The sequence below is a fragment of the Pinisolibacter aquiterrae genome, assembly GCF_019160155.1.
GTDB lineage: Bacteria > Pseudomonadota > Alphaproteobacteria > Rhizobiales > Ancalomicrobiaceae > Pinisolibacter > Pinisolibacter aquiterrae.
Window position 1 is genome coordinate 55672 of sequence record NZ_JAFNIH010000041.1, and the last position, 111099, is coordinate 166770.

Here is a 111099-nt window from a genome sequence, read left to right on the forward strand (position 1 = left end):
CGTCGGCGGCGTCGAGGTCGAGCTTCAGAACCTCGCCCGCGACCTGATCCTGATCGGCGCCGGCCTCGCCAGTCTGGCGATCACGCCGAAGTCGATTCGCGCCGCCAACGAATTCTCCTGGGGGCCGATCCTCGAGGTCGCCAAGCTCTTCGCCGGCATCTTCGTCACCATCATCCCGGTGATCGCCATGCTCAAGGCGGCCGAGAAGGGCGCCTTCGCGCCGCTCGTCGCCATGGTCGCCCATGCCGACGGCACCCCGAACAACGCCATGTACTTCTGGCTGACCGGCATCCTGTCGTCGTTCCTCGACAATGCCCCGACCTATCTGGTGTTCTTCAACCTGGCCGGCGGCGATCCGCAGCACCTGATGAACGAACTCACCACGACCCTTCTGGCGATCTCCTGCGGCGCGGTCTTCATGGGCGCCAATTCCTACATCGGCAACGCCCCCAACTTCATGGTCAAGGCGATCGCCGAGGAAGCCCATGTGAAGATGCCGAGCTTCTTCGCCTACCTCCTGTGGTCGGGCGGCATCCTGCTGCCGCTGTTCGGTCTGGTCACCCTGGTCTTCTTCCACTGGTGAGGCGATGGCGCCGAAGTTCGATCCCACCACTCTCGAGCCGGAAGCCCTCGGCGAGCTCGGCGCCCTGCCGCCGCCGACCCGGCCCGAGGAGACGCTGGCGGTGTCGCGCGGCGTGCGCCGTCATCTCACCCGGCTCGGTTTCGCCGTGGTCGAGGAATTACCGCTCGCCTCGGGCCGCCGCGCCGACGTCATGGCGCTGTCGGCGGCGGGCGAGATCTGGATCGTCGAGGTGAAGTCGTCGGTCGAGGATTTTCGCGCCGACCACAAATGGCCGTTCTACCGGCTCCATTCGGATCGGCTGTTCTTCGCGACGAGCCCGCGCGTGCCGCTCGAGATCTTCCCCGAGGACTGCGGCCTCATCGTCGCCGACGCCCATGGCGGCGAGATCCTGCGCGATGCGCCCGAACACCGCCTCGTCGCCGCCACCCGCAAGGCGACGACCCTGCGCTTCGCCCGCGCCGCCGCCTTGCGGCTCGGTGGCTTCGTCGATCCTCAGATCCTCGGCAACGTCGAGATCGACTGACTAGCGCGGCGCCCGCTTGGCGAGGATGCGCTGCAGGGTGCGGCGATGCATGTTGAGGCGGCGCGCCGTCTCCGAGACGTTGCGCTCGCACAGCTCGTAGACCCGCTGAATGTGTTCCCAACGCACGCGATCGGCCGACATCGGGTTCTCCGGCGGCTCGGCGCGCTCGTCGGCGGAGCGCAGCAGCGCGCGCATCACCTCGTCGGCGTCGGCGGGCTTGGAGAGATAGTCGGAGGCGCCGAGCTTCACCGCCGTCACGGCGGTGGCGATGTTGCCGTAGCCGGTCAGAACCACGGTGCGCGCTTCGGGGCGCCGCTCGCGCAGGTGCTCGACCACGTCGAGCCCGTTGCCGTCGGCGAGCCGCATGTCGACCACGGCGAAGGCCGGCGCCCGGGCATCGACCGCGGACTTGCCTTCCGCGACCGACGACGCGGTCTCCACCTCGAAGCCACGCAGCTCCATCGCCCGCGCCAACCTCTGCAGGAAGGCCTTGTCGTCGTCGACGATGAGAAGGCTTTTCTCGGCGTCGGCGGCCAGTGCCGGCGAGAGGTCCGTCTGAATGGTCATCGCTTCGTCCCATCGGTTCCCGCTGCGGGCCCACGGTCCGGTCGGGGCCGGAAGTCTAGGGCGAGAAGCCTTATACTTCAATCCCATGACTGGTTGCGCCGCACCATCGCCGCGCCCCCGGATCGTGAGCCGGAAAAGAGCCGCCGAGACGCCGCCCCGGCGCTCCGCCGGCCGCCTCGATCGCCCCGTCAATCGGCTCCGAAAGCGCCGAATTCGCCGGAGGGGAAGTTCGACGAACCGATCGGTTCGTCCTCCGCCCGCCAGAAGCTGCGCGGCCATTGGATCCGGATCTCGGCGCCGTGCTCGGGGAAGTGCTTGTTGTCGCAGGTGACGCGCGCGCCCGAGCGCATCAGGAAGGTCTGGGCGATGAAGAAGCCGAGGCCGAGCCCGCCGCCGGCGCCCTCGCGTCCCCCCTCGTCCGGGCCGAGCGGCTCGCGCGTGGTGACCCACGGCTCGCCGAGCCGCTCGAGCACGCTCGAGGAGAAGCCCGGACCGTCGTCGCCGACCACCACCGTCACCTCGCGATCGTTCCAGTCGATGGTGATGGTCACGCGCGTCTCGGCGAAGTCGACGGCGTTCTCGACGATGTTGCCGAGGCCGTAGAGGATCGCCGGATTGCGCCGCCCGATCGGTTCGCCGCCTTCGCCGATGCGGCGCACCTCGAGGTCGGTGCCGAGATCGCGGAACGGTTCGACCACCTCCTCGATCACCCCCACCAGCGACTGGCGCGCGAAGAAGGCATCGGGATCCTCGCCCATCGAGGAGAGCTTGCGCAGGATGTCGCGGCAGCGCTCGGTCTGGCTGCGCAGCAGCGCGACGTCCTCGGCGAGCGGCGATCCCGCCGGCAGCTCGCGCTCCATCTCGCGGGCGACGACCGCGATCGTGCCGAGCGGCGTGCCCAACTCGTGCGCCGCCGCCGCCGCCAGTCCGTCGAGCGCCACCAGATGGCGCTCCCGTTGCAGGACCAGTTCGGTCGCGGTCAGCGCCTCGGCGAGCCGCCGGCTCTCGTCGGCGACGCGGAAGGCGTAGAGCGCGGAGAAGGAGAGGGTGAGGATCAGCGCCAGCCAGATCCCGACCACATAGAGCACCGGCAGGCTCGGCGGCGAGGCGGTGCCCCACGGCAGCGGCGCGTGGAAGGCGGCGAGCACGGTCGTCGCGACCGCCACCACGACGCCGAGGAGCGCCGTCGAGCGCGGCGGCAGCGACGCCGAGGAGACCAGCACCGGCGCCAGCAGCAGGCAGGCGAACGGGTTCTCGAGCCCGCCGGTCAGCCACAGGAGCCCGGTCAGTTGCAGCGCGTCCCAGCCGAGCAGCAGCGTGGCGTGGATGCCGTCGAGCCGGTGGATGCTGGAGAAGCGCAGGCGCAGAAGGATGTTGAGCGCCATCGAGGCGCCGATCAGCGCGAAACACTCCATCAGCGGCAGATGGAAGCCGAGCCCGAATCGGACGAAGAGCACCGCCGCCGTCTGGCCGGCCACCGCCAGCCAGCGCAGACGCACCAGCGTGTCGAGCTTCAACGAGCGCACCGAAGTGTCGCCGAAATCCGCCAGGACGCCCAACATTCGCTCTCGTTCCTCGTGACGATCGGCCCCGCGTCGCGGCCGGCCGGGCCCTTCGGGCCTCTCGTTCGGTTTTGCGCTCGTCGGCGAGACCCTATACGATGAACGCGCCTCGCGGAAAGCGCCGCACCCGTCCGAGACCCTCCTCCATGTCCGCACTTCCGCTCCCGACCGTCGATCTCGCCCTCGACGTGCGCGACCTCGTCAAATGTTTCGGCGCCGTCCGCGCCGTCGACGGGTTGAGCTTCGCGCTCGCCCCCGGCCGCACCCTCGGCCTCCTCGGCGGCAACGGCGCCGGCAAGACCACGACCATCGGCATGATCATGGGGCTGGTCCGTCCCGACGGCGGCACCATCCGCATCCTCGGCCGCGATCCCGAACGCGAGCGCTCGGCGCTTCTGGCCGAGATGAATTTCGAGAGCCCTTACGTCGACATGCCGCATCGCCTGACGGTGCGCCAGAACCTGACCGTCTTCGCCCGCCTCTACGAGGTGGAACGGCCCCGCGAGCGCATCGCCGAACTCGCCCGCGACTTCGCCCTCGAGCCCTTCCTCGATCGCCGCTCGGGCGCGCTCTCCGCCGGCCAGAAGACCCGCGTCGCGCTGGCCAAGGCCCTGCTCAACCGGCCGCGTCTGCTCCTCCTCGACGAGCCCACCGCCTCGCTCGATCCCGACACCGCCGACTGGATCCGCTCCCGTCTCGAGGACTATCGCCGCGAGACCGGCGCGGCGCTCCTGATCGCCTCGCACAACATGGCCGAGGTCGAACGCCTCTGCGACGACGTCGTCATCCTCTCCTCCGGCCGCATCGCCGCCGAGGGTACGCCGGCGGAGCTGATGCGCCGCTTCGGCCGCGACGGCCTCGAGGAGGTCTTTCTCGACGTCGTGCGCGGGCGCGGCACCGCCGACGAACGCGCCGAGAAGGAGGCTCGCCCATGACTTCGACCACGATCGCGACGCCCTCCCGGCGCGTCCATGCCGGCTTCTCCTTCGCCCGGGTCGGCGCGATGGTGCTGCGCTACTGGTATCTCCTCGCCAATTCCTGGCCGCGCGCGGTCGAGCTGGTCTATTGGCCGACGGTGCAGATGCTGACCTGGGGCTTCGTCCAGTCCTACATCGCCGCCAAGTCGCCCTACTTCGCCGGCGCCGGCGGGCTCTTCGTCGCCGCGCTGCTGCTCTGGGACGTGCTCTTGCGCTCGCAACAGGGCTTCGCCTTCGCCTTTCTCGAGGAGATGTGGTCGCGCAATCTCGGCAATCTCCTGATGAGCCCGCTCAGGACGTCGGAATTCGTCGCCTCGCTGATGGTGATCAGCCTGATCCGCCTGACCATCGGCATGGTGCCGGTGACCCTGATCGCCATCCCGCTGTTCGGCTTCAACATCTGGGGCCTGGGCGGGGCGCTGGCGATCTTCTTCGCCAATCTGGTCGCCACCGGCTGGGCGATGGGCTTCCTCATCGTCGGCCTGTTGCTGCGCCACGGGCTCGGCGCCGAGGCGTTGTCGTGGTCCTTGATGTTCGTGCTGATGCCGCTCACCTGCGTCTACTATCCCGTCGGCATCCTGCCGGCCTGGCTGCAGCCGATCGCGCTCGCCCTGCCGCCGACCCATGTCTTCGAGGGCATGCGGGCGGTTCTGATCGATCACGTCTTCCGTTTCGATCACCTCGCCTGGGCGGTCGGGCTCAACATCGTCTGGCTCGGCGCCGGCATCGTCGCCTTCCGGGTTCTCCTCGCCGCCGCCCGGCGCGCCGGCTCGCTCGTCCAGCAGGGCGAGTGAGGCCCGTCACACGGCCGTCTTACGACGAATTGCCGACCCTCCGGGCCTTGGATGCGCCGCCGAAAGGGCCGAGAAGTAATCGATTGAAACAATTCGAACGCAGATCGCTCCTAGGTTTGCGCGAGAACGACAGCGGAGTCGAGGGGCCATGTTCTACCAGCTCTACGAGTTGAACCACGCCGCACTCCGGCCGATGCGCATTGTCGCCGAAGTCGGCCGAATGGCCCTCCGCAGCCCGTTCAATCCGCTCGCCGGCACCTCGCTCGGCCGCTCGCTCGCCGCGGGCTTCGAGGTCTTCGAGCGCACCACCCGCCGCTACGGCAAGCCGGAGTTCGAACTGCCGGTCACCACCGTCGACGGCGTCGAGAGCCCGGTCACGGAACGGGTGGTGTGGCGCCGGCCCTTCTGCGAGCTGCTGCATTTCGAGCGCGAGCTGCCCGAGGGGCGGCCGGCCGACCCCAAGGCTCTGATCGTCGCGCCGATGTCGGGCCACTATGCGACGCTCCTGCGCGGCACCGTCGAGGCGATGCTGCCGGCCCACGAGGTCTACATCACCGACTGGATCGACGCCCGCGCCGTGCCGCTGACCGAAGGCGGCTTCGATCTCGACGACTACATCGACTATCTGATCGAGATGATCCACCACCTCGGCGCCGGCGTGAACATCGTCGCCGTGTGCCAGCCCTCGGTGCCGGTGCTCGCCGCCGTGTCGCTGATGCAGGAGGACGGCGACCCGCTGTCGCCCGCCACCATGACGCTGATGGGCGGGCCGATCGACACCCGCATCTCGCCGACCGCCGTCAACAAGGTCGCCCACGACAAGGGCCTCGAGTGGTTCGAGCGCAACGTGATCATGCGGGTGCCGTTCCCCCACGCGGGCGCCTTCCGCGAGGTCTATCCGGGATTCCTTCAGCTCGGCGGCTTCATGTCGATGAACCTCGACCGCCACGTCTCCGCCCACAAGGAGTTCTACCTCCACCTGATCCAGGGCGACGGCGACAGCGCCGAGAAGCACCGCGACTTCTACGACGAGTATCTGGCGGTGATGGACCTCACCAAGGAGTTCTATCTCCAGACCATCGAGACCGTGTTCCTGAAGCACGCGCTCCCCGAGGGCACCATGACCCATCGCGGCCGCCCGGTGCGCCCCTCGGCGATCCGCGACACCGCGCTGCTGACGGTCGAGGGCGAGCTCGACGACATCACCGGCATGGGTCAGACCCAGGCGGCGCATACGCTCTGCTCCGGCCTCTCCGCCGACAAGCAGATGGACTACGTCCAGCCCGGCGTCGGCCACTATGGGGTCTTCAACGGTTCGAAGTTCCGCGCCAACATCCAGCCGCGCATCGCCGACTTCATCCGTCGCCATGCCCCCGGCGCCGTCGTCGCCGAACCCGTTCCGGTGGCCGAGCCGTCCGCCGAGATCGTCGAACCGGCGCCGACCGTGATGGCGGACACCGCGCCCGTGCCCGAGGTCGCCTCCGCGCCGGTGTCCGAAGTCGCAGCCGCTCCGGTCCCCGAAGTCGCCTCGGCTCCGGTCGCGTCGGCCAGGCCCGCCGCCAGACAGCGCCGGGCGCCGGCCCGCAAGGGCTGAGCGGAGGGGTGCCGCCCGCGCGCCTCTTGAAAGCGGGGTGTCGGGGGGCCATCTCCTCGAACGTGAGCCGTGGACCGGGATCCGCTTCGGATCCCGGCGGCGGCGCCGTCGTCCCAGGAGGGGGCCTACATGCGTAGCCATTCCATCGTTCGCAACGGTTTCAACCCCGTCTCGATCACCGTGATGGTGCTCGGCTTCATGCTCGCCTGGCCGCTCGGCCTGATGGTCCTCGCCTATATCCTGTGGGGCGAGCGCTTCGGCTGGCGGGCGCGTGCCGCCGCCTTCTTCGACGGTGTGCGCGACGGCATCGCCCGCACCGGCTTTCGTTCGGCCGGTCCCGGCGCCGGCTTCGGCTTCACCACCGGCAATGCCGCCTTCGACGCCTATCGCGCCCGCGAGCTGGAACGGCTCGAGGCCGAGCGTCGCCGCCTCGACGAGGAGCGCCGCGAATTCGAGGCCTACATGAACCATCTGCGCCGCGCCCGCGACCAGGAGGAGTTCGACCGCTTCAAGGCCGAACGCTCGCGTCGCCGTGGCCCGGACGTGATGTGAGGCGACCCATCCCGTGTTCGCCCCGTCGCGGCGGCGGGTCGCCCCGCCGTCGCTGCCCGACCGTCTGACCCTCGCTCTGCCGGACCGCGACGTCGACGTCGTCGTCCGAACCTCGGCGCGCGCGCGCCGGTTCACGCTGCGGCTCGGGGTCGGCGATCCCGTCCTGACCGTGCCGGAGCGCACCCGCCCCGCCGACGCGCTCGATTTCCTCGATCGCCATCGCGGCTGGCTCGCCGAACGTCTCGCCCGCCGCCCGGCGCCGGTGCCCTTCGCCGACGGCGCGCTCCTGCCCTTTCGCGGCGAGATCCACCGGGTCGATCATCGCCCCGGGGCGCGCGGCACCGTCTGGCGCGAGACGGTCGAGGCGACGCTCGAGGCCGAGCCGCCGCGTCTGGTGGTCGCCGGCGGCGCCGATCACCTCCACCGGCGCCTCCGCGACTTTCTGATCCGCTCGGCCAAGGCCGACCTCGCTCCGGCGGTCGCCCGCCACGCCGCTCGCCTCGCGGTGGAGATCCGCAACCCGCGCATCCGCATCAAGGACACCCGCTCGCGCTGGGGCTCGTGCACCGCCGACGGGGAACTCTCCTTCTCCTGGCGGGTGGTGCTGGCGCCGCCCTTCGTGCTCGACTATCTCGCCGCCCACGAGGTCGCCCATCTCCGCGAGATGAACCATTCCCGCGACTTCTGGCGTCTGGTGCGCCAGACCTGCCCCGACATGGACGCCGGCCGCCGCTGGCTGAGGCTCCACGGCACCGGCCTGCACGGCTACGGCATCACCGACTGAACCCCTCGGACGCTCGCTCCCGATATCCCTTGGCCCGACGCCCCTTCGCCTGCTAAAAGCGGCACGACTTTTCCTGAGCCGAGGGCATCCCCATGCGTACCGCCTCCGTCGAGCGCAAGACGAAGGAGACCGACGTCTCCGTGACCGTGAACCTCGACGGGTCCGGCACCTACGACGTCGCGACCGGCATCGGCTTCTTCGACCACATGCTGGAACAACTCTCGCGCCATTCGCTGATCGACCTCACCGTCCGCGCGAAGGGCGACCTCCACATCGACCAGCACCACACCGTGGAAGACGTCGGCATCACGCTCGGTCTCGCGCTGAAGCGGGCGTTGGGCGACCTCGAGGGCATCCGTCGCTACGCCGACGTCCATCTGCCGATGGACGAGACGCTGACCCGCGCCGCGATCGACGTCTCCGGCCGGCCCTTCCTGGTGTTCCGGATTCCCTTTTCGCGCGACAAGATCGGCGAGTTCGACACCGAACTCTTCGAGGAGTTCTTCCGCGCCTTCGCCTTCAACGCCGGGCTGACGCTGCACGTCGAGACGCTCTACGGCGTCAACAACCACCACATGATCGAGAGCGCCTTCAAGGCGACCGCTCGCGCGCTCGAGGCGGCGGTGGCGATCGACCCGCGCCGCGCCGGCACGATCCCCTCCACCAAGGGCTCGCTCGGAGACTGATCATGGCGACCTTCACGGTCCATGCGCCCGCAGGCGAGATCGCCGACGCCGCCCGCGCCGACGCGCTCGTCTTCGTGCCGGAGAAAGGCTCCTGGGCCGCGCTCCTGGTGCCGTTCCTATGGGCGCCGTGGCATCGGCTGTGGTGGGTCTTCCTCGGCTGGCTCGCGGTGACGCTCGCCCTCGAGGGCGTCGATCGCCTCGTCGATCCGACCCTCGCCACGATCCTGTCGACGGCCTTCATGATCTGGTTCGCCCTCGCCGCCGCCGAACTGCGGCGCTGGAGCCTGGAGCGGCGCGGCTATCGCCTCGTCGGCGTGGTCGAGGCGAGCGACGTCATCGAGGCGGAATGCCGCTTCCTCGGAGGTCTCGCCGATCCGGCTCGCCCGCGCTTCGGCGAGGTGGTGACGCCGGCCCGGCCGCGTCCCGAACCGGCGACCGCGCCGGCCGTGACGCGCCCGACCTCCCCCGATCTGCCGCCCGTCGTCGGATGGGCCGTTCCCAAACCCGGAGACCGTCCATGACCGTCGCGCTCATCGATTACGGCGCCGGCAATCTGCGTTCGGCCGAAAAGGGCCTGGAGCGGGTCGCCCACGAGATCGGCCGCGATCAGAAGATCCTGCTCACCCGCGACCCCGACGTGGTGGCCAAGGCCGACCGCGTCGTCCTGCCCGGCGACGGCGCCTTCCCCTTCTGTCGGCGCGGCGTCGCGGCGATCGACGGCATGGAGGAGGCCATCCGCGACTTCGTCGAGGTCAAGGGCCGGCCCTTCCTCGGCATCTGCGTCGGCATGCAGCTTCTCGCCACGCGCGGCCTCGAGCACGAGTCGACCGACGGCTTCGGCTGGATCGACGGCGTCGTGAAGGCGATCGATCCCGGCCCCGAGCGGCTCAAGGTGCCGCACATGGGCTGGAACACGATGAATCTGGTCAATCCGCACCCGGTCCTCGACGGATTGGCGCTCGGCCCCGACGGGCTCCACGCCTATTTCCTGCATTCCTACGCCTTCGAGGTGACCCACCACGCCGATCTCGTCGCCACCGCCGACTACGGCGGCCGGGTGACCGCGATCGTGGCGCGCAACAACGTCGTCGGCACCCAGTTTCATCCCGAGAAGAGCCAGCGCCTCGGCCTCGCCCTCCTCGCCAACTTCCTGAAATGGGCGCCGTGAGGCGGCCGACGAGAGACGCGTGATGATTCTCTTCCCCGCCATCGACCTGAAGGATGGTCAGTGCGTTCGCCTGAAGCTCGGCGAGATGGACCAGGCGACCGTCTACAACGACGATCCCGCCGCCCAGGCCCGCGCCTTCGCCGATCTCGGCTTCCCGTTCCTGCACGTGGTCGATCTCAACGGCGCCTTCGCCGGCCGCTCGGTCAACGGCGCGGCGGTCGAGGCGATCCTCGCCGCCGTCGCGGGGCGGATGAAGGTCCAGCTCGGCGGCGGCATCCGCGATCTCGAGGCCATCGAGGGCTGGCTCGCCAAGGGCCTCGCCCGCGTCATCCTCGGCACCGTGGCGGTGCGCGACCCGGCCCTGGTGAAGGAGGCCTGCCGCCGCTTTCCCGGCCGCATCGTCGTCGGCATCGACGCCAAGGGCGGCAAGGTCGCGGTCGAGGGCTGGGCGGAGGGCTCGGAGCTCTCGGCGGTCGATCTGGCGCGGAAGTTCGAGGACGCCGGCGTGGCGGCGATCGTCTATACCGACATCGACCGCGACGGCATTCTGAAGGGCCTCAACATGCCCTCGACGCTGGAGCTCGCCCGCGCCGTCTCGATCCCGGTCATCGCCTCCGGCGGCCTTGCCTCGATCGACGACGTGAAGGCGATGCTCGCGCCGCAAGCGCGCCTCCTCGAGGGCGCCATCACCGGCCGCGCCCTCTACGACGGCCGTCTCGATCCGCGCGAAGCTCTGGCGCTCATCGCCGCCGCCGGGTGAGGCGCCTCGCGCGCGCGTCTTCCTCGCCGATCCCCCCGCCTTGAACCGTCGCCTCGCGCCTCCCATATTCGGAAGGTCGGGTCTCGACCCGTCGTCGATGGTCGCCTCGCCGGAGGGGCCGTCGTCCCGAACAACGGGTCGCTTCCACGAGGGCCTGACCATGTCGCGTTTTCCGGGCTTCTCCAGCCCCTTTCTTCTCGGCTTCGACGAGATCGAGCGTGTTCTCGATCGCGTCTCCAAGGCCGCCAACGACGGTTACCCGCCCTACAACATCGAGCGGATCGAAAGTCCCGATGGGGGCCGGGAGGTCCTGCGGATCACGCTGGCGGTGGCGGGCTTCACCCGCGACCAGCTCGACGTGACCATCGAGGACAGCCAGCTCGTCATTCGTGGTCGCCAGAACGACGACGATCGCACCCGCCAGTTCCTGCATCGCGGCATCGCCGCGCGTCAGTTCAGCCGGGTGTTCGTCTTGGCCGAGGGCATCGAAGTGGCCGGCGCCGAACTGAAGGACGGCCTGTTGGCGATCGATCTGGGGCGGCCCGAACCCGAACGGGTGATCCGCCGGATCGACATCGCCACCACCGAGTGATCCCGGTCGACGACCGGACCGCCCCATCGATCGAAGAAAGCGGCGGGCGCGTGAGGCGCTCGCGAGGAGGAACCATGGCTCATCGTATCGACGTCGCCCCCGAGGTCCTCGCCCAGATCGGCGTCGGACACATTGCCTATCTGCGTGAAATGTCGTCGGAGGACTTGCTGCGCGCCTTCCCCGGCGCCCCCGAGCTGCCGCCGGGCCTGCGCCTGTGGGCGCTGATCGGCGCCGCCGGCGAACCGATCATGGTCGCCGACGATCGCGATCTCGCGCTCGAGAGCGCCCGCGAACATGATCTGGTGCCGGTTTCGCTGCACTGACCGACCGCGACGGGGCGTAAGGCCCCGTCGGCCGTCGCGCGCCGTTCAGGCGGCGTCGGGCTCGACCGAGTGGACGAGCAGCGCGTAGAGCGCGTGCGGGTCCCGGCAGGCCCGGAGTTTGGCGGTGAAGGAGGCGTTGCGCATCACCCGGGCGATCCGCGCCAGGGCCTTGAGATGGTCCGCGCCCGCGCCCGCCGGCGACAGCAGCGTGACGATCAGATCGACCGGCTGACCGTCCGTCGCCTCGAAGTCGATCGGCCGTTCCAGCCGCGCGAACAGCGCCACCGTCCGATCGAGCGCCTCGATCGTGGCATGCGGCACGGCGACGCCGTGACCGACGCCGGTCGAGCCGAGCCGCTCGCGTTGAGTCAGCCGCTCGAACACGTCGCGTTCGTCGAGATCGGTGATACGGGCGGCGCGAGCGGCCAGTTCCTGCAGAACCTGCTTCTTGTTGCCGGCCCGCAGACTGGGCAGCACGGCTTCGAAGCCGATGAGATCACCGAGGTCCATCGATCGGGTCTTCCATGGGGCCGGTCCGGAGCGCGTCGTCGCTCGAGGAGGCGCGCGGGATCCCTTGAGGACGTCGTGCCGAAAGTGGGCTCGCCCGGCCTCCGGCACAACTCGAGACTTTCCCTCATGGGGTCTTCTCGGCCGCCGGCGAGCCGCCGACCGAGAAGAGCGCCGGGGTCAGGCGACGGCCGTCAGGCTCGGGTCGACCCAGCCGATGTTGCCGTCGTCGCGGCGATAGACGACGTTGAGGCCGCCGTTGGCCGCGTTGCGGAACATCACGAAGGCCGCGGCGGTCAGGTCGAGTTCCTGAACCGCGTCGCCGACGGTGAGGGTCTTGAGCGGCTTGGTGCTCTCCGCGATCACCGCCGGATGGAAGTCGACGGGGACCTCCTCGTCCTCGGCCGTGGCCTCGAGCACGCGATAGGCGGTCTCCGCCACCTGGGCGCGGCCCTGGGCGGCATTGTGGTCGCTGAGACGGCGCTTGTAGCGGCGCAGTTGCTTCTCGATGCGGTCGATCGCCTGATCGACGCTGAGATAGGGATCCTGTGCCGCTCCGACCGCCTGTACGGTGATGCCGGTGCCCAGATGCAGAGCGCATTCCGTGCGGAAGCCGATGCCTTCCTTCTCCACGGTGGCGTGGCCCTTGAAGGAGCCGCTGAAATATTTGGCGAGTGCTTCACCGACGCGCGTTTCCGCGTGGCCGCGGAGCGATTCGCCGATGTCGACGTTCTTGCCGGAAACCCTGAGGGTCATGTTTCTTCGACCTCCCGGTCGGGCGCCGTCTCCGGGAAGAGGCGGCGGCCTTCTTGATGTTGTCCCGCCCCCGTCTCGGCGCCTCCGGGATCGGTGATCCCCGAGGCGCCCCGGGTCGGGGGCGAACGTCGGACGATCGTCTTCGGTCCTCCCGCGACCTCTGGGCGAGGGACGCGGGTGCCGAGCCGATCGCTTCAGGCCAACGCCTGCTTCTCGCGGCGGCGTTGGACGGAAGAGGGTATGTTCATCGCCTCGCGGTATTTTGCGACCGTGCGGCGGGCGATGTCGATTCCTGAATCTCTGAGCATCTTGACGATCGTGTCGTCCGACAGCACGTCGCGCGCCGTCTCGCGGTCGATCAGTTCCTTGATCTTGTGGCGGACCGATTCGGAGGAGTGCGCCTCGCCCCCCTCGGAAGAAGCTATGGACGAGGTGAAGAAGTACTTCAACTCGAAGATTCCTCGGCTCGTCGCCATGTACTTGTTCGAGGTGACCCGGCTGACCGTGCTCTCGTGCATCCCGACCGCGTCGGCGATCATCCGGAGGTTGAGCGGCTTGAGGTGGCGGATGCCGTGGGTCAGGAAGGCGTCCTGCTGACGCACGATCTCGGTGGAGACCTTGAGGATCGTCTTGGCGCGCTGATCGAGGCTCTTCACCAGCCAATTGGCCGTCTGCATGCAGTCGGACAGATAGAGCTTGTCCTTCTCACCCTTCGCCGTCTTGGCGATCCGCGCGAAATAGCTCTGATTGACCAGAACCTTGGGCAGGGTCTCGCTGTTCAGCTCGACCAGCCAGCCACCGTCGGGGCCGGCGCGCACGACGACGTCCGGCACGATCGGCTGGACGAGCGTCGAGCCGAAGGCGTTGCCGGGCTTGGGATTGAGCGCGCGGATCTCGCCGATCATCTCGGCGAGATCGTCGTCGTCGACCTTGGTCAGGCGCCTGAGCGCTGCGAAGTCGCGCCGCGCCAGAAGCTCGAGATTGGCGACCAGCGCCTGCATCGCCGGATCGAAGCGATCACGCTCCTTGAGCTGGAGGGCGAGACATTCGGAGAGGTCGCGGGCGCCGACCCCGGCCGGATCGAAGCTCTGGATCAGCGCCAGCACCGCCTCGACCATCTCGATCGGCGCGCCGAGCTTGTCGGCGACGCTCTCGACGTCGGTGCGCAGATAGCCCGCCTCGTCGATGCTGTCGATCAGATGACGGCCGATGATCCGCCGTGTCGGATCGCCGACCGCGAGCGCCAGCTGCTCGGCGAGATGGTCGGCGAGCGAGACCTCGACCGCGACGAAGGATTCCAGATTGTAGTCCTCGCCGCCACCGCCGCTGCCCGAGCCGGCGGACGAGGACTGCGACCAGTTCTCGCCGACCAGCCGGGTCGGGTCCATGCCCTCGGCCGGGCCGTCGTCCTGGAACACGTTGGTGAAATCGGCGTCGAGCCGCTCGCCGATCTCCGGCGAGGCGCTCTCGAAGGCGGTGTCGAGATCGGGGCCGGCGGTGGCGGCGGGGAAGTCGCCGGCCGCCTCGAAGTCGGCGCCGCCGTCGAAGTCGCCGCCCTCGGGCGCGCCGCTCGCCTCGGCCGGGCTCTCGCCGGCGGAGGCCTCGGCCACGACCGGCCGATCCTCGCCCTCGTCGCGTTCGAGCAGCGGATTGCGTTCGAGTTCGTTCTCGACATAGGCCACGAGATCGAGGTTGCCCAGCTGTAGCAGCTTGATCGCCTGCATCAGCTGAGGCGTCATCACCAGAGACTGGCTCTGTCTGAGCTCCAGTTTCGGGCTGAGCGCCATCGGGGCTTCAATATCCTCGCTTCCCGGTCCACGTGCATGTGGTCCGGATCTTGCCTCTCGTCTCCCTAGACGTTAGCTCGGGTTCGTCTCCCGGCAAAGCGAAAACGAGAGCTCGGCGACGAAAGTGTCCGCGAGCCTCTTCAAAAGCTGAACTGTTCGCCGAGATAGAGCCGGCGCACGTCGGGATTCTCCACGATTTCCCGTGGGTTGCCGGTGGTCAGCACATGGCCGGAGGCGATGATGAAGGCGCGGTCGATCAGCCCCAGCGTCTCGCGGACGTTGTGGTCGGTGATGAGGACGCCGATCCCTCGTTGCGTCAGATGGCGCACCAACGCCTGAATGTCGCCGACCGCGATCGGGTCGATGCCGGCGAAGGGCTCGTCGAGCAGCATGAACGAGGGGCGCGAAGCGAGTGCCCGGGCGATCTCGCAGCGCCGCCGCTCGCCGCCGGAGAGCGCGATCGACGGCGACTTCCTCAGGTGATCGATACGGAACTCGGCGAGCAGCTCGTCGAGCGCCTCGCGCCGCCGCGCCCGGTCCGGCTCGACCACCTCGAGCACCGCCATGATGTTGTCTTCCACCGACAGGCCACGGAAGATCGAGGCCTCCTGCGGCAGATAGCCGATGCCGAGGCGCGCGCGGCGATACATCGGCAGCCGCGTGATGTCGTAGCCGTCGAGACGGATCGTCCCCGCGTCGGGCCGGATCAGCCCGGTGATCATGTAGAACACCGTCGTCTTGCCGGCGCCGTTGGGGCCGAGCAGACCGACCGCCTCGCCGCGATGGACGTCGAGGCTGACGCTCTCCACCACCCGGCGCTTCTTGTAGGCCTTGGCGACGGCCTCCACGCTCAGACCCTCTTCCGGGTCTCCGGGACGAATCGTGCCGCCATGGGCGGCGTCGGGCGCGCGAAGGGCGATCGGCAGAAGTCTCAAGGCCGACCTCCGGCAGGGAACGGGAACGGCGCGCGGGCGCCACGGCTCGGCATGGTCACTGTCCGGCGGGCTTCTGCGATTCGAGGATCAGCTGGACGCGGCCGGTGCCGTCGAGCTTGTACTGGCCGGACTTCAGATCGATCGACAGCCGTTCGCCGCGCGCCACGTTCTTGCCCTGGGTCAGCACCACGCCGCCGGTGATCTGCGCCGTCTGAGTGTGCATGTCGAACCAGCCGCGATCGCCGGTGACGGTCTGATCCTTCTGCGAGATCAGCACCTTGCCCTCGGCCTCGAAGCGGCGGATCGCCTGGGCGCCGGCCGCGTCGCCCTTGGCGAGGTCGGAGGCGCCGTTGCCCTCGTAGTAGACGCGCAGGCGCTGGGTCTTCAGCACCGTGTCCTTCTGCAGGACGTGGACGTTGCCGGTGAAGACGGCGTTGCGGTCCTTGTCGAGCACCTCGAGACTGTCGGCCTCGATCTGGATCGGATCCTTGCCGTTGGCGCCGAACCCCTTGAAGGCGTCGGACATGCCGCCGGACGAGGCGGCCAGGACCGGCAGGACCGAGGCGGTCAGCGCGACGGCGGCGAGAGCGGAGGCGAGGCGAGGAGCGCGGGTCATCGTCGGTCTCAACGAATGGGGGCGGAGAGGGCCTCGGCCTTCGGATCGGCGGCCGCGGCGGGAAGCACGGTCATGCGGACATGACCCTGGAACAGGGCATGATGGCCGTTGTCGGTCAAGTCGAGAGTATCGGCCTCGACATGGGCGGTGGGGCCGCTGATGCGCACGCCCTCGCCCCCGGTGATGCGCCCGCCGACCAGGTCGACGTCGGCGCTGGGGCCTTCCGCGCGCCAGCCGTTGGAGGCCGCCAGCGTGATGCCGCCCTGGAGGTGGAGCGTCTCGCGATTGCCGTCGTAGGTGCCCTCGGCGGAATCGATCTTGACGGAGGTGCCGTCGGCGAGCTCCAGGCGCCCGTCGATCCCTTCCATCCGCACCACCTTGGGATCGGCGATCGACTGGAAGGCGCGGGCGGCGGTGACGTCGTAGGTCCGTCCCTGGGAGCGCCCGGACAGGCGCGGCTCGACCATGGTCAGTCCGTCCTTGGAGAACAGGACGTTGCGCATGTCGACGCCGGAGACCATCTGCATCTTGAACCAGGTGAGCCCGCCGACCAGCGCCAGCGCCGCGATCCCGAACACCGGCAGGACGATCTTGAAGACGCGCACCCGCCGGCTGTGGCGATCGGCCTCGGCATGGGCGCTCGGGCGCACGGCCGCGGGGCGGGCGCCGGCGCCCCCCCGTTCCGTTCCGATCGGCCGCGCCGTCGATGCGTCGTTCATCGTCCCTCCGTTTCGGCCGGCCCCAGAGGGACGCGGACGGCGTGTTTCGATCCGATCAGGAGTGATCGAGGATGTCGCCGTCGGTCCAACCCATCAGGTCGAGTTTCGCACGGGTCGGCAGATAGTCGAAACACGCTTGCGCGATCTCGGTACGGCCCTCGCGCGCCAGGATCGGCTTCTGCTTCTCCACCAGGGCGTGGAGATGGAGAACGTCCGAGGCGGCATAGGAGAGTTGAGCCTCCGAGAGCTCCGGCGCCCCCCAGTCCGAACTCTGCTGCTGCTTCGACAGCTCCACGCCGAGAAGATCGCGGCAGAGATCCTTCAGCCCATGGCGGTCGGTGTAGGTGCGGGTCAGCTTCGAGGCCACCTTGGTGCAGAAGATCGGCTGCGGCATCACGCCGAAGGCGTGATAGAGCGCCGCCAGATCGAAGCGGGCGTAATGGAAGATCTTGACGATCTTCGGGTCGGCCAGCAGCTTTTCGAGATTGGGCGCGCGCTTCTGGCCGATCGCGATCTTGACCACGTCGACGGTTCCGTCGCCCGGCGACAGCTGCACCACGCAGAGCCGGTCGCGATGGGGCATCAGCCCCATGGTCTCGGTGTCGATGGCGACGCTGTCGCGGTAGGCGGACAGATCGGGAAGGTCTTCGTGATGGAAACGAATGGTCATGAACGGCTCGCGGTTCGGGCACGACACCACGGCGTCGGGTTCGACCGAATCCGCCGCGCATCGACATGTTCGTCGCCCTTAGCACGAGTTCGCCGCCGACACGAGCGCATCGGGCGCAGAGCCGTCGTGACGCGGGGGACGGCGGCGGATCCGAGACTCGCGAAAGTCGGTGCTTGCAGACTCCGAGAAAGCAGCGCATTCTTTCTTTAAATCGATTCAACGACATCTTCGCCGACGTGTTCTCACGAACTCTCGTGAGGCTCTTCGACGTCGTTCCGTCGGGAGGCTCCCTCATGAAGACCATCGCCATAGCCGCACTGCTCCTGATCGCCCTGTCGGCGCAGGCCTCCGCCTGGGTCTCCTGTGAGAACGACCGAATCTGTTCCGGCACCCAGATCTGCAAGGACGGCTATTGCCAGGAGAAGCAGGCGGTCGAGCGTCCGCGCCCGACCAAGCCTCCGCTCGTCGATCACAAGACGGTCAGGCCGGACGCCAAGGTCCCCGGACTCGAGACCCAGAAGCCGCGGTGACGCGAACGGTCCGCGTGCCTGCTCCGGCGCGCCCCTCAGGCGGCGTCGTCGGGCAGACGCAGGGCCTGGACCAACGCCGGATCGAGCGTCCCGCCGAGGAATTGCGCCGTGACCCGGTCGACGCTGCCGACGTGGCCGGCGACGAAACCCGCCAGCACGGCGAAGCGCTCGCGCAGCGCCGCCGCGTCGAAGCCGTCCTGCGACGGCCGCGCGGCGGCGAATTCGCCGAGCAGCAGCCGATGTTGCGCCTGATGGCAATGGAGCACCGGCACGCCCTCGCGCTCCATCAAGGCCTCCTCGCGGGCGAAATGGGCGATCACCTCGGCCTCGATCTCTCGAAAGAGATCGGCGAGCGCCGCGTCGGGCGTTGTCGATACGCGCTCGAACATCGGTTCGATCACCGCATGGTCGGCGTCCATCTCAGGGACGCCGAGAACGATCGCCGGATGCATCACGGACCTCTCCTCCCAAGGGTTCGATCCCGGGATCGTGTCGAAGAGTGATGGGGCTCACCTTGACCTTTGATTCCTCGCCCGGAAGAATCGCGCCGTCTCGCGGAACGCGTGGTCGCGGTCGGAACCCGACCGCCGGTCGCGCGTCGTTCCACGAGGCCACGTCCCTCCCGACGCGGCTCCCGCGACTTCTATCCGAGGACAATTCTCCATGACCTTCAAAGGCAAGACCGCGCTCGTGACCGGCTCCACCAGCGGCATCGGACTGGCGGTCGCCACCCGCTTCGCCTCGCTCGGCGCCAATGTCGTCCTCAACGGCTTCGGCGACGCCGCCGAGATCGAGAAGATCCGTTCCGGGCTCGCCGCCGATCACGGCGTCGAGGTCGCCTATGACGGCGCCGACATGTCGAAGCCGGCCGAGATCGTCGCGATGATCGAAAAGGCGATCGCCCGCTTCGGCGGCATCGACGTCCTGGTCAACAACGCCGGCATCCAGTTCGTCTCGCCGATCGAGGACTTCCCCGTCGAGAAATGGGACGCGATCATCGCCATCAACCTGTCGTCGTCGTTCCACACCATCCGCGCGGTGCTGCCGTCGATGAAGGCCCGCGGCTCCGGCACGATCGTCAACATCGCCTCGGCCCATGCGCTGATCGCCTCGCCGTTCAAGTCGGCCTATGTCTCCGCCAAGCACGGCATCGCCGGCCTGACCAAGACGGTGGCGCTCGAGACCGCCGAGACCGGCATCACCTGCAACGCCGTCTGCCCCGGCTACGTGCTGACGCCGCTGGTGGAAAAGCAGATCCCCGACACCGCCAAGGCCCGCAACATGACCGAGGAGGACGTGATCAAGCACGTCATCCTCGAGGCCCAGCCGACCAAGCGCTTCGTCAAGCCGGAAGAGGTCGCCGGCATCGCCGCCTTCCTCGCCGGCCCCGACGCGGTCTCGATCACCGGCGCGATGATCTCGGTCGACGGCGGCTGGTCGGCGCGCTGAGCGCCGACGAGGGATGGAGTGTCGGCGCGCGTGACGCGCCGACGAAGGACGACCCATCGGCGCGTCGCGCGCCGATGGGATCCGTTTCGCTCAGGCGATCTTCTTCAGGCCCGCCATGACGATGCCGGTGGCGGTCTGGGCGGCGAGCGAGATCGAGCGCAGGTCTTCCGGCTCGAGGTTGTGGACATCGGTCTTGCCGGTGCAGCGGGCCATCATCGAACATTCCGAGACGACCGCCTTCAGGAACGACCCGAGCGAGGCCTCCGCCGCTCGGCCCTCGACGCCGTCGAAGACGAGGCCGCCTGGGCCGATCGCCCCACCGAGCGCCAGACCGGCCGCCACGTCGATCGCTCCCGCATTCGCCCCGAGCGCCAGCGCCTTGGCGAGATCGGTGCCGGAGCGCAGGCCCCCGAACCAGATCAACGGGAACCGCTCCTCGGCGCCGAGCGTGCGGAGCAGGCCGACGGCCTTCGGCAGCAGCGACAGATCCGGGGCACCGGCGAGATCGGCCCAGGTGCCGCCGAGGTGACCGGACCCGTCGAGCACGACCAGATCGGCCTTCGCCTCGACGGCGAAGGGTAAGGCCGTCGCCACCGTCTCGGCGGTGACGATCAGACCGACGCGTTGGCCGGGGACGGCGGCCGTCGGCAGCGCGAGGGCGCCGGTGGCACCGGCCCGAACGACGACGGCGGCGGCGCGCGGGTCGACCGCCTCGCCGGGATCGACGATCTGGAGCCACGGCACCCCGGCCCCGACCGGCGCGCGGCCGAGATGGGCCCCGCCCGAGGCCGCGATCGCGTTCGCGACACTCGCGCGGATCGGCTCCGGCGCGGTCTCGAAGCCCGCCACCAGCATCGGCTGGGCGAGATCGAGGCCGGGCCCGAGATCGGTGCGCGCCTTGCAGGCCTCGCGATAGGGGTCGATCACCAGACGGGTGAGGTTCGCCGGCAGGAAGACGAGCTCGTCGAAGGTGGCACGTCCCGCCAGCGGCGCGTGCGGGCGCATCGCCAGCCGTTCCCGCGTGATCGTCGCGAAGTCGGTCGGACCGGCGTCGACGCGGGCCATGCGGAAGATCGCCTCGCGGGTCTTCACCGAATAGTCGGCCGAGCCGGTCTCGGTGTCGCAGCGATAACAGCGCGCCGCCTGCTCGTGCGCGGTGCGGTCGTCGTAATTCGCCTCCGCGTCGGCGAAGGGCTCCTTGCCGAGCCCCAGGAAGGGCGGCTCGGCATGCGGCAGCTTCTCCCACAGCGGATCTTGCGCCACCGGCACGTTGCGGGTGCGATAGGGCACCCGGTACGGCACCGGATGGGCCTCGCCCTCGAGCGCGGCGAGGACGTAATAGGCGGCCTTGTGGCCCTGCGCCATCGCCTGGACCAGGGTCGAGGGACCGAAGGCGGCATCGCCCGCGGCATAGACGCCGGTCATGCGGGTGCCCATGTCGGCGGCGCGGGTGGCGATGATGTCGCCCTCCATCAGGCCGTGGGTGGCGAGTTCCAGGCTCGCCGACTTCTGGCCGACGGCGGCGACCAGAAGCCCGCAGGGGATCTCGAACTCGGAGCCTTCCACCATCGAGAAGGCGCGGCGCCCGTCGGATCCGGCCGCGCCGAGCGCGGTCTTCACACAGGTGATCGAGAGGCCGCCGTCCTTCTCCGAAATCGCCTTCGGCGCGACGTTGTAGAGGATCTCGACGCCCTCGGCGATCGCCGCCTCGAGCTCGTATTTGCGCGCCGGGATCTCGTCCGGACCACGGCGATAGAGGACGGTCACGGTCTTCACGCCGGGCAGGCGCTTGGCCGTGCGGCAGGCGTCCATGGCGACGTCGCCGCCGCCGACCACCACCACGTGCGCCGGCAGGATCGGCCGTTCGCCGCCGTTGATGCGGTTGAGGAAGGTGACGCCGTCCATCACGTTCGCCAGATCGTCGCCGGGCACACCGAGGCGCTTGCCGAGCGAGGCGCCGATGGCGAGCAGCACGGCGTCATGGCTCTGCGAGAGATGGGCGAGCGTGACGCCGCCGGCGCCGAGCGGCGTGTTCAGATGGAGCGTGATGCCGGGGCAGCGCTTCAGGATGCGGTCGACGTCCTCGGCGACGACACCGGGGGGGAGGCGGAAATCGGGGATGCCCCAAGTCGCCATGCCGCCGGGCTTCGACTGGGCCTCGTAGAGGTCGACGGCGTAGCCGGCGAGCGCGATGTCCTGCGCCGCCGTCAGTCCGGCCGGACCGGCGCCGACGATCGCCACGCGCTTCGACTTGGTCACCGGGACCGCCGGCAGTTCGAAGGTCGGCCCGAGGGAATCGAGCACCCAGCGCTTCAGGGCGCGGATCGCCACCGGGCCGTCCGAGGCGGTGCGGCGGCAGGCGGGCTCGCACGGGGCGTCGCAGACCCGGCCGCAGATCGCCGACAGGGGATTGGTGGCGGTGATCGCCTCCAGGGCCGATTCCTTGTCGCCGGCCCAGATCAGGCCGACATAGGAGGCGACGTCGGTGCCGATCGGGCAGGCCACCTGACACGGCGGCGGCTCGTAATGCGGCAGGCCGCTCTGGTCGCCGGCGAGATCGAGGGCGAAAGGCTTGCAGTTTCCCATGGTTCAGGCGACCTCGCGGAACAGCGCCTCGGCCTTGTCGGCCCAGGTGGGATCGTAGGGAAGGCCGGTGATCGCGGCGGCCTCCGGCGTCAGCGCGACGAGGTCGTCGCGCGACAGATCGCGGAAGTCGTCGTAGCCGAGGGCGGCGACGAGGGTGGCGATCTGCCAGCGCACCACCTCGAAGAAACGGGCGATCGCCTTCGACTGGACGTCGATCTGGTAGCGCGCCTCGTGCTCGGGATCCTGAGTGGCGATGCCGACGACGCAGTTGCCGACGTGGCACTGCATGCAGGAGATGCAGCCGCCGGCGATGATCGCCGCCGTGCCCATGGCGACGGCGGAGGCGCCGAGCGCGAGCGCCTTGACCGCGTCGACCCCGTCCTTGATGCCGCCCATCAGGACGATCGGCATGTCGCCCTTGGCGTCGATCTCGCGGAGACCGTCGAGGGCCTCCTGGATCGCGGCCAGCGTCGGGATGCCGACGTTCTCGAGCACTTCGGTCGAGGCCGCGCCGGTCGAGCCCTGGAGCCCGTCGAGCTGGACGAAGTCGAACCCGTCCTTGTAGGCGATCTTGATGTCGTCGCGGACGCGCCCCGCCCCCATCTTGATCGAGATCGGCTTCGAATAGGCGGTCGCCTCGCGAAACTCCTCGACCTTGATGACCAGATCGTCGGCGCCCATGATGTCGGGGTGGCGCGACGGCGAGCGCAAATCGATTCCCTCGGGAATGCCGCGCACCCGCGCCAGTTCCTTGGTCACCTTCTTGGCCATCAGCTGGCCGCCGAGGCCGGGCTTGGCGCCTTGGCTGATGTAGATCTCGATGCCGTCGGCGCGGCGCATGTCGTGGATGTTCCAGCCGAGACGCCCGGACAGGCACTGGAAGATCAACTGTTTCGCCTCGGCGCGCTGCTCGTCGAGCATGCCGCCCTCGCCGGTGTTCTCGACGATCCCGGCGAGCCGCGAGGCGCGCGCCAGGGCGATCTTGGTCGATTTCGACAGCGCCCCGTAGCTCATCGGCGCGATCATCACCGGCATCGACAGCTCGAGCGGCTTCGCCCCGTGGCGATCGCCGATCTTGGTGGCGAGTTTCACCTTGGCGAGCGCGTCGGAGGCGGCGGCGACGCGGGCCGGATCGATCTTCAGCGCGATGTCGCCGAAGTGCGGCACCGGCTTGGAGGCGCCGTAACCGCGGATTCGGTAGCGGCCGATCAGGCTCTTGGCGTGGATGTCCTCGGCGACCTTGGCGTTCCAATAGGTGTCGGCTTCCGAGAACACCGTGTGCGGCAGCGGCCGCGACACCGGCTCGTTGACGCCGTAGCGCAGTTTCGTGCCGGCGTTGACGATCTTCTTGAAGGTGCCGGAGAAGTCGATGCCGTATTTGGTGAGGAACGCCTTGACCGAGGCGATGTCCGCCTCGCTCGGCTCGACGAGCTTGGCGTCCGAGCCGAGGCTCTGCACCTCGCCGCCGACGTAGATCTCGCCGGCCGACATGTCCTCGCCGACCCGCTCGCCGGAATTGCCGAGGATGATGATGCGGCCGCCGTACATCATGTAGCCGGCGAGGAAGCCGGCGTTGCCGCAGGCGAGCAGCGTTCCCGCCTTCATCACCTGCCCGCCGCGCGAGCCTAGGTTGCCCTTGACCACCACCTCGCCGCCGCGCAGCCCCACACCGGCGATGGCGCCGGCATTGCCGCCGACGATCACCGCGCCCTCGTAGAGACTGTCGCCGACGCCCCAGCCGACGTTGGAGTCGATCTCGAAGCGGGCGCCGTGCGAGAGACCGGCGCAGAAATAGCCGGCCGAGCCGCGCACCTTCACGGTGACCGGGGCGACCAGACCGACGCCGATGTGGTGGCGGGCGTCGGGGTTCAGAACCTCGATGTCCTCGCCCCGTTCACCGGCGGCGCCGAAGGCCGCGTTGGCCTCACGGACGGAGAGTTTGCTCAGATCGATCGTGACCACGTGCGGAACGTCCCCGGCGCAGGCTCGGTGGTGGAAAGGGGGCGACCGGGGAAGAGCCGGTTCAGCGACACTTCCTCGGAGGCGATGGCGACGAGGCCGTCGTCCTCGAACATGACCATGGGTTTGGCGGCGAGACGGTCCTTGGCGAAGCCGATGCCGTCCTTGGTGGAGACCAGGAAGGAGAAGGTGCCGTCGAGGTCGTCGACCGACTGTTCGAGCGCGGTCTCGAGCTTCACGCCTTGCGCCAGCTTGTCGGCGACATAGACCGCGATCAGCTCGCTGTCGTTGTCGGTGCGGAACTCGAAGCCGCGCGCCTCGAGACGGCGGCGCATCTTCCAATAGTTGGTGATCTGCCCGTTGTGGACGATCGCGACGTCGGCGAAGCCGGTCGCCCAGAACGGATGCGCCGATTCCGGCTTGACGTCGGACTCGGTCGCCAGCCGCACGTGGCCGATGCCGTGGCTGCCGCGGATCTCGCCGATGCGATAGGTGGCGTCGAGGTCGTGGCTGGTGCCGACGTCCTTGACGATGTCGAGCGCGGTGCCGATCGAAACGAGCTTGGCGGCATGTTCCATCGCATAGGAGAAGGGGCGGATCTCGCCGTCGTAATGGACGTCGACGACGAAGGTGGCGCCCTCGCGCCTCTCCTTGGCGATGGTGGCGCCGTGCTCGGCGAGCGCCGCGCGGATCCGGGCGATCGAGCCCTCCGCGTCGTCCTCGACCAGGAAGCGCAGGCGAAGCCCCTCGACGTCGTCCTCGTAGAGGGCGAAGCCGGTCGAATCCGGCCCGCGATGCTGGCAGCCGTCCAGCATGTCGACCAGCGCTCGGCCCAGGACCTGGTTCGAGCCCGGCGTCTTGAAGAAGATCCCGGCGATGCCGCACATGGGCGTGTCTCCGATCGGGGTGTGGGATGGAGACGACCCTAGGCGTGGGCGTCGTTCTCGTCAACATGGGTGAATGAATTTTCCTGTCAGGAATTTTCGAGAGGCGACCGGCCTTCATTCGCCGCCGTTCGCCCTCTCGGCCGCGCGCGAGCGCGCGGCCGGATCCGGATCAATACGGATCTCGGCGACGAGCCGGGTTCGATCTGCCCAAGAAGGCGCCAGATTGTGCAAAATTTCCGCGAACTATCCTTCGCAGAAATTTTGTTTCCTCGTGGTGGATGTGGTTTCCTGTCCAGCGAGACGGACGGATCGGGGCGGGGCTCGGGTCGTCCGAACGCATGCGCCAGCGAGGACCTCCCATGACCGCCGACCTTTCGCAGATCGCCGCCGACCGAGGCATCAAATATTTCCTGATCTCCTACGTCGATCTGTTCGGTCATCTCCGCGCCAAGCTGGTGCCGGCCGCGGCGATCGGTCAGATGCAGAGGAACGGCGCCGGTTTCGCCGGTTTCGCCACCCATCTCGACATGACTCCGGCCCATCCCGACACGCTCGCCGTGCCCGATCCGGCGAGCCTGATCCAATTGCCGTGGAAGCGTGAGGTGGGTTGGCTCGCCGCCGATCTCTGGTGCGACGGGGCGCCGGTGCCGGACGCGCCGCGCAACTTGCTGAAGAAGCAGATCGCGGAGGCGAAGAAGCTCGGTCTCCAGATGAAGACCGGCGTCGAGTGCGAGTTCTTCCTTCTGACCCGCGACGGCAAGAGCCTCGCCGACGGCGCCGACGAATACCCGAAGCCCTGCTACGACCAGATGGCCCTGATGCGCCAGTTCGACCTGATCGAGGCGATCTGCGACGGCATGCTCGAGCTCGGCTGGCGGCCCTATCAGAACGACCACGAGGACGCCAACGGCCAGTTCGAGATGAATTGGGAATACGACGACGTCCTCGTCTCCGCCGATCGCCACGTCTTCTTCAAATACATGACCAAGACGCTGGCCGAGCAGGCTGGCTGGCGGGCGACCTTCATGCCCAAGCCCTTCAACGATCTGACCGGCAACGGCTGCCACATGCACGTCAGCCTGTGGAAGGACGGGGTCAACGTCTTCGACGATCCCACCGGCGAGCTCGGCATGAGCGCGATGAGCTACCAGTTCCTCGGCGGCGTCATGCATTCGGCCGCCGATCTCTGCGCGATCTTCAATCCGACCGTCAATTCCTTCAAGCGGATCAACGCCTCGATCACCGCCTCGGGAGCGACCTGGAGCCCCAACACCATCACCTACACCGGCAACAACCGCACCCACATGGTGCGCATCCCCGAGGCCGGCCGCTTCGAGTTCCGCCTGATGGACGGCGCCACCAACCCCTATCTCGCCCCGGCCGCGCTGCTGATGGCCGGTCTCGACGGCCTCGCGAAGGGCCGCGATCCCGGCGAGCGCCTCGACATCAACATGTACACCCACGGCCACACGCTCCAGAACGTCCGCAAGCTGCCGCTCAATCTCCTCGACGCGTTGCGCCTGATGGAGAAGTCCGACGTGGCGCGCGCCGGCTTCGGCGACGCCTTCGTCGACAGCTACGTCAAGCTGAAGATGGAATCCTGGAACGCCTTCATGTCCCATGCCTCGACCTGGGAACGGCTCCACACGCTCGACTGTTGATCTCCCCGGCGCCTTCCGCCAAGAGTTCTCCCCGCCGCCCGCGAGGGCGGCGGTCGCCGCCTCACGTCCCCGCTCTTCATACGGATCCCGCTCCATGACCGCGCCTCACGAGACCCACGTCCTGACGATCTCCTGTGCCGACACCGTCGGCATCGTCGCCGCCGTGTCGGGTTTTCTCGCCGGTCGCGGTCTCTTCATCACCGAATCCGCCCACTACGGCGACGAGGAGACCGGCCGCTTCTTCATGCGCACGGTGTTCCGGCTCGGTGAGGGTCAGGGGCCGATCACCGATCTGAAGGCCGCCTTCGGCGCCATCGCCGAGCGTTTCGGCATGGACTGGGCGATCCGCGATCTCGCGAAGAAGCCGCGGGTGATGATCCTCGTCTCGAAGTTCGATCACTGCCTGAACGACCTGCTCTACCGCTATCGCACGGGGACCCTGCCGATCGAGATCCCGGCGGTCGTCTCCAACCATCCCGACCTCCAGCGCGTGGTCGAATGGCACGGCATCCCCTATCACCACTTGCCCGTCACCAAGGAGACCAAGGACGCCCAAGAGGCCAAGATCCTGGAGATGGTCGATCGGCTCTCCATCGATCTGGTGGTGCTCGCCCGCTACATGCAGGTGCTCTCGCCGGCGATGTGCGCGGCGCTGGCGTGGCGGACCATCAACATCCACCATTCCTTCCTGCCGAGCTTCAAGGGCGCCAAGCCCTATCATCAGGCCCACAAGCGCGGGGTGAAGATCATCGGCGCCACCGCGCACTACGTCACCACCGACCTCGACGAGGGCCCGATCATCGAGCAGGGCGTCGAACGCGTCGACCACACCCAGACCGCCGAGGATTTCGTGGCGATCGGCCGCGACATCGAGAACGTGGTTCTGGCGCGGGCGGTGCAGTTCCACGTCGAGCACCGCGTCATCGCCAACGGCGCCAAGACGGTGGTGTTCCGCCGCTGACGGCTCACGCCTCCCCGGTGCAGCGCCCGGCCTCCCAGCCGAGGATCGCCCGTTTGCGTGCCAAGCCCCAGTGATAGCCGGTGAGGCTGCCGGAGCGGCCGATCACCCGGTGGCACGGCACCACGAAGGAGATCGGGTTGCGCCCGACCGCCGCCCCGACTGCGCGGCTCGCCTTGGGGCTGCCGATCGCCTCGGCGATGTCGGAATAGGTGGTGGCGCGGCCGAAGGGGATGGCGAGCAGGGTGCGCCACACCCGGATCTCGAAGTCGGTGCCGATCAGAACCACCCGGAGCGGACTGTCGGGACGCCACCGCTCCTCCTCGAAGATGCGTCGCGCATGCATCTCCGTGAAGGCGTCGTCACGCAGGTGCCGCGCCGCCGGCCAGCGGGCGAGGAGATCGTCGAGCGCCGCCTCCTCTTCGCCCGGATCGGCGAAGGCGAGCCCGGCGAGCCCGTGGTCGGTCGCCACGATCACGGCGACGCCGAAGGGCGAGGCATGGAACCCGTGCCGCATCAGGAGGCCGGCCCCGCGCGCCTTGAAGGCGCCGGGCGTCATCGCCTCGTGGGTGACGAAGAGATCGTGCAACCGGCCCGGACCGGAGAGGCCGACCTCGAGCGCGGTGTCGAGCACCGAGGCGGCGTCCTCGAGCAGGCGCTTGGCGGCGTCGAGGGTGATCGCGGCGAGGAACTGCTTCGGCGTGATCCCGGCGAAGCGGGCGAAGAGGCGGGTGAGCTGGACCGGCGACAGGCCGACCGCGGCGGCGATCGCGTCCGTCGAGGGCTGATCGGTGCGCGCCTCGGTGATGAAGGCGATCGCCCGGCGGATGCGCAGATAATCGGCGACGCGGTCGGTCTCGTCGAGGGCGGTGAGGGGGAGGTCGGTCATCGGCGTCTCGGGGTTGGGAGAGGCGAGCTTAAGGCCGCCGCGACCCGGGCGACACCCGATTTTCGACCGCGTGGATTGAGCCGGCGGGATCGCCGGGCTAGGAACGGGGGACCCGGAGATCGCCCATGCCCGCCGCGCCGAAATCACCCGCCCCGTCGAAGAAGCCCACGAAGAAGAAACCCGCCCGCTCGCTCTATTCCAAGGCCGAGATCGAGGCGCTGTTCCGCCGCTTCGCCACCGCCGAGCCGGAGCCGAAGGGCGAGCTCTATGCGGTCAACACCTTCACGCTGCTGGTCGCGGTGGTGCTCTCCGCCCAGGCGACCGACGCCGGGGTGAACAAGGCGACGCCGGAACTCTTCCGCCTCGCCGACACGCCGGAGAAGATGGTCGCCCTCGGCGAGGATCGGATCCGCGATCTGATCAAGACCATCGGCCTCTTCAAGACCAAGGCGAAGAACGTCTTTCTCTTGTCGAAGATGTTGGTGGAGGAGCACGGCGGGGTCGTGCCGGACACGCGCGAGGCGCTCCAGGCCCTGCCCGGGGTCGGGCGCAAGACCGCCAACGTGGTGCTCAACATCGCCTTCGGCCAGCCGACGATCGCCGTCGACACCCACATCTTCCGCCTCGCCAATCGCCTGGGGCTCGCCCCGGGCAAGACGCCCGAAGAGGTCGAGGCGCGGCTGGCGGCGCTGATCCCCGAGCCTTACGTGCGCCATTCGCACCACTGGCTGATCCTGCATGGCCGCTACGTCTGCAAGGCGAGGAAGCCCGAGTGCGAGCGTTGCCTGATCTCCGACTTGTGCAAATGGCCGGAGAAGACCGCGAATGCGCCGGCGATGCCGGTCGCCTTCGGCGCGGCGGCGGTGAAGGGCGAGGCCGAGTGAGCGACGGCAAGCCCGGCCGGGCGTCCGCCGGTCAGGCCGTGACGCTCATCCAATTCCGACAAGTCCGAATTGGATGAGCCCAGGATCAGGGATCGCTCAGCTCTCGCCGCTGCGCGAATAGACGATCACCGACAGGAGCCGGATCGGCAGTTTCCTGAGCTCCTCCGGCCCGTGCGGCGCGTCGGCGTCGAAGAACAGACTGTCGCCGGCGGCCATGTCGTAGAGCTTGTCGCCGTGGCGATAGCCGACCTCGCCCTCGACGATGTAGATGAATTCCTGCCCCGCGTGCTGAAAGATCGGGAAGACGTCCGAGGTCTCGGTCAGCGTCACCATGTAGGGCTCGACCACCAGCGACTTGCCGATCGAATGGCCGAGCAGGTGATACTGGTGGCCCGCGCGCGTGCCGCGCCGCTCGATCGCCAGCCCCTCGCCCGCCTTGACGAAGGTGGCGTCGCGCTGCTCCTCGAATTTGCGGAAGAAGGCGGTCACCGGCACGTTGAGCGCGCCGGAGAGCGCCTGGAGCGTGGCGAGCGACGGCGAGGTCTGGCCGTTCTCGATCTTCGACAACATCCCGGCCGAGAGCCCGGCCTGCCGCGACAGGTCGGCGACGGTCATGCCGAGCTTCAGGCGATATTCGTGGACCTGACGGCCGATCGCCACCTCGAGCCGGTTCTCGCGCGCGCCCGTGACGGCGTGCGGGTTCTGTTGCATGTCCTTGGTCGGCACGGGCGGGTCCGTTCGTTTCATCCGAGGAAACACTCTAGGGCATTGCGCGCCCGCGTCCACCCTCGATCCCCACAGCCGGGGCCTCCGCCTGCCGCCCCGAGGCGGCGCGTTCGCCCGACGGCGTCCGCCCGAAGCGGGTCCGATAGACCCGCGCGAAATGCCCCGGCGCCGCGAAGCCGCAGGCGACGGCGATCTCCGCGACCGAGAGGCTGGTCTGGCGCAGCAGCGTTCGCGCCCGGTCGAGCCTGAGGCCGAGATAATGATCGCCCAGCGTCGAGCCGAGATGGCCGGCGAAGAGCCGCTCCAATTGGCGCACGGTGACGCCCGCGATCGCCGCCAGCGCCTCCCGCCCGACCGGCTCCTCGATCCGCTCCTCCATCACCGCCAGGACCTTCAGCAGGCGGTCGTTGGTGGTGCGCCAGCGTTCCCTTAAGGAAAGCCGCTGCGCGTCGTCGCCGGAGCGCGAGCGGGTATGGAGATACCAGTCGCAGACCCGGAGCGCGAGATCGGCGCCGTGGCGCCGGCCGATCAGCTCGACCATCATGTCGAACGAGGCGAGCCCGCCGGCGCAGGTGATGCGGTCGCGATCGATCACCCACAAGGAGCGCTCGAGCGCCAGATCGGGAAACTCCTCGAGGAGCGCCGGAATGTGCTCCCAGTGAATGGTGGCGCGCCGCCCGTGCAGAAGCCCGGCGCGCGCCAGGATCCACGCCCCGCCCGACATGCCGCCGATCGTCACCCCGGCCGCCGCCAGCGCCCTGAGCCGCGCGAAGGTCGGCTTGTGGTCGAACTCGGCCGGATTGCCACCGGCGCACACCATCACCAGATCGAGCCCGCCCGCCGCCTCGAAACCGAGATCGGGCGTGATCGTCACCCCGCTCGACGAGGCGACCGGCGCCCCGTCGATGCCGAGATGCGACCACGCATAGAGCGGCTCGCCGGTCAGCGTCACCGCGGCGCGCAGCGGCTCGACCGCCGAGGCATAGGACATCAGCGGAAAGCCCGGCACCAGCAGGAAACCGACCCGGTGGGGCCGGTCGGCGCGCGCCGTTGCAACAGGGGAGGGGGGCGTCGTCACGGATGTCGCATCCAGTTCGATCGGGGTCGCTTCGGGGCAGGTTAACAGGCCGCCGCCGGGATCACCATGGGGCTCGCCGCGTTGCGGCAGACCCGAGGCCGAACCGGACCCGCCGATGCGCTATTCGCTCCTCAACGTGATCGTCAACGGACTGACGGGCAACCGCTTCACCGGCCCCGCCTGGCGCGACGCCGCCCCGAAACCGGCCTACGACGTGGTGATCGTCGGCGGCGGCGGCCACGGCCTCGCCACCGCCTATTACCTCGCCAAGGAACACGGCATCCGCAACGTCGCCGTGCTGGAAAAGGGTTGGATCGGCTCCGGCAACGCCGGCCGCAACACCACCATCTTCCGCTCCAACTATCTGCTTCCCGGCAACCAGCCCTTCTACGAATGGTCGGTGAAGCTGTGGGAAGGGCTCGAACAGGAGCTGAACTACAACGTGATGGCGTCGCAGCGCGGCATCGTGAACCTGATCCATTCCGACGCCCAGCGCGACGCCTATGTCCGGCGCGGCAACGCCATGCGGCTCTCCGGGGCGGATGCCGAACTGCTCGATCGCGAGCAGGTCCGCGCCATGATGCCCTTCCTCGATTTCGACAATGCCCGCTTCCCGATCAAGGGGGGCCTGATGCAGGCCCGCGCCGGCACCGCCCGTCACGACGCGGTGGTCTGGGGCTATGCCCGTGGCGCCGACGCCCTCGGCGTCGACATCATCCAGAATTGCGAGGTCCGGGGCTTCACCCGCGACGCCGCCGGCCGCGTCACCGGCGTCGAGACGACGCGCGGCACGATCGGCGCGAAGAAGGTGGCGCTCGCCGTCGCCGGCTCCTCGTCGCGGCTGGCCGCCAAGCTCGATCTCCGCCTGCCGATCGAGAGCCAGGTGCTCCAGGCCTTCGTGTCGGAGGCGATCAAGCCGCTGGTGCCGGGCGTCGTCACCTTCGGCGCGGGGCATTTCTACATCTCCCAGTCCGACAAGGGCGGCCTCGTCTTCGGCGGCGACCTCGACGGCTACAATTCCTACGCCCAGCGCGGCAATCTGCCGGTGATCGAGGACGTCTGCGAGGGCGGCATGGCGGTGATGCCGCTGATCGGCCGCCTCAAGCTGCTGCGCCAATGGGGCGGACTCTGCGACATGTCGATGGACGGCTCGCCGATCATCGACGTCGGCCCGCTGCCCGGCCTCTATCTCAACACCGGCTGGAGCTACGGCGGCTTCAAGGCGACCCCGGCCTCCGGCTGGTGCTTCGCCCACACCATCGCCCGCGACGAGGCCCATCCGCTGTCGGCCGCCATGCGGCTCGATCGCTTCGCGACCGGATACGTGATCGACGAGAAGGGGGTCGGCGCTCAGCCGAATCTGCACTGATGAGGATCGACTGCCCCTATTGCGGCTCCCGCGACGCCCACGAATTCGCCTATCTCGGCGACGCCACCCTCACGCGCCCCGACCCGGCGGCGCCGAACGCCGCCGAGGCGTTCCACGACTGGGTCTATCTGCGCGACAATCCGGCCGGCCCCCATTCCGAGCTCTGGTATCACGCGAGCGGCTGCCGCCGCTGGGTGGTGGTGGCGCGCGACACCCTGACCCACGCGGTCGGCCCGACCCGTTTCGCCTGCGCCGCCGCCGAGCCCCGTGAAGGAGACGCCCGATGAGCCGCCTCGCCCGGGGTGGTCTGATCGACCGCGCCCGCCCCTTCGCCTTCACCTTCGACGGCCGCCCCTACCAGGGCTTTCAGGGCGACACGCTCGCCTCGGCGCTCCTCGCGAGCGACGTGAGGCTCGTCGGCCGGTCCTTCAAATATCATCGCCCGCGCGGCATCGTCGGCTGCGGCACCGAGGAGCCCAACGCGCTGGTCGAACTGCGCACCGGCGCCCGGCGCGAGCCCAACGCCAAGGCGACCACGGTCGAGCTCTTCGACGGGCTCGACGCGCGGAGCCAGAACGCCTGGCCCTCGCTCGCCTTCGACGCGATGGCGGTCAACGGCCTGCTCTCGCCCTTCTTCGGCGCCGCCTTCTACTACAAGACCTTCATGTGGCCGAAGGCGGCCTGGGAGAAGCTCTACGAGCCGATGATCCGCCGCGCCGCCGGTCTCGGCCGCACCGCCGAGGCCCCCGACCCCGACGCCTACGACAAGGCCCATGCCTTCTGCGATCTCCTGGTGATCGGCTCCGGTCCGTCGGGCCTGACGGCGGCGCTGACGGCCGCGCGCTCCGGCGCCCGCGTGATCCTGGCGGAAGAGGATTTCCGCTTCGGCGGACGGCTCCTGAGCGAGAGGACCGCGATCGATGGGGCCGCGCCGCTCGCCTTCGTCGATCGCGTGCTCGCCGAACTGGCGAGCCTTCCCAATGTGCGCCTGATGAGCCGCACGAGCCTCTTCGGCGTCTATGACGGCGGCACCTATGGCGCGCTCGAGCGCCTCGCCGATCACCTTCCCGTCCCCGCGCCCTTCCAGCCGCGCCAGCGCCTGTGGAAGATCGTCGCGAAACGCGCGGTGCTCGCCGCCGGCGCCCTCGATCGGCCGATCGTCTTCGGCGGCAACGACCGCCCCGGCGTCATGCTGGCGCAGGCCGTCGAGACCTTCGTCGCCCGTCACGCGGTCGCGCCGGCGAAGACCATGGCCGTCTTCGCCAACAACGACGCCGCCTGGACGACCGCCTTCGCCGCCCATGACGCCGGCCAGAACGTCGCCGCGCTGATCGACACCCGCCGCGACGTCGCTCCCGGTCTCCTGGCCGGCGCGAAGGCGCGCGGCCTGCGGACCCTCCTCGGCGGCGAGGTGATCGCCACCAAGGGCAAGACCCTCACGTCCATCGAGGTCGCCGTCGGCGGCAAGGTCGAGCGCATCGCCGTCGACGGGCTCGCCATGTCCGGCGGCTTCTCGCCCGCCGTCCATCTCACATGCCACCACGGCGGCCGCCCGGTGTGGAACGACGCCCTCGCCGCCTTCGTGCCCGGCAACTGCCCGCCCGGGCTCACCGTCGCCGGCGCGGCGGCGGGAGCCTATGCGCTCTCCGCCTGTCTCGAGACCGGCGCCGCCGAAGGCGCCAAGGCCGCCGCCGATCTCGGCTTCGCCGTCCCCGCCGTCGACGTGCCGAAAGCGGAGGATGCCCCGACGGCCCTCGCGGCCTTCTGGTATGTCGAGGGCTCGAAGGGCATGGCTTTCGTCGACTTCCAGAACGACGTCGCCGCCAAGGACGTGAAACTGGCGGCCAAGGAAGGCTTCACCTCGGTCGAGCACCTGAAGCGCTACACCACGCTCGGCATGGCGACCGACCAGGGCAAGCTCGCCAACGTCCCCGGCCTCGCCATCCTGGCCAAGGTCACCGGCCGCACCATTGCCGAGACCGGCACGACGCTCTTCCGCCCGCCGTGGTCGCCGGTGACGCTCGCCGCCTTCGCCGGCCATCATCGCGGGCAGGACTTCCGCCCGGCGCGGATCACGCCGACCCATGCCCTCGCCGAGGAGCTCGGCGCCGTCTTCGTCGAGGCCGGCCCCTGGCTGCGCGCCTCCTATTTCCCGAAGGCCGGCGAGACCGATTGGCGCGCGACCGTCGCCCGCGAGGTCGCGGCGGTGCGCGAGGGCGTCGGCCTGATCGACGTCTCCACCTTCGGCAAGATCGAGCTCTGCGGCCCCGACGTCGGCCTCCTGCTCGACCGGGTCTATGCCAACACCTTCTCCACGCTCGCCGTCGGCAAGGCGCGCTACGGCGTCATGTGCCGCGAGGACGGCATGGTGATGGACGACGGCACCACGGCGCGGCTCGGCCCGGATCGCTGGATCATGACCACCACGACGGCGAACGCGGCCAAGGTCCACCAGCATCTCGAATTCTGCCTCCAGGTTCTGTGGCCGGATCTCGACGTGGTCACCGCCTCGGTCTCCGAGCGCTGGGCGCAGATCTCGATCTCCGGCCCCAAGGCGCGCGACACCCTCGCCCGCGTCCTCGACGAGGACGCCGTGATCGCGCCCGAGGCCTTCCCCTACATGGGGGCGGTCGAGACCTCGGTCCTGGGTGGGGTGACGGCGCGCCTCTTCCGGCTTTCCTTCGCCGGCGAACTGGGCTGGGAGATCGCGGTTCCCGCCGATCGCGGCGAGGCGCTCGCCCGCGCCCTTCTCGCCGCCGGTGCCGAGTTCGGCATCACCCCCTATGGGCTCGAGGCGCTCGCGGTGATGCGCATCGAGAAGGGCCACGTCTCCGGCCCCGAACTGAACGGCCAGACCACCATTGCCGATCTCGGCATGGGCCGCATGGCCTCGACCAAGAAGGATTGGATCGGCCGCGTCATGGCGGGCCGCCCCGGCCTCGTCGATCCGAACCGCCCCGGCTTCGTCGGCTTCCGCCCCGTGGATCGGTCGCAGCGGCTTTCCGCCGGCGCCCATCTCCTGGAACAGGGCGCGGCGGCGGCGACGGCGAACGATCGCGGCTGGATCTCCTCGGCCACCTGGTCGCCGACGCTCGGTCACGCCATCGGCCTCGGCTTCCTCGCCGGCGGCGCCGCGCGCATCGGCGAGGTGGTCCGCGCCTGGGACGGGTTGCGCGGCACCGACGTCGCGGTCGAGGTCTGCGCCCCGGCCTTCTACGATCCGGAAGGAGTGCGTCTGCGTGGCTGATCTCTTCGCTCACCTCCCCGCCTCGAAAGCTCCGGCGCCCGGCCGTCACGGCGCCCCCATCGATCCGCCCGGCGTCACCATCGCCACGCAGGACGTCGCCGTCGTCACGGTGATCGCCCGGCCCGGTCGCGCCGAGGCGGCGATCGCCGGCCTCGCCGCCCGTTTCGGCGCGGCGCCGCGCGACGCCGCCGTCCTGACCCGGACGGAGACGGTCGACTTCGTCGGCATCGCCCCCGGCCGGTGGACGGCGCTCGCCGCCGAGCCGTCCGCGACCCTGGTCGCGGCGCTCGAGGACGCGCTCGGCGAGACGGGATACGTCGTCGATCAGTCCGGCGGTCAGGTCGTGCTCGCCCTCGACGGCCCCGCCGTTCCCGACCTCCTGACGAAGCTGGTGGCGATCGATCTCGATCCCGTCGCGGCGCCCCTCGACGCCGCGCCGACCACCGTGCTCGCCCATGTCGGGGCGACGCTCCTGCCGGGGGGGACGGCGTCCGCGTGGCGCCTGATCGTCGGCCGGTCCTACCTCGCGGCGGCCCTGCGCCTCCTCGTCGCCTCGGCCGCCGAGAGGGGGTGCGAACTGCGCGTGTGACGGCGGATCGCGGCGGTTTCGATGCGCCGCCGCAACGCCGGACAAAACTTACGAAGTCGTGATCGAACCGTCATGTACTTCGCCGGGCTCCGACCCTATGAGGGACGTACGGCACGCCTCTGGGTCGGGGGCGCGTCCGACCTTCGTCGGACCCTCGGAGACGCCTCGATGTCCCTGGACCTGTTCGTTCGCCCGCGTCGTGGCGTTCGGATCGCTCGTGCCTGTGCCCTTCTCGCCGCCGTCTGGGCCGTCTTTCCACCGACCTTCGTGGCCTACGCGGCCGAGCCGGCCAAGCCCGCCGCCGAGGCTGCGAAGCCCGAGGCTCCGAAGCGTCCGGCGGCGCCGGTGCGCGTCGTCGCGGCGCGCGCCGCCGACGTGCCGGTGGTGCTCGATCTGGTCGGCACCACGCAGGCCGTCGCCTCGATCCCGGTCAAGACCCGCGTCGACAGCCAGATCGAGAGTGTCGGCGTCGCCGAGGGCGACCGGGTCGAGGCCGGGCAGGTGGTGTTCACCCTCGACAGCCGCGCCATCCGCGCCCAAGCCGCCCAGGCCCGCGCCGTGCTCGCCCGCGATCGCGCCCAACTGGCGCTGGTCCAGTCGGACCTCGAACGCACCGAGCAACTGGTCGCCAGCCGCACCAAGTCGAACCGCGACCTCGAGTCGGCCCGCACCCTGGTCGCCGCGCAGGAGGCGACCATCGACGCCGATCAGGCCGCCCTCGACAATCTCGAGGTCCAGGCCTCCTACTGCATCATCCGCAGCCCGATCGCCGGCCGCGTCGGCTCGCTGCCGTTGAAGCCGGGCTCGTCGGTGCGCGCCGCCGATTCCACCGTGCTCGCCACCATCAATCAGCTCGACCCGATCCATGTCGCGGTGGCGGTGCCCCAGGCCATGGTCGGCCGTCTGCGCGCGGCGCTCGGGCGCGGCGAGGTGCCGGTCGAGGTCGGCCTGCCCGGCGGGTCGGAGCGCGAGCCCCGGGTCGGCCGCGTCGCCTTCATCGAGAACGCCCTCGACGCCACCACCGGCACGCTCGGCGTCAAGGCGCTGGTCCCGAACGCCGACGAACGGCTGCTGCCGGGCGAATTCGTCCATGTTCGTCTGCGCCTGCGCAACGACCCCGGCGCGCTGGTCGTCCCGGCCGGTGCGGTGCAGATCGGCCAGAAGGGCGCCTATGTCTGGGTGATCGGCGAGAAGGGCACGGCCGAGGTCCGCCCGATCGTCGTCGACCGCACCGTCGACGGCGCGAGCGCGGTGAGCAAGGGCCTCGCCGCCGGAGATCGGGTCGTCACCGAGGGACAATTGCGGCTGGCGCCCGGGGCGACGGTCGAGATCCTCGCCGACGCGCCGGCCGGCCCCAAGTCGGGGTCGTGACGCCCATGTCGATCTCGGCTCCGTTCATTCGCCGGCCGGTCGCCACCATCCTGGTGATGGTCGCCTTCCTCGCCGCCGGCCTCTTCGGCTATCGCCAATTGCCGGTCGCCGCCGTGCCGCGCGTCGATTTCCCCACCATCTCGGTGACGGCGAAACTGCCCGGCGCCAGCCCCGAGACCATGGCGAGTTCGGTCGCCTCGGTGCTGGAGCGCCAGTTCTCCGGCATCGCCGGCCTCTCGGCCATGTCCTCGACCTCGGTCACCGGCTCGTCCAACGTGACGCTCCAGTTCGATCTCGGCCGCGACATCGACGGCGCCGCCCTCGACGTCCAGGCGGCGATCGGCGCCGCCCAGCGCCAGCTGCCGGGCGAGATGAGCGAACCGCCGAGCTTCCGAAAGGTCAACCCGGCCGACCAGCCGATCCTGTTCCTGGCGTTGAAGTCCGATCTCCTGAGGCTCTCCGACGTCGACGACTACGCCGAGACCACCATCGCCCAGCGCCTCTCGACGCTGCCCGGCGTCGCCCAGGTCAACGTCTACGGCGCCCAGAAATACGCGGTGCGCATCAAGGCCGACCTCGACGCGCTCGCCTCGCGCGGCCTCACCGTCGACGACCTCAAGACGGCGGTCGCCAGCGCCAACACCAATTCGCCGGTCGGCGCCCTGACCGGCCCCGACCGCACCGTGACGCTCGCCGCGACCGGCCCGATCGATCGCGCGGCGGGCTATATGCCACTGATCGTCTCCTGGCAGAACGGCGCCCCCGTCCGCCTCGCCGACGTGGCGGAGGCGCGCGACAGCGTCGAGAACGACAAGGTCGCCGCCTGGCTCGACGGCACCCGCGCCATCATGCTGGCGATCCAGCGCCAGCCCGACGCCAACACCGTCGAGGTGGTCGACCGCATCCGGGGCATCCTGCCCAAGCTCACCGCCGACATGCCGCCGGCGATCGACCTCCAGGTGATGCAGGACCGCTCCCAGTCGATCCGCGCCTCGATCGAGGACGTGGAACTGACGCTGGCGATCTCGATGGCGCTGGTGATCGGCGTCATCTACCTGTTCCTGAAGTCGGCCCGCGCCACCATCATCCCGACGCTCGCCCTGCCGGTGTCGTTGATCGGCACATTCGCCGGCATGTACCTGCTCGGCTTCTCTCTCGACAACATCTCGCTGCTGGCGCTGACGCTCGCCGTCGGCTTCGTCGTCGACGATGCCATCGTCATGCTCGAGAACGTCATGCGTCACGTCGAGATGGGCGAAAAACCGATGCGCGCCGCCTTCCTCGGCTCGGCCGAGGTCGGCTTCACCATCGTCTCGATGACGCTGTCGCTGGTGGCGGTGTTCATCCCCGTCCTCTTCATGGGCGGCGTGGTCGGGCGCATGTTCTTCGAGTTCGGCCTCACCATCACCCTGGCGATCCTGATCTCCGGCGTGGTCTCGCTGACCCTGACGCCGATGCTCGCCGCCCGCATCATCGACGAGAACCACCTCCACAAGCGTCCGAACTTCGTCGTCCGCGCCTTCGACGCCGTCTTCACCGTGGTGACGCGCTTCTATTCCTGGTCGCTGGATTGGGTTCTCAAGGCCAAATGGGCGATGCTGGTGGTGCTCCTCGCCACCGTCGCCTGGACCGCGATGCTCTATCGCGACACGCCCAAGGGCTTCTTCCCGCAGGAGGACACCGGCCTCCTCACCGGCTCGACCCAGGGTCCCGACGACGTCTCCTTCACCGCCATGGCCGAGCGCCAGAAGGCGGTCGCCGCCATCGTCGCCGCCGATCCCGACGTCGTCAGCGTGATGTCGACCGTCGGCGCCGGTTCCGCCAGCGCCAACCAGAGTTCGGGCCGCATGTTCGTCCAGCTGAAGGCGAAGCCCGAGCGCAAGTCCTCCTCGAACGAGGTGATCGCGCGGCTGCGTCGGGCGACCGCCAAGGTGCCGGGCATCAACGCCTTCTTCCAGAACGTCCAGAACATCAACATCGGCACGACCTTCAGCCGTGCCCAGTGGCAGTACACCGTCCAGGCGACCGACTTCCAGGAACTGCGCGAGATCGCCCCGAGGCTCGAACAGGGCATCCGCCGCATCCCCGGCGTGGTCGACGTCTCCTCCGATCTCCAGGTGCGCGGCCGGCAAGCGATCGTCGACATCGACCGTGATCGTGCCGCCCGGCTCGGCCTCACCGTCGATCAGCTGCGCTCGCGCCTCTATTCGGCCTATGGTTCGCGCGTCGTCTCGACCATCTTCACCGACACGGCCGCCTATTCGGTGATCCTGGAGGCGGGCGAGGACTTCACCACCAGTCCCGACCTGCTGCGCCGGCTCACCATCCGCACGCCCTCGGGCATGACGGTGCCGCTCGACGCGGTGGCGAGTGTGCGCGAGGCCCCGGCGCCGACGTTGGTGACCCACAAGGGTCAGCTGCCGGCGGTGACGATCTCCTTCAACCTCCAGCCGGGCACGGCGCTCTCCCAGGCCGTCGAGGCGATCCAGGGCATCGAGCACGACGTCGGTCTGCCGGCGACCGTCCAGACCGGCTTTTCCGGCACGGCGCAGGTGTTCCAGGACGCCGTCGCCGGTCAGGGCATGCTGATCTTCGCGGCGGTGCTGGTGATCTACATCGTGCTCGGCATCCTCTACGAGAGCTTCGTCCATCCGCTCACCATCCTCTCCGGCCTGCCGGCGGCGGGTATCGGCGCGCTCCTGACGCTCCAGTTCTTCAAGCTCGACCTCTCGGTGATCGCCATGATCGGCATCGTCATGCTGATCGGCATCGTCAAGAAGAACGCCATCATGATCGTCGACTTCGCGGTCGAACGCCGCGCCTCCGGCCTCTCGGCGGTGGAGGCGGTGCACGAGGCCTGTCTCCTGCGCTTCCGGCCGATCATGATGACCTCGCTCGCGGCGATCCTCGGCACCCTGCCGATCGCGCTCGGCATCGGCGCCGGCGCCGAGCTGCGCCAGCCGCTCGGCCTCGCGGTGGTCGGCGGTCTGGTGGTGTCGCAGATCCTCACCCTCTACATGACCCCGGTGGTCTATCTGCTGCTCGATCCGCTGACCCGGTCGCGGCGGGTCCATCTCGACGAGGCCGATCCCGAGGCGGCGTGAGGCGGGTCGCGAAGGACGACCGAGGGCCGAGACCGCGCGTCCGTGTTTCGGCCCATGGGAAGACGCCGCCGACGTGCTTAAATTCGAGACGGCGTCGCCGCGATGGGCGTGGTCGCACGCCGGCCCGATGACGAGGCGCGCCATGACCGACGACGGGACCCTCCCCATCCTCCGCTTCCACGGCGCCGCCGGTACGGTGACCGGCTCCTGCCACGCGATCGAGATCGGCGACCGCCGCATCCTCGTCGACTGCGGCCTCTTCCAGGGCTCCAAGACCGAGAAGGAGCTGAACTATCGCGCCTTCCCGTTCGAGGCGCGCAGTGTCGACGCGGTGGTCCTGACCCATGCCCACATCGACCATTCCGGCCTCTTGCCGAAACTGGTCGGCGACGGCTTCCGCGGCCCGATCTACGCGACGCCGCCGACCATCGACCTCGCCGCCGTCATGTTGCCCGACAGCGGCCACATCCAGGAGATCGAGGTCGAGCGCCTCAATCGCCGCAACGGCCGTCGCGGCCGCGCCGCCGTCGCGCCGATCTATACCGCCGACGACGCGATGGCGACGATCGAGCGCTTCCGCGCCGTCCCCTTCGAGACCTGGCGCGAGATCGTCCCCGGCATCCGCATCCGCTTCTGGAACGCCGGCCACCTGCTCGGCTCGGCCTCGGTCGAGATGGAGATCGAGACGCCGGCGCGACCCCTGCGCCTCCTCTTCTCCGGCGACGTCGGCCCCGCCCACAAGCTGCTGCAACACGATCCGGTCGCGCCGAAGATCTGGGACTATGTGATCTGCGAATCGACCTACGGCGACGTCGACCGCGCCGACGTGACCGAGGAGCACCGCCGCGCCACCCTGAAGGCCGAGGTGAAGGCCGCCTGGCGCGCCGACGGCGTGCTGCTGATCCCCTCCTTCGCGGTCGAGCGCACCCAGGAGCTCCTCGCCGATCTCGCCCTGCTGATGGATCGCGGCGACGTGCCGAAATGCCCGATCTACATCGACAGCCCGCTCGCGACCCGCGCCAGCGAGGTCTTCCGCCGTCATGCCGGCGAGCTCGAGGAGGGCGGCCGGCTGATCCGGGCGATGGAGGCCCATCACATCCGCTTCACCGAGACGGTCGCCCAGTCGATCGCCCTCGACGACATCCACGATTTCCACATCGTCATCGCCGCCAGCGGCATGTGCGAGGCCGGCCGCATCCGTCATCGCCTGAAGAACTGGCTGTGGCGCGAGGAGGCGACGGTGCTGCTGGTCGGCTATCAGGCCGCCGGCACCCTCGGCCGCATCCTCGAGGAGGGCGCGAGCGAGGTCCGCATCCAGGGCGACCCGATCCGGGTGCGCGCCCGCATCCGCAGGCTCGATCTCTACAGCGGCCACGCCGACGGGCCGGAGCTGGCCGAATGGGTCCGCCATCGCCTCCCCGTCGAGGGCGGCGTCTTCCTGGTCCACGGCGAGGAGGAGGCGATCGCCGGGCTGCGGGCGCGCATCGAGGCCTTCTATCCCGCCGGCCGGATCCTCGCCCCCTCGCTCGACGGGGCCTACCGGCTGGAGATCGGCGGCGCCGTCGACGTCGGCGATCCGACCCGTCCGCCGCGGATCGATCCGAACCGCTCCGGCCATCCCGATTGGCACAACGACTGGCAGTCGCTGCTGCTCGATCTCGAGGCGCAATTGGCCGGCGCCGCCGACGATCGAGCGCGCGGCGTGGTCATCCGCAAGATCCGGCGCGCGCTCGAGGACGCGTGATACCGGAGGCCGAAGGCGCCGACGCACCCGTCCTTTGAAGAAACGCGAATTTCCCGTCTGCGTCGGAGGCATGAGAAATTAGCGTCGGGACTGCCGTCGGTCGTCTTCGATGACCGACGGTAGGAAGCCGGCTCCCGAACGGACGAACGAGACCGGGGCGAGGGGGAACCGCCGCCCCGGTCTCGTCGCCGGTCCGATCGGGAGAGCGTCGGTCAGTGACCGCCGGCCGGACCCGTATGGGCGCGCGGGCGCCGCATCAGGGGAACCATCACCACCAGGGTGACGAAGAGGAAGGTGAGCGCCAGGAACACGTCGCCGATCGCCCAGACCTGTGCCTCGCGCCGGACGATGCCGGTGAGTTTGGAGGTGGCGGCGAGGGCCGCGTCCGAGCCCCGGCTCGCCATCGCCGTGGTCAGCGAGGCGAGCATCTCTTCCGCCTTGACGTTGCCCCAGGCGACCCGCTCGTGCAGGCGCTCGAGGTGGAGGTCCATACGGTCGTTCATCACCGTGTTGATGAGGGCGAGACCGACCGCGCCGCCGAGGTTGCGCGTGAGGTTGAAGAGGCCGGAGGCGTTCTTGATCCGCTCCGGCGGCAGCGTGCCGAGCGCCAGATTGTTGATCGGCACCATGCAGGTCATCAGCGAGAAGCCGCGCAGCATCTGCGGCACCAGGAGTTCCCAGAAGTCCCAGTCCTTGGTGACGTAGGAGACCTGCCAGGTGCCGAGCGCGAAGCCCGCGAACCCCGCCGCGATCATCAGGCGCGGATCGACCTTGGTGATCAACCGCCCGACGATCGGAGCGGCGACGAACATGCAGATGCCGGTGACCGCCATGGTCTCGCCGATCATCATCGCCGAATAGCCGCGCACCCGGGCGAGATAGACCGGGTAGAGATAGGTGAGCCCGTAGAGGCCGATGCCCATCACGAAGGAGAAGAGCGATCCGGTCCAGAAGTTCCGGTCGAGGAAGGCGCCGAGATCGACGATCGGCTGTCGTGCCGTGAAGGCCCGCCAGAAGAACAGGATCCCGCCGCAGGCCGAGACGAGGCCGGTGAGGACGATCACGTCGCTGTCGAGCCAGCCCTTGGCCGGTCCCTCCTCGAGGAAATATTCGAGCGCGCCGAGGAACACAGCCATGCCGCCGAGCCCGGCCCAGTCGAAGTTCTCGAGCAGCGAGAAGTCGGGTTCGTCGAAGTCGACCAGGAGCCACACCGCCGTGGTGACCAGGATGCCCGGCACCACGTTGACCAGGAACAGCCAGTGCCAGGAGAAGATCTCGGTCAGCCAGCCGCCGAGCGTCGGGCCGATGGTCGGGGCGAGCGTCGCGACGAGGCCGATGATCGGGGCGATGATCGGTTGCTTGGAGCGCGGGAAGATCGTGTAGGCCGAGGCGAACACGGTCGGGATCATGCCGCCGCCGATGAAGCCCTGCAGCGCCCGCCACACGATCATCTCCTCGATCGAGGAGGACATGGCGCAGGCGACGCTCATCGCGGTGAAGCCGGCGGCCGAGATCGCGAACAGGATCCGCGTCGAGAGCACCCGCGACAGGAAGCCCGACAGCGGGATCATCACCACCTCGGCGACGAGGTAGCTGGTCTGAACCCAGGCGACCTCGTCGGCGGACGCCGACAACCCCGCCTGGATCTCGGCGAGCGACGCCGAGACGATCTGAATGTCGAGGATCGCCATGAACATGCCGAAGACCATGCTCATGAAGGCGAAGACCCGGCGCGGCTCGAAATTGGGCTCGATCGGGCGCGGGCCGGCCGCCGGCGCGGCCGTCGTGGTCGTGCTCATCCCGCCCTCCTCCCCGGCGCGGCCGCGCTCACTTCCGCTCCGTGCGGGTGTCGACGTCCGCCTCGACCGACATGCCGGCCCGCAGCAACCCCTCGCGGGCGACCTCGGCCGGAACCGCGATGCGGACCGGAACGCGCTGGACGATCTTGGTGAAGTTGCCGGTCGCGTTCTCCGGCGGCAGCAGCGAGAACTGCGCGCCCGTCGCCGGCGACAGCCCGACCACGCGCCCCTCGATGTGCCGGCCCGGCACGCCGTCGACCGCGAGAACCGCGCGGGCGCCGGGACGGATGTCGCCGATCTGCGTCTCCTTGTAGTTCGCCTCGACATAGACCTCGTCGAGCGGCACCAGCGCGAGCAGGCGCGTGCCCGGGACGACGTACATGCCGACCTGCACCGCCTTGTTGCCGACGACGCCGTCGATCGGCGCGCGCACTTCGGTGAAGGAATGGTCGCGCCGCGCCTTGTCGAGCGCGACGGCGAGCTCGTTCCGCACCGAGGCCGCCTCGCGGCGCTGTCCCTCGACGACGGCGAGCGAGGCGCGGGCGTTCTCGATCCCGGCCTCGGCGACGGCGACGCCGGCGGCGGTGCGGTCGCGGGCGGCCAGCGCCGTGTCGAGCGCCTGCTGCGTGCCCGCCGAGGACTTGACCAGGGTCGAGGCGCGCCGGAAGTCGGCCTGGGTCCGCGCCACGTCGGAACGGGCGGCGGCGAGATTGGCCTCGGCCTGATCGATCCCGGCCCGGGCGGCGACGATCTGGGCGTCGATGCGGCCGAGCGTGGCGTCCTGGGTGGCGAGCTTGCCCTCCGCCGCCTTCACCGCCAGTTCCGCGTCGCCCGGATCGATCACGGCGAGGACGTCGCCGCGCTTCACGTGCTGCAGGTCGGAGACCCGCACCTCGGTGACGAAACCGGAGGCGCGGGGCGCGATCGTCACCGTCTCCGCCTTCACATAGGCGTCGTCGGTGGAGATCAGGAACCGGCCTTCGGTCAGCCAATGCCAGCCCTTCCAGCCGACGAAGCCGAGCGCCGCCAGCGCGAGCGTGCCGAGGATCAGCCGCTTGCGGCGGGCGTTGCCACGCGTCGAGGTGCGGTTGGCGGCCGTGGGTGTGGGGGCGGCGGTGGCCGTCGGAGCCGCCGGGGCGGCGGGCGGGGTCACGGGCGGCGTGCCGCCGCTGCCGGGGGTGGTTTCGCTGCGAGCCATGCGGCCTCTCGTGTCGGAAGCGTCGTCTGCGACCGAGGTCCGGGACCACGCGAGCCACCCGCGATCTCTCCCTCGAACCGGCCGTTCGGGAACGGCGGCTCGCAGACGGTCGACGAAGGGATGCACGGCGCGATCGAACCGAACGGTTCGGTCATTGACCGTTGACATAGCGCAGGCGCGCGCCTAGATCAACATCGAACCGAACGGTTCGGTCAATTTGGCGTGAAACTCCAGTCGCGCCGCTCTTCGGGGCGGCGAGGTGGGGATCCCGCCGAGAGGGCGTCTTCCCGCGCGACCCCGGGCGTGCGAGCGTCCCCGCCCGGGAGAGATCGCGGGAGCGAGACGAGCGCCGCGCGGTGCGACGGCGCCGACCGAGGCAAGAGAAAGAACCAAGGCATGAACGATCCCGCCAAGCGAACCCATTCGAGCGAGGCCGGCGCGCACGCGCCGGCTCAGGGCGGAATCTTCGGCCATTCCGACGAGAAGGCGCGCCAGATCCTCGACGGCGCCCGCGCCGTCTTCCTGCGCGACGGCTTCGACGGCGCCTCGATGAACGACATCGCCAAGGCCGCCGGCGTCTCCAAGGGCACGCTCTACGTCTATTTCCAGTCGAAGGACCAGCTCTTCGCCGCGCTCATCCGCCACGACAAGCGGCAGCAGGCCGAACAGGCCTGTCTGTGGGGCGAGCGTCGGCCGGGCGAGGACATCCGTTCGGTCCTGACGGGTCTCGGCCGCCGCCTGACCGCCAAGCTGATGCTGCCCGAGCACATCGCCCAGGTGCGCACCGTCATGGCGGTCTCGCCGAAATTCCCCGAGATCGGCCGCGCCTTCTACGAGACCGGACCGAACTACGGCACCGAACGCCTCGCCGGCTTCTTCGATCGTCTCGCCGCCGGCGGCGAACTCGTCCTCCCCGACAGCCGCCTCGCCGCGACCCTGTTCATCCAGATGTGTCAGGGCGACGGCGTCCGCCGGATGATGTTCTGCGTCTCCGACACGATTTCCGACGACGAGATCGAGACGACCGTCGGCAATGCCGTCGACGTCTTCCTCGCCGCCTACGCGCCGAAGCCGTGACGGCTCGATCGCGCGCGGCGTGATCGGAAGGCCGGCGTGGGACCGAAAAACGAAAAAGCCGCCCGAAGGCGGCTCTTTGCGAAGGGCACTCCGTCCGGAGGGAAGGAGTGGTGGGCGCAACAGGGCTCGAACCTGTGACCCGCTGATTAAGAGTCAGCTGCTCTACCAACTGAGCTATGCGCCCTTCCGTCGGCCGGCGGTGCCGCCCGGCGAAGTGGCATCCGTATAGCGGGGTGCGGCCCGCGATGCAACAGGGTCGGCAAAGTTTCTTCGCATCGACGCCAAGCGCCTGTGGATGAATGAGAAACGCCGCCGGAGAGGCCCCGGCGGCGCGACTTTTCCAAAAGAATCTCGCTCAGATGCGCTCGCCGACCCGGACCGGCTCGGAGGCGTCCGCGGCCGGATCGGTCGCCTTCTGGCGCCGGATCGACAGCTTGTTGAGCGCCGCGACATAGGCCTTGGCCGACGAGACCAGCGTGTCGACGTCGGCGCCGCGTCCGGTCGCGACCCGGCCCTCCTCCTCGAGCCGCACCGAGACTTCCGCCTGGGCGTCGGTGCCTTCGGTCACCGCATGGACCTGATAGAGCGACAGCCGCGCCTCGTGCGGCAGGATCGCCTTGATCGCGTTGAAGGTGGCGTCGACCGGGCCGGTGCCGTTGGCCTCCTTGGTGACGTGGTGGCCGTCGACGTCCATGGTGATGATCGCCTTCTGCGGTCCGCCGGTGCCGGCGATGACGGTCAGCGCGATCACCTTGGCGCCCTCGGCGGCCGAGGTGATGCCGTCCTCGACCAGGGCCTCGATGTCCTCGTCGTAGACGTGCTTCTTGCGGTCGGCCAGATCCTTCATCCGGGTGAAGGCGGCCTCGAAGGCGTTCTCGCCCAGATCGTAGCCCAGATCCTTCAGCTTCTCGCGGAAGGCGTGGCGGCCGGAATGCTTGCCCATGACCAGATTGGTCTCGCGCACGCCGACGTCCTCGGGGCGCATGATCTCGTAGGTCTCGACGTGCTTCAGCATGCCGTCCTGATGGATGCCGCTCTCGTGGGCGAAGGCGTTCTTGCCGACGATCGCCTTGTTGTACTGGACGGGGAAGCCCGAGACTGTGGAGACCAGCTTGGAGGCCTGCGTCAGCATCGGCGTCTTGATGCCGGTGGTGAAGGGGAAGGCGTCGGCGCGGGTGCGGATCGCCATGACGATCTCTTCCAGCGCCGCGTTTCCGGCCCGCTCGCCCAGCCCGTTGACGGTGCATTCGACCTGCCGCGCGCCGCCCATCACGCCGGCCAGCGAATTGGCGACCGCCATGCCCAGATCGTTGTGGCAATGGGTCGAGAAGATCGCCTTGTCGGCGTTCGGCACCCGGTTGATCAGCATCTCGAACAGGGCCCGATATTCCTCCGGCGTGGTGTAGCCGACGGTATCGGGGATGTTGATCGTGGTGGCGCCGGCCTTGATCGCCGCCTCGACGCAGCGGCACAGGAAGTCGTGCTCGGTGCGGGTCGCGTCCTCGGCCGACCATTCGACGTCGTCGGTGTGGGTGCGGGCGCGGGAGACGGAGGCGAACACCTTCTCGAGGACCGCGTCGGGCTCCATCTGCAGCTTGTACTTCATGTGCACCGGCGAGGTGGAGATGAAGGTATGGATGCGGAAGGCATGCGCGTGGCGCAGCGCCTCGGCGGCCCGGTCGATGTCTTTGTTGGCGGCGCGCGCCAGGCCCGCCGGTACGGCATTGTGCAGACGGCGGGCGATCTCGGAGACCGCCTCGAAGTCGCCCTGGGAGGCGATCGGGAAGCCCGCCTCGATCACGTCGACGCCCATGGCGTCCAGGATGTCGGCGACCTGCAGCTTCTCGTCGAAGGTCATCGAGGCGCCGGCGGACTGTTCGCCGTCGCGCAGGGTGGTGTCGAAGATGCGGATGCGTTCACGGGAGGAGGGAACGGCGTTCATCGGATCTGTCCTCGATATCGGTGCGGCGCGGGACGGAGATGTCTGAGGTCCGTCGTCGGCGCCGAAGGGTGTTCGGTGGCCGGTTCGCTGCGGATCCCCTGAGTGCCCGCTTCCCGCTCATGGAGGAAGCCGGTCGGCGCTCAGGGGCCGATAAGGAGAAGAAGCGAGGCGGCGAGAAGGGCGAGCGAACCCGTGGCGCGGAAGGGCGCATCGATCGTCGGCGATGAGATGTCTCGCGCGATCATTCCGGGTTCGAGCCTCGTTTCGCTCGTCGAAGCCATCGGACCGAGGCGCTTCGCGCCATCGGCCCGCTCTTGACGGATCCTGACGTGACGGATCCTGAAGTTCAGGGTTCGCGGTCCCGGGACGAGACCGCGAGCCCTTTCGAGATACCGGCGATGACGCGGCGACGCAAGCGCGATTTTCACGCCGCCTTCGCCGAGGTCACCCGTTTGGAATGCGAGACGATCGCCTCGCCCAGTCGTTCGACCAGGGCCGCCTCGATCGAGCGGGCGAAATGGACGCCCACTTCCGTCGCCTCGGTCCAAACCACCTCCGCCTCGACCTTGCGGCCCTCGACCACCAGCAGGACCGAGCCGCCGCGCCTGAGGCCCGGAACCGGCGTCAGGCGCGCGCCGTCGCGCGAGATGTCGGCGAGCGTGGTGCGCGTCTCGCGCCCGTCGACGACGATGCCGATCTCCGCCGAACTCGACCAGCGATCGGTCTCCCGGCGTTCGGCCTTGCGGGTCGCCTCCTCGACGATCGCCGGGATCTCGGCGCGGACGCGGTCGGAGGATCGTTTCATCGCGTCGGAGACGTCGGTCACCCGCTCCGCCGACGTGGTCGAATGGGCGACGCGGTCGGCGATGTCGATCATCCGCCGCGCCACGTCGTCGACGGCGGTGTTGGTGCGTTCCACCGAGTCGGAGAACGAGTTCATCGCCGCCCGCTGCTCCTCCATCGCCGCCGCGATCGCCGAGGACACCCCGTCGAGCGTGGCGATCTGGTCGGTGACCGAGCCGATCGCGCCGACCGCGCGTTTGGTCGCGGTCTGGATCTCGGCGACCTTGCGGCCGATCTCCTCCGTCGACTTGGCGGTCTGCCCGGCCAGTTCCTTGACCTCCTGGGCGACGATGGCGAACCCGCGCCCGGCTTCGCCCGCGCGCGCCGCCTCGATGGTGGCGTTGAGGGCGAGGAGATTGGTCTGACCGGCGATCTCGGCGATCGTCGAGACGATCTCGCCGATGTCGGAGGTGACCCGGGAGAGCCCGTCGATCGCCTCGCGCGACTGGTCGGCGCGGCCGACCGCGTCGCGGGTCAGCGTCGAGGATCGGCCGATCTGGTCGGCGATCTCGCCGATCGCCATGATCACCTGGGTGGTCATGGCGGCCGCGTCGGCGTTGAGGGTTCGCGTCGTCTCCGCCGAGGAGGCGGCCTCGGAGGCGGCGGCGCCGACGGTGCGCAGGGTTTCGAGCATGTCGCGGGCCTGGGTCTGGACGTCGCCGGACCCGCGCACGATCTCGCTCATGCCTTGTTCGGTCGCCCGCTCCACCTCCTGTGCCATCGACATCAGAACGGCGCGCCGTTCGGCCTCCGCGCGGGCGTCGAGGGCGGCGCGCTCGTCCTCGAGCCGCCGGCTCTCGGCGAGCGCGTCGAGGAATTGGCGCATGGCGTTGGAGACGCGGCCGATCTCGGAGCGCGCCGGCAAGGGGGCCGGGGCCGTCGCCGAGGTGTCGCCGGCGGCGATCTTGTCGATGATCCCGCTCACGCGGCCGATCGGCCGGGTGATCGAGCGCGCCACCAGGAAGCCGATGCCGGCCGCGGTGATCAGGCTGATCAGGCCGATCGCGGTGAAGACGAGGAACTGCTGCCGCGACGCCGAGGCGTGCCGCATCGCGTCGGCGGCGAGCGCCTGGCTGAGCGTGTCCTCGAGATCCTTGAGTTCGTCGACCCAGTCGGTGGTCGCCATCCACCACTCGCCGGTGGTGACGCCGTCGAGGCGTCCACTCTCCTGTCCGGTGGCGATGACCCGGCGCAGACGGTTCACCGTCGCGAGCGCCTTGGAGGCGTCGAGGGTGGCGATCAGATCGTCGTGCACGCCGGCCGCCAACATGCGAAATTCGCCGAGACGGTCGCTCTCGCGCGCCGAGGTCTCGACGTAGGCCTTCCAGCGGGCGGGTTCGAACCCGCCGCCGGCGATCAGCGCGTTGCCGGTGGCGCGTTCCTGGCCGGCATATTCCTTGGCGGCCATCAGCGACTGCAGGGTGATCAGAGAGGTCGTCACGGTGGCGTCGTCGACGCTCTTCAGCACCTCGGCGGTGGTGTGGAAGAAGTCGTCGATCATGCCGGAATAGCCGGCGAGCACGCCGGGCACGGGCAACGAGAGATCGTCGATCGAGGCCCGCAACCGCGTCATGTCGGCGACCCGGGCGTCGGCCTTCCGCAGCGCCGCCTCGACCCGGCCGTCGAGCGCCGCGCGTCCCTCTCGGGTGCGCAGCGCCCGGTAGGCCTCGGCGGCGACGTCGGTGCGCTTTCGCTGCGCCAGCATGAGGCCGCGCGGGGCCGGCGTCTCGCCCTTGGAGGCGACGAAGCCGACCGAGGCACCGCGTTCGCGTTGCAGCTCGTGGACGAGAGCGGCGACCGACTGCGCCGTCTCCGTGAAGGCGACGACCTGATCGGATCGGGTGATGGCGTCGAGCCGTTCCCACACGAGATACCCGATCACCGCCGTCAGCACGGCGAGCGCCGGGAAGACCGCCAGGATCAGCCGTTCCGAAATCTTGAGTTTCTGCATCGCGAGGGATCCGTCTCTGAGACCTCCCTTCAAGGTCGACGGCTTTCGTTAACCCAGGGTTTATCTGGGCGCCGTCTGCACGGCGCCGCGTCGAATACGATGAAATTTCATGATCCGGGGCACGATGTCACGGAAGATTGAGGGTGACGTGACCCGAAGTTGCGCGGCGTAATCCAGTCGAACGTGAAATGTCGCCCGGCGAATCCTTCGCCGCCCTTCGTTCGTGTCGCGCGTGACGGGTGATCACGGCGTGCCGAGAAGCTCTCCCTCGGCGACGCGGACCACCGATCCGCCGATGCGCAAGGCGGCGAGGCGGCCCTCGTGGAACTCGGTGGTGAGGTCGATCAGGCTCGGCCGTCCCATCTCGAAACCCTGTTCGATCCGCGCCCGATGGGTTCCGTCGGTCGGCGTGTCGAAGGCGGCGATCACCCCGGCGAAGGCCGCCGCCGCCGATCCGGTCGCCGGGTCCTCGCCGATGCCGAAGCCGAAGTCGAACATGCGGGCGTGGAAGGCGCTGTCGTGATTGCGCGTCTCGCGGCAATAGACGAAGACGGAAAAGGCCTCGGCCTCTCCGAAGGCGGCCAGCCACCGGGCCGGATCGAGGCGGGCGCGGCCGATCGCGTCGAGCCCCTCGATCGGCACGAAGACGAAGGCGACGCCGGCGTCGAACACCGAGGGAACATGGTTCTCGAATCCGATCTCGGTCGCCTCGAGCCCGAGCGCGTCGGCGATGGCGCCCTTGTCCGGCATCTCGCCCGGGACCCGCGCCGGCAGTCGCGGCGCATCGAACTCGGCATAGGTCGCGCGGACCGGATCGAGCCGCACCGCCGCGCGGATCGTCCCGACCGTCTCCTCGAGCACGACCATCGCGTCGATGCCGCTCTCGGGCGTGCCGAAGCGCTCCTCCGCCAGCAGCGCGGCGGTGCCGACCGTCGGGTGACCGGCGAAGGGGAGCTCGCGGCCGGGGGTGAAGATCCGCAGCGCCGCCGAATGGGACGGCCGGGCCGCCGGCCGCACGAACACCGTCTCCGACAGGTTGAACTCGCGGGCGATCGTCTGCATCGCCGCCGTGTCGAGGCCGTCGCCGTCGAGAACCACGGCGAGCGGATTGCCGGCGTGGGCGCGATCGGTGAAGACGTCGAGAACGACGTAGCGGCGGCGTGTCATGGCGATCCCTCCGGGGGCGTGAGCGGCGCGGCCGCCCCCTCGCCGTCGGCGGCGAGCAGGGCGAGCAGGCGGGGAACGTAGGGCACGCTCGCCTCGAGGGCGAGCGGATCGTCGAAGGCGACCATGCGGAGCCGATCGAGCTCGCCGTCGCGAACCTCGATCGCGGCGGTGAGCGCGGCGGCGTCGAGGGGGAAGCGATGGCGTTTGACCAGCGCGAGCCGCCCCGCCCCCGACGGGATCACCCACCATCCGGCATCGGCCGCGCAGGCCGTGAGCCGGAACCCGACCTCCTCGAACACCTCGCGGTGCATGTTGGCGATCGGATCGAGCCGGCCGTCGCGGCGGTCCTCGTGGTCGAACGAGCCCGACGGCGGATAGCTGAGGCCGGCATTGGCGGTGGTGGCGCTCTGCCGTCCGACCAGCAGGCGGCCGTCGCGGCTGGTGACCGCCGCGACGGGGAAGAGGTGGCGAAACCCGCGCTCGGCGAGCCCGCCCCGGAGGACGTGGAGCAGCGTCGCGAAATCGGTCGGCCGTGCCCGCGCCGAGAGCGTGGCGCCCCTCGCCTCGACCCGGTCGAAGAGGAAGGCCGAACCGTTCCACAGCGCCGGATTGGCGGCCTGCGCCACGCGCCAATGCGCCGCGACGGCAGCTCGTTCGAAAGCCTCGAGCTCGAGCGGCTCGTCGGCGACGGCGAGATCCACCGACGCGAAGCGGAGGGGGTGGTCGAGGGCGTCGTCGATCGGATTCACGGGCGGGACCCCGAAAGGCGCAGCGTGACCGCCACGGGACAATGGTCGGAGGCCTTCGGCCGGTCGAAGCCGACCCGCGGATAGCGCTCGAACCGCGCCGGCGCCGGCCGCATCCGCTCCACCGGCACCCGATGGGGCAGGCCCGACCGGATCACGCTCGGCCGCGCGTCCGGATTGGCGCGGGCGAGAGCCGGCGACACGAAGACGTGGTCGAGGGCCGCCAGTTCTCGCCCCTCGGCCCAGAAATGGGTCCAGCGCTCGATCGGCGGCAGCCGTTCGACCAGATCGACGGCGAAGTGATCGGCATGGAACGGATCGAACCCCGTCGCCACCACCCGTTCGCCGATCGCCTCGAGGGTGCCGTCCTCGCCGCGCCGGAGCATCAGATGGTCGCGGTAGTCGTTGAGATCGCCGAGGATCGCCCAATCGGCCGAGGCGGTCCGCGCGCCGAACTTCGCCTCGACCAGCCGGCGCACCGCGCGCGCCTCGGCCCGGCGCACCGCCATGGTCTTGTCGCGCCCCTCGGTCATGGACTTGAAGTGGCAGATCCACAGCGTGAGCGGGCCGTCGGCGGTCTCGACCTCGACCTCGAGCGCGTCGCGCTTGAAGATGCGGTCGTCCGGCGTCGAGCCCCAGCGGCGCAGATCGTCGTCGAAGAGATCGAGATCGCGATAGGTGAGGGTGGCGTTGCTCATCACCCGGATCGGCCACCCGCGACGGCTCGCCACCGCCACGTCGATGCCGCGCCGGTCGTTGCCGTCGAGCAGGGCGAAATGCTCGTAGGGCTCGTCGAGCGCGCGGCGCAGATAGCGGTCGTGAAACCACCGCAGCGCATCGTGCCCGTCGACCTCCTGGAGACACAGGACGTCGGCGTCGCAGTCGCGAATCGCCTGCGCCGTCAGTTGGCGCTGGTCGTCGGAGATCGACACCTGCAGGGCGCGCTCGATCAGGCGCCCCTCGGCCTCCGACTCGTGGTCGTAGAGGCCGACCGCCGCGTCCGGGATCCAGGCGCCGGTGCGCCGGTCGCGGTCCGCCGTGAAGCGGCGCAACAGATTCTCGACGTTGAACGTGGCGATCCTGACGGTCATGACGCCCCTCGTTCGCGAAGCCGGCCGGGCCGGTGCCGGACCTCCCATCCCTAGCGCGAAACCGCGTCCGCCGCGAGCCCCGCCGCGCGCGTCGCGGACACCCCCCGACCTTCGTTCGATATGAACCTATTAGGTATGATGTTGACGTATTCGGAAGCCTATGAAAGACTGTGCTCGAAACGGATGCCGCTCTCGGGAGGAGCTCTGTCGTGCTCGATGAAATCGTGGAAGACCGCCTGCGTGGATCCCTGCCGGCCCTGTCGCGCCTCGGCGCCCTGGTGCGTTTCGATCTCGGCAAGGACGGTCGCCCGACGCTCGATGCGCGCGGTGGAACGGCGCGTCTCGAGCTCGACAACGACGAGCCGGCCGACTGTACCATCACCATCACCAAGGAAAACCTCCTGAAGCTGCTCGACGGCAAGCTCGACCCGATGCTCGGCTACACCCTCGGCAAGATCCGGGTGGCCGGCTCGCTCGGCATCGCGATGAAGCTGGTGGGGGCCATCGCCTGACGAAGGGCGAAGGCCCGTGGACGGTGCCGTGCATGACGATTACGTCACCTGGGTCCGGTTGACGTGATCGGGTCGGCCCGTTAATTTTCGATGACGATCCGGCGACGTTCGAACCTCGGGAAAACCGGGGCGTTCCGGGGCGCAGCACGACAGACGAGTGAGCCGTGGGCTCGGGGGGAACGATGAAGTCGACGAAGATCGAATTTGCCGTCGCGGGGGCGATGGGTCTGGCTCTGGTGGGTGTGACCGGCGAGGCGTCCGCCGCCGGGTTCATGCTGCGCGAGCAGAGCTCCGAATATCTCGGCAACTCCTTCGCCGGTTCGGCCGCGCGCGCCGACAGCCCGGCGACGATCTGGTACAACCCGGCCGGCATGACCATGCTCCACGGCCACCAGATTGCCGGTTCGCTCACCTGGATCGCGCCGCAGGCTCGGTTCTCCGGTTCGAGCCTCGTCGGCGGCGGCCCCGGCGGCGACGCCATCGACGACGCGGCGGTCGGTTCGACCTTCGCCATGTTCGACTATTCCAAGGACCTGAAGTTCGGCATCGCCGTGGTGTCGCCCTTCGGTCTGCGCACGTCCTATCCGGCGAACTGGGCCGGCCGCTTCCAGGGCGTCGCCAGCGCCATCACCAACATCCAGGTGAACCCGAACGTCGCCTATCGGATCAATCAGAACCTGTCGATCGGCGCCGGCATCACCGGCTCCTGGGTCGAGGCCGACCTGTCGCAGGCGACCATGACGCCCTTCGGTCTGACTCGTCTGAAGGGCGATGCCTACGGCTTCGGCTGGAACGTCGGCGCCCTCTGGGAGTTCTCGCCGGACACCCGCGTCGGCATCGCCTATCGCTCGAACATCCGCAACGGGCTCGACGGCGAGATGACCTCGCTGAGCCTCGGCGGCTTCAAGCTCGCCGACATCAACGCCGATCTGACCCTGCCGGGCACCGCGACCTTCAGCTTCTTCCATCGGATCGACGACAAGTGGTCGGTGATGGCGGACGCCCAGTGGACGCAGTGGTCGGTGCTGAAGAGCCTCGACGTCTACACCTCCGCCGGTGCCCCGGTCGCCAGGCAGGACTTCTCCTGGCGCGACACCTGGTTCTTCTCGCTCGGCGCCGACTACGTCTGGTCGAAGGGTCACACCCTCCACTTCGGCGCGGCCTACGACATGGGCGCGATCGAGGATGCCCAGCATCGCGGCGTGCGCGTTCCCGATGCCGATCGCTATTGGCTCTCGACCGGCTACACGTGGGACGTGAACGAGAACGTGCGTTTGAACCTCGCCTACGCGCATCTCTTCGCGCCGACCTCGGACGCCGTCTCGACGCTGGGTGACGGCCTCGTGGGCAACTACAAGGCCTCGGTCGACATCGTGTCCACCAGCTTCGTCTACAAGTTCTGAGGCGAGTGAGCATCGTGAGCACGACCGGAAACCTCGGCGGATCGACTGTTCCGGGGGCGATCTCTCCTCGCCCTCTGACGGCCCTCCTCGACGACGCGGTGGCCCGCTGGCCGGACCGCCCCTGCGTCGACTTCCTCGGCGCGAAATGGACCTACGCCGAGATCGGCGATCAGGTCGAGCGCGCCGCGGCCGGGTTCCGGCGTCTCGGCGTGGTGGCGGGCACGCGCGTCGGCCTGTGCCTGCCCAACACGCCCTATTCGGTGATCTGCTACTTCGCGGTGCTGAAGGCCGGCGGCATCGTCGTCAACTACAACCCGCTCTACGTCGAACGTGAGCTGGTCCATCAGGTCAAGGACAGCGGCACCTCGATCATGGTGACGATGGATCTGGAGGCGATCTATCCCAAGGTCGCCGCCCTCCTCGCCAAGACCGATCTCGCCACCATCGTCGTCTGCCCGATGGCGAAGATCCTACCCTTCCCGAAGAACCTTCTCTTCCCCATCGCCAAGCGCCGGGACGTCGCCCGCATCCCGCGCGACCGCGCCCACGTGCCCTTCGCCGATCTCGTCGCGAAGAAGGAGCCGGTGGCGCTCGCCCCCTTCGATCCGAAGACCACGGTGGCGGTGCTGCAATATACCGGCGGCACCACCGGCGTGCCCAAGGGCGCGATGCTGACCCACGCCAATCTGACCGCCAACGCGCAGCAGATCGCCGCCTGGGTGCCCGGCGGCTTCCTGACCGGCGCGCCGAAGATGCTGGGCGTGTTGCCCCTCTTCCACGTCTTCGCCATGACCGTGGTGATGAACTTCGGCCTCACCCTCGGCGCCGAGCTGATCCTGCTGCCGCGCTTCGATCTCGCCCAGGTGATGGACGTCATCGAGAAGAAGCGGCCGACCATCTTCCCCGGCGTGCCCACCATCTACACCGCGATCAATCGCGCCGCGTCGGAAGGAAAGCACGATCTCACCTCGATCCAGTGCTGCATCTCCGGCGGCGCGCCGCTGCCCGCCGACGTCCGCACCCGTTTCGAGAGCCTGACCGGCTGCCGTCTGCTCGAGGGCTACGGCCTGTCGGAGGCCTCGCCGGTCGTCACCTGCAACCCGGTCGAGGGTCTCGACAAGCCCGGTTCGATCGGTCTGGTCCTGCCCGAGACGACGGTCTCGATCCGCACCCCCGTCTCCTCCGAGGCCGAGGTGCCCGGGGGCGAGAAGGGCGAGATCTGTGTCAAGGGTCCCCAGGTGATGCTCGGCTATTGGGGTCGGCCCGAGGCCACCGCCGATCAGTTCCACGACGGCTGGCTCAGGACCGGCGACGTCGGCCATCGCGATGCCGACGGCTACATCTTCCTGGTCGACCGCCTCAAGGACATCATCATCTGCGGCGGCTACAACGTCTATCCGCGCGTTCTCGAGGAAGCGCTCTATCAGCACCCGGACGTCGAGGAGGCCACCGTCATCGGCGTCTCCGACCAATACCGTGGGCAGGCGCCGATGGCCTTCGTCAAACTGCGCGAGGGCCGCAGCGCGACCGCCGCCGATCTGATGGCGCACATGGCCGGATGGGTCTCCAAGATCGAGATGCCCAAGGCGATCGAGATCCGCGACGCCCTGCCCAAGACCATGGTCGGCAAACTGTCGAAGAAGGAACTGATCGCCGAGCTGATCGCCCGCGACACCATCGACACCGTCGATCTCTCCGATCGCGGCTGATCCCGTCGGGGCCGGGTGCCGGCCTCGACCCCTGCCGGCGCGGTCCCGTGCCGCGCGACGACGACGGGGGAGAGCCTCCGTCGCCCCGCCCGCTCCTGTCCGTCCGTGACGGTCGGGGCGCGTCGATGGTCCACAGGCTCCGAAAGGCTCGAGACGCTTCATGACGATTTCGCGTGACATGAAAGTGACGTATAGGGCAATAATCAGCCCTCGATGTCGTCGCTTGCAGCTCGCGGAGCCCTCGGTCCATGGAAAAGATCTTCTCGGTCACGGAACTGGCCCGCGATCTCGGCGTGACGCCGCGCACCATCCGCTTCTACGAGGATCAGGGGCTGATCTCGCCGCAGCGCGCCGGCAACACCCGCGTCTACACCCATCGCGATCGGGCGCGGATGATTCTGATTCTGCGCGGCAAGCAGCTCGGCTTCTCGCTGCGCGACATCAAGGAATACCTGGATCTCTACGTGGTCGACACGACCCAGTCGGAGCAGCTCCAACATCTGGTGAAGAAGGCGCGCGAGCGCATCACCCAGTTGGAAGGCCAGCTCCAGGCGGTCAAGACCACGCTCCAGGAACTGAGGGACATCGAGCGCGTCAGTCTCGAGACCCTCTCCAGCCGCGGCCTTTCGGCCGAGACGGCGTGACGGGAGGGCGTTCGCCGCGCCGCCCCCGCTCGACGTCCGTCTCCCGCCGTCCCTCTCTCGTTCAGAGCCTTCTCCAGGAGACACGTCGATGAAGACAGTCGTCGTCGCGGGCTACGCCCGCTCGCCCTTCACTCTCGCCAAGAAGGGTGAACTGGCCTTCGTTCGCCCCGACCGCCTCGCCGCTCAGACGGTCGCGGCCCTGGTCGCCCGCACCGGCGTGAAGGTCGACGATCTCGAGGATCTCCTGCTCGGCTGCGCCTTCCCCGAGGGCGAACAGGGCCTCAACATGGCCCGTCTGGTCGCGCTCATGGCGGGCCTGCCGAAGTCGGTCGCCGGCCAGACCATCAACCGCTTCTGCGGCTCGTCGATGCAGGCGATCCATTCCGCCGCCGGCGCCATCCAGATGGGCGCCGGTGAGGTCTTCGTCTGCGCCGGCATCGAGTCGATGAGCCGGGTGCCGATGATGGGCTACAACGTGCTGCCGGATCCCGACTTCGCCGTGGAGATGCCGGGCGCCTACATCGGTATGGGCGACACCGCCGAGAACGTCGCCGCCCGCTGGGGCATCTCGCGCGCCGAACAGGAGGCCTTCGCGGTCGCCTCGCACGCCAAGGCCGCCGCCGCGCGTGCCGACGGCAGGCTCGAGGCGGAGATCGTCCCGATCACCGACAAGAAGGGCAAGGTGATCTCGGTCGACGGTTGCATCCGTCCGGAGACCACGCTCGAGACCCTCGCCGGCCTCAAGCCCGCCTTCAAGGTCGACGGCGTCGTCACCGCCGGCACCTCCTCGCCGCTGACCGACGGCGCCTCGGCGACGATCGTCTGCTCGCTCGACTACGCCGAGAAGAACGGCCTCGAGCCGCTCGCCGCGATCAAGTCGATCGCCGTCTCCGGCTGTGATCCCGAGATCATGGGCATCGGCCCGGTCGGCGCCTCGCTGAAGGCGGCCGCGCGCGCCGGCATCGACGTCAAGTCGATCGACGTGGTCGAGCTGAACGAGGCCTTCGCCGCCCAGGCGCTCGCCTGCATCCGCGATCTCGGCCTCGATCCGGAGAAGATCAATCTCGACGGCGGCGCCATCGCCCTCGGCCATCCGCTCGGCGCGACCGGCGCCCGCATCGTCGGCAAGACCGCCTCGCTGATGAAGCGCGAGGGCAGGAAGCTCGGCCTCGCCACCCAGTGCATCGGCGGCGGCCAGGGCATCGCCACCATCCTGGAGGCGCTGTGATGGTCGACATCGCCAAGGTCGCCGTGATCGGCGCCGGCGTCATGGGGGCGGGCATCGCCGCCCAGGTCGCCAACTCCGGCACCCCCGTGGTGCTGCTCGACATCGTGCCGCGCGACCTGAAGGAGGGCGGCGATCGTTCCGCCGTCGCCAAGGGCGCGATCGAGAAGATGCTGAAGACGGAACCCGCCGCCTTCATGTCCAAGGCCGCCGCCAAGCTGGTGACCCCGGGCAACATCGAGGACGATCTCGCTCTCCTCGCCGATTGCGACTGGATCGTCGAGGCGATCGTCGAGCGGCTCGACCTGAAGCAGGGGCTCTATGCGAAGATCGAGGCGGTCCGCAAGGACGGCTCGATCGTCTCGTCGAACACCTCGACGATCCCGCTCGCCACGCTGACGGGCGGTCTGCCGGCCCGCTTCGCGCAGGACTTCTGCATCACCCACTTCTTCAACCCGCCGCGCTACATGCGCCTGTTGGAAGTGGTGAAGGGCGAGGCGACCCGCGCCGACGCCATCGCCGACGTCTCCCGCTTCGCCGACGTCAAGCTCGGCAAGTCGGTGGTCGCCTGCAAGGACCGCCCCGGCTTCATCGCCAACCGGCTCGGCGTCATGTGGATGCAGGCTGCGGTGGTCGAGGCCTTCGAGCGCAAGATGGACGTCGAGGACGTCGATCAGATCATCGGCCGTCCCTTCGGGATCCCCAAGACCGGCGTCTTCGGCCTGTTCGATCTGGTCGGTCTCGACCTGATGCCGCACGTCAACGCCAGCCTCGCCGCGGCGCTTCCCGAAGGCGACATGTTCCACGAGATGAACCGCCCGGTTCCCCTCGTCCCGAAGATGATCGCCGAGGGCTTCACCGGCCGTAAGGGCAAGGGCGGCTTCTACCGCGTCAACCGCGAGAAGGGGAAGCGCAAGGAGACGATCGATCTCGCCACCGGCGACTATCGCGTCACCAAGAAGGCCGACGTCGAGGCGGTCAAGGTCGGCAGCCGGTCGCTCGCCAAGCTGTTCGATCACGACAGCGAGGCCGGCCGCTACGCCTGGGCCGTGATGGGCCGCACCCTCTGCTACGCCGCCCTGCTGGTCGGCGACGCGGCCGACGAGATCGAGTCCTTCGACGAGGCCATGCGCCTCGGCTACAACTGGAAGAAGGGTCCGTTCGAGCTGATCGATCAGATCGGCACGGCCGAATTCGTTCGCCGGCTCGAGGCCTCGGGCCTGCCGGTCGCGCCGATCCTGCGGACCGCCGCCGGCAAGCCCTTCTACCAGATCGTCGACGGCAAGCGCGAAGCGCTCGAACTCGACGGCCGTCACAACGTCATGACCCGCCCCGAGGGCGTGCTCATGCTCGAGGACGTCAAGCTCGCCTCGCAGCCGGTCCTGAAGAACGGCTCCGCCGCGCTCTGGGACGTCGGCGACGGCGTCGCCTGCTTCGAGTTCACCTCCAAGATGAACTCCCTCGACCCCGACATCATCGCCCTCCTCCAGAAGTCCATCGCCAAGGTGAAGAGGGACTTCAAGGCGCTGGTCATCTACAACGAGGGCTCCCAATTCTCGGTCGGCGCCAATCTCGGCCTCGCCCTCTTCGCGGCCAACATCGCGGCCTGGCCCGAGATCGAGAACCTCATCGCCTCCGGTCAGCAGACCTACAAGGCGCTGAAATACGCGCCGTTCCCGGTCGTCGCCGCGCCCTCGGGCATGGCGCTCGGCGGGGGCTGCGAGATCCTGCTCCACTCCGACGCCATCCAGGCCCATGCCGAGACCTACACCGGCCTCGTCGAGGTCGGCGTCGGCCTGCTGCCCGGCTGGGGCGGCTGCAAGGAGATGCTGGCGCGTTGGGCGAAGATGCCGAAGCTGCCCAAGGGACCGATGCCGCTCCTCGCCCAGGTCTTCGAGATGATCTCCACCGCCAAGGTGGCGAAATCCGCGGCCGAGGCCAGGGAGATGCTGATCCTGCGGCCGGCCGACGGCATCACCATGAACCGCTACCGGCTCCTCGCCGACGCCAAGGCCAAGGCCCTGTCGATGGTGGAGGGCTACCAGCCGCCGGAGCCGCCGGTCTTCCGTCTCGCCGGCCGCTCGGCCGCCGCCGCGCTCGCCATGGCCGTCGACGGCTTCTGGCGTCAGGGCAAGGCGACCGACTACGATCGCGTGGTCTCCGCCGCCGTCGCGAAGGTGCTGACCGGCGCCGACACCGACATGCTGATCGAGCTCACCGAGGACGACCTCTACGATCTCGAGCGCGAGGCCTTCATGGGTCTCGTGAAGACCCCCGGCACGCTGGCCCGCATCGAGCACATGCTCATGACCGGCAAGCCCCTGCGCAATTGATCGGCGGGAGAGACCCATGCCCAGCTATCAGGCCCCTCTGCGCGACATGCGCTTCTGCCTCTACGACCTCTTCGACGGCGACGATCTGACGTCGCTGCCGGGCTACGAGGACTTCTCGCGCGATCTGATCGACCCCGTCCTCGACGAGGCCGCCAAGCTCTGCGAGGAGGTGCTCCACCCGATCAATCGCTCCGGCGACGAGGAGGGCTGCACCTTCGAGAACGGTGTCGTGCGCACCCCGAAGGGCTTCAAGGAAGCCTATGATCTCTTCCGCGACGGCGGTTGGACCTCGATCGCCTGCGACCCGGCCTATGGCGGCCAGGGCCTGCCGGCGGTGGTCAACACCCTGGTCGAGGAGATGATCTGCTCGGCCAACCTCTCCTTCGGCATGTATCCCGGCCTCAGCCACGGCGCCTACGTGTCGCTGTCGAGCCACGGCTCGGACGCGCTCAAGGAGAAGTATCTGCCGAAGCTCGTCGACGGTACCTGGTCCGGCACCATGTGCCTGACCGAGCCCCATTGCGGCACCGACCTCGGCCTGCTGCGCACCGCCGCGATCCCGCAGGAGGACGGCTCCTACGCCGTCACCGGCACCAAGATCTTCATCTCCGCCGGCGAGCACGATCTGACCGAGAACATCCTCCATCTGGTGCTCGCCAAGATCCCCGGCGGCCCCAAGGGGGTGAAGGGCATCTCGCTGTTCCTGGTGCCGAAGTTCTTCGTCGGCGACGACGGCTCGATCGGCGCCCGCAACGCGGTCGCCTGCGGCTCGATCGAGCACAAGATGGGCATCAAGGCCTCGGCCACCTGCGTGATGAACTTCGACGGCGCCAAGGGCTGGCTGATCGGCGAGCCCCACAAGGGCCTGCGCGCGATGTTCGCCATGATGAACACCGAGCGCCTCGCGGTCGGCGTCCAGGGCCTCGGCCTCGGTGAGGCCTCGCGCCAGAACGCGGTGATCTACGCCAAGGAGCGCATCCAGATGCGCTCGCTCTCCGGCACCAAGGCGCCCGACAAGGCCGCCGATCCGATCATCGTCCACCCCGACGTGCGCCGCATGCTGCTGACGCAGAAGGCCTATGTCGAGGGGTGCCGGGCGCTGGCGGTTTGGGTGGCGAAGTCGCTCGACGTCGCCAAGAAGCACCCCGACGCCGAGACCCGCAAGGAGGCCGACGATCTGGTCTCGCTGCTCACCCCGATCGTCAAGGCGCTGATGACCGATCTCGGCTCGGAAGTGGCCAATCTCGGCGTCCAGGTCTTCGGCGGCCACGGCTACATCCGCGAGCACGGCCAGGAGCAATACGTGCGTGACGCACGCATCGCTCAGATCTACGAGGGCACCAACGGCATCCAGTCGCTCGATCTCGTCGGCCGCAAGATGCCGGACGGGGCGGGGCGTCTGCTGCGCCGCTTCTTCCACCCGGTCTCCGAATACGTCGCCGCCAAGGTCGAGGACGAGGTGATGGGCGAGTTCGTCCAGCCGCTCGCCAAGGCCTTCGTCCGCCTCCAGCAGGCGACCGCCCAGGTCGCCCGCGTCGGCATGGCGAAGCCCGACGAGGCCGGCGCGGCCTCGGTCGACTACCTGCGGCTCTTCGGTCTGACCGCGCTCGCCTATCTCTGGTGCCGGATGGCCGAGGTGGCGCAGGCCAAGATCGCCGCCGGTGAGGACGACGCCTTCCACCAGGGCAAGATCGCCACCGCGCGCTTCTTCATGGAGCGTCTTCTGCCCGAGACCAGCGCCCGCTTCTCGATGGTCATGGCCGGCGGCAAGTCGATGATGGCCTTCCCCGACGAGGCCTTCTGAGGCCTCGTCGAAAACGAGCACGAGGGACGAGGCGTTCCGACGCCTCGTCCTCCCTCTCCCGTCACCCCCGGGCTCGACCCGGGGATCCATGCCGCGCCGTCCTCATCGACCGCGCTCTCACGCGACACGGGCGTCTCCGGCCCGGACGACGGCCGCGGTCGGGGCGAGCCGTGCACCACTCGGGAGACGAAGACGGCCGCGGATCGCTCCGCGGCCGTTTCGCTCTTCGTTCCGCGAAGTGACGGGGGGTCGGAAGGAACTCGGAAAGCTCCGACCCGTTCGGCCTGTTGCGGAGGACCTTCATGCTGAGGCGCGAGCGCGAGCGAGCCTCGAAGCATGAAGGGCCGAGAGGCACCTCCCGTCGTGGCTTCGCGCCTCACGAGGCCCGACCTTCGGCCGGGCGCCTCAGGGTGAAGCCGAACGGAGAGGGACGCGGCGAGACCTCCTCCCGTCCGATCTCACTCCAGCCCTTCGAACAGAACCGTCGAGAGATAGCGCTCGGCGAAGGAGGGGATGATCACCACGATCGTCTTGCCGGCGTTCTCCGGGCGCGAGCCGACCGCGATCGCCGCCTTCAACGCCGCGCCGGAGGAGATGCCGACCGGCACGCCCTCGAGCCGCGCCACCTCGCGCGAGGTCGAGACCGCGTCCTCGTTCGAAACCGTGACGATCTCGTCGTAGACCGTGGTGTCGAGCACGCCCGGCACGAAGCCGGCGCCGATGCCCTGGATCTTGTGCGGACCAGGCGCGCCGCCGGAGAGAACCGGCGACGCCGAGGGTTCGACCGCGATGACCTTCACCCCCGGCTTCTTGGCCTTCAACACCTGACCGACGCCGGTGATGGTGCCGCCGGTGCCGATGCCGGAGACGAGAATGTCGACGCCGCCGGCGGTGTCGTTCCAGATCTCTTCCGCCGTGGTGACGCGGTGGATCGCCGGATTGGCCGGGTTCTCGAACTGCTGCGGGATGATCGCGCCGGGGATCTCCTTCGCCAGCTCCTCGGCCTTGGCGACGGCGCCCTTCATGCCCTTCGGCCCTTCCGTCAGCACCAGTTCGGCGCCGAGGAACTTGAGGAGCTTGCGCCGCTCGATCGACATGGTCTCCGGCATCACCAGGATCAGCCGATAGCCGCGCGCCGCCGCCACGAAGGCGAGCGCGATGCCGGTGTTGCCCGAGGTCGGCTCGATCAGCGTGGTGCCGGCGGTGATCCTGCCCTCGGCCTCGAGCGCGTCGATCAGCGCCACGCCGATACGGTCCTTGACCGAGGCGAGCGGGTTGAAGAACTCGAGCTTGGCGAGGATCGTCGCCTTCACCCCGTGGGCGCCGGCGAGCTTGTCGAGCCGGACGAGGGGCGTGTCGCCGATCGTCTCGGTGATGGAGCCGTAGATGCGGCCACGGCCGGGGGTCTTCGTCGCGCTCATGGGACACTCTCTCGTCGCAAAGGGACGGGGCCTTCGGCCCCGATTGCCGACGACTGTAGCGAACCCGGTCGCGGCGAACGAGGTGCGCGTCGATCGGCTTTCGCTGATGTTTGGAAAAAGATTGCCAAGAATACCGTGAAACGAGCAAAGGGACCGTCGCCGCCCCGGCCGGACCCGACTGCCGGCGCAACCTCGTTCCAACGTCCGCCGGCTCGGGCCGAACTCGGGAGGTGTCGACTCGTTCGACACGTCGTGAGCGAGGGCAGGCCGAGACGAGTATCAGACCCCGGTCGAGCCGAACCCTCCGTCGCCGCGCGCCGTCTCGCCGACCGCCTCGACCACGACGAGACGTGCCCGCGTCACCGGCGCCGCCACGAACTGAGCGATGCGCTCGCCCCGGGCGATCCGGAAGGTCTCGGTGCCGAGATTGGCGAGGATCACCTTCACCTCGCCGCGATAGTCCGCGTCGATCGTGCCGGGCGAATTGAGGACGGTGACGCCGTGTTTCAAGGCGAGCCCCGAGCGCGGCCGCACCTGCCCCTCGTATCCGCTCGGGATCTCGAAGACGAGCCCGGTCGGCACCAGCACCCGCGCCCCCGGCGCGAGGTCGATCGGCGCGGCCTCGTCGAGCGCGGCGACGAGATCGAACCCGGCCGCGTCCTCGCTCTGATAGGCCGGCAGCGCGAGACCCTCGGCATGGGCCAGCCGCTTCACCCCGATTTCGATCGTCCGCGTCATCGCCTCGTCCTCTCCTCACGCGCTGCCGATCAGGATGCCGGTGAGGAACACCAACACGCCGCCGACGACGATCTGGAATGCCGCGCGCAGGAACGGCGTGTCCATGTATTTCCAGCGGATCCAGGAGATCACCCACAGTTCCGCCAACACGAGCACCGCCGCGACGCCGGTCGCCAGACCGAAATGCGGGATCAGATAGGGCAACGCATGGCCGAGGCCGCCGAGCATCGTCATCAGGCCGGAGGTGATGCCGCGAATCCACGGCGAGCCACGCCCCGACAGCGCCCCGTCGTCGGAGAGCGCCTCGGCGAAACCCATCGAGATGCCGGCGCCGATCGAGGCGGCGATGCCGACCAGGAAGGTCTGCCAAGTGTCGTGGGTGGCGAAGGCGGCGGCGAAGAGCGGCGCCAGCGTCGAGACCGAGCCGTCCATCAGCCCGACGAGACCGGGCTGGATGTATTGCAGCACGAAGAGCCGATGCGCCGCCTCGTTCTCCTCCGCCTTCACGTCCGCCGGCAGATGGGTGAGGCCGAGCCGATGGGCGAGCGACAGATGCCCGCCCTCGGCGGCGGCGAGATCGCCGAGCAGCTTGCGGATCGCCGCGTCCCGGGTGCGCTTGGAGGCCTGGAGATAGAAGCGCCGCGAGGTCGCCTCCATCACCAGCGCCTCCTTGCGGATGGTCTCGAGGCTGAGATGCTTGGTCAGCCACAGCGGCCGGCGGTCGAAGAAGCCGGACACGTTCTCGCGGCGAATCAGCGGGATGCGCTCGCCGAACTTCTCGCGGTGCAGATCGATCAGCCAGCGGCGATGGGTGTTCTCCTCCTCGGACATCTCGTCGAAGACGGCGGCGGAGGCGGGATAGCGATCGCGCAACATCTCCGCATAGGCCTGATAGATGCGCGAATCGTCCTCCTCGGCAGAGATGGCGAGGGCGAGGATCTCGCGTTCGTCGAGGTCGGAGAAGGCTCGCTTGCCGAAGCCGAAGATCGCCATGGAGATGTCCGTCCTGAAACCGCGTGAATTGGAACCGTTCCAAATGAGCTTAACAGATCGTCTCTCCCCGGTCCCGGGCGACCGCCGCGCCCCGGGTGGCGACGGGGAAAACCGGCGACGAACCCGTTGCTCCATCGGGGATCTCCCGACTACCTTGGCGCCCATGCGCGTGTAACGTGCCCACTGGAAAAAACCCGCGAGGAGACGACGATGAGCGAAGAGCAGACCCGCAAGCCGGCCGAAGGCGCCCTCGGACGTCGCGATCTCCTCGGGCTCGGTGCGGCGACCCTCGCCGCCGGAACCCTCGCCGCCCCGGCGGTCGTCAGGGCGCAGGACAAGTTCAATTGGAAGATGGTCTCCGCCTGGCCGAAGAATTCGCCCGGCGTCGGCGTCAACGCCCAGCGTCTCGCCGATTCGATCACCGCCATGTCGGGCGGCCGCCTCACCGTGCAGCTCTTCGCCGCCGGCGAACTGGTGCCCCCCTTCGAGTGTTTCGACGCGGTCTCCTCCGGCGCGGCCGAGATGGCGCACGGCTCGCCCTATTTCTGGCAGGGCAAGGACAAGGCCTTCCACTTCTTCACCGGCATGCCCTTCGGCCTCTTCGCCAACGAGCACATGGGCTGGATCTGGTTCGGCGGCGGTCAGGCGCTGTGGGAGAAGGCCTATGCCCCCTTCGGCATCCAGCCCTTCTACTGCGGCTCGTCCGGCCCGCAGGCCGGCGGTTGGTTCCGCAAGGAGATCAACACGGTCGACGACTTCAAGGGCCTCAAGATGCGCATCGCCGGTCTCGGCGGCGAGGTTCTGCGCCGCCTCGGCGTCAACGTCGTGCTGCTGCCGCCGGGTGAGATCTTCCAGGCGATGCAGTCCGGCACCATCGACGCGGCCGAATGGGTCGGTCCGTGGAACGATCTCGCCTTCGGCCTCTTCCGCGTCGCCAAGAACTACTACCTGCCGTCCTTCTTCGAGTTCGGCCCGGCGCTGGAGCTGATGGTCAACAAGAAGCTCTACGACACGCTTCCCGCCGACCTGAAGGACATCGTCAAGCGCGCCGCCTATGCCTCGGCCGCCGAGAGCTACGCCGACTTCGCCTATCACAACGTGGTCTCGCTGAAGCCGCTGCTCGACAAGGAGGGCGTCCAGGTCCGCACCCTCTCCGAGGACATCGTCAAGGTCCTGGCCAAGGAGACCAAGGCCGCGATCGCCGAGATCGCCGCCTCCGGCGCCATGGCCAAGGAGGTCTTCGAGAGCTACGAGGCCTATCGCCAGCAGTGCATGTCCTACGCCAAGGTCATGGACATGGCCGCCTATCAGATGCGCGAGGTCGGCCGCGACCTGTCGTGAGACGGGGCGGGGGATCTCCCGAGGAACGAAGCACGACGGGCGCCCCAGGGCGCCTGTTCTCGTTTCGGCGGTGAGCGATCCGGCTCAGCGCGCGGGCGGCGCCGGCGGCGGCAGGGCGCGGGCGGCGGCTTCGACCGGGCAGCCGACCTTGCGGCACCCGTCGCGCTCGCACGACCGGCAGGTGCGCGCGGCGCCGTCGACGTCGAGGACGCTGGCGGCGAGGAGCTTGTCGACGATGCCGGAGAGGGCGCCGAGCTCGGTCGCGTCGAGGCCGGCGAGAAGACCTGTCGCGACCGCGAGGCGCCGGTCCTGGAACTGCGAGGCGCGACGGCGGCCGCGCGCCGTCACCTCGACCCGAACCTCGCGCCCCTTGCGCGTGAGACGCCGCACCAGCCAGTCCTTCTCGAGCCGGTCGATCAGCCGGACGGTGGCGGAATGGGTGAGGCCGATCGTGCGCGCGACGTCCTGGATCGCCAGCGGCCCGTCCTGTCGGATCGACTGGAGCGCCGCGACGGCACTGGGCGACAGGTCGTCCGTGTCGGCATGGACGGCGTCGTCGAGAGCGGTGGCGAGGGCGGCGAGGCGGTTGGCGAGAGTCTGGTCGGACATGGGCACCATGCATCGCACGGGAAGCGGCGGGGAGCAACGATCGAATCGTTCGCGGTCGCTACGAAAACGGCGGTTCCGTGGCGGTTTTTCGGGCACGCCGGGAAAGGCGCGCGCTCATGTCGCGACACCGCGACGCGGCCGGGTCAACGGAACACCTCGTCGGGATAGGCGCCCCAGATGCGGCCCTGTTCGATCCAACCCTTGGTGCCTTCCGCCGACACCCGACACCAGCGCCCGTTGCATTCGGCGATGTCGACCAGAACGCCCGGCTCGACCTCGGCGACGATCGTCGCGGTCGGCTGCGGCTCCTGGCGCAGCGGCGTGTTGCCCTTCTTCTCCCAGGGCGCGACCAGAGCGGTGCGCCGGCCCGAGAGCAGCGTCTTCTGCACCCAGCCTTCCGCGCCCTCGCTGTCGCGAATGCGCAGCCAGACGTCGAATTCCTGCGTGATTTCGACGGGAACGCCCGGTTTGACGAAGGTCCAGGCGATCTCGTGGTCGCGGCTCGGACCCATGCGGATGTTGACCGGGCTCGACTTGGTCGAGGCGAAGCGCGGCAACGGCAGACCGCTCGGTCCGATCTGTTGCGACTGCGCCGCCGCCGGGCCGGCGCCGAGGATCGCGGCCGTCGCGAGCGCCGCGCAGAGGAGAATCGCGCGAAGACCCGGTCGCCTGCGGGGCGGGCGGCCAGTGCCGACGATCGACCGCGACGAAAGGGTGGTTCCACGACGAATTGTCATTTGCGAGGCTTCTGCTAGAGAGAACGGCGGGGCGCGACGCATCCGGGCGGAAGTTTGGAAGCGGCGTGGTTAACGAGCCTTCAACGGTCCGCGACTTTCCGAGGATCGATCTTCCGGTGGCCCGCCGCCGGGAACGACGGCTCCCCCGGGGCGGCGCTCAGAACGCGCGCGCCCCGTCACGAGAGAATCCACGCGGGGAGCGATGATGCCCATGTCGAAGAGCAAACCCTCGGTGATCGTCACCCGTCGGCTTCCCGACGTCATCGAGACCCGCATGCGCGAGCTCTTCGATGCGCGTCTCAACGTCGACGATCGTCCGATGACCCAGGCCGAGCTGGTCGAGGCGGCCCGCACCGCCGAGGTGCTGGTGCCCACCGTCACCGACACGATCGACGCGGCCGTGATCTCCCAGGCCGGCCCGCAGCTGCGCCTGATCGCCAACTACGGCAACGGCGTCGACAACATCGACGTCCAGACCGCGCTCAATCGCGGCATCACCGTCACCAACACCCCCGGCGTCCTCACCGAGGACACCGCCGACATGACCATGGCGCTCATCCTCGCCGTGCCGCGCCGCATGGCCGAGGGCATCGCGGTGATGCAGTCGGGCGAGTGGGGCGGCTGGTCGCCGACCTGGATGCTCGGCCATCGCATCAACGGCAAGCGCCTCGGCGTCATCGGCATGGGCCGCATCGGTCAGGCGGTCGCCCGCCGCGCCAAGGCCTTCGGCATGTCGATCCACTATCACAACCGCCGCCGCCTGCCGACCTCGGTCGAGGAGGGGCTGGAGGCGACCTATTGGGAGAGCCTCGATCAGATGCTCGCCCGCATGGACGTGGTGTCGATCCACTGCCCGCACACGCCGGCGACCTATCATCTGCTCTCCGCCCGCCGCCTCAAGCTGCTGCGCCCCGACGCCTACGTGGTCAACACCGCCCGCGGCGAGGTGATCGACGAGAACGCGCTCGCCCGCATGCTCGACGCCGGTGAACTGGCCGGGGCCGGTCTCGACGTGTTCGAGCACGAGCCGGCGGTCAACCCGAAGCTCGCCCGTTCCAAGCGCGTGGTGCTGCTGCCCCATCTCGGCTCGGCGACCCTCGAGGGCCGCATCGACATGGGCGAGCGTGTCATCATCAACATCAAGACCTATCAGGACGGTCATCGCCCGCCCGATCGCGTGCTGCCGTCGATGCTGTGAGACGGCGCGCCCGCGCCGTCCGAGATCGGAGACCTCGATGAATCGTGTCCGTTGCCGGTCCTCTCTCCTCTCTCGCGTCGTCGTTCTCGGCGGCCTCGCTCTGGTCGCGACCGGCGGATCCGCCCTCGCCCAGTTGAAGCCGCCGCCGACCGACTTCTCGGGCCTGCCCGAGAAGATCCCCGGCGAGGAGATCAAGGCCACCTGGTTCGACGGCAAGCCGATCATCGCCACCGGCCCCGACGGCAGCCGCTACCAGATGGTCTTCACCCCCGACGGCAAGGCGAGCCGCACCCCGATCGGGCCGAAGAAGCCCAAGACCGTGAACGGCTTCTGGCGGGTGATCGCCGAGGGCTACTGTTCGCGCTGGGCCGGCAACAATCGCGAGAAGTGCTTCAATCTGCGCAAGAGCCCGGACGGACCGGAGACCGTGGTCCGCTTCGGTCTGCAGGTCGCGGCGACCTGGATGCGTCCCTGATCGCGGCGCCCGCGATCTCGGCACGCGACGGGCAGGAGAGGGTGATCCGATGACGTCTCGTCAGCCGAAGTATCGCCGAGCCCTTCCCGAGGATCGCCGGGTCGATCTGGTCGCGGCGACGCTGCGCTGCATGGCCCGCGACGGTCACGCCGGCGTCTCGGTGCGCCGCATCGCCGCCGAGGCCGGCGTCTCCGCCGGTCTGGTCAACCACCATTTCGAGGGCATCGAGGCGCTGGTCGCCGCCGCCTACGAACACGTGTCGAGCGACGTGATGGCGCGGATCCTGGAGCGCGTCGAGCCGGTCGCCGGCGCCCGCGCCCGGCTCTCCGCCTTCATCGCCGCCTCCTTCTCGCCGGCCGTGCTCGATCCCTCGCTGCTCCGCGTCTGGGTTGTGTTCTGGAGCATGCTGCCCCACGGCGAGATCCTGAAGGCGATCCAGAAGCGCACCTGGGTCGACTATCGCCGCACCCTGGAGAAGGAACTCGCCGGCTGCGTGCCCGAGGGACGCACGATCGACACCGAATCCGTCGCGCTCGGCCTCGCCGCCCTGATGGACGGCCTGTGGCTGCAATGGTGCCTCGATCCGGGATGCTACGCGGCGGAAACCGGCATCGCGCTCGCCGAGCGATTCGTCGACGACGCCCTCGCCGCGAGAAGGGCTCTGTGAGATTGCGTATTTCGCCGGGAAATGAGTAAAATTTTCCTGTCGGATCAAGGGAACCCGCGAACCTTCGCATGTGCGAACACTTGCAAGTCTCTCGCGCCTTTGGCACAGTCCCAGACGAAAGTCGGTTTCCATGCCTCGCGGCCTGTGGCCGGCCACCCTCCCGAGCAGCCGGGTCCGTCGACGGATCCGACCGAGACGAGCCGAGAGGGTCACGCGGACCGTAGGCCTCTCCGGCCGGAGGGGGCGGTCCACAAGGGAACGACGACGGCGGATGAACATCTCGCAACTCGAAGCCAATGCCGAACGGGCGGCCTCGCTCCTCAAGTCGATGGGCAGCCCGCGCCGGCTGTTGATCCTGTGCCAGCTGGTCGAGGGCGAGAAGTCCGTCGGCGAGCTCGAGAAGGCGGTCGGCCTCAGCCAATCGGCGCTGTCGCAACATCTCGCGGTCCTGCGCCACAAGGGTTACGTCGCGACGCGGCGCGCCGGTCAGATGATCTTCTATTCGCTCTCCGGCGACGAGGCGCGCTCCATCCTCCAGTCGCTGCACGGCCTCTATTGCGCCGACTGCGCCACCGACGACTGATCGCCGCGACCGCCGGTCCCCGGCGGCCGCGCCACGCTCACGCCTCCCCCGAGAACCAGGCGCCCGCCGCCGCGATCTCCTCCTGGACGAAGCGCACCACGGCGCGCACGCGCGCACTGTCGGCGATGTCGCCGTGGGTGAAGAGCCAATAGCTGCGGGTGAGCCGAACCTCCTCGGGCAGCACCGGCACCAGTCCGGGGCGGTCGCGCGTCATGAACAACGGCAGGACGCACAGTCCGTGCCCCTCCTCGGTGATCGTGCGCTGCGTCACCAGCGACGAGCTCTGGATGCGCGCCTTCAGCCCCGGCAGCACCTCGTCGAGATAATCGAGCCCGCGCGTGAAGACGAGATCGTCGACGTAGCCGACGAAGGCGTGCCCCTCGAGATCGCGCCGCGCGGCGATCGGCGGCCGGCGGGCGAGATAGGTCGGCGCCGCGAAGAGGCCGAGCCGATAGTCGGTGAGCCGCGTGGTGACGAAACGGCTCTCCTTGGGCGGCGCCAGGCCGATCGCCACGTCGCCCTCGCGCCGCGACAGCGCGACGATCTGCTGGATCATCACCAGCTCGAGCCGGAGACGCGGATGTCGCTCGGCGAAGCGGCCGATGCGCGGCGCCAGGAACGAATTGCCGAACCCTTCGAGCGTGTTGATCCGGAGCGTACCGCTGATGCCGGCCTCCGGGCGCCCGACCCCTTCCGTCGCGGCGATCGCCTCCGCCTCCATCGCCTCGGCGTGGGTGATCAGCCGCTCGCCGGAGAGGGTGGTGAGATAGCCCTGGGGGGTGCGCTCGAACAGCTTCGCCCCGATCGCCGCCTCCAGCGCCGAGATGCGGCGGCTGACGGTCGCGTGGTCGGTGCCGAGTCGCCGCGCCGCGCCGGTCAGCGTGCCGACCTGGGCGACGGCGAGAAAGAAGCGCAGATCGTTCCAATCGAAACCGCGACGCATGCCTCTCGCACTTTCCCCTCGACCTGGGCCCACCCTGTGGGCATTTTGACACGGGCCTTGCGCGCGATGATCCCTGGATGTGGCGATTTGTCCATCCTAATCTCCGCGCCGTCCGATCAGGGAGGAAAAAACATGCGCGCTTACGGTCATTTCATCGGCGGTCAGCCGGTCGCGGGAACTTCGGGGCGCACCGCCCCCGTGTGGCAGCCGATGACCGGCGAACAGGTGGCGACCGTCGCCTTGGCCACGACCGCCGAGGTCCGCGCCGCCGTCGAAAACGCCAAGGCCGCGCAGCGCGACTGGGCGGCGGTCAATCCGCAGCGCCGCGCCCGTGTGCTGATGAAGTTCCTCGACCTCTGCAACACCCGCGCCGACGCGCTCTCCGAGCTTCTCGCCCGCGAGCACGGAAAGACGCTGCCCGATGCGCGCGGCGATCTCCAGCGCGGCCTCGAGGTGATCGAATTCGCCATCGGCGCGCCGCAGATGCTGAAGGGCGAGTTCACCTCCGACGCCGGCCCGGCGATCGACCTCTATTCGATGCGCCAGCCGCTCGGCGTCGTCGCCGGCATCTCGCCGTTCAACTTCCCCGCCATGATCCCCCTGTGGATGTGTGGGCCCGCCATCGCGAGCGGCAACGCCTTCGTGATGAAACCGTCCGAGCGCGACCCCGGCGTGCCGCTGATGTTCGCCGAACTGTGGATGGAGGCGGGTCTGCCGGCCGGCATCTTCAACGTGGTCAACGGCGACAAGGAGGCGGTCGACGCCGTCCTCGACGATCCCGACATCAAGGCGGTGTCCTTCGTCGGCTCGACCCCGATCGCGCAATACGTCTATGCCCGCGCCACCGCCAACGGCAAGCGCGCCCAGTGCTTCGGCGGCGCCAAGAACCATATGATCGTCATGCCCGACGCCGACATGGACAAGGCCGTCGACGCGCTGATCGGCGCCGGCTACGGCTCGGCCGGCGAGCGCTGCATGGCGATCTCGGTCGCGGTGCCGGTCGGCGCCGGCACCGCCGAGCGCCTGCTCGACAAGCTGGTGCCCCGCGTCGAGAGCCTCAAGGTCGGCCCCTCGACCGATGCTTCCGCCGATTTCGGCCCGGTGGTCACCGCCGCCCACATGGAGAAGGTCAAGGGCTACGTCGACCTCGGCGTCGCCGAGGGCGCGAAGCTCCTGGTCGACGGCCGCGGCTTCACCATGCAGGGCTACGAGAACGGCTTCTACGTCGGCGGCTGTCTCTTCGACCATGTCACGCCGGAGATGCGCATCTACAAGGAGGAGATCTTCGGACCCGTCCTGTCGATCGTCCGCCGCGACACCTACGAGGACGCTCTGGAGATCGTGAACGCCCACGAATACGGCAACGGCACCGCGATCTTCACCCAGGACGGCGACGCCGCTCGCGACTTCGCCGCTCGCGTCGAGGTCGGCATGGTCGGCATCAACGTGCCGATCCCGGTGCCGCTCTCCTACTACACCTTCGGCGGCTGGAAGCGTTCCTCCTTCGGCGACTTGAACCAGCACGGCGCCGACGGTTTCCGCTTCTGGACCAAGACCAAGACGGTGACCTCGCGCTGGGGCTCCGGCATCCGCTCCGGCGCGGAATTCTCGATCCCGACGATGAAGTGAGGCGAGGGCGTCTCCTCCCCGTTCGGGAGGATACGTCGCGTCATTTGGAACGGCACGAACCACCCCTCCCCTCAGGGGAGGGGCAGGGGTGGGGTGTATGCGGGACCGACGTGGTCCCTGCGCGCTCCCATCGTCCCGAGAAGACGGCGTGCCCTCGGGTCGCGTCCGCCACCGACCTGCGCGGATCGACGACGCCCGACCCCACCCCCGACCCCTCCCCTGAGGGGAGGGGGGCTCGCGGCCTCGCATCGTCATCGCAATCCGGCATGCGCCTTCGGGAGGAACCGATGGAAACCTTCGACTATGTGATCGTCGGCGGCGGCTCCGCCGGCTGCGTCCTCGCCAATCGGCTCTCCGCCGATCCGAAGATCCGCGTCGCGCTTCTCGAGGCCGGCGGCAAGGACGATTGGATCTGGTTCCACATCCCCGTCGGCTATCTCTTCGCCATCGGCAATCCCCGCGCCGACTGGTGCTTCCAGACCGAGCCCGATCCCGGCCTCAACGGCCGCAGCCTCAAATACCCGCGCGGCAAGGTCCTCGGCGGCTCCTCGGCGATCAACGCCATGCTCTATCTGCGCGGCCAGAGCCGCGACTACGACGGCTGGCGCCGGATCGGCCTCGACGGTTGGGGCTGGGACGACGTCTTCCCCGTCTTCAAGGCCCACGAGGATCACTTCCGGGGCGCGAGCCCGATCCACGGCGCCGGCGGCGAATGGCGGGTCGACGCCCCCCGCATGCGCTGGGAGATCCTCGACGCCTTCGCCGATGCGGCGGAAGAGTGCGGCATCCCCAAGGTCGCCGACTTCAACGGCGGCGACAACGAGGGCTCGTCCTATTTTCAGGTCAATCAGAAGAACGGGCGGCGCTGGTCGGCGGCGCGCGGCTTCCTGAAGCCGGCCGCCGATCGCCCCAATCTGACGGTGATCACCGGCGCGCTCGCCGACCGCGTCCTCTTCGAGGGGACCCGCGCCGTCGGCGTCGCCTATGTGAAGGCGGGCCGCGAGGAGCGCGTCGGCGCCTCGGCTGAGGTGATTCTCGCCGCCGGCGCGGTCGCCTCGCCGCCGATCCTCGAGCGCTCCGGCATCGGCGATCCCGCCCGCCTCGCCGAGCTCGGCGTGGCGACGGTGGCCGCCGTCCCCGGCGTCGGCGAGAACCTCCAGGACCACCTCCAGCTCCGCACCGTCTTCAAGGTCGAGGGCACCCGCACCCTCAACACCGACTATCCGAACCTCCTGAAACGCGCCTGGATGGGCCTCGAATACGCGCTCTTCCGGCGCGGCCCGCTCGCCATGGCGCCGTCGCAGTTCGGCGCCTTCACTCGCTCCTCGCCCGAGGTCGAGACGCCGAACCTCGAGTTCCACATTCAGCCGCTGTCGCTCGATCGCTTCGGCGAGCCGATGCATCCCTTCGCCGCCTTCACCGTCTCGGTCTGCAACCTGCGCCCGACCTCACGCGGCTCGATCCACGCCCGCTCGCGCGATCCCGCCGCCGCGCCGGTGATCCGGCCGAACTACCTCTCGACCGAAGAGGATCGCCGTGTCGCGGTCGAGAGCCTGCGCCTCGCCCGTCGGGTCGTCGCCGCCGCGCCGCTCGCCCGCTTCCGCCCGACCGAGCATCTGCCGGGAGCGGACCGTGTGAGCGACGCGGCTCTGGCGAAGGCCGCCGGCGACGTCGGCACGACGATCTTCCATCCGGTCGGCACCGCCAAGATGAGCACTGCCGACGATCCCGCCGCCGTCACCGACGCGCGCCTTCGGGTGCGCGGCGTCTCCGGCCTGCGCGTGGTCGATGCCTCGGTGATGCCGACGATCGTCTCCGGCAACACCAATTCGCCGACGATCATGATCGCCGACAAGGGCGCCGCGATGATCCTCGCCGACCGGGCCGGCCGGTGAGATCCGTTCTTTTCCGCAAGGGGAGGTAGGTCTCTACCGCAACCGGAGGGATCTCCGGGGAAAAGGCGAAACCGTCGGAGAACCGTCACACGGCTTGCGTCGAAATCTGCTCAAAGGTCGCCGATCGGGCGAGGTATCGGCCCGAAGCGAGCCGGTCGGAGACGCCCGCCATGTTCGACAGCTACCTGATCGAGATCGACGACGTCGAGGCCGGTCTCCTGATCCGCGACGGCGAGAGTTACGCCTTCCACGCGGTCGCGCCGCGCTTCCGCGCCTTCGAGGGCGCGCGCTTCGCCGATCCCTGGAGCGCCGAACGGGCGCTGCGTCGTCACGCCGAGCGGCCGACCCGCCCGGGCGGACGCAGCCGCGCCGCCGGCATGATCGGCCCTGAGCGTCCCCGCGATCGCAAGATCGGCTGAGCCGTCGTCTCAGCGCCGGCCGCGTCCGTTGCGGCCGGGCTTGCGCTCGCCGTTGCGGCGGACGAGCGCGATCGTGCGCGTGTAGAACGGGTCGCCGTCCTCGGCCTTGGAGAGCGCGATCACCGAGAGACCCTCGAGGCTCTGCATCAGCGCGAAGACCCGGCGCCGCGTCGCCGCGCCGAGGGCGCTCATGGCGTCGTCCATCACCACCCAGTCGGGCCGATGCAGCCACACCCGGGCGAAGGCGAGCAGCTGCTGGTCGTCGAAGGCGATGTCGCGGTCCCAGCGCAGGGTCTGATCGAGACAGACGGTCAGCCGCCCGAGCCCCACCGCCTCCAGCGCCCGGGTGATGTCCTCGATCGGATGCGCCCCCGGCGCGTCGGGATAGGCGAGCGCCTCGGCGAGCGTGCCGATCGGGAAATAGGGTCGTTCGGGCAGGAAGATCATGCGGTCGCGCGGCGGATGGCGGATGATGCCCTTGCCCCGTGACCACAGGCCCGCCATGGCGAGGAAGAGCGTGCTCTTGCCGGCGGCGGTCTCGCCGACGATCTGCACCCGCTCGCCGCGCTCGATGGCGACGTCGGGCGTTGCGAAACCGGAGCGCCCGCTGGGGAGTTTCAGCTCGAACCCTTTGAAACGCACGCCGTCGGTCGCGTCCTCGATACAGTCGAAGCGCCCGTTGCCGCCCGGCGCCCGGTCGAGCGCGGCGAGCGCCTCGTGCAGCGCCTCGACGCGCCTGAGCGTCGCCCGCCAATCGGCGATGCGCGAATAGTTGTCGACGAACCAGCGCAGCGACGACTGCACCTGATTGAAGGAATTGACCACCATCATCAGCCCGCCGAGCGACATGGCGCCGGAGAAATAGCCCGGCGCGGCGACGATCACCGGCACCACCAGCGCGAGCCAGCCGTAGCCGGAGGTGACCCAGGTGAGGCGGGCGAGATCGTTCACCAGACGCTGCATCGCCGCGAGGACGCGGCCGAACAGAACGTCGATGGTGCGCCGCTCGTCGGCCTCGCCGCCGTAGAGGGTGATGCCTTCCGCCGATTCGCCGATCCGGACCAGGGCGAAGCGCATGTCGGCCTCGCGGGCGTAGCGCGCCGCGTTGTCGTCGACCATCGGCCGCCCGACCCACCACGTCAGCGTCGATCCGGCGAGCGCGAAGGCGAGCGCGCACCACACCATGTAGCCGGGGATTCCGACGAGATGGCCGCCGATGTCGAACTTGACCTGTTCGGAGAGCACCCAGAGGACGCCGATGAAGGAGACGAGCAGCAGCGAGGCCTGGATCAGGCTGGCGCCGAGATCGGCGGTGAGTTCGGCGAGATGCCGGGTGTCCTCGTGGATGCGCTGATCGGGATTGGCTCCGACCTCGCCGGCGAAGGTGAGGAGATAGGAGCGTTTCGACACCAGCCACGCGTCGAGGAGATGCCGCGTCAGCCACGAGCGGAGCTGCACCTTGATCATCTCGGTGCCCCAGGTCTGGAACACCACCAGGACCAGGAGCGTGCCGGCGATGCGCAGGAAGTGCAGCGCCTCGGAGACGAAACCCGGCCAGTCGCGCCGCTCCAGCGCGTCGTAGAAGAGGCCCTGCCAGTCGTTGAGCCAGATCTGCGCGGCATTGTTGGCGATGATGGTGGAGACCAGCCCCAACACCAGCCAGGCGAGCGCCTTGCGCTCCGGCGCGCCGCGCATCCGCGCGAGGATCTGACGCACCTGCGCGAACGTTCCGCCGTGCGGCGCCAGCGTCGCGAGTGGAGGTTCGGCGGAAGTGTCGGCAGGGTCCGACATGGGGGCACCGTTTCGGTTCGATTTTATTCGTCTTTAGCGGATCCTACACGCCCACGTGTTGAAATGACGTTGAGGTGGCGCATGATCGCGGCCGCCTCAGACGAAGGCATGAGACGATGTCACGCATCACCGAATTGCTCGCCACCATGACTCTCGAGGAGAAGATCGGCCAGTTGGTCATGGTCTCCCTCGGTGCCGAGACCATCGTCACCGGGCCGCGCGCCGCCGAGGAGCCGACGGTCGAGGACGTCCGCTCCGGCCGGGTCGGCTCGGTCCTGAACCTCGTCGGACGCGACCGCATCCATGCGCTCCAGCGGGTCGCCGTCGAGGAGAGCCGGCTGAAGATCCCGCTGCTCTTCGGGCTCGACGTCGTCCACGGCTATTTCACCAACGCCCCGGTGCCGCTCGGCGAGACCGCCGCCTTCCGCCCGGACCTCTGGGAGAAGACCGCCCGTCTCGCCGCGGAAGAGGCCTGCGACGACGGCATCCACCTCACCTTCGCGCCGATGCTCGACTGCGCCCGCGATCCCCGTTGGGGCCGCATCGTCGAGGGGCCCGGCGAGGACCCGACCGTCGGCCGCGCCTTCGCCGCCGCCAAGGTGCGGGGCTTCCAGGGCGCCGACCCGGCGAGCCCGTGGTCGCTCGCCGCCACCGCCAAGCATTTCGCCGCCTATGGCGCCTGCACCGCCGGGCGCGACTACGCCTCGGTCGAGATTTCCGAGCGCACCCTGCACGAGGTCTATCTGCCCGCCTTCGAGGCGGCGGTGAAGGCCGGCTGCCTCGCCATCATGCCCGCCTTCGTCGACATCGCGGGACGGCCGATGTCGGGCGATCACGGCTTCCTCACCGATCTCGTTCGCGGTCGCTGGGGCTTCGAGGGGATCTACGTCTCCGATTACGACGCGGTCGGCGAACTGGTCGCCCACGGCGTCGCCGCCGACATGGTCGAGGCCGCCGCCATCGCACTGAAGGCCGGCATGGACCTCGACATGGAGAGCCGCGCCTATCCCGACGGCCTGAAGCCGGCGCTGGAACGCGGCCTGATCTCGATCGACCTGATCGACGAGACGGTCGCCCGCGTGCTCCGGGTCAAGGAACGCCTCGGCCTCTTCGAGGCGCCCTTCGGCCGAGGCGATCCGGCGCGCCCGGCCGCCTCCACCCGTGCCGAGCGCCGCGCGGTGGTGCGTGAGGCCGCCGCCGCCTCCGCCGTGCTGCTGACCAATCGCGGCCGTGTCCTGCCGCTCGCGCCCGAAGGCGGCCCGATCGCCCTGATCGGCCCCTTCGTCGACGACACCGCCCAGATGATCGGCCCCTGGAGCGGTCTCGGCGACCAGGACGAGATCGTCACGCTCACCGCCGGTTTCGCCGCCGCCTTCCCCGGGCGCGAGGTCCGCGTCGCCGAGGGCTGCGCCGCCGATCACGCCGAGGACGATGCCGGCGCGGCGTGCGACGCCATGCTGATCGCCGAGGCGGAAGCGCTTGCGACCACTTGCGACGTCGTCGTCCTGGCGCTCGGCGAGCCGAGCGAACTCTCCGGCGAGGCGGCGAGCCGCGCTCGGCCGGGCCTCACCGGCCGGCAGGCGGAGCTGGCGGCGCGCATCCTCGCCCTCGGCAAGCCCTGCGTCGTCGTGATGACCTGCGGTCGGCCGCTGATCGAGACCGAGCTTCTGAAGAAGGCCGACGCCACGCTCGTCGTCTGGTATCCCGGATCGGAGGGTGGCCGGGCCGTCGCCGACCTCGTCGCCGGCGCGGTGTCGCCCTCGGGCTCGCTGCCGGTCTCCTGGCCGCTCGACGTCGGTCAGATCCCGGTCTTCTTCGGCGAGCGGCCGTCCGGGCGGCCCTTCGTGCTCGGCGAGCACTTCACCACCCAATATCTCGACGTCCCCAACACGCCGCTCTTCCCGTTCGGCCACGGCCTCTCCTATGCCGATTTCGGCCTGGAGGCGCCGCGTCCGTCGAGCCCCGCCTTCCGGGCCGGCGAGGGGGTCGTGGTGACGACGAGAGTGACCAATCGCGGCGCCCGCGCCGGGGCGACCACGGTCTTCCTCTTCTCCCGCGACGTCGTCGCCTCGACCGCGCGGCCGCTCCTCGAGCTGAAACGCTTCGAGACGATCGAATTGGCGGCCGGCGAGACGCGCGACCTCGCCTTCACGCTGACGGCGGCGGATTTCGTCCTGCTCGGGCCCGATCTGGAACCGCGTCTGGAGCCCGGCCGTTTCGACCTCTCGGTCGGCTTCTCCGCCGATCGCGCGAGCCTGAAGACGGTCTCCGTCGAGCTCCTCGCCGAGCCTGCGGTGGCGTGAACCGCCGTCAGACCCGGGACGGCCGCGCCGGCAGCATCACCACGCCGGCGAAGGCGAGGGCGGCGGCGACCATCACCATCAGCGACGCCTCGCCGCCGCCGAGACCGGAGGCGACGAGGCCGAAGACGATGCCGCCGACCTGCTGCGAGATGCCGAGCCAGGCGGAGGCCTGCCCGGCGGCTTCCGGGAACGGCCGCATGGCGATCGCCGTCGCCATAGGCTGGGCGAGGCCCCAGCCGAGATAGAACGGCAGCAGGGCGATCAGCACCGGCAGCCAATGGGTCACCCCGGCGGTGATGACCGCGAGCGGGGCGATCGTGCCGAAGACGACGGCGCCGGCGGCGGCGCGGAGCACCCGGCTCGCGGGCTGGGTGCGGACGAGCCGCATGGCGAGCATGTTGCCGGAGAGGAAGCCGGCGGACCCGGCCATGTAGACCAGCGACGCCTGGAACTTGGTGATGCCGAGCGTGCCGACCATCAGGAAGGCCGAGGTGGTGAGCCAGACGAACAGCACGCCGTAACCGCCCGCCAGCGCCAGCGCCCCCACCACGAAGGCGCGGGTCCGCACGAAATGGCGCAGCGCCTGGAGGATACCGATCCGCTCGGCGCCGTGGACGTGCGGCGGCCGCGTCTCCGGCAGGCGCCGCCACAGGATCGGCAGCAGCACGCCGCCGTAGATCACCAGCGTCGACAACGCCCCGCGCCAACCGGCGACCTGGGCGACCAGCGTGCCGATCACCGGGGCGACCAGCGGGACGATGCCGAAGAGGGCGCCGACCTTGGCGAGCGCGCGGCCGCCGTTCTCCGGCGGCACCGTGTCGCGGATCAGGGTTCGGGCGATGATCGGGCCGGTCGCCGCCGCCGCGCCCTGGACGAAGCGCGCCGCGACCAGCAGGGCGAGCGACGGCGCCGAGATCGCAGCCAGCGAGGCGACCAGATAGACGGCGACGCCGACCAGGACCACCGGCCGCCGGCCGAACCGATCGGCGAGGCGGCCGAGCACCAGATGGGCGAGGGCGAAGCCGACGGTGAAGGCCAACATGGTCTGTTGGACGCCGGCCACCTCCACCCCGAACTCGTGACCGAGATCGACCATCGCCGTCAGATAGACGTCGGTGGAGAAGGGAAGGATGCCGAGCAGGCCCGCCGCCGAATAGGTGATCGTGGCGGAAGCGCCGTCGGCCGTGGGGCGGGCGGAGGGGGGCAGGTCGGGGCGGTGCGGAGCGGTCATCGGCACTTTCGTCGGGAGCGAGGCCGAACCGCGCGCGGCCCGACGATCTTCTCGATAGCCGGTTTCGCGCGCGCTCGCACGCGCGACGCGACGCATGGCTCCTTTGTTCGCGCCCGCGTTTCACGGGGAGAGGAGGTCCGCCCCGCCTCAGGCGAGGGAGATCACCACCCCGTCGTCGCCCGCCAGCATCAGCCGCGCGCCGACGATCTCGCCGTCGCGTCCGCCCTTGGAGGAGAGCACGATCTGCCCGCCGCTCGCTTCCGGGATCGAGGTCTCGATCAGATCCGAGCCGAGATTGAGGACGATCACGAAGCGCTCGTCGCCGTGCCGCCGCTCGAAGGCGAGGAGATCCCCCGCCGCGACGAGAACCCGAACGTCGCCGATCGACAGCGCCTCATGGGCGCGGCGAAGCTTCAGGAGCCGGCGATGCAGCGTCAGCATCGAGGCGGGGTCGGCCGCCTCCACCGCGACGTTCACGCTCTCCCACCCCGGTACCAGCGGCAGCCACGGCTCGACGGTGGAGAACCCGGCGAAGGGCGAGGCGTCCCATTGCATCGGCGTGCGGGCGATGTCGCGATTGTGGTCGGGCAGGCCAGGCTCGTTCTTCTCTTGCGGGTCGCGGATCCGATCGGGCGGGATGACGCCGTTCGAAAGGCCGATCTCGTCACCCTGGAAGAGCGTCGGCGTGCCGCGCGCGGTCAGAAGGAACATCGCCGCGACCCGTGCCTGGGCGGCGCCGAGCCGCGAGACGACGCGGGCATTGTCGTGATTGCCGAGCACCCAGTTCGGCCAGGCCCCCGGAGGCAGCCGGCGCTCGTATTCCTCGATCAGCCAGCCGACCGTCTCGGCCTTCCACGGGTCCATCAGGAGATGGAAGTTGAACGGCAGATGCGCCCCGTCGAGGTCCTCGCCGTAATAGGCGCACATCCGCTCGATGGTCAGATAGAGCTCGCCGATCATCAGCTTGTCGGGGAACTCGTCGATCACCTTGCGGAAGCCCTTGACCAGATCGATCACCCCGGGCTGGTCGCAGGTCATGATCTGCAGGATGTGGCGCACCTCCGGCTCGTCGGGGGTCCAGTCGGGATTGGGCGGGTTGTCGCGGAAGTCGGGGTCTTTCAGGAGATGCCAGATCACGTCGACCCGGAACCCGTCGACGCCGCGCTTCAGCCAGAACCGCAGCACGTCGTGCATCGCCGCGACCACGGCGGGGTTGCGCCAATTGAGGTCGGGCTGCTCCTTGAGGAAGGCGTGGTAGTACCACTGCCCGCGCGCCGCCGACCATTCCCAGCCGATGCCGCCGAACATCGAGCGCCAATTGTTGGGCGGTCCGCCGTCCGGCGCCGGATCGTGCCAGATGTACCAATCGGCCTTGGGATTGGTGCGCGAGGAGGCGCTCTCCAGGAACCACGGATGCCGATCGGAGGTGTGGTTCGGAACGAAGTCGAGGATCAGTTTCATGCCGCGCGCATGCAGCGCCTCGATCAGCCGGTCGAGATCGGAAAGCGTGCCGAAGCGCGGATCGACGTCGCAATAGTCGGCGACGTCATAGCCGAAATCGGCCATCGGCGAGACATAGACCGGCGACAACCACACCGCGTCGACGCCGAGCGCGACCAGATGGTCGAGACGGGAGAGAATACCGGGGATGTCGCCGACCCCGTCGCCGGTCGTGTCCTGGAAGGACCACGGATAGATCTGGTAGACGACACCACTCCGCCACCAGGGCACGCTTGCGTCTCTGCCGTTCGCGATCATGCTCGGCCTCCCTGGACCGGCGCCCCGCCCTCATGCTCGGGCAACGGTATCATCATGCCACGAAACGGACTTTCCCGACAGTCGTAGAGCGTCGTAGGCCGCGCGCCTCGGGAACGAACGGCGCGGGTCGAGGCGTGGGTGAACGGACCCGGCGCCCGGCGCGGACGCGTCGGCCGGTCGCGGGCGCCGAGCCGGCGCACGCACGAGCTGCGCGAGCGCATTTACAACTAATAGATGTTACTTCATGGATTTTTAATATCGAAGATTGCATTCTTCGCGGCGAACGGAGGGCTTCGCCGATGCCGGAAATCGTCCGCTATCCCACGTCCGAACGCCTTCGCGCGCGTTACGGATCGCTCGCCGGCGCGCGAACTCCGCCGCCCGGCCGGTCGTGGCGTCCGAGCCGGCTCGTCTCCGCCGCCGTGTGGGTGGCGATCGCGGCCTTCGCCGTCGGCGTGCACCAGCTCGCCCAGACCGGGACCTTTTCGCGCCTGATCGACGTCGTCGCCCCGCCCGCGACCGAGACCGCCGCCGCCGCCGCCGACACGCTGGTCGGCGCCTTCACCCTCTGCGGCAGCGGCCACCGCGTCGATTGCGTCGTCGACGGCGACACCTTCTGGCATCGCGGCGTCAAGATCCGCATCGCCGACATCGACACGCCCGAGTTGAGCCCGCCGCGTTGCGAGGCGGAGCGCATCAAGGGCGAGGCGGCGAAACGGCGTCTCCAGGCCCTGCTCAACGCCGGCCCGTTCTCGCTGACGGCGAGTGGTCGCGACGAAGACCGCTACGGGCGCAAACTGCGCAGCGTCCGGCGCGGCGGCGTCTCCTTCGGCGAGGTTCTGATCCGCGAGGGTCTGGCGCGGCGTTGGGACGGCGCCCGCCATTCCTGGTGCGGCTGAGACGACGACGAGGGGCCGCGGCCCCTCGTCCGGATCTCGATCGGCTCGGAAAGCCTCAGTGACGGATCAGATGATCGAAGGCCGAGAGCGCCGCGGTGGCGCCGGCGCCCATGGCGATGATGATCTGCTTGTAGGGCACGGTGGTGGCGTCGCCGGCGGCGAAGACGCCGGGCACCGAGGTCGCGCCACGCGCGTCGATCTCGATCTCCTTGCGATTGGAGAGCGCGACCGTCCCGTCGAGCCATTCCGAATTCGGCAGCAGGCCGATCTGCACGAAGATGCCTTCCAGCTCGATCTTGTGGACGTCGCCGGAGACGCGATCCTCATAGGTGATCGCCGTCACCTTCTCGCCGTCGCCGATCACCGCGGTGGTGCGGGCGGAGACGACGATCGTCACGTTGGGGAGCGAGCGCAGCTTCTTCTGCAGAACCTCGTCGGCGCGCAGCCTGGAGTCGAATTCGAGCAGGGTGACGTGGGAGACGATGCCGGCGAGATCGATCGCCGCCTCGACGCCGGAGTTGCCGCCGCCGATCACCGCCACGCGCTTGCCCTTGAACAGCGGCCCGTCGCAGTGCGGACAGAAGCACACGCCCTTGGCCTTGTATTCGGCCTCGCCCGGCACGCCCATCTCGCGCCAGCGCGCGCCGGTGGTCAGGATCACCGACTTGGAGCGGAGCATCGCTCCGGAAGCGAGCTTCACCGTGATCGGATCGCCCGGGGTCGCCGCCGGCACCAGCCCGGTCGCCCGCTGCAGGTTCATCACGTCGACCTCGTAGTCGGCGACGTGGCGCTCCAGCGCGGCGGCGAGCTTCGGCCCCTCGGTGTGCGGCACCGAGATGAAGTTCTCGATCGCCATCGTGTCGAGCACCTGCCCGCCGAAGCGCTCGGCGACCACGCCGGTCCTGATGCCCTTGCGCGCCGCATAGATCGCCGCCGCCGCCCCGGCCGGCCCACCGCCGACCACCAGAACGTCGAACACGCCCTTCTCGGCGATCGCCGCCGCCGCGCGCTCGGAGGCGCCGGTGTCGAGCTTGGCGACGATCTCCTCGAGGCTCATGCGGCCCTGGCCGAACGGAGCGCCGTTCAGGAGCACGGTCGGCACGGCCATGATCTTCTCGGCCTCGACCTCGGCCTGATACATCGAGCCCTCGACCATCGTGTGGCGGATCGACGGGTTGAGCGAGGCCATCAGGTTCAGCGCCTGGACCACGTCCGGGCAGTTCTGGCAGGTGAGCGAGACATAGGTGACGAATTCGAGCGGGCCGGTCAGAGCCTTGGCCGCGGCGAGCGTCTCCTCGTTCTCCTTGGCGGGATGGCCGCCGGTATGGAGCAGGGCGAGGACCAGCGAGGTGAATTCATGGCCCATCGGCAGGCCGGCGAAGCGGATCCGCGCGGTCTCGCCGGGCACCCCGACCGAGAACGAGGGCGTGCGCACATCGGTGCCGTCGAAGCGGATCGCGACCTTGTCGGAGCAGTCGGCGATGTCGACCAGGAGATCACGCATCTGGTTGGAGCCGGCGTCGTCACCGAGCGTGCCGACCAGTTCGATCGGGCGCCGGAGGCGTTCGAGATAGGCCTTCAACTGAGCCTTGATGCCTTGGTCGAGCATGGCGTTTCTCCGGTTCTTCTGAAATTCGGTCGCAAGGAAGGGACGTCGGAGGTGTGAAGCTCCGACGGCTCGTCGTCACCATCGATGTTGGGGGGAGGGCGGGTCGTCGGGGGCACCCGGAGCCCGAAGGCTCCGGGGCGTCGTCGAAGGCGTCGAGATCAGATCTTGCCGACCAGCTCGAGCGAGGGGGAGAGGGTGGCCTCACCCGGGGTCCACTTGGCCGGGCAGACCTCGCCCGGATGCGAGGCGACGTACTGCGCCGCCTGCACCTTGCGGAAGAGCTCCTTGGCGTCACGGCCGATGCCGAGATCGTGGATCTCGCAGACCTTGATGATGCCGTCCGGATCGATCACGAAGGTGCCGCGCAGCGCCAGGCCGGCGTCCTCGATCATCACGTCGAAGTTGCGCGAGATCACGCCGGTCGGGTCGCCGACCATCGGATACTTGATCTTCTTGATGGTGTCGGAGGCGTCGTGCCAGGCCTTGTGGGTGAAGTGCGTGTCGGTCGAGACCGAGTAGCACTCGACGCCGATCTTCTGGAACTCCGGATAGAGATCGGCCAGATCGCCGAGCTCGGTCGGGCAGACGAAGGTGAAGTCGGCCGGATAGAAGAAGACCACGGACCACTTGCCCTTGAGATCGGCCTCGGTGATGTCCGCGAACTTGCCGTTGTGATAGACGGTGGCCTTGAACGGCTTCACTTCCGTGTTGATCAGAGGCATTTTCTCTCTCCTGTTCGGTCGTCGCTCGACGACCCGATCCTTCTGGCGCTTCGGCGGCGATGCCGCCCACAGATCCCGTTTCCGTCTCCGGCGCGCGGCGCCGAAGTCGGTTCCGAAGACCCGAGTTTTCCGGCTCGGGGACACGCGCGGCGCCCTCGAGTGATTGCAGGCTACCCTCGGGGGTGGCATCGTTCAAATAGATTGTCTCTGTTTTTTTCATAGGCGGAGCCGATGGTTTCGCTCCTCCTCCACGATCCCGCCGCGCTCGGGCGCCGCCACCGCTGCACGGCCGGGCGAAGAGTGCTATCGATCGGCGAAAGGGGGATCGAGACGCGATCCGCCGCCGATCAGAGAGAGAGCGCACATGAAACTGCTCCGTCACGGCCCGCGCGGCGCCGAAAAGCCGGGACTTCTCGACGCCACCGGCCGCATCCGCGATCTCTCCGGGGTGATCGACGACGTCGCCGGCGCGGCCCTCGCCCCGGACACGCTCGCCCGCCTCGCCGCGATCGACCCGGCGACCCTGCCGCTCGTCGCCGAGGGCACCCGTATCGGTCCCTGCGTCGGGCGGGTCGGCAAATTCGTGGCGATCGGTCTCAACTATTCCGAACACGCCGCCGAGGCGGGTATGGCGATCCCGAAGGAGCCGGTGGTCTTCATGAAGGCGACCAGCTGCATCTCCGGCCCGAACGACGACGTGATCGCCCCGCGCGACTTCACCAAACTCGATTGGGAGGTCGAACTCGGCGTCGTCATCGGCACCGAGGCTCGCTATGTCACCAAGGAGGCCGCGCTCGGCCACGTCGCCGGATACTGCGTCGTCAACGACGTCTCCGAACGCGCCTTCCAGGCCGAGCGCGGCGGCACCTGGGACAAGGGCAAGGGCTGCGACACCTTCGGCCCGATCGGCCCCTGGCTGGCGACCCGCGACGAGGTGCCCGATCCGCAGAACTTGCGCCTGTGGCTCTCCGTCGACGGCGTCATGCGCCAGGACGGCTCGACCAAGACGATGATCTTCCCCGTCGCCGAGCTGGTCTCCTACGTGTCGCAGTTCATGAGCCTCCAACCCGGCGACGTCATCACCACCGGCACGCCCTCCGGCGTCGGCATGGGGGTGAAGCCCGAGCCGGTCTTCCTCGCCGTCGGCCAGACGATGCGCCTCGGCGTCGAGGGGCTCGGAGAACAGACCCAGACGGTGGTCGCCCCCGTCTGAGCCCGATCCGCGCCGAAGGGCGGCGTCGCGACTTGACCGAGAGGGTGGGGAGAGGCATTCCCCACCCGCGAACCCGAGATCGAAAGAGCCCGCCATGCCGCTGAAGATCGTGTTCATGGGAACCCCGGACTTCTCGGTCCCCACCCTCGACGCCCTCGTCGCGGCGGGGCACGAGGTGGTCGCGGTCTATTCCCAGCCGCCGCGTCCGGCCGGGCGCGGCATGGTGGCGACGCCCTCGCCGGTCCATCGCCGCGCCGAGGCGCTGGGGCTCCCGGTGTTCACGCCGACGACCCTGAAGGGCGAGGCGGCGGCCGAGGCCTTCCGCGCCCATGGCGCCGACGTCGGCGTGGTCGTCGCCTATGGTCTCCTGCTGCCGCAGACGATCCTCGACGCGCCGCGCTTCGGCTGCCTCAATCTCCACGGCTCGAAACTGCCGCGCTGGCGCGGCGCCGCCCCGATCCAGCGCGCGATCATGGCCGGCGACGCGACGACCGCCGTCGAGGTCATGCGGATGGAAAAGGGCCTCGACACCGGCCCGGTGGCGCTCTGCGCCGAGACCGCGATCGGCGCCGACGAGACCACGCTCGACCTCCACGACCGCCTCGCCGCCCTCGGCGCGCCGCTGATGGTCGCGGCGCTCGCCGCCCTCGAGGCCGGCACCTTCGCCACCACCGAACAGGCCGCCGAAGGCGTCACCTACGCCCACAAGATCGACAAGGCCGAGGCCCGCATCGATTGGTCGCGCACCGCGCGGGCGATCCACGACACCGCGCGTGGCCTCTCGCCCTTTCCCGGCGCCTGGTGCGAGGTGGCGGTCGGCGGCAAACTCGAGCGGCTGAAGGTCCTGCGCACCACCCTCGCCGACGGGAACGGCGCCCCCGGCGAGATCCTCGACGGCGAGGGGCGCATCGCCTGTGGCGACGGCGCGCTGCGCCTCGTCGAGGTCCAGCGCGCCGGCGGTAAGCCACAGCCGGCGGCGCTCGCCCTGAAGGGGCTGCGCCTCGCCCCCGGCGATCGGCTCGTCTGATGACGCGCTACAAGCTCACCGTCGAATACGACGGCACCCCCTATTGCGGCTTCCAGCGTCAGGCGAACGGCCCCTCGGTCCAGGGCACGCTCGAGGACGCCTTCGAGAAGCTGAAGGCGGGTTTCGTCACCGTGCGCGGTGCCGGCCGCACCGACACCGGGGTGCATGCCACCGGCCAAGTGATCCACGTCGACCTGCCGCGCGACTGGCCGGCTTCCAAACTGATGGACGCGCTCAACTTCCATCTCCAGCCCGCGCCGATCGCGATCCTCGCCGCCGAGATCGCCGATCCCGCCTTCGATGCGCGCTTCTCCGCCAAGGGCCGCCATTATCTCTACCGCATCGTCGACCGCCGCGCCCCGCTCGCCGTCGAGGCGAATCGCGCCTGGCACGTCAAGACGCGGCTCGACGCCGAGGCGATGGACCGCGCCGCGAAGATCCTGGTCGGCCATCACGACTTCACCACCTTCCGCTCGACCCACTGCCAGTCGAAGAGCCCGCTGAAGACGCTGGACCGGCTGGACGTCACCCGTGCCGGCGAGGATTTGATCGAGATCCGTGCCTCCGCCCGCTCGTTCCTGCACAATCAGGTCCGCTCGATGGTCGGCTCGATCAAGCTGATCGGCGAGGGAAAATGGGACGAGGACCGGCTGAGAGCGGCCTTGGCGGCAGCGGATCGCACCGCCTGTGGCGCCGTGGCGCCCTCGGCCGGGCTCTATCTGGGGAAGGTGGATTATTGAGGCCGTCATGACGAAGCCCCCCGCCGTTCTCTTCGTCTGCCTCGGCAACATCTGTCGCTCGCCGTTGGCGGAGGCCGCGTTCCGGGCCGAGGCGGAAGCGCGAGGGCTCGCCGTCTCCGTCGACAGCGCCGGCACCGGCGCCTGGCACGTCGGCGAGCCGCCGGACGTCCGCGCCCGCGCCGTCGCCCGTCGCCACGGGGTCGCGATCGATCACTATGCCGCCCGCCAGATCGAGCCGGAGGATTTCTTCCGCTTCGACGAGATCGTCGCCCTCGATCGCCAGAACCTCGTCGATCTCGCCGGCCTCGCCCCGCGCGAGGCGACCGCGCGCCTGTCGCTGCTGCTCGATCACGTGGCCGGCCGCGAAGGCGAGAACGTCGCCGATCCCTATTACGGCACCGCGAGGGATTTCGAACGGACCTGGGCCGAGGTCGTGCTCGGCGCGCGCGGTCTGCTCGATCGGCTCGCGGCGGCGGAGTGATCAGCGCGGCAGGCCCTTGGCGCGCTTCACCACGTCGTCGCCGAGCTTCTCGACGAACAGCGCCCCGCCGACGGTGCGCTGGATCAGCACGTTGCGCTTGTCGATCTCGTCGCGGCGGCGGTCGACGAGGCCGCGCTCGCCCATCGTGTCGAGGGCGCGGGTGATCGCCGGCTTGGTGACCCCGAGCTTGGTGGCGAGGCCGCGCACCGTGTGCGGCGGCGGCTCCAGATAGACGGTGAGGAGGATCGCCGTCTGCCGGGCCGTGAGGTCGGTCTCGCCGTCGCGCACCAGATCGAGCGTGACGTCGTGCCAGAGTTTCAGCGCCTGGGACGGGCGAAGCTCGACCGGCATGGGAGGGGAGACCTCATCGTTTCGAGGGCGGAATGATAGGGCCGCGACCCGCGCCTCACAATGACGGCTCGGCGGCGATCCTTCGACGTGGTGAACGGCGCCCCCTTGGCCCGCCCGCGTCGCCCGCGCTAAGAGAGGCGATGACCGCGCGTCCGCCTCTTCCTCCCTCCGACCTGCCGATCGAAGCCGCCCTGCCCGCCCTGCGCGCGGCTCTGATCCGCGCGCCCAACGCCGTGCTGGTCGCCCCGCCCGGCGCCGGCAAGACCACGCGCGTGCCGCTCGATCTCCTCGCCGCCCCCTGGCGCGGCGACGGCCGCATCGTCATGTTGGAGCCGCGCCGCCTCGCCGCCCGGGCGTCGGCCGCCCGCATGGCCGCGACGCTCGGTGAGAGCGTCGGCGAGACCGTCGGCCACCGCGTGCGCATGGACGCCAAGGTCTCGGGCCGCACGCGGATCGAGGTCGTCACGGAGGGCGTCTTCACCCGCCAGATCCTCGCCGATCCCGAACTCGCCGGTGTCGCCTGCGTCATCTTCGACGAGGCCCACGAGAGGAGCCTCGACGGCGATCTCGGTCTGGCGCTCGCCCTCGACGCGCAATCGGCGCTGAGGCCCGATCTGCGCATCCTGGTGATGTCGGCGACGATCGACGGCGCCCGCGTCCGCGATCTCCTCGGCGACGCCGATCTCGTCACCTCCGAGGGCCGCGCGTTTCCGGTCGAGACGAAACATCTCCCGCGCCGTCCCGACGGCCGCCTCGAGGCCGACGTCGCCGCGGCGGTGGTGCGCGCGCTGACCGAGGATCCGGGCTCGGTGCTGGTGTTCCTGCCCGGTCAGGCCGAGATCCGCCGCACCGCCGAGGCCCTCGCCGGCCGCCTCGCCGCCGACGTCGACGTGGCCCCGCTCTATGGCGCGCTCACCCCGGCCGAGCAGGACCGCGCCATCCGCCCCGCCGCGCCCGGCCGCCGCAAGGTGGTGCTCGCCACGTCGATCGCCGAGACCTCGCTCACCATCGAGGGGGTCCGCATCGTCGTCGACGCCGGCCTGTCGCGGGTGCCGCGCTATGAGCCCGACACCGGCCTCACCCGGCTCGAGACCGTGCGCGTCAGCCGCGCGAGCGCCGACCAGCGCTGGGGCCGCGCCGGCCGCACGGAGCCGGGCGTCTGCTGGCGGCTGTGGCCGCAAGCCGCGACCATGGGCCTCGCCCCCTTCGATCGGCCGGAGATCCTCGAGGCCGATCTCGCCGATCTCGTGCTCGACCTCGCCGAATGGGGCGTGACCTCGCCCGACGGTCTCGCCTTCCTCGACGCCCCGCCGAAACCCGCCTGGGACGAGGCGGTGGCGCTCCTGCGCGAACTCGATGCGCTCGACGCCGACGGCCGGGTGACGGCGGAGGGCCGCGCCCTGCACCGCCTGCCGCTCCATCCGCGCCTCGCCCACATGGTGGTGCGCGGCGCCATGGGCGGCGCCGGCCGGCTCGCCGCCGAGATCGCCGCGATCGTCTCCGAACACGGGCTCGGCGGCACCTCGGCCGATCTCGACACCCGCCTCCGGCGTCTGCGCGCCGATCACGGCCCCCGCGCCGAGGAGGCCCGCCGTCTCGCCGCGCGCTGGGCGAGCCTCGCCGGCCGGCCCGAGAGCGAGACCTTCAGCGGCGATCTCGCCGATGCCGGCCGTCTCCTGGCGCTCGCCTATCCCGACCGGGTCGCCCAAGCGCGTGGCGCGCCCGGGTCTTTCCGCCTCGCCAACGGGCGCGGCGGCAAGGTCGAGCCGCACGAGGCGCTGGCGCGCGAGCCCTTCCTCGCGGTCGCCGAGTTGCAGGGCACCGCCCGCGAAGCCCGCATCCGGCTCGCCGCCCCGCTCGCGCTCGCCGACATCGAGAGCGACTTCGCCGCCCATGTGGTGGAGGAGGACGAGGTCCGTTTCGATGCGGCCGCGAACCGGGTCAAGGCGCGCCGCGTGCGCCGCCTCGACCGGGTCGTCCTCTCGGAAAAGCCGATCGAAAAGCCCGATCCGGTCGCGGTGTCGCGCGCCCTGATGGAGGCGGTGCGGGTGAAGGGTCTGGCGAGCCTGCCGTGGTCGAAGGCGGCCGAGCGCCTGCGCCACCGCGTCGAATACGTCCGCCGCGCCGGCATCGCCGGCCTGGCGGATCTCTCGGAAGCGACGCTTCTCGCCGGCCTCGACGATTGGCTCGCCCCCCATGTGCTCGGCCGCACCACACCCGCCGACATCCGCGAGGCCGACGTCTTCGCCGGGCTCGACGGTCTGGTCGATTGGGAGGCGCGCCGCCTGCTCGACGCGAACGCGCCGTCGCATTTCACCGCGCCGACCGGCTCGGCCGTGCCGATCGACTACGAGGCCGAGAACGGCCCGGCGATCGCCGTCCGGGTGCAGGAGCTCTTCGGCCTCGATCGCCACCCGGCGATCTGCGACGGTCGGGTGCCGCTCCTGGTCGAGCTGCTGTCGCCGGCCCATCGCCCGATCCAGGTGACCCGCGACCTCCCCGGCTTCTGGCGCGGCTCGTGGCGCGAGGTCAAGGCCGAGATGAAGGGCCGCTACCCACGTCACCCCTGGCCCGATGATCCCCTGGTCGCGCCGCCGACGACACGCGCCAAACCGCGCGGCACCTGATGCGCCCGGCCGAAGACGACGACACCCCGCGAGCCCGGCGCCCACGGGGTGTCGTCATGTGGTCCGCATACATGCGATTGGAGGCCCGCCGACATCGCCACCGTCGTCACGCATGTGACTCGGCGGCATGTGGCGGCGCCGGTCACACCGTCTTGTCGAGACCCGCGCCCGGCTCGCTCGGGGCGGCGGTGGCCTCGGTCGTCTTCGGCCCGCCCTTGGCGACGCCGACCAGCGCCGGACGCAGAACCCGGCCGCCGATCGCGAAACCGTCCTGCATCACCTGCAGCACCGTGCCGGCGACCACCTGCGGATTGGGGATCTCGAACATCGCCTGATGCAGATGGGGGTCGAACTTCTCGCCGAGCGGCGACAGCTTCTTGACGCCGTGCTTCTCGAGCGTCTTGAGGAGTTCGCGGCCGGTCAGCTCGACGCCCTCGATCAGCGCCTTGCCGCCTCCGGCCTCGTTCTCGCGCAACTCGGCCGGGGCATGGGCGATCGCCCGGTCGAAATTGTCGGCGACGGAGAGGAGGTCGCGGGCGAAGGCGGTCACGGCGTAGTCGCGCGCGTCCTTCACTTCCTTCTCGGTCCGCCGGCGCAGGTTCTCCATTTCCGCGAGCGTGCGCAGCAGGCGATCCTTCAGCTCCTCGTTCTCGGCCGAGAGCGTGGTGGCGGGATCGGCGGCGGGAGCCTCGGGGGCGGGCGCTTCGGTCGCGGGGGTGGCGTCGGCCGTGGGGTCGATCGCGGTCTCGTCGGTCATGGCGTCCTCTGCGGTTTGGTCGGTTCGGGACCGGATTTGAGCCTTCCGCGCGCGGATTTCAAGGCCTTTGCGCCCCGGACCAAATGCGAGACCCGGCCGACGCGGTGGCGTCGGCCGGGTCCGATGCGCGGATGTCGGTCGATCGCTCAGGCGACCGCGCCGTTGATCCATTCGACGAGCTTGCCCTTCGGCGCCGCGCCGACCTGCATCGCCGCCGGCTGGCCGCCCTTGAAGACGATCAGGGTGGGGATGGAGCGCACGCCGAACTTCATGGCGGCATTGGGGTTTTCGTCGATGTTGAGCTTGACGACCTTGACCTTGCCGGCCATCTCGGTGGCGATCTCCTCGAGCGCCGGAGCGATCATGCGGCAGGGCCCGCACCACTCGGCCCAGAAGTCCACCACCACCGGCTCGGCGGAATTCAGAACGTCGGTATCGAAGGAAGCGTCAGTGACTTTCTGAGTCGCCATGGGAATGACCTCGTCGTGTCGTGCCGAAAGCGGCACCGTTCGTTCGAGGGCCAACCTAGGAAGGGGGAGCGGGAGCGTCAAGATGCTGGGGGTACGGACCCGCCGACCCTCAAGATCAAAGGATCGCGATCGGAGCCGCCGGCTCACCGCGCCTCTCGGCCGATCCCCAGCCGGCGCGCGGCGGCGTCGAGCCGCTCGACCGCGATCTCCTCGAGACGCGGGATCGCGGTCCACAGGAGCGCGCAGCGGATCACTCGGCCTGGGAACATCTCCCCGAGCAGACGGCGATAGAGCGCGAGCTGGGCGAGATGGGCCGGCGTCGCGCCGTCACCGCGATCGCTCTTGTAATCGACCACCAGAACCTCGCTCGATCCGACCGCCAGCCGGTCGATGCGGCCGGAGACGTCGATCCGCCCGCCGCTCGCCCCGACGATCTCGCCGGCGATCGCCACCTCCGCCCGCGATCCCTCGGCGAAGACCTCGGCGAAGGCGGGATCGGTGAGCACCGCCTCGACCTCGGCGACGATCGCCTCGCGGGTGGTGGCGTCGAGCGCCCCGGCCCGCGCGGCGACGTGGCGGCGCGCCGCCTCGGCGCGCGCCTCGGCCGGAAGGCTCGGCAGAACCTCGAGCAGCCGGTGGGTGAGAAGGCCGCGCTGCTTCTCCGGGCTCTCCGGCGTCAGCGCCGCGTCGAGCGCGTGACGCGCCGCCGGCCGCCGCTCGGCCGCCTCGTCCTCCTCCGCCCGCGACGGGGTCAGCCGCCGCGCCGCCTCGCGTTCCGGCGGCGGCCGGTCGACCCAGGCCGGCCGCGTCTCGGCGGCGGGCGTCTCGGCCGGCTCCGCCTCGGCGGCGGGCTCGGCCGCCTCCGCCTCGCCGCGCGCCCACACGAGCAGCGTCTCGTCGTCGTCGCCGAAGGGGAACGCCTGCGACCCCGGCGTCAGCGCGTCGCGCACCACCCGGTGCCAACAGTCCGCCGCCGCCTCCTTGCTGCGGAGATGACCGCAGACGATCAGGCGATCCTTGGCCCGCGTCATCGCGACGTAGAGGAGCCGCAGATATTCGTTCTCGGCGGAGGTCCGCGCCCGCGCCTTGGCCGTCTCGAGGACGCGGGGATCGACCTTGCCCCGGCTCCAGGCGAGGAGCGGCGCCTCGCGCCCGCCGATGCCCGGCGGATCGAGACGGAGGAGCGGCGGCGCATGGCTCGCCGAGATCGGCGCGGCGCCGTCGTCGACCAGGAACACCACCGAGGCCTCGAGCCCCTTGGAGCCGTGCACGGTCATCACCCGCACCTCGTCGCGGGCCTCGTCCATCTCGCGCTTGATCTCCGGCGCGTCGGCCGCGAGCCCCTCGACGAAGCGGGCGAGGCTCGGCGCCGGTCCGCGATCGGCGGCGAGCGCCAGCGACAGGAACTCGTCGAGCACGTCGTCGGCCTCCGAGCCGAGCCGCGCCACGAAGGCGCGCCGGCCGCCGTCGGCGGCGAGCACCCGGGCGAAGAACTCGTAGGTCGGCCAGCGCTCCGCCGCCGCCCGCCAACGTCGGAGCCGAACGTCGGCGGCGGCGAGGGCGGGATGCGCCGGCGCGATCCGGGCGAGCGCCGCGTCGAGGCTCTCCCCGTCCGCGCGCTCGGCGGCGATGGTGACGAGTGCGTCGTCGTCGAGCCCGAACAGCGGGCTCTTGAGGGCGGCGGCGAGCGAGAGATCGTCCTCCGGCATGGTCACCGCGCGCGCCAAGGCCAGGAGATCGAGAATGGCGATGTGATCGGTCAGCTTCAGCCGGTCCTGGCCGGCGACCGGGATGCCGCGCTCCTTCAGCACCCGGTTCATCGCGTCGACGAAGGGGCCGCGCTTGCGCACCAGCACGATCACGTCCTTGCGCGCCACAGGCCCCGATCCGCCGGGTCGCGACGCGGCCGGATCGGTCAGCCGGGTGATCTCCTCGGCGATCGCCCGCGCCAGCCGCACGTGCGGCATCGAGGCGTGGCTGCGGTCGAGCGGCGCGGTCCAGTCCTCCGGCTCGGCGATCGCGTCCGGCTTCAGCATCGGCCACACTTCGACCCGGCCGGGCGCGCGATCGCGCAGCGCTCCGTGCTCGGTGTAGGCGGCGGGATCGGAGAGGATCCGCGCCCTCCGGACGGGATCGGCGAAGACCGTGTCGACGGCGGAGAGCACCGCCGGCACCGAGCGGAAGCTCATCACCAGATCGACGTCGGCGAAGCCGCTGCCGGACCCCGTCGCCTGTCGCTCGAACGCGTCGCGGCTCTCGCTGAACGTCTCCGGCGCCGCCCCTTGGAAGGAGTAGATCGACTGCTTCTCGTCACCGACGGCGAAGATCGTCCGCTGCGCGCGCCGGGCTCCTTCGCCGGCGAAGAACTCCTCGGCCAGGCCCGAGACGATCCGCCACTGGCGTGGATTGGTGTCCTGCGCCTCGTCGATCAGGATGTGGTCGATGCCGCCGTCGAGCTTGTACTGGACCCAGCGCGCCGCGTCGGAGCGCGACAGGAGGTCGGCGGTGCGCGCGACGAGATCGTCGAAGTCGACGGCGCTGCGGGCTCGCTTGGCGCTCTCGTAGATCCCGATCACCCGGTCGCCGAGGCGGAGCAACGCGGCCGAGGCACGGAACGAGGCGAGGGCCGCGCGCCTGTCGGCGAGCGCGTCGAGCCGGGTCACCTCGCGCGCCGCCCGGTCGAGGAGATCGGGAAAGGCCTCGAGAACCGCCTTGGTGGCGAAGGTTCTCGCGGAACGCGCGGTGCCGGCGCCGGTGAAGAACACCTCCGACCACCCCTTCAGCCGATCCTCCGGCGAAAGCGAGGTGTCGCGGGCGCGGCCGAGCCGCTCGGCCTGTTTGACGTCGTTGGTCGAGGAGGCGCCCCAGGCCGCGCCGAGCGGTCCGAGCAGGGAGAGGGGAAACTCCGGCGAGGCCAGCATCGTCGCGACGAGATCGCCGTCCTCGTTCGTCGGATCGACCCCCATCGAGGCGGCGAGATCGACGATCGCCGCCTCGATGTCGCCGACCTCGCGCAGCCATTGGCGCAGATCCTCGCGCGCGCCGACCAGCGCCCCGAGCACCCGCTCCAGCCGATCCTCGCTCGCCGCCTCGAGCACCGTCGTCAGCGCCGCCCCGAGCGCGTCGCCGGGGCCGGCCGCGCTCGCCGCCACCAACACGCTCTCACGTGCCCGCGCGACGAGATCGCGGGTCTGGCGGTCGTCGAGAATGTCGAAACTGCCGCCGAGATCGGCCTCGAGCGGAAACTGCTTGAGGATGCTCTCGCAGAAGGCGTGGATGGTCTGGATCTTGAGGCCGCCGGGGGTCTCGATCGCCTCGGCGAAGAGCCGCCGCGCCCGCGCCAGCCGGTCCGGCGGGATCGCCGCCGGCTCCGTGCCCTCCGCCTCGCCGATCGCGCGCCTCAGCGCCGCGTCCTCCGCCACCGCCCATTCGCCGAGCGTCTCGAACACCTTGTTCGACATGTTCGCCGCCGCCGCCTTGGTGAAGGTGAGGCAGAGGATGCGATTGGCCGGGGTGCCGGCGAGGAGACAGCGGATCACCCGCTGGGTCAGAACATGGGTCTTGCCCGAGCCGGCATTGGCCGAGACCCAGGCCGAGGTGGCCGGGTTCGAGGCGCGGCGCTGGCGCGCGACCGTGTCGGCGGGAACGACGAGACGCACGCTCATGCCTCGTCTCCGTCGCCGCCTTCGCCCGCCGCCCATTCGGCGACCCGGGCGAGATGATCGTAGTCGCCGCTCCGCGCCTTCTCGAACTGGACGCGCGGCCGTGAGGCATAGCCGGTCGTGACCAACCGATAGTGCCGCACCAGCGCCTCGAGCTTGTCGAAGGCCGCCGCCGCCAGATCCTCGGGGCCGAGATCCTCGCCCTTGGCCTTGGCGCGTTCCTCCCATTTACCGCCGTCGCGTCCGCCCTTGAGATGGACATAGGCGATCTCGGCGATCGGCCGCCCGGTGAAACGGGTCGCGCCGGTCCGGTCGAAGGCGCCGCGCAGAACCATCGCGGTCTCGAGCGCCAACTGCGGCGACAACAGGCTCTGCACCTGCCGCTCCGACGGCGGGGTGCCGGTCTTGAAGTCGATCAGCCGCACGCGGCCGTCGTCGAGGAGGTCGATGCGGTCGGCCCGGCCGGTCAGGCGGAAGGGCACGCCGTCGACGACCCATTTCAGATCGCCGGGGACCTCCGCGTGGCGTTCGGCGGTCGTCGGATCGCGCTTCGCCTCCTCCTCGATCCACCAGGTCGCGATCGCCGCCAGACGGGCCCGCCACAGCGTCACCGTCTCGGGGAAGGCGGCGAAGGCGGCGAGCCGTTCCTCGCCGATCGCGATCAGCCGGTCGCGCGCCGCCGCGCCGCGCGGCGACACGCCGTCCGCGACGAAGGCGGCGAGCACCTCGTGGACGAAGGTGCCGCGCTCGGCGACGCCGATCGCCGCGCCGATCGGATCGAGCGGATCGAGCTTCAGGATGCGCCGGGCATAGATCGCGTAAGGGTCGCGGATCCAGGTCTCGATCTCGGTGACCGAGGCGCGTTGCGGGCGAAGCGCGAGCGGCGGGCACGGGATCGGCCGGCCGATCGGCCGCGCGACGCCGTCGCCGCGATCGAGCCGACGGGCGAGGGCGACGAGATCGGCGGCGCGTTCGCGCAGGCGCTCCTGTCCCGGCTTGCCGATCACCGTCGCGAGCCGCTGCAGCCAGCGCGAAGGCACCGTCGGCGTGCCGCCCGAACGCGCGGCGCGGGCGAGGATCACCCGCGGCGCCGCCGCCCCTTGCACGAAGTCGTGGGCGGCGAGACCGACGCGCCGCTCCGGCGCCTCGAGCGCCATCGACCGCCGCATCGGCCGCGACAACCACGGATCGGAGCGGGTGGTGATCGGCCAGATCCCCTCGTCGAGCCCGGCGAGCACCAGGAGATCGAAGGAGAGGAGACGCGCCTCGAGCGGACCGAAGACGAAGAGCCGCGCCCCCGGCGCCGTGCGCCGATTGGTCGGCAGATCGCCGATGAGCGCGTCGAGGAAGCCGGGCCAGGTGGCGCCGGAGAGCTCGATCGCGGTCGCCGGCTCGCGCGCGGCTTCCACCAGACCGGCGAGCGCCCGGGCGAGCGCCTCGCCCTCCTCGCCCTCGAAGAGCGCTGTGTCGGCGCCGGTCTCGTCGCGGGCGATCGCCCGCGCCGCCGCCACATGGGTCGCGACCCAGTCGGCGAGCGGCCGTTCGCGAAGGCCGGTCATCGCCTCGAGCGGGGCGACGAGCGCGAGGAGATCGATGAGCATGGCGCGGGCTGCCGCGCGGTCCTCCGCACCCGGCCGGGCGCGCGCCGCCGCCGTCCGCCAGGGTGCCGCGTCGATCGCCTCGGCCGCCTCGTCGAAGGCGGCGAGAAGGCCGAGACCGCCCGGCGCGGGCGCGGGGCCGCGCAGCGCGATCAATTCGACGATCCGCCCGAGCCGCCGCGCCTCCTCGGCCGATCGTCCGAATCGCGCCAGCGGATGGGCGAAGAGCGCCGCCGTCGCCACCGGCTCGAAGCCGCCGAGCGCGACCTCGCCGACCAGCCGCAGCAGCGCCCCCGGCGGAGTGTGGCCGAGCGGGCGCCCGGCGGAATCGTCGATGTCGAGCCCCCAGCGCGCGAGCTCGGCCGAGACCCGTCGCGCCAGATTGCGATCCGGCGTGACCAGCGCGGCGGTGGCCTCGGGGTCCTCGATCGCCCGGCGCATGGCCAGCGCCACCGCGACCGCCTCCTCCGCCTCGTTGCGCGCCTCGAGCAGCGACAGCCCGTCGAGCGCGCCGTCGAGGTCGAAACGGCCGGCGGAGACGTCGTCGGCGAAGACGCGCCAGCGCTCGGTGGTCGCGGCCGGCCGCATCGCCTCGCCGAGGAGCCGCCGCCGCGCCGCCGCTTCGCCCGAGCCGTCGTCGCCGAGCCGCGTCACCTCGGCCCGGTCGATCCCGAGCCGGTCGAGGAGGAGGCGCAGGCCGTATTGCGGATGCGACGGCACCGGCCGGTCGACGCCGTCCTCGCGCGGTTCGAGACCGGCCCAGGCCGCCTCGTCGAGATCGAAGTCGAGCCCCGGCAGCACCGCCGCGCCGCGCGGCAGCCGGGCGATGGTGGCGATCAACTCGGCCGTCGCCGGCACCGAGCCGGTCGATCCGGCGGCGATCACCGGCCCCTTCGGCGGCCGCGCCTCGAGCCGCCGGGCGGCGGCGCGCACGGCGGCGTGGCGCCGCCGGGTCGGGTCGTCGCGGCCGGTCTCGGCGAGATGTTTCGGCCAGGCCTCGGCGACGATCGACAGGAACGTGCGGGTCAGCTGCCAATAGAGGGCGTGATCCTCCGGCACGATCTCGGCGAGCCGGCCCCAGTCGGCCCCTTGCGATTCGACCTGATCCATCAGGCCGAGCAGCGCGTCCGACAGGCGCACCGCCTCGGCCGGGCTGGTCGGCAGCGTCGGCATGGTCTTCGTCAGCGGATGGGTGGCGCCACCGGCGAGGAGCCGCGTCCACCCGGTCACCAGACGGGTCATCACCAGGCGCCGTTCGAGCGGGGCGATCACCGGCCCGAGATCGACGTCCGCGTCGGCGAGCCCGTCGCCGTCCTCCTCGACGTCGCCGAAGGGGCGGATGTCCGGCAGGAGCGCCGCCCGTCCGAACCCGCGCGCGGCGATCTCGGCGAGAAAGGCGTCGCGAAGCGCGCGTCCGGCGCGCCGGGTCGGCACCATGACGGTGACGTCGGCGAGGAGGGTCGGGTCGGACCCGTCGAAGCGGAAGTCGGGGACGAGCACGCCGTCGAGGAGCGCCGAGACCAGGATCGGCAGGAACGGCCGGCCCGCCTCGATCGAGAAGACGCGCGGCGGCGCCGGGGTCCGCGAGGAGGTCGATCCGGTCTCGTCCCGACGGCTCAAGGGCTCGCTCCCGCGATCGATCACGGCGCCGTCAGTCGGCGCTCTCGGCGATGGCGGCCTCGGCCTCACGAATCGCGCGCGGCGTGCCGACGTGCAACCATACACCACTCATCCGCTGCCCGAAGAGACGCCCCGCCTCGAGCGCGCGATCGAACAGACGGTTGAGCGAGAAGGCCTCGCCGCGCGGCGCGCCCTCGAACAGGCGCGGATGGAGGATCGCCGCGCCGGAATAGACGAAGGGGGCGACCCGCCGCTCGGCGCGGCGCGAGAGCCGGCCGGTGTCGTCCATGGTGAAGTCGCCGAGCCCGTCGTAACCGATCGAGCCGACCGTCGGCGCCAGGAGGAGCAGGGCGTCCATCGTCGCCTCGTCCCAGCGCTCGGCCAGGAGGTCGAGGTTGGGCCGATAGCCCTCGATCCAGAAACTGTCGGAATTGATCAGATAGAACGGCGCCGTGCCGAGATCCGGCAGCGCCTTCACCACGCCGCCGCCGGTCTCGAGCAGCAGCGCGCGCTCGTCGGAGACGACGATTCGCGGCGTCTCGCATTTGGCGACGTGAACCTCGACCAGATCGGCGAGCCAATGGACGTTGACCACCGCCGTCTCGACCCCGGCGGCGCGCAGCCGGTCGAGCCCGTGATCGATCAGGGCGCGGCCGCCGACCTCCACCAGGGGCTTCGGCGTCGTCGCCGTGATCGGGCGCATGCGCTTGCCGAGACCGGCGGCGAGCACCATGGCGTGGGTCGGACGGGAAAGGGGCGAGGAGTGTCGGGACGAGGACATGCGGGAAGCTACCGGAAGAACGGGCGATCAACGGGCGAGGCGCCGGTCGGCCGGCACGACGTCCTCATACCAGAGCTTCAGCGGTCGCAACACAGGTTCGTCGAACACCCGGTCGAGGTAGTCCCACAGGCGCGGCAGATGGGCGAGATAGTGCGGCTTGCCGTCGCGCGCCTTCAGCCGCGCGAAGACGCCGAGAATCCGCGTGTTGCGCTGCGCCGCCAGGATCGCATAGGCGCGGTCGAAGGCGGTCTGATCGAAGCCCGTGTCGTGGCGCCGCCGCGCCGCGACATAGGCCGCGCGCAGCTCCGCCTCGAGCGCGCGATCGACCGTGACCCGCGCGTCCTCGGCGAGCGAGACGACGTCATAGGCGGGGTGGCCGAGGATCGTGTCCTGGAAATCGAGCACGCCGACCCGGGCGAGCCCCTCGCGGTCCGCGAGCCAGAGCAGATTGGGCGAATGATAGTCGCGCAGGCACCAGGTCCGTGGCCCGGCGATGATCTCCTCGAAGAGCGGCCGCCAGAGGGCGAGGAACGTGGTCCGCTCCTCGAGGCTCGCCGGCCGTTCCAGGAGATGCGGGATCCCCCAGTCGAGGAAGACCGAGACCTCCGCCTCGAGATTGCCGAGGTCGTAGGCCGGCAACGCATAGCTCTCGCCCTCGCCGTCGTCGAGGATCGACGGCAGGTCGCGGTCGTGCAACGCCGCCAGGAGTTCGACCGCCGCTCGGTAGCGCTCGACGATCGGCGCCGGCGGCTCTCCGGCGACGCAGGGCTCGGACCCGAGATCCTCGAGCAGCATCAGACCCTGGTCGAGGTCGTGGGCGAGGATCTCCGGCACCGAGACGCCCTGTGCCGCGAGCCCCAGGCCGAGCGCCAGGAACGGGCGCGGCCCCTCGGCGAGCTTGGCGGCGGCCCGCGCCGCCACTCGGGCGCGCCCGGCCGCGTCGTCGGGCTCGGGCGGATGGTTCATCAGCACGGAGGCGCCGTGGGCGTCGTGGATCCGCTCGTAGGAGCGCGACGAGGCGTCGCCCTGGAGATGGCGGCGATGGCCGCGCGGACTGCCGGCCGCCTCGAGAAAGGCGCGGATCGCCAGCGTCCGGTCGAGCCGCGCGCCCCAGGCCTCGGCCGGGCCGGTCATCCGCACGACGCGCTCGCCGGCATTCGTCCCGGCGCCGAGCGCCACCACCAGCATGTCCTCGGGCAGCCGATCCTCGGCGCGATCGGGCCATTCGATCAGCGCCGCGCCCTCGAGCAAGGCCTCGTCGAAGCCGAGCTCGTCGAGCTCGCTCGCCTCGCTCAGCCGATAGAGATCGTAATGGGAGACGATGAGACGCGGCAGCGCATAGGCCTGCACCAGCGTGAAGGTCGGGCTCGGCGCCTCGAGCGCGTCGTCGTCGGCGAGCGCCCGGATCATCGCCCGCGCCAGGGTCGACTTGCCGGCGCCGAGATCGCCGACCAGCGCCACCACGTCGCCGACGCGCAGGATCGCGGCGAGGTCCTCGGCGAGCGCGACGGTCGCGGTCTCGTCGGCGAGCGTCAGGCGCAGATCGAGAAAGACCGTGTCGTCGCTCATCGGCGCCTCATTCCCCGGCGGCGGACAGGGGGGTCGACGAGGGCGCCTCGGACGAAGGCGCGGTCCCCGCGTCGCCGGCGGGAAGCGCCGGCAGGTGACACACGACCTCGGTGCCGCGTCCCTCGGTGGAAGTGATGCTCACCGTGCCGCCGTGCAGTTCGACGAAGTTCTTGACGATCGAGAGACCGAGCCCGGCGCCGCCGCGATGCGGCCCCTGCCGGCGGGTGTAGAAGCGCTCGAACACCTGCCGCAGCTGATCCTCGGGAATGCCGACGCCGTCGTCGGCGACCGAGAGCGTAATGCCGTCGCCGTCACGCTTGGCGGTGACCTTGACGGTGCCGCCCTCGGTGGAGAAGGAGACCGCGTTGGAGAGCAGGTTGAAGAGGATCTGGCGGATCCGCTTCTCGTCGGCGGTGACGGTGCCGAGATCGCCGGCGACGTCGGTGAGGAGGGTCAGCCGGCGCCCGGCGAGCCGGTCCTTGATGCCCTCGATCGCCCCGGCGATGGCCTCGGCGAGATCGACCTCGCCGAGTTCCAGCCGCATGATCCCGGCGTCGATGGTGGCGAGGTCGAGAATGTCGTCGACGATCGCCATCAGGGCCTGGCTCGAGGTCATGATGTGCTGGGTATAGTCGCGCTGCTTGTCGTTGAGCGGCCCGGTCCGGGTCTGATCGGCGAGGAGATGGGTGAAGCCGACGATGTTGGTCAGCGGCGAGCGCAATTCGTAGGAGACGAGGCCGACGAAGTCGGTCTTGATGTGGTCGGCCTCCTCGAGCGCCTCGTTCTTCTCGACCAGCGCCCGCTCGACGTTGACCGTGTCGGTGACGTTGACGAAGGTGACCAGCGTCGCCCCGTCCGGCAGCGGCACGCCGGCATAGTCGAGCACGAGCCCGTCGCGCCGCTCGATCGTCCCGGCCAGCCGGTCGCGGTTCTCCGAGAGCCCGGTCACGGCGATCTTCAGCCGGTTCCAGGTGGTCGGGTCGTCGTGGAGGGTGGAGAGCGCCTTGACCACGTCGCCGATGTGCGGCTTGCAGGCGAGCCCCGCCTCGTCGAGCTTCCACAGCGAGACGAAGGCCGGGTTCCACAGCCGCAGCCGGCCGTCCGAGCCGAACACCACCACGCCCTCGGAGAGATGGTCGAGGGTCTCGCCCTGGACCCGCACCAGCGCGTTGTGACGCTTCTCGAGGTCGAGCCTCTCGGTGACGTTCTCGTAGATGTAGGTGACGCCGCCCTGGGGATGCGGATTGGCGATGACGCGCAGCGTCTGCCCGTCGGGCAGGTGCCACCAGTGCTCGCGCGCGTCGAGGCTCTGATAGGCGACGTGGAGGTCCCGCTTCCACGAGCGCCAGTCGGCCTGTTCGGGCAGCTTGCGCGCCGCCCGGAGCTGGTCGAGCAGGGTGCCGTCGTCGGGCGAGGAATCGAGGAAGGCGGCGTCGAAGCCCCACAGGCCGCGGAAGGCGGCGTTGTAGAACTGGAGCCGCTTGTCGGCGCCGAAGATCGCCACGGCGGTCGCCAATTGGTCGAGGGTGCGGGCGTGGAAGTCGACCGTCCGGCGCAGCTCCGCCTGGATCTGCTCGAGGTTGGAGACGTCGATGGCGATGCCCGCCTCGCCGTGGGCGGAGGCGACGTCGACCACGTCGTAGGTCACGCGCTTGCCGCCGACCACCACGGGCAGGCGCAGATCGACCGCCAGCGCTTCGTTGCGCGCCTGGGCGATCGCCTTGCGGCCGGCGCCGTCGAGGAGTTCCAGCCCGCCGTCGATCGCCTGCGCCGGATCGACCGCGTCGACCGCCCGGGCATAGGCCTGATTGACCCAGGCGAGCCGGCCGTCGAGACCGCGCATCCACACCGGGCTCGGCATCGCCTCGAACAGCGCCCGCATCGCCTCGACGTCGGCGAGGAGCCGGCGGTGACGTTCGGCCAGTTCGGCATGCTCGCGCCGCTCGCCGGTGAGATCGGAGAAGCGCACGAAGGGGCGCCCGCCGGCCATCCGGCCCATGCCCTCGATATGCGTGCCGGAGCGGGTGCCGAGTTCGAGATCGAACGGGGTCCCGCGCTCGCGCAGCGCCGCGACGGCACGGTCGAGTTCGGCCGCCGAGGTGGTGGTCAGCCACGATCCGAAGGCGAGGAATTCGGCCCGGTTCTTCGGCGCGGCCGCGTCCGGGCCGAGCAGGCCGAGCAGCAACGGCGCCTCACCGGGCGCGCCCCAGGCGAGGATCAGTTGATCGTCGGAATCGAGCAGTGCCTCGGCCCGGTCGACCTGCGCCTTGAGGTCGGCATTGTCGGCGCTGAGCCGGGCGATCGTCGCCTCGGCGCGCGTGCGCGCGCGCATCATGCCGGCGGCGGAGGCGACGGCGACCGCGATGACGCCGATCATCGAGGCGGTGAGCATGATCTGGTGCGTGGAGACGACGTCGACCTTGTCGGCGGCGGCGGCCACGTCGAGGCTCTCGAAGAGCCCCGCCGCCGCGAGCGCGACGCTCGCCGTCGATCGTCGGAGCGACGCCGGAATCCGTCCTCCCCTCCGCCCCCACATGTCGAAGGTCCTCTCGTCTCGCACGACTGGCTTGGCTGATCGGACTTCGTCGAAGAATACGCGGTCGAAGTCCCCCCGAATCACCGTCAAGATACCGTGTCGGGGCGGGGCTGAGGAGAGTCGGCCCCATGAAAACGCGAAGGGCGCGGCGAAATTCCGCCGCGCCCCCAGATGTCGTGGGAAGGAAGACTTCCGATCAATAGCGATAGTGGTCGGGCTTGAACGGACCGGCGGTGGGAACGCCGATGTAGTCGGCCTGTTCCTGCGACAGGGACGACAGCTGCACGCCGAGCTTGGCGAGGTGCAGCATCGCCACCTTCTCATCGAGCTTCTTGGGCAGGGTGTAGACGCGGTTTTCGTAAGATCCGCCGTTGGTCCACAGCTCGATCTGCGCCAGCGTCTGGTTGGTGAAGGACGCCGACATCACGAAGGACGGGTGACCCGTGGCGTTGCCGAGGTTCACCAGACGGCCTTCCGACAGCACGATGAGGCGCTTGCCGTCCGGGAACACGACGTGGTCGACCTGGGGCTTGATGTTTTCCCACTTGTAGTTGCGCAGCGCCCCGATCTGGATCTCGGCGTCGAAGTGGCCGATGTTGCAGACGATGGCGTTGTCCTTCATCGCCCGCATGTGGTCGGCGGTGATGACGTCCTTGTTGCCGGTCGCGGTGACGAAGATGTCGCCGCGCGGCGCGGCCGCTTCCATGGTGACGACCTCGTAGCCCTCCATCGCGGCCTGCAGCGCGCAGATCGGGTCGATCTCGGTGACGAGCACGCGGGCGCCGCCGTTGCGAAGCGAGGCGGCCGAGCCCTTGCCGACGTCGCCGTAGCCGGCGACGACCGCGATCTTGCCGGCGAGCATCACGTCGGTGGCGCGACGGATGCCGTCGACGAGGCTCTCACGACAGCCGTAGAGATTGTCGAACTTCGACTTGGTGACGCTGTCGTTGACGTTGATCGCCGGGAACGGCAGGCGGCCCTGCTCGGTCAGCTGATAGAGGCGGTGGACGCCGGTGGTGGTCTCCTCCGAGACGCCCTTGATCGAGGCGCGCACCTTGGCGAACCAGCCCGGCTGGGCGGCGATGCGCTTCTTGATCTCGGCGAAGAAGGCGATCTCCTCCTCGTTGCCGGGCTTGTCGAGGATCGAGATGTCCTTCTCGGCCTCGGCGCCGAGGATGACGTACATGGTGGCGTCGCCGCCGTCGTCGAGGATCATGTTCGGCACGCCGCCGTCGTGCCAGTCGAAGGTGCGGGCGACGAAGCCCCAGTACTCCTCGAGGCTCTCGCCCTTGTGGGCGAAGACCGGGATGTTCGCGGCCGCGATGGCGGCGGCGGCGTGATCCTGGGTCGAGAAGATGTTGCACGACGACCAGCGCACCTCGGCGCCGAGCGCGGTCAGCGTCTCGATCAGCACGGCCGTCTGGATGGTCATGTGCAGGCAGCCGGCGATGCGGGCGCCCTTCAGGACCTGCGACGGGCCGTATTCGGCGCGCACCGCCATCAGGCCGGGCATCTCGGTCTCGGCGATGTCGAGTTCCTTGCGGCCCCAGGGCGCGAGGCTCATGTCCTTGACGGCGTAATCGGTGAACTGGGTCATGTCGATCTCCGGAAGACCCGAGGGCGAGGCCCCCGTCGTCGGGCGCGCGCGGGCGGCCGCGACGCGAAGAAGGCACCCCCTCCGAGGCGGAGCGGGCGCGCGATGGCGGGGTTATAATCGAGCCGTCCGGCAGGGGCAATAAGGATATAAAGATTTCTTTATATCGAGCTTTCCACGGACCCGGCGCCCCCGCTTCCGCCGCCACGAGAAAGCCGCGATCGCGGCACGACCTGTCGCCTCCGACGCAGGGGAGGAGGGCCTCATGGAGATCGAAGTTCCCGGATCCGAGAGCGTGGCGACGCGGGATCGCTTCAACAATTCCATCGCCGTGGCGGTGGCTCTGGTGTCCGCCTTCATGGCGGTCTCCAAGATCAAGGACGACAACGTCGTCCAGGCCATGCAGAAGGCGCAGGCCGAGACGGTCGACTTCTGGAACGAGTATCAGGCCCGCCGCCAGCGCCAGTTCGGCGTCGAGCTGGCGATCGAACAGGCCCGCGCCTCGATCCCCTCCTCGCCGGAGCGCGACGCGAAACTCGCCGAATGGAAGAAACAGGCCGACGTCTTCAAGGCGCGCGCCGAGGAATCCGCGACCAAGGCCAAGGCGCGCGCCGCCGACTACGACGCCGGCAACGACCGCGACGATCTCTTCGACCTCTCCGACGCGATGCTGTCGATCTCGCTCGCCCTCTTCGCGGTGACGGCGTTGACGCGGGTGCGCTGGCTCTTCGGCCTCGCCGGGGTCCTCGGCCTCGGCGGCGCCGTCTTCGGCCTCGCCGGCTTCAACGGCTGGACCGCGCTCCATCCCGATTTCCTGGTGTCGATCCTCAACTGATCGCCAGCACCGGCCTCAGCGTCGCCGTGATCCAGTCGATCACGGCGACGACCGCCGCCTCGTGCCGCCGTTCCGGGCGCACCAGCAGCCACACCTCGCGTCGCGCCACCGGCTCGACGCCGCTGAGACGCGTCATGCGCGGATCGTTCGCGCCGATCAGGAACGGCAACACCGCGCGATGGCCGCCCGCCACCGCCTCGGCGATGGCGCCGATCCGGTTGGAACGGAAACTCGGCAACAGGCCCGGAAAGGCGGTGGCGAGCCATCGGCTCTCCGGCACGTGGTCGAGCGCCTCGCCGTAGCCGGCGATCGGCCGATCGGCCGCCCCGTCGTCGCCGGCCGGACCGTAGAATCCGAAGACGAGATCGCCGAGCCGCCGCGCCAGCGCTTCGTCCGCCGCCGGTCGCGCCAGCCTGAGCGCCACGTCGGCCTCGCGCGCGGCGAGCGAGACGTTGCGATCCTCGCCGTCGACCTCGAGCCGCACTCCGGGGTGGCGCGTCCGGAATGCCGCGACCGCCGGCGCCAGCACACGCGTCGCCAGAAGGTCGACCGCCGAGATCACCACCGTGCCCGAGAGCCGCAGCCGGTCGTCGTCGAGCTTGGCGTCGATCCGCGCCGCCGCCGCCGCCATCGCCTCGAGGTCCGCCATCAAGGCGAGAGCCAGCGGGCGCGGGCGATGGCGCCGCTCGATCCGGTCGAACAGCGGTTCGCCGATCCGCTCCTCGAGACGGGTGAGCCGGCGCGACGCGGTGGTCTGGTCGACGCCCCGGCGCCGCGCCACCGCCGCGAGCGTGCCGGCCTCGGTGAGGTCGAGGATCAGGTGGAGGTCGTCCCAGTCGATGGGGAAGGGCCGGCGCATGTTCGTCTCTGCGTTTTCGCAGGGTCGCCTCCGATCATCGCCGATTTCAACGGATCTGTCGCCGGGTGATGAAGGGGCGACCCCACTCCCGAGCCCCGGAGCCGATCATGCCCGCGTCCCCCCTTCCGCCCACGACCCTCCTGGCGATGGCCGGCGCCGTCCCGCCCCTGCCGAACCTCGCCGAGGCGACGCTGATCCTGATCGATCTGCAGACCGAATATCGCGAGAGTCCGCTCGCCCTGGTCGGCGTCGAACCGGCGATCGCCCGGGCCGCGACGCTTCTCGCCGCGGTGCGTGCCGCCGGCGGCCGGGTCGTCCACGTCGCCCATGCCGGCCGGCCCGGCGGGGCCTTCGACCGCGCCGCCCCGCGCGGCGCCGTCGTCGCCGAGGTCGCGCCGGAGGCGGGCGAGCCGCTGGTCGAGAAGCGCCGCGTCTCCGCCTTCGTCGAGACCGATCTCGCCCGGCATCTGCCGGCCCCCGGCGCCGCG

Annotated in this window: 94 protein-coding genes and 1 tRNA gene (1 of these 95 only partly in view); 50 read left to right on the forward strand and 45 right to left on the reverse strand. The window is 69.8% G+C overall.

Annotated features, from left to right (window positions below; translation table 11 throughout):
• Both J3S89_RS15735 and J3S89_RS15740 read left to right on the forward strand, forming a co-directional pair.
• Window positions 1-583, forward strand: the 3' portion of a protein-coding gene (locus J3S89_RS15735; RefSeq protein WP_217928682.1) for a sodium:proton antiporter. It extends 863 nt beyond the left edge of the window; 583 of the gene's 1446 nt are visible here — the last part of the coding sequence; its start codon lies off the left edge, out of view; it ends in the stop codon at window positions 581-583.
• A 4-nt stretch (window positions 584-587) separates the two neighbouring features.
• Complete coding sequence (locus tag J3S89_RS15740) at window positions 588-1106, forward strand: MmcB family DNA repair protein (protein ID WP_217928683.1); 519 nt, start codon at window positions 588-590, stop codon at window positions 1104-1106.
• On the opposite strand, the gene J3S89_RS15745 is transcribed toward J3S89_RS15740, so the two are convergent.
• Complete coding sequence (locus J3S89_RS15745) at window positions 1107-1673, reverse strand: ActR/PrrA/RegA family redox response regulator transcription factor (protein ID WP_217928685.1); 567 nt, start codon at window positions 1671-1673, stop codon at window positions 1107-1109.
• A 188-nt stretch (window positions 1674-1861) separates the two neighbouring features.
• The gene (locus J3S89_RS15750; RefSeq protein WP_217928687.1) at window positions 1862-3235 is read right to left on the reverse strand and encodes an ActS/PrrB/RegB family redox-sensitive histidine kinase; all 1374 of its coding nucleotides are present in this window, start codon (window positions 3233-3235) and stop codon (window positions 1862-1864) included.
• 146 nt (window positions 3236-3381) lie between these two features.
• Between J3S89_RS15750 and J3S89_RS15755 the strand changes: the two genes are divergently transcribed.
• The 11 genes from J3S89_RS15755 (at window position 3382) to J3S89_RS15805 (ending at window position 11465) form a co-directional block, all read left to right on the forward strand.
• Window positions 3382-4170, forward strand: coding sequence for an ABC transporter ATP-binding protein (locus J3S89_RS15755; RefSeq protein WP_217928688.1), 789 nt, complete (start codon window positions 3382-3384; stop codon window positions 4168-4170).
• Window positions 4167-5006: an ABC transporter permease gene (locus J3S89_RS15760; protein WP_217928689.1), complete on the forward strand. Its 840-nt coding sequence runs from the start codon at window positions 4167-4169 to the stop codon at window positions 5004-5006. The genes J3S89_RS15755 and J3S89_RS15760 overlap by 4 nt, the downstream gene beginning before the upstream one ends.
• 148 nt (window positions 5007-5154) lie before the next feature.
• Complete coding sequence (locus J3S89_RS15765; protein ID WP_217928690.1) at window positions 5155-6600, forward strand: polyhydroxyalkanoate depolymerase; 1446 nt, start codon at window positions 5155-5157, stop codon at window positions 6598-6600.
• A 129-nt stretch (window positions 6601-6729) separates the two neighbouring features.
• A complete protein-coding gene (locus J3S89_RS15770) occupies window positions 6730-7152 on the forward strand; it encodes a DUF2852 domain-containing protein (RefSeq protein WP_217928691.1) in 423 nt (140 codons plus the stop codon).
• 13 nt (window positions 7153-7165) lie between these two features.
• Entirely contained in the window at window positions 7166-7936 is a 771-nt protein-coding gene (locus J3S89_RS15775; protein WP_217928692.1) for a M48 family metallopeptidase, read from the forward strand.
• A 92-nt stretch (window positions 7937-8028) separates the two neighbouring features.
• Entirely contained in the window at window positions 8029-8622 is a 594-nt protein-coding gene (hisB, locus tag J3S89_RS15780; protein ID WP_217928693.1) for an imidazoleglycerol-phosphate dehydratase HisB, read from the forward strand.
• Between the two features lie 2 nt (window positions 8623-8624).
• On the forward strand, window positions 8625-9143 hold the full coding sequence (locus J3S89_RS15785; RefSeq protein ID WP_217928694.1) for a DUF2628 domain-containing protein: 519 nt from the start codon (window positions 8625-8627) through the stop codon (window positions 9141-9143).
• Window positions 9140-9790 carry an imidazole glycerol phosphate synthase subunit HisH gene (hisH, locus tag J3S89_RS15790; RefSeq protein WP_217928696.1) on the forward strand — a complete coding sequence of 217 codons (651 nt, stop codon included), beginning with the start codon at window positions 9140-9142 and terminating at the stop codon, window positions 9788-9790. The genes J3S89_RS15785 and hisH overlap by 4 nt, the downstream gene beginning before the upstream one ends.
• A gap of 22 nt (window positions 9791-9812) precedes the next feature.
• Window positions 9813-10550, forward strand: a complete 738-nt coding sequence (hisA, locus tag J3S89_RS15795; protein WP_217928697.1) for a 1-(5-phosphoribosyl)-5-[(5-phosphoribosylamino)methylideneamino]imidazole-4-carboxamide isomerase — start codon at window positions 9813-9815, stop codon at window positions 10548-10550.
• Between the two features lie 160 nt (window positions 10551-10710).
• The gene (locus J3S89_RS15800; protein WP_217928698.1) at window positions 10711-11142 is read left to right on the forward strand and encodes an Hsp20 family protein; all 432 of its coding nucleotides are present in this window, start codon (window positions 10711-10713) and stop codon (window positions 11140-11142) included.
• A gap of 74 nt (window positions 11143-11216) precedes the next feature.
• On the forward strand, window positions 11217-11465 hold the full coding sequence (locus tag J3S89_RS15805) for a BQ00720 family protein (protein ID WP_217928699.1): 249 nt from the start codon (window positions 11217-11219) through the stop codon (window positions 11463-11465).
• A gap of 45 nt (window positions 11466-11510) precedes the next feature.
• On the opposite strand, the gene J3S89_RS15810 is transcribed toward J3S89_RS15805, so the two are convergent.
• The 7 genes from J3S89_RS15810 to J3S89_RS15840 all read right to left on the reverse strand — a co-directional run bounded on the left by J3S89_RS15810 (window position 11511) and on the right by J3S89_RS15840 (window position 17455).
• The gene (locus J3S89_RS15810) at window positions 11511-11975 is read right to left on the reverse strand and encodes a PTS sugar transporter subunit IIA (RefSeq protein ID WP_217928700.1); all 465 of its coding nucleotides are present in this window, start codon (window positions 11973-11975) and stop codon (window positions 11511-11513) included.
• A 177-nt stretch (window positions 11976-12152) separates the two neighbouring features.
• On the reverse strand, window positions 12153-12728 hold the full coding sequence (hpf, locus tag J3S89_RS15815) for a ribosome hibernation-promoting factor, HPF/YfiA family (RefSeq protein WP_217928701.1): 576 nt from the start codon (window positions 12726-12728) through the stop codon (window positions 12153-12155).
• Between the two features lie 194 nt (window positions 12729-12922).
• A complete protein-coding gene (gene rpoN, locus J3S89_RS15820; RefSeq protein WP_217928702.1) occupies window positions 12923-14515 on the reverse strand; it encodes an RNA polymerase factor sigma-54 in 1593 nt (530 codons plus the stop codon).
• 140 nt (window positions 14516-14655) lie between these two features.
• Window positions 14656-15450, reverse strand: coding sequence for an LPS export ABC transporter ATP-binding protein (gene lptB / locus J3S89_RS15825; RefSeq protein ID WP_238481997.1), 795 nt, complete (start codon window positions 15448-15450; stop codon window positions 14656-14658).
• A gap of 55 nt (window positions 15451-15505) precedes the next feature.
• Window positions 15506-16066 (reverse strand): LptA/OstA family protein, encoded by a 561-nt coding sequence (locus tag J3S89_RS15830; protein WP_217928703.1) that lies wholly within the window; start codon window positions 16064-16066, stop codon window positions 15506-15508.
• Between the two features lie 8 nt (window positions 16067-16074).
• Window positions 16075-16785: a hypothetical protein gene (locus J3S89_RS15835; RefSeq protein ID WP_217928704.1), complete on the reverse strand. Its 711-nt coding sequence runs from the start codon at window positions 16783-16785 to the stop codon at window positions 16075-16077.
• 55 nt (window positions 16786-16840) lie between these two features.
• Window positions 16841-17455, reverse strand: coding sequence for a ribonuclease D (locus tag J3S89_RS15840; RefSeq protein WP_217928705.1), 615 nt, complete (start codon window positions 17453-17455; stop codon window positions 16841-16843).
• Window positions 17456-17748: 293 nt separating this feature from the next.
• On the opposite strand from J3S89_RS15840, the gene J3S89_RS15845 reads away from it, so the two are divergent.
• A complete protein-coding gene (locus J3S89_RS15845; protein WP_217928706.1) occupies window positions 17749-17985 on the forward strand; it encodes a hypothetical protein in 237 nt (78 codons plus the stop codon).
• 35 nt (window positions 17986-18020) lie between these two features.
• Here the strand turns inward: J3S89_RS15845 and J3S89_RS15850 are convergent, their stop codons facing one another.
• Window positions 18021-18437: a bacteriohemerythrin gene (locus tag J3S89_RS15850; protein ID WP_217928708.1), complete on the reverse strand. Its 417-nt coding sequence runs from the start codon at window positions 18435-18437 to the stop codon at window positions 18021-18023.
• A gap of 211 nt (window positions 18438-18648) precedes the next feature.
• On the opposite strand from J3S89_RS15850, the gene J3S89_RS15855 reads away from it, so the two are divergent.
• Window positions 18649-19434 carry a 3-hydroxybutyrate dehydrogenase gene (locus tag J3S89_RS15855; RefSeq protein WP_217928710.1) on the forward strand — a complete coding sequence of 262 codons (786 nt, stop codon included), beginning with the start codon at window positions 18649-18651 and terminating at the stop codon, window positions 19432-19434.
• A gap of 90 nt (window positions 19435-19524) precedes the next feature.
• Here the strand turns inward: J3S89_RS15855 and J3S89_RS15860 are convergent, their stop codons facing one another.
• From J3S89_RS15860 to J3S89_RS15870, 3 genes are read right to left on the reverse strand one after another with little or no spacing between them, the layout of a single operon-like run.
• The gene (locus tag J3S89_RS15860; protein ID WP_217928712.1) at window positions 19525-22020 is read right to left on the reverse strand and encodes an FAD-dependent oxidoreductase; all 2496 of its coding nucleotides are present in this window, start codon (window positions 22018-22020) and stop codon (window positions 19525-19527) included.
• Between the two features lie 3 nt (window positions 22021-22023).
• Window positions 22024-23982: a glutamate synthase-related protein gene (locus J3S89_RS15865; protein WP_217928714.1), complete on the reverse strand. Its 1959-nt coding sequence runs from the start codon at window positions 23980-23982 to the stop codon at window positions 22024-22026.
• Window positions 23964-24866, reverse strand: coding sequence for a class II glutamine amidotransferase (locus J3S89_RS15870; RefSeq protein ID WP_217928715.1), 903 nt, complete (start codon window positions 24864-24866; stop codon window positions 23964-23966). Before J3S89_RS15870 ends, J3S89_RS15865 begins: the two co-directional genes overlap by 19 nt.
• A 359-nt stretch (window positions 24867-25225) precedes the next feature.
• On the opposite strand from J3S89_RS15870, the gene glnT reads away from it, so the two are divergent.
• Together glnT and purU are read left to right on the forward strand one after the other, a co-directional pair.
• On the forward strand, window positions 25226-26527 hold the full coding sequence (gene glnT, locus J3S89_RS15875; RefSeq protein WP_217928716.1) for a type III glutamate--ammonia ligase: 1302 nt from the start codon (window positions 25226-25228) through the stop codon (window positions 26525-26527).
• A 94-nt stretch (window positions 26528-26621) separates the two neighbouring features.
• Window positions 26622-27488, forward strand: coding sequence for a formyltetrahydrofolate deformylase (gene purU, locus J3S89_RS15880; protein ID WP_217928717.1), 867 nt, complete (start codon window positions 26622-26624; stop codon window positions 27486-27488).
• A gap of 4 nt (window positions 27489-27492) precedes the next feature.
• Here the strand turns inward: purU and J3S89_RS15885 are convergent, their stop codons facing one another.
• Window positions 27493-28374 (reverse strand): methylated-DNA--[protein]-cysteine S-methyltransferase, encoded by an 882-nt coding sequence (locus J3S89_RS15885; protein ID WP_217928718.1) that lies wholly within the window; start codon window positions 28372-28374, stop codon window positions 27493-27495.
• A gap of 125 nt (window positions 28375-28499) precedes the next feature.
• Between J3S89_RS15885 and nth the strand changes: the two genes are divergently transcribed.
• Window positions 28500-29258: an endonuclease III gene (gene nth, locus J3S89_RS15890; protein ID WP_217928719.1), complete on the forward strand. Its 759-nt coding sequence runs from the start codon at window positions 28500-28502 to the stop codon at window positions 29256-29258.
• 96 nt (window positions 29259-29354) lie between these two features.
• Here the strand turns inward: nth and J3S89_RS15895 are convergent, their stop codons facing one another.
• Window positions 29355-30005, reverse strand: a complete 651-nt coding sequence (locus J3S89_RS15895; RefSeq protein WP_217928720.1) for a helix-turn-helix domain-containing protein — start codon at window positions 30003-30005, stop codon at window positions 29355-29357.
• A gap of 13 nt (window positions 30006-30018) precedes the next feature.
• Window positions 30019-31062, reverse strand: coding sequence for a GlxA family transcriptional regulator (locus tag J3S89_RS15900; RefSeq protein ID WP_230489197.1), 1044 nt, complete (start codon window positions 31060-31062; stop codon window positions 30019-30021).
• Window positions 31063-31177: 115 nt separating this feature from the next.
• On the opposite strand from J3S89_RS15900, the gene J3S89_RS15905 reads away from it, so the two are divergent.
• From J3S89_RS15905 to J3S89_RS15935, 7 genes are all read left to right on the forward strand, one after another.
• A complete protein-coding gene (locus J3S89_RS15905; protein WP_217928721.1) occupies window positions 31178-32431 on the forward strand; it encodes a sarcosine oxidase subunit beta family protein in 1254 nt (417 codons plus the stop codon).
• Complete coding sequence (locus J3S89_RS15910) at window positions 32431-32718, forward strand: sarcosine oxidase subunit delta (protein WP_217928722.1); 288 nt, start codon at window positions 32431-32433, stop codon at window positions 32716-32718. The genes J3S89_RS15905 and J3S89_RS15910 overlap by 1 nt, the downstream gene beginning before the upstream one ends.
• Entirely contained in the window at window positions 32715-35678 is a 2964-nt protein-coding gene (locus tag J3S89_RS15915; RefSeq protein ID WP_217928724.1) for a sarcosine oxidase subunit alpha family protein, read from the forward strand. The genes J3S89_RS15910 and J3S89_RS15915 overlap by 4 nt, the downstream gene beginning before the upstream one ends.
• Window positions 35671-36267 carry a sarcosine oxidase subunit gamma family protein gene (locus J3S89_RS23200; protein ID WP_217928726.1) on the forward strand — a complete coding sequence of 199 codons (597 nt, stop codon included), beginning with the start codon at window positions 35671-35673 and terminating at the stop codon, window positions 36265-36267. Before J3S89_RS15915 ends, J3S89_RS23200 begins: the two co-directional genes overlap by 8 nt.
• Window positions 36268-36435: 168 nt before the next feature.
• Window positions 36436-37638, forward strand: a complete 1203-nt coding sequence (locus J3S89_RS15925) for an efflux RND transporter periplasmic adaptor subunit (RefSeq protein ID WP_217928727.1) — start codon at window positions 36436-36438, stop codon at window positions 37636-37638.
• Between the two features lie 5 nt (window positions 37639-37643).
• Window positions 37644-40742: an efflux RND transporter permease subunit gene (locus J3S89_RS15930; RefSeq protein ID WP_217928728.1), complete on the forward strand. Its 3099-nt coding sequence runs from the start codon at window positions 37644-37646 to the stop codon at window positions 40740-40742.
• Between the two features lie 142 nt (window positions 40743-40884).
• On the forward strand, window positions 40885-42486 hold the full coding sequence (locus J3S89_RS15935) for an MBL fold metallo-hydrolase RNA specificity domain-containing protein (RefSeq protein ID WP_217928729.1): 1602 nt from the start codon (window positions 40885-40887) through the stop codon (window positions 42484-42486).
• A 212-nt stretch (window positions 42487-42698) separates the two neighbouring features.
• Here J3S89_RS15935 and J3S89_RS15940 read toward each other — a convergent pair whose 3' ends face one another.
• Both J3S89_RS15940 and J3S89_RS15945 read right to left on the reverse strand, forming a co-directional pair.
• Window positions 42699-44285: a DHA2 family efflux MFS transporter permease subunit gene (locus J3S89_RS15940; RefSeq protein WP_217928730.1), complete on the reverse strand. Its 1587-nt coding sequence runs from the start codon at window positions 44283-44285 to the stop codon at window positions 42699-42701.
• Window positions 44286-44313: 28 nt separating this feature from the next.
• On the reverse strand, window positions 44314-45483 hold the full coding sequence (locus J3S89_RS15945) for an HlyD family secretion protein (RefSeq protein WP_230489196.1): 1170 nt from the start codon (window positions 45481-45483) through the stop codon (window positions 44314-44316).
• A gap of 396 nt (window positions 45484-45879) precedes the next feature.
• On the opposite strand from J3S89_RS15945, the gene J3S89_RS15950 reads away from it, so the two are divergent.
• On the forward strand, window positions 45880-46560 hold the full coding sequence (locus J3S89_RS15950) for a TetR/AcrR family transcriptional regulator (RefSeq protein WP_217928732.1): 681 nt from the start codon (window positions 45880-45882) through the stop codon (window positions 46558-46560).
• A 108-nt stretch (window positions 46561-46668) separates the two neighbouring features.
• On the opposite strand, the gene J3S89_RS15955 is transcribed toward J3S89_RS15950, so the two are convergent.
• The 6 genes from J3S89_RS15955 to J3S89_RS15980 all read right to left on the reverse strand — a co-directional run bounded on the left by J3S89_RS15955 (window position 46669) and on the right by J3S89_RS15980 (window position 54300).
• Window positions 46669-46744: transfer RNA gene (locus J3S89_RS15955), tRNA-Lys, on the reverse strand.
• A gap of 171 nt (window positions 46745-46915) precedes the next feature.
• Window positions 46916-48502 carry a 2-isopropylmalate synthase gene (locus J3S89_RS15960; protein ID WP_217928733.1) on the reverse strand — a complete coding sequence of 529 codons (1587 nt, stop codon included), beginning with the start codon at window positions 48500-48502 and terminating at the stop codon, window positions 46916-46918.
• A 424-nt stretch (window positions 48503-48926) separates the two neighbouring features.
• Window positions 48927-51296, reverse strand: coding sequence for a methyl-accepting chemotaxis protein (locus tag J3S89_RS15965; protein WP_217928734.1), 2370 nt, complete (start codon window positions 51294-51296; stop codon window positions 48927-48929).
• Window positions 51297-51539: 243 nt separating this feature from the next.
• Window positions 51540-52463, reverse strand: a complete 924-nt coding sequence (locus tag J3S89_RS15970; RefSeq protein WP_217928735.1) for a PhzF family phenazine biosynthesis protein — start codon at window positions 52461-52463, stop codon at window positions 51540-51542.
• Window positions 52460-53212 (reverse strand): hypothetical protein, encoded by a 753-nt coding sequence (locus J3S89_RS15975; RefSeq protein WP_217928736.1) that lies wholly within the window; start codon window positions 53210-53212, stop codon window positions 52460-52462. Before J3S89_RS15975 ends, J3S89_RS15970 begins: the two co-directional genes overlap by 4 nt.
• Window positions 53209-54300 (reverse strand): endonuclease/exonuclease/phosphatase family protein, encoded by a 1092-nt coding sequence (locus J3S89_RS15980; RefSeq protein WP_217928738.1) that lies wholly within the window; start codon window positions 54298-54300, stop codon window positions 53209-53211. The genes J3S89_RS15975 and J3S89_RS15980 overlap by 4 nt, the downstream gene beginning before the upstream one ends.
• A gap of 209 nt (window positions 54301-54509) precedes the next feature.
• Here J3S89_RS15980 and J3S89_RS15985 point away from each other — a divergent pair, with 209 nt between their 5' ends.
• From J3S89_RS15985 to J3S89_RS16015, 7 genes are all read left to right on the forward strand, one after another.
• On the forward strand, window positions 54510-54812 hold the full coding sequence (locus J3S89_RS15985; protein WP_217928739.1) for an SCP2 sterol-binding domain-containing protein: 303 nt from the start codon (window positions 54510-54512) through the stop codon (window positions 54810-54812).
• A 182-nt stretch (window positions 54813-54994) separates the two neighbouring features.
• Complete coding sequence (locus J3S89_RS15990) at window positions 54995-56215, forward strand: OmpP1/FadL family transporter (RefSeq protein ID WP_217928740.1); 1221 nt, start codon at window positions 54995-54997, stop codon at window positions 56213-56215.
• A 14-nt stretch (window positions 56216-56229) separates the two neighbouring features.
• Window positions 56230-57924: a long-chain-fatty-acid--CoA ligase gene (locus tag J3S89_RS15995; protein WP_230489195.1), complete on the forward strand. Its 1695-nt coding sequence runs from the start codon at window positions 56230-56232 to the stop codon at window positions 57922-57924.
• Window positions 57925-58172: 248 nt separating this feature from the next.
• Window positions 58173-58568, forward strand: coding sequence for a MerR family transcriptional regulator (locus J3S89_RS16000; RefSeq protein ID WP_217928741.1), 396 nt, complete (start codon window positions 58173-58175; stop codon window positions 58566-58568).
• A gap of 88 nt (window positions 58569-58656) precedes the next feature.
• Window positions 58657-59796: a thiolase family protein gene (locus J3S89_RS16005; protein ID WP_217928742.1), complete on the forward strand. Its 1140-nt coding sequence runs from the start codon at window positions 58657-58659 to the stop codon at window positions 59794-59796.
• Window positions 59796-62126 carry a 3-hydroxyacyl-CoA dehydrogenase/enoyl-CoA hydratase family protein gene (locus tag J3S89_RS16010; protein WP_217928743.1) on the forward strand — a complete coding sequence of 777 codons (2331 nt, stop codon included), beginning with the start codon at window positions 59796-59798 and terminating at the stop codon, window positions 62124-62126. Before J3S89_RS16005 ends, J3S89_RS16010 begins: the two co-directional genes overlap by 1 nt.
• Window positions 62127-62142: 16 nt before the next feature.
• Entirely contained in the window at window positions 62143-63930 is a 1788-nt protein-coding gene (locus J3S89_RS16015; protein ID WP_217928744.1) for an acyl-CoA dehydrogenase C-terminal domain-containing protein, read from the forward strand.
• A 458-nt stretch (window positions 63931-64388) separates the two neighbouring features.
• On the opposite strand, the gene cysK is transcribed toward J3S89_RS16015, so the two are convergent.
• The 3 genes from cysK to mbfA all read right to left on the reverse strand — a co-directional run bounded on the left by cysK (window position 64389) and on the right by mbfA (window position 67088).
• Complete coding sequence (gene cysK / locus J3S89_RS16020) at window positions 64389-65351, reverse strand: cysteine synthase A (protein WP_217928745.1); 963 nt, start codon at window positions 65349-65351, stop codon at window positions 64389-64391.
• Window positions 65352-65630: 279 nt separating this feature from the next.
• A complete protein-coding gene (dut, locus tag J3S89_RS16025; protein WP_217928746.1) occupies window positions 65631-66089 on the reverse strand; it encodes a dUTP diphosphatase in 459 nt (152 codons plus the stop codon).
• 15 nt (window positions 66090-66104) lie between these two features.
• A complete protein-coding gene (mbfA, locus tag J3S89_RS16030) occupies window positions 66105-67088 on the reverse strand; it encodes an iron exporter MbfA (RefSeq protein WP_217929183.1) in 984 nt (327 codons plus the stop codon).
• 204 nt (window positions 67089-67292) lie between these two features.
• On the opposite strand from mbfA, the gene J3S89_RS16035 reads away from it, so the two are divergent.
• Window positions 67293-68423: a TRAP transporter substrate-binding protein gene (locus tag J3S89_RS16035; RefSeq protein WP_217928748.1), complete on the forward strand. Its 1131-nt coding sequence runs from the start codon at window positions 67293-67295 to the stop codon at window positions 68421-68423.
• Window positions 68424-68507: 84 nt separating this feature from the next.
• On the opposite strand, the gene J3S89_RS16040 is transcribed toward J3S89_RS16035, so the two are convergent.
• A complete protein-coding gene (locus J3S89_RS16040) occupies window positions 68508-69032 on the reverse strand; it encodes a MarR family winged helix-turn-helix transcriptional regulator (RefSeq protein WP_217928749.1) in 525 nt (174 codons plus the stop codon).
• A 143-nt stretch (window positions 69033-69175) separates the two neighbouring features.
• Window positions 69176-69769 (reverse strand): SH3 domain-containing protein, encoded by a 594-nt coding sequence (locus tag J3S89_RS16045; protein WP_217928750.1) that lies wholly within the window; start codon window positions 69767-69769, stop codon window positions 69176-69178.
• A 211-nt stretch (window positions 69770-69980) separates the two neighbouring features.
• Here J3S89_RS16045 and J3S89_RS16050 point away from each other — a divergent pair, with 211 nt between their 5' ends.
• The 4 genes from J3S89_RS16050 to J3S89_RS16065 all read left to right on the forward strand — a co-directional run bounded on the left by J3S89_RS16050 (window position 69981) and on the right by J3S89_RS16065 (window position 72692).
• On the forward strand, window positions 69981-70967 hold the full coding sequence (locus J3S89_RS16050; RefSeq protein WP_217928751.1) for a 2-hydroxyacid dehydrogenase: 987 nt from the start codon (window positions 69981-69983) through the stop codon (window positions 70965-70967).
• Window positions 70968-71004: 37 nt separating this feature from the next.
• Window positions 71005-71442, forward strand: a complete 438-nt coding sequence (locus tag J3S89_RS16055) for a hypothetical protein (RefSeq protein WP_217928752.1) — start codon at window positions 71005-71007, stop codon at window positions 71440-71442.
• Window positions 71443-71491: 49 nt separating this feature from the next.
• Entirely contained in the window at window positions 71492-72109 is a 618-nt protein-coding gene (locus J3S89_RS16060; RefSeq protein WP_217928753.1) for a TetR family transcriptional regulator C-terminal domain-containing protein, read from the forward strand.
• 271 nt (window positions 72110-72380) lie between these two features.
• Window positions 72381-72692: an ArsR/SmtB family transcription factor gene (locus J3S89_RS16065; RefSeq protein ID WP_217928754.1), complete on the forward strand. Its 312-nt coding sequence runs from the start codon at window positions 72381-72383 to the stop codon at window positions 72690-72692.
• Between the two features lie 37 nt (window positions 72693-72729).
• Here the strand turns inward: J3S89_RS16065 and J3S89_RS16070 are convergent, their stop codons facing one another.
• Window positions 72730-73635 carry a LysR family transcriptional regulator gene (locus J3S89_RS16070; protein ID WP_217928755.1) on the reverse strand — a complete coding sequence of 302 codons (906 nt, stop codon included), beginning with the start codon at window positions 73633-73635 and terminating at the stop codon, window positions 72730-72732.
• Between the two features lie 132 nt (window positions 73636-73767).
• Between J3S89_RS16070 and J3S89_RS16075 the strand changes: the two genes are divergently transcribed.
• The 3 genes from J3S89_RS16075 (at window position 73768) to J3S89_RS16085 (ending at window position 77578) form a co-directional block, all read left to right on the forward strand.
• On the forward strand, window positions 73768-75264 hold the full coding sequence (locus J3S89_RS16075; protein WP_217928757.1) for a CoA-acylating methylmalonate-semialdehyde dehydrogenase: 1497 nt from the start codon (window positions 73768-73770) through the stop codon (window positions 75262-75264).
• Between the two features lie 287 nt (window positions 75265-75551).
• Complete coding sequence (locus J3S89_RS16080; RefSeq protein WP_217928759.1) at window positions 75552-77159, forward strand: GMC family oxidoreductase; 1608 nt, start codon at window positions 75552-75554, stop codon at window positions 77157-77159.
• A gap of 170 nt (window positions 77160-77329) precedes the next feature.
• Window positions 77330-77578 carry a hypothetical protein gene (locus tag J3S89_RS16085; protein WP_217928761.1) on the forward strand — a complete coding sequence of 83 codons (249 nt, stop codon included), beginning with the start codon at window positions 77330-77332 and terminating at the stop codon, window positions 77576-77578.
• A gap of 9 nt (window positions 77579-77587) precedes the next feature.
• Here J3S89_RS16085 and J3S89_RS16090 read toward each other — a convergent pair whose 3' ends face one another.
• The gene (locus J3S89_RS16090; RefSeq protein WP_217928762.1) at window positions 77588-79369 is read right to left on the reverse strand and encodes an ABC transporter ATP-binding protein/permease; all 1782 of its coding nucleotides are present in this window, start codon (window positions 79367-79369) and stop codon (window positions 77588-77590) included.
• 116 nt (window positions 79370-79485) lie between these two features.
• Between J3S89_RS16090 and J3S89_RS16095 the strand changes: the two genes are divergently transcribed.
• On the forward strand, window positions 79486-81672 hold the full coding sequence (locus J3S89_RS16095; protein ID WP_217928763.1) for a glycoside hydrolase family 3 N-terminal domain-containing protein: 2187 nt from the start codon (window positions 79486-79488) through the stop codon (window positions 81670-81672).
• Between the two features lie 7 nt (window positions 81673-81679).
• Here the strand turns inward: J3S89_RS16095 and J3S89_RS16100 are convergent, their stop codons facing one another.
• Together J3S89_RS16100 and J3S89_RS16105 are read right to left on the reverse strand one after the other, a co-directional pair.
• The gene (locus J3S89_RS16100; protein WP_217928764.1) at window positions 81680-82903 is read right to left on the reverse strand and encodes a multidrug effflux MFS transporter; all 1224 of its coding nucleotides are present in this window, start codon (window positions 82901-82903) and stop codon (window positions 81680-81682) included.
• 147 nt (window positions 82904-83050) lie between these two features.
• Entirely contained in the window at window positions 83051-84661 is a 1611-nt protein-coding gene (locus J3S89_RS16105; protein WP_217928765.1) for an alpha-amylase family glycosyl hydrolase, read from the reverse strand.
• A 455-nt stretch (window positions 84662-85116) separates the two neighbouring features.
• Between J3S89_RS16105 and J3S89_RS16110 the strand changes: the two genes are divergently transcribed.
• Window positions 85117-85560 carry a thermonuclease family protein gene (locus tag J3S89_RS16110; protein ID WP_420801341.1) on the forward strand — a complete coding sequence of 148 codons (444 nt, stop codon included), beginning with the start codon at window positions 85117-85119 and terminating at the stop codon, window positions 85558-85560.
• Between the two features lie 55 nt (window positions 85561-85615).
• Here J3S89_RS16110 and ahpF read toward each other — a convergent pair whose 3' ends face one another.
• Both ahpF and ahpC read right to left on the reverse strand, forming a co-directional pair.
• The gene (gene ahpF / locus J3S89_RS16115; RefSeq protein ID WP_217928767.1) at window positions 85616-87169 is read right to left on the reverse strand and encodes an alkyl hydroperoxide reductase subunit F; all 1554 of its coding nucleotides are present in this window, start codon (window positions 87167-87169) and stop codon (window positions 85616-85618) included.
• Between the two features lie 158 nt (window positions 87170-87327).
• Window positions 87328-87891: an alkyl hydroperoxide reductase subunit C gene (gene ahpC / locus J3S89_RS16120; RefSeq protein WP_217928768.1), complete on the reverse strand. Its 564-nt coding sequence runs from the start codon at window positions 87889-87891 to the stop codon at window positions 87328-87330.
• A 364-nt stretch (window positions 87892-88255) separates the two neighbouring features.
• Between ahpC and J3S89_RS16125 the strand changes: the two genes are divergently transcribed.
• The 4 genes from J3S89_RS16125 to J3S89_RS16140 all read left to right on the forward strand — a co-directional run bounded on the left by J3S89_RS16125 (window position 88256) and on the right by J3S89_RS16140 (window position 91352).
• Entirely contained in the window at window positions 88256-89104 is an 849-nt protein-coding gene (locus tag J3S89_RS16125; protein WP_217928769.1) for a fumarylacetoacetate hydrolase family protein, read from the forward strand.
• A gap of 94 nt (window positions 89105-89198) precedes the next feature.
• Window positions 89199-90131: a methionyl-tRNA formyltransferase gene (gene fmt / locus J3S89_RS16130; RefSeq protein ID WP_217928770.1), complete on the forward strand. Its 933-nt coding sequence runs from the start codon at window positions 89199-89201 to the stop codon at window positions 90129-90131.
• Complete coding sequence (gene truA, locus J3S89_RS16135; protein WP_217928771.1) at window positions 90131-90871, forward strand: tRNA pseudouridine(38-40) synthase TruA; 741 nt, start codon at window positions 90131-90133, stop codon at window positions 90869-90871. The genes fmt and truA overlap by 1 nt, the downstream gene beginning before the upstream one ends.
• A gap of 7 nt (window positions 90872-90878) precedes the next feature.
• On the forward strand, window positions 90879-91352 hold the full coding sequence (locus tag J3S89_RS16140; protein WP_217928773.1) for a low molecular weight protein-tyrosine-phosphatase: 474 nt from the start codon (window positions 90879-90881) through the stop codon (window positions 91350-91352).
• Here the strand turns inward: J3S89_RS16140 and J3S89_RS16145 are convergent, their stop codons facing one another.
• Window positions 91353-91703, reverse strand: coding sequence for a MarR family transcriptional regulator (locus J3S89_RS16145; protein WP_217928774.1), 351 nt, complete (start codon window positions 91701-91703; stop codon window positions 91353-91355).
• 140 nt (window positions 91704-91843) lie between these two features.
• On the opposite strand from J3S89_RS16145, the gene hrpB reads away from it, so the two are divergent.
• Window positions 91844-94330 carry an ATP-dependent helicase HrpB gene (hrpB, locus tag J3S89_RS16150; RefSeq protein ID WP_217928775.1) on the forward strand — a complete coding sequence of 829 codons (2487 nt, stop codon included), beginning with the start codon at window positions 91844-91846 and terminating at the stop codon, window positions 94328-94330.
• A gap of 142 nt (window positions 94331-94472) precedes the next feature.
• Here the strand turns inward: hrpB and grpE are convergent, their stop codons facing one another.
• The 8 genes from grpE to ahcY form a co-directional block, all read right to left on the reverse strand.
• Window positions 94473-95123 (reverse strand): nucleotide exchange factor GrpE, encoded by a 651-nt coding sequence (gene grpE / locus J3S89_RS16155; protein ID WP_420801340.1) that lies wholly within the window; start codon window positions 95121-95123, stop codon window positions 94473-94475.
• A gap of 110 nt (window positions 95124-95233) precedes the next feature.
• Window positions 95234-95557, reverse strand: a complete 324-nt coding sequence (trxA, locus tag J3S89_RS16160) for a thioredoxin (RefSeq protein WP_217928777.1) — start codon at window positions 95555-95557, stop codon at window positions 95234-95236.
• Between the two features lie 143 nt (window positions 95558-95700).
• The gene (gene addA / locus J3S89_RS16165; RefSeq protein ID WP_217928778.1) at window positions 95701-99222 is read right to left on the reverse strand and encodes a double-strand break repair helicase AddA; all 3522 of its coding nucleotides are present in this window, start codon (window positions 99220-99222) and stop codon (window positions 95701-95703) included.
• Window positions 99219-102437, reverse strand: coding sequence for a double-strand break repair protein AddB (gene addB / locus J3S89_RS16170; protein ID WP_217928779.1), 3219 nt, complete (start codon window positions 102435-102437; stop codon window positions 99219-99221). Before addB ends, addA begins: the two co-directional genes overlap by 4 nt.
• Window positions 102438-102468: 31 nt before the next feature.
• Window positions 102469-103218: a nucleotidyltransferase family protein gene (locus tag J3S89_RS16175; protein ID WP_230489191.1), complete on the reverse strand. Its 750-nt coding sequence runs from the start codon at window positions 103216-103218 to the stop codon at window positions 102469-102471.
• Between the two features lie 27 nt (window positions 103219-103245).
• Window positions 103246-104787 carry a tRNA (adenosine(37)-N6)-threonylcarbamoyltransferase complex ATPase subunit type 1 TsaE gene (gene tsaE, locus J3S89_RS16180; RefSeq protein ID WP_217928780.1) on the reverse strand — a complete coding sequence of 514 codons (1542 nt, stop codon included), beginning with the start codon at window positions 104785-104787 and terminating at the stop codon, window positions 103246-103248.
• A 7-nt stretch (window positions 104788-104794) separates the two neighbouring features.
• Window positions 104795-107227: a sensor histidine kinase gene (locus J3S89_RS16185; RefSeq protein WP_217928781.1), complete on the reverse strand. Its 2433-nt coding sequence runs from the start codon at window positions 107225-107227 to the stop codon at window positions 104795-104797.
• A gap of 292 nt (window positions 107228-107519) precedes the next feature.
• Window positions 107520-108920, reverse strand: coding sequence for an adenosylhomocysteinase (gene ahcY, locus J3S89_RS16190; protein WP_217928783.1), 1401 nt, complete (start codon window positions 108918-108920; stop codon window positions 107520-107522).
• 262 nt (window positions 108921-109182) lie between these two features.
• On the opposite strand from ahcY, the gene J3S89_RS16195 reads away from it, so the two are divergent.
• Window positions 109183-109752 carry a DUF4337 domain-containing protein gene (locus J3S89_RS16195; protein ID WP_217928785.1) on the forward strand — a complete coding sequence of 190 codons (570 nt, stop codon included), beginning with the start codon at window positions 109183-109185 and terminating at the stop codon, window positions 109750-109752.
• Here J3S89_RS16195 and J3S89_RS16200 read toward each other — a convergent pair.
• Window positions 109745-110611, reverse strand: a complete 867-nt coding sequence (locus tag J3S89_RS16200) for a LysR family transcriptional regulator (RefSeq protein WP_217928787.1) — start codon at window positions 110609-110611, stop codon at window positions 109745-109747. The genes J3S89_RS16195 and J3S89_RS16200 overlap by 8 nt on opposite strands.
• Before the next feature lie 107 nt (window positions 110612-110718).
• Between J3S89_RS16200 and J3S89_RS16205 the strand changes: the two genes are divergently transcribed.
• The coding region (locus J3S89_RS16205; RefSeq protein ID WP_217928788.1) for an isochorismatase family protein at window positions 110719-111099 on the forward strand (381 nt) is incomplete at its 3' end.

What these genes read in the sequence shown, in the direction of transcription:
- J3S89_RS15910 (WP_217928722.1), top strand. Translation starts at nt 32,431, where the DNA reads ATGAGGATCGACTGCCCCTATTGCGGCTCCCGCGACGCCCACGAATTC.
- J3S89_RS15915 (WP_217928724.1), top strand. Translation starts at nt 32,715, where the DNA reads ATGAGCCGCCTCGCCCGGGGTGGTCTGATCGACCGCGCCCGCCCCTTC.
- J3S89_RS15805 (WP_217928699.1), top strand. Translation starts at nt 11,217, where the DNA reads ATGGCTCATCGTATCGACGTCGCCCCCGAGGTCCTCGCCCAGATCGGC.
- J3S89_RS16010 (WP_217928743.1), top strand. Translation starts at nt 59,796, where the DNA reads ATGGTCGACATCGCCAAGGTCGCCGTGATCGGCGCCGGCGTCATGGGG.
- hisB (WP_217928693.1), top strand. Translation starts at nt 8,029, where the DNA reads ATGCGTACCGCCTCCGTCGAGCGCAAGACGAAGGAGACCGACGTCTCC.
- J3S89_RS15810 (WP_217928700.1), bottom strand. Translation starts at nt 11,975, where the DNA reads ATGGACCTCGGTGATCTCATCGGCTTCGAAGCCGTGCTGCCCAGTCTG.
- J3S89_RS16050 (WP_217928751.1), top strand. Translation starts at nt 69,981, where the DNA reads ATGTCGAAGAGCAAACCCTCGGTGATCGTCACCCGTCGGCTTCCCGAC.
- ahcY (WP_217928783.1), bottom strand. Translation starts at nt 108,920, where the DNA reads ATGACCCAGTTCACCGATTACGCCGTCAAGGACATGAGCCTCGCGCCC.
- J3S89_RS15765 (WP_217928690.1), top strand. Translation starts at nt 5,155, where the DNA reads ATGTTCTACCAGCTCTACGAGTTGAACCACGCCGCACTCCGGCCGATG.
- hrpB (WP_217928775.1), top strand. Translation starts at nt 91,844, where the DNA reads ATGACCGCGCGTCCGCCTCTTCCTCCCTCCGACCTGCCGATCGAAGCC.
- J3S89_RS15845 (WP_217928706.1), top strand. Translation starts at nt 17,749, where the DNA reads ATGAAGACCATCGCCATAGCCGCACTGCTCCTGATCGCCCTGTCGGCG.
- J3S89_RS16095 (WP_217928763.1), top strand. Translation starts at nt 79,486, where the DNA reads ATGTCACGCATCACCGAATTGCTCGCCACCATGACTCTCGAGGAGAAG.
- J3S89_RS15755 (WP_217928688.1), top strand. Translation starts at nt 3,382, where the DNA reads ATGTCCGCACTTCCGCTCCCGACCGTCGATCTCGCCCTCGACGTGCGC.
- J3S89_RS16065 (WP_217928754.1), top strand. Translation starts at nt 72,381, where the DNA reads ATGAACATCTCGCAACTCGAAGCCAATGCCGAACGGGCGGCCTCGCTC.
- J3S89_RS16140 (WP_217928773.1), top strand. Translation starts at nt 90,879, where the DNA reads ATGACGAAGCCCCCCGCCGTTCTCTTCGTCTGCCTCGGCAACATCTGT.
- J3S89_RS15965 (WP_217928734.1), bottom strand. Translation starts at nt 51,296, where the DNA reads ATGCAGAAACTCAAGATTTCGGAACGGCTGATCCTGGCGGTCTTCCCG.
- J3S89_RS16000 (WP_217928741.1), top strand. Translation starts at nt 58,173, where the DNA reads ATGGAAAAGATCTTCTCGGTCACGGAACTGGCCCGCGATCTCGGCGTG.
- J3S89_RS15945 (WP_230489196.1), bottom strand. Translation starts at nt 45,483, where the DNA reads ATGGCTCGCAGCGAAACCACCCCCGGCAGCGGCGGCACGCCGCCCGTG.
- J3S89_RS15740 (WP_217928683.1), top strand. Translation starts at nt 588, where the DNA reads ATGGCGCCGAAGTTCGATCCCACCACTCTCGAGCCGGAAGCCCTCGGC.
- rpoN (WP_217928702.1), bottom strand. Translation starts at nt 14,515, where the DNA reads ATGGCGCTCAGCCCGAAACTGGAGCTCAGACAGAGCCAGTCTCTGGTG.
- J3S89_RS15940 (WP_217928730.1), bottom strand. Translation starts at nt 44,285, where the DNA reads ATGAGCACGACCACGACGGCCGCGCCGGCGGCCGGCCCGCGCCCGATC.
- J3S89_RS16175 (WP_230489191.1), bottom strand. Translation starts at nt 103,218, where the DNA reads ATGTCCTCGTCCCGACACTCCTCGCCCCTTTCCCGTCCGACCCACGCC.
- J3S89_RS16100 (WP_217928764.1), bottom strand. Translation starts at nt 82,903, where the DNA reads ATGACCGCTCCGCACCGCCCCGACCTGCCCCCCTCCGCCCGCCCCACG.
- J3S89_RS16040 (WP_217928749.1), bottom strand. Translation starts at nt 69,032, where the DNA reads ATGTCCGACCAGACTCTCGCCAACCGCCTCGCCGCCCTCGCCACCGCT.
- J3S89_RS16055 (WP_217928752.1), top strand. Translation starts at nt 71,005, where the DNA reads ATGAATCGTGTCCGTTGCCGGTCCTCTCTCCTCTCTCGCGTCGTCGTT.
- J3S89_RS16060 (WP_217928753.1), top strand. Translation starts at nt 71,492, where the DNA reads ATGACGTCTCGTCAGCCGAAGTATCGCCGAGCCCTTCCCGAGGATCGC.
- J3S89_RS16125 (WP_217928769.1), top strand. Translation starts at nt 88,256, where the DNA reads ATGAAACTGCTCCGTCACGGCCCGCGCGGCGCCGAAAAGCCGGGACTT.
- J3S89_RS15895 (WP_217928720.1), bottom strand. Translation starts at nt 30,005, where the DNA reads ATGAAACGAACGGACCCGCCCGTGCCGACCAAGGACATGCAACAGAAC.
- purU (WP_217928717.1), top strand. Translation starts at nt 26,622, where the DNA reads ATGACCGCGCCTCACGAGACCCACGTCCTGACGATCTCCTGTGCCGAC.
- J3S89_RS15750 (WP_217928687.1), bottom strand. Translation starts at nt 3,235, where the DNA reads ATGTTGGGCGTCCTGGCGGATTTCGGCGACACTTCGGTGCGCTCGTTG.
- J3S89_RS15925 (WP_217928727.1), top strand. Translation starts at nt 36,436, where the DNA reads ATGTCCCTGGACCTGTTCGTTCGCCCGCGTCGTGGCGTTCGGATCGCT.
- J3S89_RS15840 (WP_217928705.1), bottom strand. Translation starts at nt 17,455, where the DNA reads ATGACCATTCGTTTCCATCACGAAGACCTTCCCGATCTGTCCGCCTAC.
- J3S89_RS15905 (WP_217928721.1), top strand. Translation starts at nt 31,178, where the DNA reads ATGCGCTATTCGCTCCTCAACGTGATCGTCAACGGACTGACGGGCAAC.
- J3S89_RS16070 (WP_217928755.1), bottom strand. Translation starts at nt 73,635, where the DNA reads ATGCGTCGCGGTTTCGATTGGAACGATCTGCGCTTCTTTCTCGCCGTC.
- truA (WP_217928771.1), top strand. Translation starts at nt 90,131, where the DNA reads ATGACGCGCTACAAGCTCACCGTCGAATACGACGGCACCCCCTATTGC.
- glnT (WP_217928716.1), top strand. Translation starts at nt 25,226, where the DNA reads ATGACCGCCGACCTTTCGCAGATCGCCGCCGACCGAGGCATCAAATAT.
- J3S89_RS15960 (WP_217928733.1), bottom strand. Translation starts at nt 48,502, where the DNA reads ATGAACGCCGTTCCCTCCTCCCGTGAACGCATCCGCATCTTCGACACC.
- J3S89_RS16080 (WP_217928759.1), top strand. Translation starts at nt 75,552, where the DNA reads ATGGAAACCTTCGACTATGTGATCGTCGGCGGCGGCTCCGCCGGCTGC.
- J3S89_RS15935 (WP_217928729.1), top strand. Translation starts at nt 40,885, where the DNA reads ATGACCGACGACGGGACCCTCCCCATCCTCCGCTTCCACGGCGCCGCC.
- dut (WP_217928746.1), bottom strand. Translation starts at nt 66,089, where the DNA reads ATGACGCGGACGATCGAAATCGGGGTGAAGCGGCTGGCCCATGCCGAG.
- J3S89_RS15785 (WP_217928694.1), top strand. Translation starts at nt 8,625, where the DNA reads ATGGCGACCTTCACGGTCCATGCGCCCGCAGGCGAGATCGCCGACGCC.
- J3S89_RS15930 (WP_217928728.1), top strand. Translation starts at nt 37,644, where the DNA reads ATGTCGATCTCGGCTCCGTTCATTCGCCGGCCGGTCGCCACCATCCTG.
- trxA (WP_217928777.1), bottom strand. Translation starts at nt 95,557, where the DNA reads ATGGCGACTCAGAAAGTCACTGACGCTTCCTTCGATACCGACGTTCTG.
- J3S89_RS15835 (WP_217928704.1), bottom strand. Translation starts at nt 16,785, where the DNA reads ATGAACGACGCATCGACGGCGCGGCCGATCGGAACGGAACGGGGGGGC.
- J3S89_RS15745 (WP_217928685.1), bottom strand. Translation starts at nt 1,673, where the DNA reads ATGACCATTCAGACGGACCTCTCGCCGGCACTGGCCGCCGACGCCGAG.
- J3S89_RS15970 (WP_217928735.1), bottom strand. Translation starts at nt 52,463, where the DNA reads ATGACACGCCGCCGCTACGTCGTTCTCGACGTCTTCACCGATCGCGCC.
- J3S89_RS16200 (WP_217928787.1), bottom strand. Translation starts at nt 110,611, where the DNA reads ATGCGCCGGCCCTTCCCCATCGACTGGGACGACCTCCACCTGATCCTC.
- J3S89_RS15800 (WP_217928698.1), top strand. Translation starts at nt 10,711, where the DNA reads ATGTCGCGTTTTCCGGGCTTCTCCAGCCCCTTTCTTCTCGGCTTCGAC.
- J3S89_RS16090 (WP_217928762.1), bottom strand. Translation starts at nt 79,369, where the DNA reads ATGTCGGACCCTGCCGACACTTCCGCCGAACCTCCACTCGCGACGCTG.
- J3S89_RS16195 (WP_217928785.1), top strand. Translation starts at nt 109,183, where the DNA reads ATGGAGATCGAAGTTCCCGGATCCGAGAGCGTGGCGACGCGGGATCGC.
- J3S89_RS16105 (WP_217928765.1), bottom strand. Translation starts at nt 84,661, where the DNA reads ATGATCGCGAACGGCAGAGACGCAAGCGTGCCCTGGTGGCGGAGTGGT.
- J3S89_RS16045 (WP_217928750.1), bottom strand. Translation starts at nt 69,769, where the DNA reads ATGACAATTCGTCGTGGAACCACCCTTTCGTCGCGGTCGATCGTCGGC.
- J3S89_RS15990 (WP_217928740.1), top strand. Translation starts at nt 54,995, where the DNA reads ATGAAGTCGACGAAGATCGAATTTGCCGTCGCGGGGGCGATGGGTCTG.
- nth (WP_217928719.1), top strand. Translation starts at nt 28,500, where the DNA reads ATGCCCGCCGCGCCGAAATCACCCGCCCCGTCGAAGAAGCCCACGAAG.
- J3S89_RS15870 (WP_217928715.1), bottom strand. Translation starts at nt 24,866, where the DNA reads ATGTGCGGCATCGCCGGGATCTTCTTCAAGACGCCGGGCTCGAACCAG.
- J3S89_RS15860 (WP_217928712.1), bottom strand. Translation starts at nt 22,020, where the DNA reads ATGGGAAACTGCAAGCCTTTCGCCCTCGATCTCGCCGGCGACCAGAGC.
- J3S89_RS15850 (WP_217928708.1), bottom strand. Translation starts at nt 18,437, where the DNA reads ATGCATCCGGCGATCGTTCTCGGCGTCCCTGAGATGGACGCCGACCAT.
- fmt (WP_217928770.1), top strand. Translation starts at nt 89,199, where the DNA reads ATGCCGCTGAAGATCGTGTTCATGGGAACCCCGGACTTCTCGGTCCCC.
- ahpC (WP_217928768.1), bottom strand. Translation starts at nt 87,891, where the DNA reads ATGCCTCTGATCAACACGGAAGTGAAGCCGTTCAAGGCCACCGTCTAT.
- J3S89_RS16085 (WP_217928761.1), top strand. Translation starts at nt 77,330, where the DNA reads ATGTTCGACAGCTACCTGATCGAGATCGACGACGTCGAGGCCGGTCTC.
- J3S89_RS15855 (WP_217928710.1), top strand. Translation starts at nt 18,649, where the DNA reads ATGACCTTCAAAGGCAAGACCGCGCTCGTGACCGGCTCCACCAGCGGC.
- J3S89_RS16145 (WP_217928774.1), bottom strand. Translation starts at nt 91,703, where the DNA reads ATGCCGGTCGAGCTTCGCCCGTCCCAGGCGCTGAAACTCTGGCACGAC.
- hisH (WP_217928696.1), top strand. Translation starts at nt 9,140, where the DNA reads ATGACCGTCGCGCTCATCGATTACGGCGCCGGCAATCTGCGTTCGGCC.
- J3S89_RS15980 (WP_217928738.1), bottom strand. Translation starts at nt 54,300, where the DNA reads ATGACCGTCAGGATCGCCACGTTCAACGTCGAGAATCTGTTGCGCCGC.
- J3S89_RS15885 (WP_217928718.1), bottom strand. Translation starts at nt 28,374, where the DNA reads ATGACCGACCTCCCCCTCACCGCCCTCGACGAGACCGACCGCGTCGCC.
- J3S89_RS15950 (WP_217928732.1), top strand. Translation starts at nt 45,880, where the DNA reads ATGAACGATCCCGCCAAGCGAACCCATTCGAGCGAGGCCGGCGCGCAC.
- hisA (WP_217928697.1), top strand. Translation starts at nt 9,813, where the DNA reads ATGATTCTCTTCCCCGCCATCGACCTGAAGGATGGTCAGTGCGTTCGC.
- tsaE (WP_217928780.1), bottom strand. Translation starts at nt 104,787, where the DNA reads ATGAGCGACGACACGGTCTTTCTCGATCTGCGCCTGACGCTCGCCGAC.
- J3S89_RS16075 (WP_217928757.1), top strand. Translation starts at nt 73,768, where the DNA reads ATGCGCGCTTACGGTCATTTCATCGGCGGTCAGCCGGTCGCGGGAACT.
- J3S89_RS15830 (WP_217928703.1), bottom strand. Translation starts at nt 16,066, where the DNA reads ATGACCCGCGCTCCTCGCCTCGCCTCCGCTCTCGCCGCCGTCGCGCTG.
- J3S89_RS15770 (WP_217928691.1), top strand. Translation starts at nt 6,730, where the DNA reads ATGCGTAGCCATTCCATCGTTCGCAACGGTTTCAACCCCGTCTCGATC.
- addA (WP_217928778.1), bottom strand. Translation starts at nt 99,222, where the DNA reads ATGAGCGTGCGTCTCGTCGTTCCCGCCGACACGGTCGCGCGCCAGCGC.
- ahpF (WP_217928767.1), bottom strand. Translation starts at nt 87,169, where the DNA reads ATGCTCGACCAAGGCATCAAGGCTCAGTTGAAGGCCTATCTCGAACGC.
- J3S89_RS16035 (WP_217928748.1), top strand. Translation starts at nt 67,293, where the DNA reads ATGAGCGAAGAGCAGACCCGCAAGCCGGCCGAAGGCGCCCTCGGACGT.
- J3S89_RS16005 (WP_217928742.1), top strand. Translation starts at nt 58,657, where the DNA reads ATGAAGACAGTCGTCGTCGCGGGCTACGCCCGCTCGCCCTTCACTCTC.
- hpf (WP_217928701.1), bottom strand. Translation starts at nt 12,728, where the DNA reads ATGACCCTCAGGGTTTCCGGCAAGAACGTCGACATCGGCGAATCGCTC.
- J3S89_RS15760 (WP_217928689.1), top strand. Translation starts at nt 4,167, where the DNA reads ATGACTTCGACCACGATCGCGACGCCCTCCCGGCGCGTCCATGCCGGC.
- cysK (WP_217928745.1), bottom strand. Translation starts at nt 65,351, where the DNA reads ATGAGCGCGACGAAGACCCCCGGCCGTGGCCGCATCTACGGCTCCATC.
- J3S89_RS16015 (WP_217928744.1), top strand. Translation starts at nt 62,143, where the DNA reads ATGCCCAGCTATCAGGCCCCTCTGCGCGACATGCGCTTCTGCCTCTAC.